Origin of the sequence: Streptomyces sp. NPDC001787 (assembly GCF_040297465.1) — a bacterium.
Lineage (GTDB): Bacteria > Actinomycetota > Actinomycetes > Streptomycetales > Streptomycetaceae > Streptomyces.
Map to the genome: position 1 here is coordinate 57,672 of NZ_JBEOZE010000017.1, position 113,872 is coordinate 171,543.

At 71.5% G+C, this 113,872-nt stretch carries 99 protein-coding genes (2 of these 99 only partly in view); 56 read left to right on the forward strand and 43 right to left on the reverse strand.

What is annotated here, in order from left to right:
• Window positions 1-428, reverse strand: the 5' portion of a protein-coding gene (locus tag ABT170_RS22980; protein WP_329945110.1) for a VOC family protein. 397 nt of this gene lie to the left of the window's left edge; only the first 428 of its 825 coding nucleotides appear in the window; its start codon is at window positions 426-428; the stop codon falls past the left edge of the window.
• Window positions 429-441: 13 nt separating this feature from the next.
• Window positions 442-777, reverse strand: coding sequence for a DUF6479 family protein (locus ABT170_RS22985; RefSeq protein ID WP_329945109.1), 336 nt, complete (start codon window positions 775-777; stop codon window positions 442-444).
• A gap of 197 nt (window positions 778-974) precedes the next feature.
• Here ABT170_RS22985 and ABT170_RS22990 point away from each other — a divergent pair, with 197 nt between their 5' ends.
• The 6 genes from ABT170_RS22990 (at window position 975) to ABT170_RS23015 (ending at window position 7,300) form a co-directional block, all read left to right on the forward strand.
• Window positions 975-1,361: a hypothetical protein gene (locus ABT170_RS22990; RefSeq protein WP_329945108.1), complete on the forward strand. Its 387-nt coding sequence runs from the start codon at window positions 975-977 to the stop codon at window positions 1,359-1,361.
• Window positions 1,361-1,927 (forward strand): 2Fe-2S iron-sulfur cluster-binding protein, encoded by a 567-nt coding sequence (locus tag ABT170_RS22995; protein WP_329945107.1) that lies wholly within the window; start codon window positions 1,361-1,363, stop codon window positions 1,925-1,927. The genes ABT170_RS22990 and ABT170_RS22995 overlap by 1 nt, the downstream gene beginning before the upstream one ends.
• Window positions 1,924-2,958: an FAD binding domain-containing protein gene (locus ABT170_RS23000; RefSeq protein ID WP_329945106.1), complete on the forward strand. Its 1,035-nt coding sequence runs from the start codon at window positions 1,924-1,926 to the stop codon at window positions 2,956-2,958. The genes ABT170_RS22995 and ABT170_RS23000 overlap by 4 nt, the downstream gene beginning before the upstream one ends.
• Before the next feature lie 50 nt (window positions 2,959-3,008).
• Window positions 3,009-5,108 carry a xanthine dehydrogenase family protein molybdopterin-binding subunit gene (locus tag ABT170_RS23005; RefSeq protein ID WP_329945105.1) on the forward strand — a complete coding sequence of 700 codons (2,100 nt, stop codon included), beginning with the start codon at window positions 3,009-3,011 and terminating at the stop codon, window positions 5,106-5,108.
• A gap of 171 nt (window positions 5,109-5,279) precedes the next feature.
• Window positions 5,280-5,738, forward strand: a complete 459-nt coding sequence (locus tag ABT170_RS23010) for an ATP-binding protein (RefSeq protein ID WP_329945104.1) — start codon at window positions 5,280-5,282, stop codon at window positions 5,736-5,738.
• A gap of 149 nt (window positions 5,739-5,887) precedes the next feature.
• The gene (locus ABT170_RS23015; protein WP_329945103.1) at window positions 5,888-7,300 is read left to right on the forward strand and encodes an NADP-dependent succinic semialdehyde dehydrogenase; all 1,413 of its coding nucleotides are present in this window, start codon (window positions 5,888-5,890) and stop codon (window positions 7,298-7,300) included.
• Window positions 7,301-7,363: 63 nt separating this feature from the next.
• Here the strand turns inward: ABT170_RS23015 and ABT170_RS23020 are convergent, their stop codons facing one another.
• The gene (locus tag ABT170_RS23020) at window positions 7,364-8,482 is read right to left on the reverse strand and encodes a baeRF3 domain-containing protein (RefSeq protein ID WP_351870275.1); all 1,119 of its coding nucleotides are present in this window, start codon (window positions 8,480-8,482) and stop codon (window positions 7,364-7,366) included.
• A gap of 163 nt (window positions 8,483-8,645) precedes the next feature.
• Here ABT170_RS23020 and glsA point away from each other — a divergent pair, with 163 nt between their 5' ends.
• Window positions 8,646-10,004, forward strand: a complete 1,359-nt coding sequence (glsA, locus tag ABT170_RS23025; protein WP_329945248.1) for a glutaminase A — start codon at window positions 8,646-8,648, stop codon at window positions 10,002-10,004.
• A 45-nt stretch (window positions 10,005-10,049) separates the two neighbouring features.
• On the opposite strand, the gene ABT170_RS23030 is transcribed toward glsA, so the two are convergent.
• A complete protein-coding gene (locus tag ABT170_RS23030) occupies window positions 10,050-10,868 on the reverse strand; it encodes an endonuclease I family protein (RefSeq protein ID WP_329945101.1) in 819 nt (272 codons plus the stop codon).
• A gap of 260 nt (window positions 10,869-11,128) precedes the next feature.
• On the opposite strand from ABT170_RS23030, the gene ABT170_RS23035 reads away from it, so the two are divergent.
• From ABT170_RS23035 to ABT170_RS23045, 3 genes are all read left to right on the forward strand, one after another.
• Window positions 11,129-11,347, forward strand: coding sequence for a hypothetical protein (locus ABT170_RS23035; protein WP_266928737.1), 219 nt, complete (start codon window positions 11,129-11,131; stop codon window positions 11,345-11,347).
• A gap of 103 nt (window positions 11,348-11,450) precedes the next feature.
• On the forward strand, window positions 11,451-12,608 hold the full coding sequence (locus ABT170_RS23040) for a methyltransferase (protein ID WP_351870280.1): 1,158 nt from the start codon (window positions 11,451-11,453) through the stop codon (window positions 12,606-12,608).
• Window positions 12,609-12,742: 134 nt separating this feature from the next.
• Window positions 12,743-13,933 (forward strand): acyl-CoA dehydrogenase family protein, encoded by a 1,191-nt coding sequence (locus tag ABT170_RS23045; RefSeq protein ID WP_351870283.1) that lies wholly within the window; start codon window positions 12,743-12,745, stop codon window positions 13,931-13,933.
• A gap of 271 nt (window positions 13,934-14,204) precedes the next feature.
• Here ABT170_RS23045 and ABT170_RS23050 read toward each other — a convergent pair whose 3' ends face one another.
• Window positions 14,205-17,960 (reverse strand): FG-GAP-like repeat-containing protein, encoded by a 3,756-nt coding sequence (locus ABT170_RS23050; protein ID WP_351870286.1) that lies wholly within the window; start codon window positions 17,958-17,960, stop codon window positions 14,205-14,207.
• Between the two features lie 349 nt (window positions 17,961-18,309).
• Here ABT170_RS23050 and ABT170_RS23055 point away from each other — a divergent pair, with 349 nt between their 5' ends.
• The 3 genes from ABT170_RS23055 to ABT170_RS23065 all read left to right on the forward strand — a co-directional run bounded on the left by ABT170_RS23055 (window position 18,310) and on the right by ABT170_RS23065 (window position 22,401).
• Window positions 18,310-19,068, forward strand: coding sequence for a class I SAM-dependent methyltransferase (locus tag ABT170_RS23055; RefSeq protein WP_502970556.1), 759 nt, complete (start codon window positions 18,310-18,312; stop codon window positions 19,066-19,068).
• A 116-nt stretch (window positions 19,069-19,184) separates the two neighbouring features.
• Window positions 19,185-20,075 carry an oxygenase MpaB family protein gene (locus ABT170_RS23060; protein WP_329945097.1) on the forward strand — a complete coding sequence of 297 codons (891 nt, stop codon included), beginning with the start codon at window positions 19,185-19,187 and terminating at the stop codon, window positions 20,073-20,075.
• Window positions 20,076-20,103: 28 nt separating this feature from the next.
• On the forward strand, window positions 20,104-22,401 hold the full coding sequence (locus ABT170_RS23065) for a serine/threonine-protein kinase (protein WP_351870291.1): 2,298 nt from the start codon (window positions 20,104-20,106) through the stop codon (window positions 22,399-22,401).
• Between the two features lie 174 nt (window positions 22,402-22,575).
• Here the strand turns inward: ABT170_RS23065 and ABT170_RS23070 are convergent, their stop codons facing one another.
• From ABT170_RS23070 to ABT170_RS23120, 11 genes are all read right to left on the reverse strand, one after another.
• On the reverse strand, window positions 22,576-23,550 hold the full coding sequence (locus ABT170_RS23070) for an acetylxylan esterase (RefSeq protein ID WP_329945095.1): 975 nt from the start codon (window positions 23,548-23,550) through the stop codon (window positions 22,576-22,578).
• Between the two features lie 4 nt (window positions 23,551-23,554).
• Complete coding sequence (locus tag ABT170_RS23075; protein WP_329945094.1) at window positions 23,555-25,993, reverse strand: polysaccharide lyase 8 family protein; 2,439 nt, start codon at window positions 25,991-25,993, stop codon at window positions 23,555-23,557.
• Window positions 25,994-26,004: 11 nt separating this feature from the next.
• On the reverse strand, window positions 26,005-27,171 hold the full coding sequence (locus tag ABT170_RS23080; RefSeq protein WP_502970557.1) for an SGNH/GDSL hydrolase family protein: 1,167 nt from the start codon (window positions 27,169-27,171) through the stop codon (window positions 26,005-26,007).
• Entirely contained in the window at window positions 27,159-28,241 is a 1,083-nt protein-coding gene (locus ABT170_RS23085) for a DUF1565 domain-containing protein (protein WP_329945092.1), read from the reverse strand. Before ABT170_RS23085 ends, ABT170_RS23080 begins: the two co-directional genes overlap by 13 nt.
• On the reverse strand, window positions 28,238-28,864 hold the full coding sequence (locus ABT170_RS23090; protein ID WP_329945091.1) for a DUF624 domain-containing protein: 627 nt from the start codon (window positions 28,862-28,864) through the stop codon (window positions 28,238-28,240). The genes ABT170_RS23085 and ABT170_RS23090 overlap by 4 nt, the downstream gene beginning before the upstream one ends.
• A 3-nt stretch (window positions 28,865-28,867) precedes the next feature.
• Window positions 28,868-30,880, reverse strand: a complete 2,013-nt coding sequence (locus tag ABT170_RS23095; RefSeq protein WP_329945090.1) for a hypothetical protein — start codon at window positions 30,878-30,880, stop codon at window positions 28,868-28,870.
• A 3-nt stretch (window positions 30,881-30,883) separates the two neighbouring features.
• Window positions 30,884-32,677, reverse strand: a complete 1,794-nt coding sequence (locus ABT170_RS23100) for a heparinase II/III domain-containing protein (protein ID WP_329945089.1) — start codon at window positions 32,675-32,677, stop codon at window positions 30,884-30,886.
• A complete protein-coding gene (locus ABT170_RS23105; RefSeq protein WP_329945088.1) occupies window positions 32,665-33,429 on the reverse strand; it encodes an SDR family NAD(P)-dependent oxidoreductase in 765 nt (254 codons plus the stop codon). Before ABT170_RS23105 ends, ABT170_RS23100 begins: the two co-directional genes overlap by 13 nt.
• Window positions 33,430-33,474: 45 nt before the next feature.
• Entirely contained in the window at window positions 33,475-34,392 is a 918-nt protein-coding gene (locus ABT170_RS23110) for a carbohydrate ABC transporter permease (protein WP_351870298.1), read from the reverse strand.
• On the reverse strand, window positions 34,379-35,215 hold the full coding sequence (locus tag ABT170_RS23115; RefSeq protein ID WP_266928724.1) for a carbohydrate ABC transporter permease: 837 nt from the start codon (window positions 35,213-35,215) through the stop codon (window positions 34,379-34,381). The genes ABT170_RS23110 and ABT170_RS23115 overlap by 14 nt, the downstream gene beginning before the upstream one ends.
• 141 nt (window positions 35,216-35,356) lie before the next feature.
• Window positions 35,357-36,622: an ABC transporter substrate-binding protein gene (locus ABT170_RS23120; protein ID WP_329945086.1), complete on the reverse strand. Its 1,266-nt coding sequence runs from the start codon at window positions 36,620-36,622 to the stop codon at window positions 35,357-35,359.
• A 227-nt stretch (window positions 36,623-36,849) separates the two neighbouring features.
• On the opposite strand from ABT170_RS23120, the gene ABT170_RS23125 reads away from it, so the two are divergent.
• Entirely contained in the window at window positions 36,850-37,959 is a 1,110-nt protein-coding gene (locus tag ABT170_RS23125) for a LacI family DNA-binding transcriptional regulator (protein WP_329945085.1), read from the forward strand.
• Window positions 37,960-38,015: 56 nt separating this feature from the next.
• On the opposite strand, the gene ABT170_RS23130 is transcribed toward ABT170_RS23125, so the two are convergent.
• Window positions 38,016-39,869, reverse strand: coding sequence for a serine hydrolase domain-containing protein (locus ABT170_RS23130; protein ID WP_351870303.1), 1,854 nt, complete (start codon window positions 39,867-39,869; stop codon window positions 38,016-38,018).
• Between the two features lie 223 nt (window positions 39,870-40,092).
• Between ABT170_RS23130 and ABT170_RS23135 the strand changes: the two genes are divergently transcribed.
• Window positions 40,093-41,202, forward strand: coding sequence for an NAD(P)H-dependent flavin oxidoreductase (locus ABT170_RS23135; protein ID WP_329945083.1), 1,110 nt, complete (start codon window positions 40,093-40,095; stop codon window positions 41,200-41,202).
• Complete coding sequence (locus ABT170_RS23140) at window positions 41,199-42,749, forward strand: acyl-CoA synthetase (RefSeq protein ID WP_351870306.1); 1,551 nt, start codon at window positions 41,199-41,201, stop codon at window positions 42,747-42,749. The genes ABT170_RS23135 and ABT170_RS23140 overlap by 4 nt, the downstream gene beginning before the upstream one ends.
• Before the next feature lie 62 nt (window positions 42,750-42,811).
• Here the strand turns inward: ABT170_RS23140 and ABT170_RS23145 are convergent, their stop codons facing one another.
• On the reverse strand, window positions 42,812-45,223 hold the full coding sequence (locus ABT170_RS23145; protein WP_351870309.1) for a penicillin acylase family protein: 2,412 nt from the start codon (window positions 45,221-45,223) through the stop codon (window positions 42,812-42,814).
• A gap of 150 nt (window positions 45,224-45,373) precedes the next feature.
• Here ABT170_RS23145 and ABT170_RS23150 point away from each other — a divergent pair, with 150 nt between their 5' ends.
• From ABT170_RS23150 to ABT170_RS23160, 3 genes are all read left to right on the forward strand, one after another.
• Window positions 45,374-46,882 carry an acyl-CoA synthetase gene (locus ABT170_RS23150; RefSeq protein WP_329945080.1) on the forward strand — a complete coding sequence of 503 codons (1,509 nt, stop codon included), beginning with the start codon at window positions 45,374-45,376 and terminating at the stop codon, window positions 46,880-46,882.
• Between the two features lie 327 nt (window positions 46,883-47,209).
• Window positions 47,210-47,716, forward strand: a complete 507-nt coding sequence (locus ABT170_RS23155) for a sortase (RefSeq protein WP_329945079.1) — start codon at window positions 47,210-47,212, stop codon at window positions 47,714-47,716.
• 434 nt (window positions 47,717-48,150) lie between these two features.
• Window positions 48,151-48,735, forward strand: a complete 585-nt coding sequence (locus ABT170_RS23160; protein WP_329945246.1) for a class F sortase — start codon at window positions 48,151-48,153, stop codon at window positions 48,733-48,735.
• Window positions 48,736-48,825: 90 nt separating this feature from the next.
• Here the strand turns inward: ABT170_RS23160 and paaK are convergent, their stop codons facing one another.
• Both paaK and ABT170_RS23170 read right to left on the reverse strand, forming a co-directional pair.
• Complete coding sequence (paaK, locus tag ABT170_RS23165) at window positions 48,826-50,115, reverse strand: phenylacetate--CoA ligase PaaK (protein WP_329945078.1); 1,290 nt, start codon at window positions 50,113-50,115, stop codon at window positions 48,826-48,828.
• A 147-nt stretch (window positions 50,116-50,262) separates the two neighbouring features.
• A complete protein-coding gene (locus ABT170_RS23170) occupies window positions 50,263-51,942 on the reverse strand; it encodes an FAD-dependent oxidoreductase (protein WP_351870314.1) in 1,680 nt (559 codons plus the stop codon).
• A 266-nt stretch (window positions 51,943-52,208) separates the two neighbouring features.
• Between ABT170_RS23170 and ABT170_RS23175 the strand changes: the two genes are divergently transcribed.
• The 7 genes from ABT170_RS23175 to ABT170_RS23205 all read left to right on the forward strand — a co-directional run bounded on the left by ABT170_RS23175 (window position 52,209) and on the right by ABT170_RS23205 (window position 57,509).
• Window positions 52,209-53,327: a TcmI family type II polyketide cyclase gene (locus ABT170_RS23175; protein ID WP_329945076.1), complete on the forward strand. Its 1,119-nt coding sequence runs from the start codon at window positions 52,209-52,211 to the stop codon at window positions 53,325-53,327.
• Between the two features lie 111 nt (window positions 53,328-53,438).
• Window positions 53,439-53,888 (forward strand): cupin domain-containing protein, encoded by a 450-nt coding sequence (locus ABT170_RS23180; RefSeq protein ID WP_266928712.1) that lies wholly within the window; start codon window positions 53,439-53,441, stop codon window positions 53,886-53,888.
• Entirely contained in the window at window positions 53,885-55,153 is a 1,269-nt protein-coding gene (locus ABT170_RS23185; RefSeq protein ID WP_329945075.1) for a beta-ketoacyl-[acyl-carrier-protein] synthase family protein, read from the forward strand. The genes ABT170_RS23180 and ABT170_RS23185 overlap by 4 nt, the downstream gene beginning before the upstream one ends.
• Window positions 55,150-56,400, forward strand: a complete 1,251-nt coding sequence (locus tag ABT170_RS23190; RefSeq protein WP_351870319.1) for a beta-ketoacyl synthase N-terminal-like domain-containing protein — start codon at window positions 55,150-55,152, stop codon at window positions 56,398-56,400. The genes ABT170_RS23185 and ABT170_RS23190 overlap by 4 nt, the downstream gene beginning before the upstream one ends.
• Window positions 56,401-56,415: 15 nt before the next feature.
• Window positions 56,416-56,673: an acyl carrier protein gene (locus tag ABT170_RS23195; RefSeq protein ID WP_329945073.1), complete on the forward strand. Its 258-nt coding sequence runs from the start codon at window positions 56,416-56,418 to the stop codon at window positions 56,671-56,673.
• Window positions 56,674-56,675: 2 nt separating this feature from the next.
• Window positions 56,676-57,155 (forward strand): SRPBCC family protein, encoded by a 480-nt coding sequence (locus tag ABT170_RS23200; RefSeq protein ID WP_329945072.1) that lies wholly within the window; start codon window positions 56,676-56,678, stop codon window positions 57,153-57,155.
• 21 nt (window positions 57,156-57,176) lie between these two features.
• Window positions 57,177-57,509 carry a TcmI family type II polyketide cyclase gene (locus ABT170_RS23205; protein ID WP_329945071.1) on the forward strand — a complete coding sequence of 111 codons (333 nt, stop codon included), beginning with the start codon at window positions 57,177-57,179 and terminating at the stop codon, window positions 57,507-57,509.
• A gap of 100 nt (window positions 57,510-57,609) precedes the next feature.
• On the opposite strand, the gene ABT170_RS23210 is transcribed toward ABT170_RS23205, so the two are convergent.
• The 3 genes from ABT170_RS23210 to ABT170_RS23220 form a co-directional block, all read right to left on the reverse strand.
• Window positions 57,610-58,689: a methyltransferase gene (locus tag ABT170_RS23210; RefSeq protein WP_329945070.1), complete on the reverse strand. Its 1,080-nt coding sequence runs from the start codon at window positions 58,687-58,689 to the stop codon at window positions 57,610-57,612.
• 35 nt (window positions 58,690-58,724) lie between these two features.
• Window positions 58,725-59,795 carry a right-handed parallel beta-helix repeat-containing protein gene (locus ABT170_RS23215; RefSeq protein ID WP_351870324.1) on the reverse strand — a complete coding sequence of 357 codons (1,071 nt, stop codon included), beginning with the start codon at window positions 59,793-59,795 and terminating at the stop codon, window positions 58,725-58,727.
• A gap of 127 nt (window positions 59,796-59,922) precedes the next feature.
• The gene (locus tag ABT170_RS23220; RefSeq protein WP_329945068.1) at window positions 59,923-61,551 is read right to left on the reverse strand and encodes an acyl-CoA synthetase; all 1,629 of its coding nucleotides are present in this window, start codon (window positions 61,549-61,551) and stop codon (window positions 59,923-59,925) included.
• 168 nt (window positions 61,552-61,719) lie between these two features.
• Here ABT170_RS23220 and ABT170_RS23225 point away from each other — a divergent pair, with 168 nt between their 5' ends.
• The 6 genes from ABT170_RS23225 to ABT170_RS23250 all read left to right on the forward strand — a co-directional run bounded on the left by ABT170_RS23225 (window position 61,720) and on the right by ABT170_RS23250 (window position 68,894).
• Window positions 61,720-62,520 carry a crotonase/enoyl-CoA hydratase family protein gene (locus ABT170_RS23225; protein ID WP_266928703.1) on the forward strand — a complete coding sequence of 267 codons (801 nt, stop codon included), beginning with the start codon at window positions 61,720-61,722 and terminating at the stop codon, window positions 62,518-62,520.
• A gap of 15 nt (window positions 62,521-62,535) precedes the next feature.
• Window positions 62,536-63,492, forward strand: a complete 957-nt coding sequence (locus tag ABT170_RS23230) for a Zn-ribbon domain-containing OB-fold protein (RefSeq protein ID WP_329945067.1) — start codon at window positions 62,536-62,538, stop codon at window positions 63,490-63,492.
• Window positions 63,493-64,545 carry a thiolase family protein gene (locus ABT170_RS23235; RefSeq protein WP_351870329.1) on the forward strand — a complete coding sequence of 351 codons (1,053 nt, stop codon included), beginning with the start codon at window positions 63,493-63,495 and terminating at the stop codon, window positions 64,543-64,545.
• Complete coding sequence (locus tag ABT170_RS23240; RefSeq protein WP_329945065.1) at window positions 64,538-65,704, forward strand: thiolase family protein; 1,167 nt, start codon at window positions 64,538-64,540, stop codon at window positions 65,702-65,704. Before ABT170_RS23235 ends, ABT170_RS23240 begins: the two co-directional genes overlap by 8 nt.
• A gap of 107 nt (window positions 65,705-65,811) precedes the next feature.
• Window positions 65,812-66,312, forward strand: a complete 501-nt coding sequence (locus tag ABT170_RS23245) for a hypothetical protein (RefSeq protein ID WP_073728595.1) — start codon at window positions 65,812-65,814, stop codon at window positions 66,310-66,312.
• 347 nt (window positions 66,313-66,659) lie between these two features.
• Window positions 66,660-68,894, forward strand: a complete 2,235-nt coding sequence (locus ABT170_RS23250; protein WP_351870438.1) for a glycoside hydrolase family 95 protein — start codon at window positions 66,660-66,662, stop codon at window positions 68,892-68,894.
• Here ABT170_RS23250 and ABT170_RS23255 read toward each other — a convergent pair.
• Window positions 68,870-71,083 carry a terpene synthase family protein gene (locus ABT170_RS23255; protein WP_351870334.1) on the reverse strand — a complete coding sequence of 738 codons (2,214 nt, stop codon included), beginning with the start codon at window positions 71,081-71,083 and terminating at the stop codon, window positions 68,870-68,872. The genes ABT170_RS23250 and ABT170_RS23255 overlap by 25 nt on opposite strands.
• A 300-nt stretch (window positions 71,084-71,383) precedes the next feature.
• Between ABT170_RS23255 and ABT170_RS23260 the strand changes: the two genes are divergently transcribed.
• Complete coding sequence (locus tag ABT170_RS23260) at window positions 71,384-72,715, forward strand: N-acetylmuramoyl-L-alanine amidase (protein ID WP_351870337.1); 1,332 nt, start codon at window positions 71,384-71,386, stop codon at window positions 72,713-72,715.
• Window positions 72,716-72,769: 54 nt separating this feature from the next.
• On the opposite strand, the gene ABT170_RS23265 is transcribed toward ABT170_RS23260, so the two are convergent.
• Together ABT170_RS23265 and ABT170_RS23270 are read right to left on the reverse strand one after the other, a co-directional pair.
• On the reverse strand, window positions 72,770-73,447 hold the full coding sequence (locus ABT170_RS23265; protein ID WP_351870339.1) for a transglycosylase SLT domain-containing protein: 678 nt from the start codon (window positions 73,445-73,447) through the stop codon (window positions 72,770-72,772).
• 470 nt (window positions 73,448-73,917) lie between these two features.
• Complete coding sequence (locus ABT170_RS23270; protein WP_329945061.1) at window positions 73,918-75,123, reverse strand: ROK family transcriptional regulator; 1,206 nt, start codon at window positions 75,121-75,123, stop codon at window positions 73,918-73,920.
• 165 nt (window positions 75,124-75,288) lie between these two features.
• On the opposite strand from ABT170_RS23270, the gene ABT170_RS23275 reads away from it, so the two are divergent.
• The 6 genes from ABT170_RS23275 to ABT170_RS23300 all read left to right on the forward strand — a co-directional run bounded on the left by ABT170_RS23275 (window position 75,289) and on the right by ABT170_RS23300 (window position 84,108).
• Window positions 75,289-76,791 carry a sugar ABC transporter ATP-binding protein gene (locus tag ABT170_RS23275; protein WP_351870342.1) on the forward strand — a complete coding sequence of 501 codons (1,503 nt, stop codon included), beginning with the start codon at window positions 75,289-75,291 and terminating at the stop codon, window positions 76,789-76,791.
• Complete coding sequence (locus tag ABT170_RS23280; protein WP_329945059.1) at window positions 76,788-77,807, forward strand: ABC transporter permease; 1,020 nt, start codon at window positions 76,788-76,790, stop codon at window positions 77,805-77,807. Before ABT170_RS23275 ends, ABT170_RS23280 begins: the two co-directional genes overlap by 4 nt.
• Window positions 77,804-78,814: an ABC transporter permease gene (locus ABT170_RS23285; protein ID WP_351870346.1), complete on the forward strand. Its 1,011-nt coding sequence runs from the start codon at window positions 77,804-77,806 to the stop codon at window positions 78,812-78,814. The genes ABT170_RS23280 and ABT170_RS23285 overlap by 4 nt, the downstream gene beginning before the upstream one ends.
• Window positions 78,811-80,025, forward strand: a complete 1,215-nt coding sequence (locus tag ABT170_RS23290) for a substrate-binding domain-containing protein (RefSeq protein ID WP_351870349.1) — start codon at window positions 78,811-78,813, stop codon at window positions 80,023-80,025. The genes ABT170_RS23285 and ABT170_RS23290 overlap by 4 nt, the downstream gene beginning before the upstream one ends.
• A complete protein-coding gene (locus tag ABT170_RS23295) occupies window positions 80,022-80,918 on the forward strand; it encodes a sugar phosphate isomerase/epimerase family protein (RefSeq protein WP_351870352.1) in 897 nt (298 codons plus the stop codon). Before ABT170_RS23290 ends, ABT170_RS23295 begins: the two co-directional genes overlap by 4 nt.
• Window positions 80,919-81,012: 94 nt before the next feature.
• Entirely contained in the window at window positions 81,013-84,108 is a 3,096-nt protein-coding gene (locus tag ABT170_RS23300; protein ID WP_502970560.1) for a ThuA domain-containing protein, read from the forward strand.
• Window positions 84,109-84,441: 333 nt separating this feature from the next.
• On the opposite strand, the gene ABT170_RS23305 is transcribed toward ABT170_RS23300, so the two are convergent.
• Window positions 84,442-85,578 (reverse strand): aminoglycoside phosphotransferase family protein, encoded by a 1,137-nt coding sequence (locus ABT170_RS23305; protein ID WP_329945055.1) that lies wholly within the window; start codon window positions 85,576-85,578, stop codon window positions 84,442-84,444.
• A 231-nt stretch (window positions 85,579-85,809) separates the two neighbouring features.
• On the opposite strand from ABT170_RS23305, the gene ABT170_RS23310 reads away from it, so the two are divergent.
• Window positions 85,810-87,303, forward strand: a complete 1,494-nt coding sequence (locus ABT170_RS23310; protein ID WP_329945054.1) for a DNA-binding protein NsdB — start codon at window positions 85,810-85,812, stop codon at window positions 87,301-87,303.
• 175 nt (window positions 87,304-87,478) lie between these two features.
• Here the strand turns inward: ABT170_RS23310 and ABT170_RS23315 are convergent, their stop codons facing one another.
• Window positions 87,479-88,921 carry a PP2C family protein-serine/threonine phosphatase gene (locus ABT170_RS23315; RefSeq protein ID WP_329945053.1) on the reverse strand — a complete coding sequence of 481 codons (1,443 nt, stop codon included), beginning with the start codon at window positions 88,919-88,921 and terminating at the stop codon, window positions 87,479-87,481.
• Window positions 88,922-89,347: 426 nt separating this feature from the next.
• Between ABT170_RS23315 and rpmG the strand changes: the two genes are divergently transcribed.
• A complete protein-coding gene (gene rpmG, locus ABT170_RS23320) occupies window positions 89,348-89,512 on the forward strand; it encodes a 50S ribosomal protein L33 (RefSeq protein ID WP_329945052.1) in 165 nt (54 codons plus the stop codon).
• A 60-nt stretch (window positions 89,513-89,572) separates the two neighbouring features.
• Window positions 89,573-89,833, forward strand: a complete 261-nt coding sequence (locus ABT170_RS23325; RefSeq protein ID WP_329945051.1) for a type B 50S ribosomal protein L31 — start codon at window positions 89,573-89,575, stop codon at window positions 89,831-89,833.
• 274 nt (window positions 89,834-90,107) lie between these two features.
• Here ABT170_RS23325 and ABT170_RS23330 read toward each other — a convergent pair whose 3' ends face one another.
• From ABT170_RS23330 to ABT170_RS23350, 5 genes are all read right to left on the reverse strand, one after another.
• Entirely contained in the window at window positions 90,108-90,608 is a 501-nt protein-coding gene (locus ABT170_RS23330) for a tetratricopeptide repeat protein (RefSeq protein WP_329945050.1), read from the reverse strand.
• A gap of 207 nt (window positions 90,609-90,815) precedes the next feature.
• Window positions 90,816-92,546, reverse strand: coding sequence for a glycoside hydrolase family 6 protein (locus tag ABT170_RS23335; RefSeq protein WP_351870359.1), 1,731 nt, complete (start codon window positions 92,544-92,546; stop codon window positions 90,816-90,818).
• A 15-nt stretch (window positions 92,547-92,561) separates the two neighbouring features.
• Entirely contained in the window at window positions 92,562-92,843 is a 282-nt protein-coding gene (locus tag ABT170_RS23340; protein ID WP_351870362.1) for a hypothetical protein, read from the reverse strand.
• A 531-nt stretch (window positions 92,844-93,374) separates the two neighbouring features.
• Window positions 93,375-94,967 (reverse strand): MFS transporter, encoded by a 1,593-nt coding sequence (locus tag ABT170_RS23345; RefSeq protein WP_443034349.1) that lies wholly within the window; start codon window positions 94,965-94,967, stop codon window positions 93,375-93,377.
• A 96-nt stretch (window positions 94,968-95,063) separates the two neighbouring features.
• Entirely contained in the window at window positions 95,064-95,543 is a 480-nt protein-coding gene (locus ABT170_RS23350) for a MarR family winged helix-turn-helix transcriptional regulator (protein ID WP_329945046.1), read from the reverse strand.
• A gap of 243 nt (window positions 95,544-95,786) precedes the next feature.
• Between ABT170_RS23350 and ABT170_RS23355 the strand changes: the two genes are divergently transcribed.
• From ABT170_RS23355 to ABT170_RS23400, 10 genes are all read left to right on the forward strand, one after another.
• Window positions 95,787-96,575 carry a DUF4389 domain-containing protein gene (locus tag ABT170_RS23355; protein WP_351870366.1) on the forward strand — a complete coding sequence of 263 codons (789 nt, stop codon included), beginning with the start codon at window positions 95,787-95,789 and terminating at the stop codon, window positions 96,573-96,575.
• Between the two features lie 39 nt (window positions 96,576-96,614).
• The gene (locus ABT170_RS23360; protein ID WP_351870369.1) at window positions 96,615-97,181 is read left to right on the forward strand and encodes a DinB family protein; all 567 of its coding nucleotides are present in this window, start codon (window positions 96,615-96,617) and stop codon (window positions 97,179-97,181) included.
• Between the two features lie 346 nt (window positions 97,182-97,527).
• Entirely contained in the window at window positions 97,528-98,043 is a 516-nt protein-coding gene (locus tag ABT170_RS23365) for a lytic polysaccharide monooxygenase auxiliary activity family 9 protein (RefSeq protein WP_329945043.1), read from the forward strand.
• A gap of 161 nt (window positions 98,044-98,204) precedes the next feature.
• Entirely contained in the window at window positions 98,205-98,882 is a 678-nt protein-coding gene (locus tag ABT170_RS23370; RefSeq protein ID WP_266928679.1) for a TNT domain-containing protein, read from the forward strand.
• Window positions 98,883-98,888: 6 nt separating this feature from the next.
• Window positions 98,889-99,122, forward strand: a complete 234-nt coding sequence (locus tag ABT170_RS23375) for a hypothetical protein (protein WP_351870373.1) — start codon at window positions 98,889-98,891, stop codon at window positions 99,120-99,122.
• Window positions 99,123-99,531: 409 nt separating this feature from the next.
• Complete coding sequence (locus ABT170_RS40620; RefSeq protein WP_502970559.1) at window positions 99,532-99,795, forward strand: hypothetical protein; 264 nt, start codon at window positions 99,532-99,534, stop codon at window positions 99,793-99,795.
• Window positions 99,792-100,301 (forward strand): mycothiol transferase, encoded by a 510-nt coding sequence (locus ABT170_RS23385; protein WP_351870375.1) that lies wholly within the window; start codon window positions 99,792-99,794, stop codon window positions 100,299-100,301. The genes ABT170_RS40620 and ABT170_RS23385 overlap by 4 nt, the downstream gene beginning before the upstream one ends.
• A gap of 174 nt (window positions 100,302-100,475) precedes the next feature.
• A complete protein-coding gene (locus tag ABT170_RS23390; protein ID WP_329945041.1) occupies window positions 100,476-100,787 on the forward strand; it encodes a hypothetical protein in 312 nt (103 codons plus the stop codon).
• Between the two features lie 105 nt (window positions 100,788-100,892).
• The gene (lepB, locus tag ABT170_RS23395; RefSeq protein ID WP_351870378.1) at window positions 100,893-101,669 is read left to right on the forward strand and encodes a signal peptidase I; all 777 of its coding nucleotides are present in this window, start codon (window positions 100,893-100,895) and stop codon (window positions 101,667-101,669) included.
• Window positions 101,670-101,768: 99 nt separating this feature from the next.
• Window positions 101,769-102,440, forward strand: a complete 672-nt coding sequence (locus ABT170_RS23400; protein WP_351870381.1) for a class I SAM-dependent methyltransferase — start codon at window positions 101,769-101,771, stop codon at window positions 102,438-102,440.
• Between the two features lie 96 nt (window positions 102,441-102,536).
• Here the strand turns inward: ABT170_RS23400 and ABT170_RS23405 are convergent, their stop codons facing one another.
• The 3 genes from ABT170_RS23405 to ABT170_RS23415 form a co-directional block, all read right to left on the reverse strand.
• Window positions 102,537-103,028: a YfbM family protein gene (locus ABT170_RS23405; protein WP_351870384.1), complete on the reverse strand. Its 492-nt coding sequence runs from the start codon at window positions 103,026-103,028 to the stop codon at window positions 102,537-102,539.
• Window positions 103,029-103,091: 63 nt separating this feature from the next.
• Window positions 103,092-103,529: a protein-tyrosine phosphatase family protein gene (locus ABT170_RS23410; RefSeq protein ID WP_329945038.1), complete on the reverse strand. Its 438-nt coding sequence runs from the start codon at window positions 103,527-103,529 to the stop codon at window positions 103,092-103,094.
• A gap of 348 nt (window positions 103,530-103,877) precedes the next feature.
• The gene (locus ABT170_RS23415) at window positions 103,878-104,126 is read right to left on the reverse strand and encodes a DUF6296 family protein (protein WP_329945037.1); all 249 of its coding nucleotides are present in this window, start codon (window positions 104,124-104,126) and stop codon (window positions 103,878-103,880) included.
• 253 nt (window positions 104,127-104,379) lie between these two features.
• Between ABT170_RS23415 and ABT170_RS23420 the strand changes: the two genes are divergently transcribed.
• A complete protein-coding gene (locus ABT170_RS23420) occupies window positions 104,380-105,186 on the forward strand; it encodes a PepSY domain-containing protein (protein ID WP_329945036.1) in 807 nt (268 codons plus the stop codon).
• 93 nt (window positions 105,187-105,279) lie between these two features.
• Here the strand turns inward: ABT170_RS23420 and ABT170_RS23425 are convergent, their stop codons facing one another.
• The 4 genes from ABT170_RS23425 to ABT170_RS23440 form a co-directional block, all read right to left on the reverse strand.
• Complete coding sequence (locus ABT170_RS23425) at window positions 105,280-105,774, reverse strand: GNAT family N-acetyltransferase (RefSeq protein ID WP_329945035.1); 495 nt, start codon at window positions 105,772-105,774, stop codon at window positions 105,280-105,282.
• Between the two features lie 57 nt (window positions 105,775-105,831).
• Window positions 105,832-107,892 carry an ATP-binding protein gene (locus tag ABT170_RS23430; protein ID WP_351870390.1) on the reverse strand — a complete coding sequence of 687 codons (2,061 nt, stop codon included), beginning with the start codon at window positions 107,890-107,892 and terminating at the stop codon, window positions 105,832-105,834.
• A 172-nt stretch (window positions 107,893-108,064) separates the two neighbouring features.
• Entirely contained in the window at window positions 108,065-108,571 is a 507-nt protein-coding gene (locus ABT170_RS23435; RefSeq protein WP_329945033.1) for a DinB family protein, read from the reverse strand.
• 48 nt (window positions 108,572-108,619) lie between these two features.
• Window positions 108,620-109,186: a DUF4291 domain-containing protein gene (locus ABT170_RS23440; RefSeq protein ID WP_329945032.1), complete on the reverse strand. Its 567-nt coding sequence runs from the start codon at window positions 109,184-109,186 to the stop codon at window positions 108,620-108,622.
• A gap of 427 nt (window positions 109,187-109,613) precedes the next feature.
• Between ABT170_RS23440 and ABT170_RS23445 the strand changes: the two genes are divergently transcribed.
• Window positions 109,614-110,228: a restriction endonuclease gene (locus ABT170_RS23445; protein ID WP_329945031.1), complete on the forward strand. Its 615-nt coding sequence runs from the start codon at window positions 109,614-109,616 to the stop codon at window positions 110,226-110,228.
• A 60-nt stretch (window positions 110,229-110,288) separates the two neighbouring features.
• On the opposite strand, the gene ABT170_RS23450 is transcribed toward ABT170_RS23445, so the two are convergent.
• Complete coding sequence (locus ABT170_RS23450; protein WP_351870395.1) at window positions 110,289-110,717, reverse strand: spore germination protein GerW family protein; 429 nt, start codon at window positions 110,715-110,717, stop codon at window positions 110,289-110,291.
• A 131-nt stretch (window positions 110,718-110,848) separates the two neighbouring features.
• On the opposite strand from ABT170_RS23450, the gene ABT170_RS23455 reads away from it, so the two are divergent.
• Window positions 110,849-111,484 carry a hypothetical protein gene (locus tag ABT170_RS23455; protein ID WP_351870397.1) on the forward strand — a complete coding sequence of 212 codons (636 nt, stop codon included), beginning with the start codon at window positions 110,849-110,851 and terminating at the stop codon, window positions 111,482-111,484.
• Between the two features lie 111 nt (window positions 111,485-111,595).
• On the opposite strand, the gene ABT170_RS23460 is transcribed toward ABT170_RS23455, so the two are convergent.
• Window positions 111,596-112,651: an alpha/beta hydrolase gene (locus ABT170_RS23460; protein ID WP_351870400.1), complete on the reverse strand. Its 1,056-nt coding sequence runs from the start codon at window positions 112,649-112,651 to the stop codon at window positions 111,596-111,598.
• A gap of 125 nt (window positions 112,652-112,776) precedes the next feature.
• On the opposite strand from ABT170_RS23460, the gene ABT170_RS23465 reads away from it, so the two are divergent.
• Window positions 112,777-113,388 (forward strand): TetR/AcrR family transcriptional regulator, encoded by a 612-nt coding sequence (locus ABT170_RS23465; protein ID WP_351870403.1) that lies wholly within the window; start codon window positions 112,777-112,779, stop codon window positions 113,386-113,388.
• Between the two features lie 11 nt (window positions 113,389-113,399).
• Here ABT170_RS23465 and ABT170_RS23470 read toward each other — a convergent pair whose 3' ends face one another.
• Window positions 113,400-113,872 carry the 3' portion of a hypothetical protein gene (locus ABT170_RS23470; RefSeq protein ID WP_351870406.1) on the reverse strand. 418 nt of this gene lie beyond the right edge of the window, so 473 of the gene's 891 nt are visible here — the last part of the coding sequence; its start codon lies beyond the right edge, outside the window — the gene reads right to left on this strand; its stop codon occupies window positions 113,400-113,402.

The window sequence follows — 113,872 nt, forward strand, 5'->3', positions numbered from 1 at the left end:
TCCGGGGCCGGCGGTGAGGTGGCGGGCTCGGTCCGCTCCCAGAGGCCGAACGCCGCCCCGTCCCGGTCGGCGGCCAGGATCCCGCGCCCCTTGCCGAGCGTCAGCGGACCGACCGCCACCGTCCCGCTGCGCTCACGGATCCGGGCGGCGGCGACATCGGCGTCCTCGACGGCGAAGTAGGGCATCCAGGCGACGGCGACCTGATACACGGACGACATGGCGCTGATCCCGGCGACGGGCACCCCACCGCGGCGGGCGACGGAGAACTGCCGGCCGAGCCTTCCGGGGCGGAACGTCCAGCCCAGGACGGCACCGTAGAAGCGTTGCGCGGCCTCCTGGTCGCTGGTCATCAGGTTGACCCAGCACGGTGCCGCCGCTCCTGTCAGCGGCGCCGCACCCGGTCCCGTACGCGACTGTCCTGAGGTCATGAACCCACTGCCTTCATCGGTTCTGCGGGGGATCCGTGTCGGGTGGGATCACCTCATTGCCGTGATCACCGAGCTCGTACGGTGACAGGCCGCTGCCGTTCTCCGGGAACCGGTCCGATCCGTGCTTGTCGGGCTCCTCGATGTGGGTCCGGTGGTCGGGTGCGTGGGGCTGCTCGTCGGGGCGCGGCGGTGGCAGCTCCGTGTCCCGTTTGCGCATGCCCCACCAGAAGGCGCCGATCAGCACGGCCACCACGGCGACTCCGGCGATGGGCAGGACAACCCCGAGGGCGCCCGCTCCGTCCGCGAGCGTGGTGGCGAGGGAAGCCTGGGCTCCGTTCGTTACGTCCATGCATGCCGCATACCCCGGACCAGGGCCGACAGTCAGTTATTCACACAAATTCATGTTTTATGGGGATGTACAGGGAGAAAGAGTTTCACCGCGGTGTCCGACGGCCGAGTGCCGCTCTCGTGTCGCCGCCGGCCGGCTGCGGGGTGAGCCTGGAGGGGGTCCCCGAATTTCCGGCTCCCAGTGGGAAAGGAACCACGGTGAACAGCACGCGAGAGCAGGGCCGCGACCACCCGGCGGGCCGCGAGGTGGTCGTCGCGCTGACCGGATGCTCCACGCAGGACGCACGCACCGTGTTCGACGTGCTGCGCCGCTCCTTCGATTCCGACCGCCCGGAGAGCGATTCACCCAGGCAGGCGGAAGGGCCGCGGCCGACCGTGTGGATGGCCACGGTCGACGTGTCCGAGGCCAGGGCCGCGGCCGAACCGGCCCGGCTGTCGGCCCCCGTGATGGTCGACGCGCAGGGCGGCTACTGGGCGGTCGAACGGCTGCGTCAGCAGCTGACGGGCGCCTTCGCCGTGCGGGTCGTCGGGACGGCGGCCGGTGACCAGGAGGAAGAAGTCCGTCTGCGCCTGGAGAGTCACTAGTGGACCCCTACAAGGCCGGAAGCCGGGGCGTCGGGCAGCGGCGGGAGGCCGGTACGTCCTCGACGCTCACGCTGTACGTCAACGGCACCGCGACGACCCTCACCCTCGACCACCGCACCACCGTCCTGGACATGCTGCGCGAGCACCTCGGACTCACGGGTGCGAAGAAGGGCTGCGACCACGGTCAGTGCGGAGCCTGCACCGTGATCGTCGACGGACGCCGTGCCAACAGCTGTCTCCTGCTCGCCGTCGCCCACGACGGCGCCGCGGTCACCACCGTCGAGGGGCTGGCCGGAGGCGACCGGCCGCACCCCGTGCAGCAGGCCTTCGTGGAGCGGGACGCCCTCCAGTGCGGCTACTGCACGCCGGGACAGATCTGCTCCGCCGTCGGCATGCTCGGCGAAGCCGCGGACGGGTTCCCCTCGCACGCCACGCCCCGGGGCGCCGCCCACGGCGGGCCCGCCGTTCTGGACGCGGACGAGATCCGCGAGCGCATGAGCGGCAATCTGTGCCGCTGCGGCGCCTACCCCCGGATCGTCGAAGCGATCGAGGACGTGGCGCCGTGAAGCCGTTCGCCTATCTGCGCCCCGCGTCCGCCGCCGAGGCCGTGCGCCTCCGGGCGGCCCGGCCCGGCTCCCGGTTCCTGGGCGGGGGAACCAATCTCGTCGACCTGATGAAGCTCGGCGTCGAGACCCCGGAGCTGCTCATCGACATCGGCGGGCTCCCGCTGGACCGGGTGACCCGGACCCCGGAGGGCGGCCTGCGCATCGGAGCGACGGTGCGCAACAGCGACCTCGCCGCACACCCGGACGTACGCACCCGCTACCCCGCGCTCTCCCAGGCGCTGCTGGCCGGAGCCTCGGGACAGCTCCGCAACACGGCGACCACCGGCGGGAATCTGCTCCAGCGCACCCGTTGCCCGTACTTCCAGGACATCTCCAAACCCTGCAACAAGCGGTCACCCGGCTCCGGCTGTCCCGCCCGCGACGGCGCCCACCGCGACCTCGCGGTCCTCGGGCACTCCGCCGAGTGCGTCGCGACGAACCCCTCGGACATGGCGGTCGCCCTGGCCGCGCTCGACGCCACCGTCGTGCTCGTCGGACCCGAGGGCGAGCGCGCGGTACCCGTCACCTCGTTCCACCGGCTGCCGGGGGAGAACCCGGATCAGGACACCACGATCCGGCCCGGCGAACTGATCACCGACGTGCTGCTCCCGCCGCGTCCCGACGGTGCCGTCTCCCTCTACCGCAAGGCGCGCGACCGGGCCTCGTACGCCTTCGCCCTGGCCTCCGTCGCCGCCCTCCTCCAGGTACGCGACGGCCGCATCGCGCACGCGGCCCTGGCCTTCGGCGGGCTCGCCCACCGGCCGTGGCGCGCCCGCACGGCGGAAGGGGTGCTCAAGGGCGCGCCCGCCACGCGCGCCACCTTCGCGCGTGCCGCGGACGCCGAGCTCGCCGCCGCCCGGCCGCTGCGCGACAACGCGTTCAAGGTGGACCTCGCCCGCCGGATGGCGGTCGACGTGCTGAGCGAACTGAGCCGGCCGCCGGGACGGGTGGAGCCGGCCGGACCGGCCGGGCAGCCCGTCCCCTCCGACTGAGCCCGCCTACCCCCCCCGACACCCCCACATCCGGATCAAGGACTCCCGCCATGAGCCACGCCCCCCAGCCGCCCGGCGCGCCCGTCGTCCGCCGCGAGGCACTGGACAAGGTCACCGGCAGCGCGCGCTACGCGGCGGAGCACACCCCGCCCGGCTGCCTGTACGCCGTCCCCGTCCCCGCCACCGTCGCCGCCGGGCGCGTCGTCGCCGTGCGCACCGCCGACGCCCTCGCCCTCCCGGGCGTGCGCACGGTCCTCACGCACGAGAACGCCCCGCGGCTCAAGGACCCCGACGATCCGACCCTCGCCGTGCTCCAGGACGACCGCGTCCCGCACCGCGGCTGGCACATCGCCCTCGTGGTGGCGGACAGCCCCGAGGCGGCCCGGGAGGGGGCCGAGGCCCTGCGGGTCGAGTACGAGCGCGCCCCGGCGTACGACGTCACGCTCACGGACGACCACCCGGGCCTCTACACCCCGGAGCAGGCCAACGGCGGCTATCCGGCCGTCCGGGAACGCGGCGACTTCGACGCGGTCTTCGCGGCGGCGCCCGTACAGATCGACGCGACGTACCGGCTCCGCGCCCTGCACAACCACCCCATGGAGCCGCACGCCTCCACGGCGGTGTGGGCCGACGGGCATCTGACCGTCCACGACTCCAGCCAGGGCTCGACCCGGGTGCGCGACAGCCTCGCCCGGACCTTCGGCCTCGAACCCTCGCGCATCACCGTCGTCTCCGAGCACGTCGGCGGCGGCTTCGGCTGCAAAGGCACCCCGCGCCCGCAGGTGGTGCTCGCCGTCATGGCCGCCCGGCACACCGGCAGACCGGTCAAACTGGCACTGCCCCGGAGGCAGTTGGCGGCGGTGGTCGGGCACCGCCCGCCCACCGTGCAGCGGGTGAGGCTCGGCGCCGACCTCGACGGGATCATCGGCGCGCTCGCCCATGAGGTGGTCACCCACACCTCCACCGTCACCGAGTTCGTCGAGCAGGCGGCGGTGCCCGCGCGCACGATGTACATCTCGCCGCACAGCCGCACCACCCACCGGGTGACCGCGCTCGATGTCCCCAGCCCGTCGTGGATGCGCGCACCCGGGGAGGCCTCCGGGATGTACGCGCTGGAGTCGGCGATGGACGAACTGGCCTGCGCGCTCGGTGTCGACCCGGTCGAACTGCGGCTGCGCAACGAACCGGCGAGCGAACCGGACAGCGGCCGGCCCTTCAGCAGCCGGGGCCTGGCCGCCTGTCTGCGCGAGGGCGCGGAACGCTTCGCCTGGTACGACCGGGACCCCGCACCCGCCGTCCGGGAGGAGGGGCGGTGGCTGCTGGGCACCGGGGTGGCCTCGGCGACGTACCCCGTATACGTCGCCCCCTCCACCGCGTCGGCGCACGCGGCACCCGACGGCGGCTACCTCGTCGCGGTCAACGCCACCGACATCGGCACCGGCGCGCGCACGGTCCTCGCGCAGATCGCGGCGTCCGCCCTCGGCGCACCGGTGGAGAGCGTCCGTATCGCCATCGGCGACAGCGGCCTGCCCACCGCCCCCCTGGCCGGCGGCTCCTCGGGCACGGCCTCCTGGGGCTGGGCGGTGCACAAGGCGGCCACCGCCCTGGCCGCACGGCTGGAGACGCACACGGGACCGCTCCCCGCCGAGGGCCTCACCGTCACCGCCGACACCGAGCGGGAGACCTCCGGGGAATCCCCCTACGCACGGCACGCCTTCGGCGCCCACTTCGCCGAGGTGGCCGTCGACGCCGTCACGGGAGAGGTCCACGTGCGGCGGCTGCTCGGTGTGTACGCGGCCGGGCGCATCCTCAACTCCCTCACCGCACGGTCCCAGTTCATCGGCGGCATGGTCATGGGTCTCGGTATGGCGCTGACCGAGGGGAGCACCGTGGACCCCGCCTTCGGCGACTTCACCCAGAGCGACCTCGCCTCGTACCACGTGCCGGTCAGCGCGGACGTGCCCGACATCCAGGCGCACTGGATCGACGAGGACGACCCGCACCTCAACCCCATGGGCAGCAAGGGCATCGGCGAGATCGGCATCGTCGGCACCGCCGCCGCCATCGGGAACGCCGTGCGCCACGCCACCGGGGCGCGGCTGCGCGAACTCCCGCTCACGCCGGACAGGCTGCTGCCCTATCTGCTCTGACGTCCGCGCAGCACCCACTCATCGGGGCATATGGCTCATCTGTTGCGCATTCGACACCCCCGGGTCACTCTAATGAGTGACCCAGAAGTGATAGGTGCTCACGCTTCGTATTCGGGGGTCGGTGGTTCACCGGGGTGAAGCACGTGGGCCTCGCGGTGAGGAGCCTCGACGATGACCGTTTCACTCGACCGGCACTACCTGGTCGAACTGCAGGTATCGGCCGAGCGTGTTGCCCGGCTGCGGCGGATCGTCGCCGCGCACCTGCGCCACTGGAGCCTCGATCTGCAGGTCCGGCCGGTGTGCCGGGCGCTGGACGAGCTCCTGACCAATGTCCACCGGCATGTCGGTGCGGACAACGAGTGCGTCATCGAGCTCCGCTGGACGGGGCGGCACCTCACGGTGTCCGTCGCGGACAACGGCCGCGAGATGCCCCGGCTGCTCGGCGCCGGTGGAGGACTGAGCCGGGTGATGGCCCTGAGCGACAGCTGGGGCACCTGCCGGACCGCCGAGGGCAAAGTGGTCTGGTTCACGCGCTACGCCGAGGCGCCGCGCACCGCGGGACTGCTCCCGCACACGCCCCTGCCCGCAACGGGCGAGTCCCGGCTCCAGCCCCTCGCCGCGCTGGTGTGAGGAGCCGCGCGCGGCTCTCCGGCGGACGCGGACCCGGTGCCCGGGGCATGTGTGATCCGCGTCGGCCGGCCGCGCGGGGCGAGAGGCCGCGTTGCGCCGTCCGGCGTGGCGCGGCACGGTCGGAGTACCGAGGCAAGGAGGCCACTGCCATGCCCATCGCGACGGTCAACCCCGCGAACGGCGAACTGCTCAAGACCTACGACGCGCTGGGCGGGGAGGAGATCGAGCGCAGGCTCGTCGCCGCCCGGACCACCTTCGGCCAGTACCGCGCCACCACCTTCGCCGAGCGGGCGGGCTGGCTGAACCGGGCCGCCGACCTGCTGGACGGGGACCGTGACGAGATCGCCCGCACCATGACCACCGAGATGGGCAAGCCCATCGGGGCGGCCCGCGCGGAGGCCGCCAAATGCGTCAAGGCGATGCGCTGGTACGCCGCCAACGCCGAACGGCTGCTGGCCGACGAACACCCCACGGACGCCGACGCGCACGACGCCGGCGCCTCCCGGGCCCTCGTCCGCTACCGTCCGCTGGGCGTCGTCCTCGCCGTGATGCCGTGGAACTTCCCGCTGTGGCAGGTGGTGCGCTTCGCCGCGCCCGCACTGATGGCGGGCAACGTCGGACTGCTGAAGCACGCCTCGAACGTCCCGCGGACCGCCCTGTACCTGGAGGACCTGTTCCGCCGCGCGGGCTTCCCCGCCGGCTGCTTCCGTACGCTGCTCATCGGCTCCGGAGCCGTCGAGGCGATCCTGCGTGACAGCCGCGTCGCCGCCGCCACCCTCACCGGCAGCGAACCGGCCGGACGCGCGGTCGCGGCGGTCGCGGGCGACGAGGTGAAGAAGACCGTCCTGGAACTGGGCGGCAGCGACCCCTATCTGGTCATGCCGTCGGCGGACATCGAGCGGGCGGCCGCGACGGCGGTCACGGCGCGGGTGCAGAACAACGGCCAGTCGTGCATCGCCGCCAAGCGATTCATCGTGCACACGGACGTGTACGACGCGTTCGCCGAGCGCTTCACCGCGGGCATGAGCGCACTGACCGTCGGGGACCCCCTGGAGGAGTCCACCGACGTCGGCCCGCTCGCCAGCGAGCAGGGCCGCACCGATCTGGAGGCACTCGTCGACGACGCCGTCGACCGGGGCGCGAGCGTGCTGTGCGGCGGGAGCAGGCCCGGGAACCTGGGCGCCGGCCTGGACCGGGGCTTCTTCTACCTCCCCACGGTGCTCGCCGGGATCACCGCGTCGATGCGCATCCACCACGAGGAGGCCTTCGGCCCGGTCGCCACGCTCCACCGCGTCGCCGACCTGGACGAAGCGGTGCACCTGGCCAACGACACCCCCTTCGGGCTCAGCTCCAACGTATGGACGCGGGACCCGGCTGAGATGGACCGCTGTGTACGCGACCTGGAGGCGGGCGGCGTCTTCTTCAACGGGATGACGGCCTCGCACCCCGCGCTGCCCTTCGGCGGGGTGAAGCGCTCCGGCTACGGGCGGGAGCTCGCCGGGCACGGGATCCGCGAGTTCTGCAACGCCACCACCATCTGGTACGGCCCCGTCCACGAGTAGCCCGCAGATCTCCGCAGGGGAGCGGCCGGGCCGGCGGCCCGGCCGCTCCCGCCCGGCCGGGCCTCAGTAGCGCAGGGCCGCGGCGATCCGGCCGTGCTCGGCGAGGGAGTCGTCGGCGACGAACACGACATCGGCGCCGTTGTCCAGGGCCGCCTCGACGAGCTCGTCCACGATGTCCTCGCGCACCTGTCCGTCCGCCGCCCGCGCGCTCTCGTCCCCGCTCACCGGCTCCAGATGATCGTCGGTGACCCTGACGGTCCGCTGGACGTGCTCCTCGACCGCGACGAGCCCGGCGCGGCCCTCCCGCACCGCCGTCCACACCTCGTCGAGTCCGCCGGCGAACGCGCGGCTGCCACGTGCGTGGTCGAGCCTGGTGTCGATCTCGGCCGCCCGCTGCCCGGCCCCTTCCTCCAGGGCGGGACGCAACTCCTTGAGCAGCTCGGCCGGCGGGATGTCGGCGGGCGCCCCCTTGGTGACCCGGCCGGCGGCCGACCTGCCGCACTCGCCCACCTCGTCGAACAGGGCGAGCGCGGGTGCCAGACCGAAGAGGTACAGGGGGCGCGGGTCGGCGGCGAGCACTCCGCGCAGCGCCTCGTCGACCGTCCGCAGGAACTGCCGGGTCTCCTCGTCGCTGAAGGTGCTCGGGGTGTCGCCGATCCGCTCCTCGCGCTGCGGGTTCGGGGGCTCCTTGGGGGCGGTCAGCGGGAACCCGCCCCGCTCCTGGGGACGGACGCCGTCCGTGGTGCCGCTCCACAGGGCCGCGTGGTCGCCGGCGACCGTGAGCACCCAGAACGGTCGCGCCTGGGCCTTCGCGGCCACGAGGTTGCGGGTGAGGTAGGTGTCGCTCAGAACCACCCTTTCGGGTGCGGTACGGGGCAGCTGCCAGATCTGGTACTCCTCGGCCGTGGCCAGGATGACCAGGGAGTCCAGCGCCCGGCGCGGGTCCACCTCGGCGACCGCGCGGTCCAGCTGCCCCTTGACGGCGGCGGCGGCCTCACGGGTCACCCGCGGATCGGCGTCCAGCCGGCCGCCGGCCTCCGCCACCAGATTGCGCAGCCGCACCGCGTCCTGGGCGTTGTCCGGCGCCCGCCGATGGGTCGGCATGGTCAGGGACACGGCCGGATAGGGCCTGGTCGCCCGCAGCTCCTGCAACAGACCGGCGGTCAGGGCGTCCGTATCCATCGTTCCCTCCGGGGGCTCGCCCCCGCTCCCGGATGGAGCGGGTGAATCAACGAGTCAATTCATACCTTTTGAACCTAATATGGGCGAATTGGTGGTCGGTGGTATGGCCCTGGACGGACGGAGGGTCCGTGAACCGGAACAGTTCCCCGCAGAGCCCCGCGACGTGAGCGCCGCCGATGCCGTGACCGGCGCGCTGCGTGTCCTGCGGGCCGAGTTCATCGGCGTACGCGAGGGAGAACCGGCCGACTACATCCCGCAGTTGGCGCTCGCCGACCCGGACGCCTTCGGGCTGGCCCTGGTCAGCATGGACGGGCACCGCTACAGCACGGGGGAGGCGGATGTCCCCTTCACCCTCCAGTCGGTCTCCAAGCCCTTCGTCTACGCGCTCGCCCTGTCCCTCCTCGGCCTCGACGAGGTGGGCCGCTGGGTGAGCGCCGAACCGAGCGGCGAGGCCTTCAACGCCATCAGTCTGGAACCGGTGACCGGACGGCCCGCCAACGCCATGGTCAACGCCGGTGCCATCGTCACCACCGCACTGGTCCCCGACGGCCCGGACGGGCCCGCGTTCGACCGGATCCTGGGCTGCCTGGGCCGCTTCGCCGGACGGCCGCTGGACGTCGACGAGGAGGTGTACGCCTCCGAGGCGGCGACGGGGGACCGCAATCGCGCGCTCGCCTATCTGCTGCGCAGCGCCAGAACCCTGCCCGTCGACCCCGTGGCGGCGGTGGAGACGTACTTCCGGCAGTGCGCCGTGCGGGCCACCGCCGTCGATCTCGCCACGATGGCCGCGACCCTGGCCCATGGCGGCGTCAATCCGTACACGGGCGACACCGTGGTCTCGGCGCGGGTGGCGGCGCAGGTGCTCGCCGTCATGGCCACCTGCGGGATGTACGACTCCTCCGGGGACTGGCTGCTGAGGGTCGGGCTGCCGGCCAAGAGTGGCGTGTCGGGAGGTCTGATCGCGGCGGGTCCGGCGCGATTCGGCCTGGCCACCTACAGTCCGCCGCTGGACGCGTCCGGCACATCGGTCCGCGGTCGCGCCGCGCTCGGCGCGCTGTCGCGGCGGCTCGGACTCCACCTCATGAACAATCCGGCGCTGCCCGGCTCCACCATCGCCCTCGTCACCACCGCCGACGATCTTCCCTCGGCGCCCGCCGGCGGCCGCGAGCGCGCCCTGCGCGAACGGGTGGGGGTCGTGGCCGCGCAGGGTGCCCTCGACTTCCCCGCCGCGGAACGGGTGCTGTACGCCCTGGACGAGTCCGGACCGGACCGGAGCGGCTCCGTCGTGCTCGACCTGAGCGATGTCACCTCCATCGACTCGGTGGCCCTGGCGACGCTGCACTCGGGACTGCGCCGGCTCGCGGACGACGGACGGCGCGCTGCGGTCGTCGACCCGGCGGACCGCCTCGGTCCGCCGGACCTCGTCCGCGAGCGGACCGGGCAGGACCTGCCGCGCTACGCCTCCCGGGAGGAGGCCGTCCAGCGGTGCGCGTACGCGCCGGACACACCCCCGGCGAGGTGAGGCGGATGCCCGCCCGCGCCGGGGGAGTGTGCCGGAACGGTTCTTCTACCAGATGGCCTCGACCCACTCGGGGTGGTCGATGAACGGGTTCCGGTTGTGCTGGTACTGGTCGAATATGACGTCGTTGCGCCGCTTCTCGAAGGTGTCCGGCGGGTCTTCCTGGCTCCACTGCTTCAGTACGGACAGCTTGCCGATGTTCGGGGCCGAGCCGTTGCCGACCCGCTCGTTGGGTTCGAGGTCGGCGAAGGAGTCGTCGCCCTCGTAGCGCACCGCCATGTAGAGGATCATGCGGGCGACGTCGCCCTTGACCGCGTCGCGCGGTTCGAAGGAGTCGCTGTCGGTGTAGTTGCCCGGCGCGTCGCCGAGCTCGCTCCCGCCGTTGTCGAAGTCCTTGTTGCCGCGGGTGGAGTTGACCTTCACGTTGGTCGGGCGCAGGTGGTGGATGTCGGTGCCCGGACCGGTCGCGGTGCCGAAGTCGCCGTGCGACTTGGCCCAGACGTGCTCCCGGTTCCATTGGTTCGTGTTGCCGCCGTTGTCGTTCTTGGACTGGGAGCGCCCGGTGTAGAGAAGGATGACGTTGGAGGAGTTGGCGGGATCCTCGTCGGTGTCCTTGAGGGCGGTCCACACCTGGCTGTAGGAGAGCTTGGTCTGGTCGCTGATGATCGTGTGCAGGGCACCCTTGAGCTCGGTGCCCGTCTTGCCGAGGGCGTCCTGGTAGTACGTGTCGTCGAGGGCGGCGGACGAGGCTGCCGCCCGGTCCGGCAGGGCCTGGGCGGGCGCGGCGGCAGCGGTGCCCGCGAGCACGGCCACGGTGGCCGCGGTGGCCAGCAGTGGACGCGCGTAGAACAGATGACGACGGGACATGTGGGGTGTCCTCTCCGGAAACACGGGTGCCACGACGCCGCCACTGGGTGGAGGCGGTGCCGCGGTCGTGGTGTGGTGTGTGGTCAGCCGGGAGCCTTCCACACGCACAGTGACCCGTGTGTGAACGCTGCGTACCTATCATGTGCAGGTCAAGTGAGGGCGCGGCGGGCGGCGCCCCGGGAAGCGGCCGGGACCCTTCCGTTCTCGGATGCGGCCACGCCCGCGCGGAGCGAGAATTGCCGCAAGGACGAGGAGGCGGCATGAGCGAAGAGCCCGAATCCGTATCCGTGACCACGGCCGTGCCCGAGGGGCAGGGGGTGACTCCCGACCGGCTGCTGCACACGGGCGGGAGTGATCAGCCGACGGCGGAGGACCTGGTGCTCGCCTCGGGGCGGGACCTGACCCCGCAGACGCTGGAGTGGGCACGGCGCAAGCTGGCCGCCGAGGGGCGGTCCGCCATCGACAAGCGGCTTCCGTAACGGCCGGGGCGGGGGACGGGCCGGTACGGGGGACGCGGGACATCCGGGGGCGTGTGGGGCGCCCCCGGATGTTTCCCCGGCGCTCGGCTAGCCTGAGCGCACAATGAACCGTTTGACGACGTCACAGGGCGTTCTCGACCTCGCCCGCTTTCCCGAGCACCCGCGCGACCCGTTCCGCGCGTGGGACGCCGCCGATGAGTATCTGCTGCGGCAACTGGCGGACCCCGGCACCGGGGCGCCCGTGGACCTTTCCGGCACGGTCGTCGTCGTGGGCGACCGCTGGGGCGCCCTGACCACGGCGCTCGCCGGCGAGCACCCCGTACAGATCACCGACTCGTATCTCGCCCGGCGCGCCACCCTGGCGAACCTCGCCCGCAACGGCGCCGACGCGGACGGGGTGGGGCTGCTGTCCTCCCGCGACACCCCGCCGGACCGGATCGACGTCCTGCTGGTGCGGGTGCCCAAGAGCCTCGCGTTCCTGGAGGACCAGCTGCACCGGCTGGCGCCCGCCGTCCACGCGGGCACCGTGGTCATCGGCACCGGCATGGTCAAGGAGATCCACACCTCCACGCTCAAGCTCTTCGAGCGGATCATCGGGCCGACCCGTACCTCACTCGCGGTGAAGAAGGCGCGCCTGATTCTCTGCACCCCCGACCCGGACCGGGTCCCGGTGCCCAGTCCCTGGCCGTACCGCTACGACCTGCCCGCCGACGTCGGCGCCGTCTCCGGCCGGACCGTGACCAACCACGCGGGGATCTTCTGCGCCGAACGCCTCGACATCGGCACCCGCTTCTTCCTCGCTCATCTGCCCGCGCGGAGCGGCCCCGAGCACGTCGTCGACCTGGGCTGCGGCAACGGGGTGCTCGGTCTGTCCGCCGCGCTCGGCAACCCCGAGTCGGCCGTCACCTTCATCGACGAGTCCTGCCAGGCGGTGGCCTCGGCCGAGGCCACCTTCCGGGCCAACGCGCCGGCCGATGCCAAGGCCGACTTCATCGTCGGCGACGGCCTCGCGGACCTCGCCCCGGGCAGTGTGGACCTGGTGCTCAACAATCCGCCCTTCCACTCCCATCTGGCCACCACCGACGCGACCGCCCGGAACATGTTCCACGGCGCCCGCACCGCGCTGCGGCAGGGCGGCGAACTCTGGGTCGTCGGCAACCGCCACCTCGGCCACCACACCCAGCTGCGCCGTATCTTCGGCAACTGCTCCACCGTGGCCGGTGACCCGAAGTTCGTCGTCCTGCGCGCCGTCAAGCGCTGACGGCGGCCCGAGGACCGCGGAACCTCCATGCTCCCGGTCCTCGCCCGTCCATCGCCCTTCCGGATTCTTGCAACACGTTCTACTGTGTGCGCCGCCGCACACGGGCGACGCGAACGCGAGACTCTGGAGGGGCCGTGCACCTCGAATACACGTCTGAGCAGCAGCAGTTGCGCGCCGAACTGCGCACGTACTTCGCCGGCCTGGTTCCCGACAACGCCTATGCGCGCTACGCGGAGCCCGCCGCCCAGAAACGCTTCTACCGCGAGACCGTCCGCCGGCTCGGCACCGACGGCTGGCTCGGTGTCGGCTGGCCCCAGGAGTACGGCGGACGCGGGCTGTCCCCGATGGAACAGTTCATCTTCTTCGACGAGGCCGCCCAGGCCGGCGTACCGCTGCCGCTGATGGCCCTCAACACCGTCGGACCGACGATCATGCAGTTCGGTACCTACGAACAGAAGGCGTACTTCCTGCCGAAGGTGCTCTCGGGGGAGATCGACTTCGCGATCGGCTACAGCGAACCCGACGCGGGCACCGACCTCGCCGCGCTCCGGACCCGGGCCGTCCGCGAGGGGGACGAGAAGACCGGCCGCTACATCGTCGACGGACAGAAGATCTGGACCACCAACGGCGACACCGCCGACTGGGTCTGGCTCGCGGTGCGCACCGACCCCGACGCCCCGCCGCACAAGGGCATCACCATGCTGCTGGTCCCGACGAGCGACCCCGGCTACTCCTGCACCCTGATCAACACCCTCGCCTCGCACGACACCACCGCCAGCTACTACGAGAACATCGAGGTCCCCGTCTCGCGTCGCGTCGGCGAAGAGAACAAGGGCTGGCGGCTCATCACCAACCAGCTCAACCACGAACGCGTCACCCTCGCCGCCCACGGCACCATGGCCGTCCGCGCCCTGCACAACGTCCAGCGCTGGGCCTTCGACACCAAGCTGGCCGACGGCCGCCGGGTCGTCGACCTCGGCTGGGTCAGGGCCCTGCTGGCCCGCACCCACACCCGGCTCGACGCGATGAAGCTCCTCAACTGGCAGATGGTCTCCGCCCTCCAGGACGGCACCCTCACCCCGCAGGACGCCTCCGCCGTCAAGGTGTACGGCTCCGAGGCGCGCCGCGACGCGTACGCCTGGCTGATGGAGGTCGTCGGTTCGGCGGGGCCGCTCAAGGAGGGCTCGGCGGGCGCCGTCCTGCACGGCGAGCTCGAACGCGGCTACCGGTCCGCCGTCATCTTCACCTTCGGCGGGGGCAACAACGAGATCCAGCGGGAGATCATCTCGTGGATCGGCCTCGGGATGCCGCGGGTACGGCGGTGAACGCGTGCGGCGAGGCCTTCTCCGAACGACGAGCCGGCCGCGGCGCGGCCGGACCGGCCCGCCCCGGGGCCGACGACGGGCTTCAGGCCGTGGAGAACCGGAAGGAGAACACGAGGCAGAGCCGTACGCACGGCCCCTCCCGCCAACGGCCTTATACGAGTGCTGTCATGACCGCACCCCGGGACAGGGGCCGGGATCCGGGACATGGCGGGCGTCCCCGGAGTACGGACCTCCGGGGACGCCCGTGTGCGGGACGTACGGGGGACCGCTGCTACGGGGCCGCCTGGTTGCCGCCGTTGTTGAGCCAGGCGCGTGCGGCGCCGTTCTTCGGGTCGACGACGAGGTAGTCGTCCAGCCCGTCACCGTCGAGGTCGGCGAGATGGTTCTCCACGGGGAAGCTCATCGCCACCCCGTAGGCGATCTTCTTCTTGCTGGACCACTCGTTGTCGAAGCCGCCGAGGTTCCGCCAGCTGTAGAGGGCGTTGTCACGGTCCGGATCGCGCAGGACGTAGTCGGCGCGGTCGTCGCACGTCATGCTCGCGAAGACGGTCCGCTGCTGGGCGGGGACGGAGTCCTTCGGCCGGGCGATCAGGGCGGGCAGGGCCCAGCCGCCACCGCCGGGGGCATCGGTGCCCTTGTTCTGCCACCCGTGCACGGAGTGGTCCGCGGAGACGAGGAGGTAGTCGTCGTCCCCGTCACCGTCGATGTCGGCGAACTGCACCTCGCGCTCACCCGCCCCCGTGGGGCCCTGGGCGATGACGCCCACCCCGGTCCAGGCGGTGATGCCCTTGCTGAAGACACCGTCGTTGTGCCAGCCCCGCACGCGGCCGTTGGTGTCGTCCACGACGAGGTAGTCGTCGCGGCGGTCACCGTCGTAGTCGGCGAACACGACGCGCTCGTGCTCGCCCGGGGAGACGCCCTCGGCGACCTTGCCCACCTTGATCCAGGCGTTCGTGCCCTTCGTGCCGACGTCGTCGTTGCGCCAGGCCTCGACCTCGCCCCTGGGCCCGACGAGGAGGTAGTCGTCGTCCCCGTCACCGTCGAGGTCCGCGAAGCGCACGACTCTTGCCTTCGCGGCGGCGTCGAGCATGTGCCGGCCGTAGACACCCACCTTCTTGAAGCCGTTCGCCTTGTCGGGCCGCGTGGCGACGTCGAGGTTCTCCCACACGGTCGCCGTACCGGCCGAACCGACCACGAAGTAGTCGGCATCCCCATCGGCGTCGAAGTCGGCGAACCGCACCGCCGGGCCGCCCGGTCCGGTGCCGGCCGCGATCTTCCCGATCGGTGTCCAGCCCTTGCCCAGCTTCCCGGCGACATCGTCGTTGAGCCAGGCCTCCGTCCGCCCGTCCTCGTGGACGACCAGATAGTCCGCGTCCGCGTCCCCGTCCAGGTCGGCCAGCCGGACCTTCGAACCGGGGTTGCCGGTCCCGGCCGCGATCACCCCCAGCTTCGTCCAGGCGCTCTTGCCGTTGACGAGGACATCGTCGTTGAGCCACGCCTCGACCGATCCGTCGTCGTGCACGAGGAGATAGTCGGCGTCGCCGTCCGCGTCGATGTCGGCGAACCGGACTTCCGCGCCGCCGCCGTGACCGGTGCCCTCGGCGACGAGGCCCATCGAATGCCACCCGCTGTTGCCGTGCTCCCGGACCCCGTCGTTGCGGAACGCCTCGACCGCGCCGTTCTCGTGGACCGCCAGATAGTCGGCGTCGTGGTCCTTGTCGAGGTCGGCCAGGCGTACGGTCCCCCCTCGGCCGGCCGCCCCGTTGCCCTCGGCGACCTTGCCCCGGTCCTCCCAGCCGTCCGCGGTCCTCGTCCACAGATACACGGCGCCCGTGTCGGTGAGGACCGCGTAGTCGGTCCGGCCGTTTCCGTCGAAGTCCGCGAGCCGGACACTGCCCTTCACTCCGGCGGTGGCACTGTCGGCGGGGATCGGTCCCTGCGCGATCCGGCCCAGCTCGGACCAGCCCCCACCGGGATTCTTCACGCACATGTCGGGGTCGCCGCCGTCCCCGGGGTCCGCCGGTTCGGCCACCCAGCGCAGCTCCACCATCTTCATGACCGCCTCCACGAACCGGTCCGCCATGTAGGTGTAGCCGTCGTCGTTCGGGTGCAGCTGGTCCAGGAGCATCGAGTCCGTCATCGGCCCCAGCTCCGCCAGCACGATCTTCTGCCCCTGGTTCTGCCGGGCCTCCACCAGTGACCGCACTTGTTCGTTGTAGGCGTTGCGCCGGTCCTGCGCCGCCGGATCGTCCTTCACCGGCACCAGCGTCGCCACCGCGATCGCCACCCCCGGTGAGCCCGACTGCATCCGGTCGATCAGCCTGCCCAGCCGGGCCGGAGCACCCGCGACATCCTCGTTGCGGTAGATGTCGTTCGTACCGGCCATCAGCGTCACCACGTTCGGGCGCATCGACCGCGAGTCCAGGGCCGCCGGCTCCGCGATCTCATCGATCACCCATCCGCGATGCCCGTTGTGCTCCGGATCGGACATGTCCCCGGAATGGTTCGACCCCACGAAATCCGGGTGGAATTCCAGGTCGTCGAGCGGGTCCCACAGCTTCTCCCGGTAGCCGTTGCCGTCCGAGGACCCCACACCGAAGGTGATCGAATCGCCCACGGGCATCAATCGGATATCAGGCTTCCCGGTCCCGTCCCCGGGGTCCCCCGTGCCGGTTTCCACGAACCACCACACATGAGGCTCGGGTGCGGTGATCAGATAGGGAAAGTCCGGCCGATCGCCGAGCGCGGTCGGCTGGAGGAAGCTCGGCCCATTGGCATAGGGGTCCACGATCTTCCCGTCGGAGAACGCCCAGTCCGCCGCCTCGGCCTCCTGATCGCAGTCCCCCCACGCGGTGTCCTCGGAGGACTCGTCACGTGTGATGCACCCGTCCCGCGTCTTCAGCACATATCTGTCCGGCCGGACACTGAACAGGACTTCGACGATCGCGTCCTCGTCATCCTTGCCGAACTCCTCCACATGCGGAATGTTCCACAAGGTTCCGCTCGAAATGGCATGGCCCGGCCATTTACTGGAGGAGGTATAGGTCCAGTAGGTGTGCCCGGCGACCGGATCGAGGCACTCTTCGGCAGCCGTCTCGCTCCGGGCGGCCTGTGGAGCGAGGCACCCCCTGTTGAAGGTGTAACGGATGTAGTAGTGATCGGAATCGGTGGCTCTGCGCTCGGCGGTGACCGTACGGTCGGTCCCGTTACTGATGAGAGCCCAGTCGAGTTCGTTGCCGCCGTACTGGGTCGGCAGATTCGAACGTACGATGTGCCGCTGGAACCGGGCGGGCATCCGCCCGGGATTCCGGTTGAAGTCGGCCAGCACCTGCCAGGGCGCGCCCGGTGAACGCTGACGGACGAAGTTGTACGCCCTGTCGATGATCTCCGGCGCGTCGACGCCGCCTCCCGACAGGGCGTGGGCGCTGAAGTACCAGGTCTCACCGATCTGCACGGCCAGAATCGGCCGGGAATCGTGTTCTCCGTTCACCAGGATCAGATCCGCGTCGCGGACGGTCTCCCGGGTCATGATCGCCAGCGCGTTGCGCCGCTGGCCGATGTGGCCCCAGTAGATCTGTACGAGGTCGTCGGGGCCCACCCGGTACACGTGCTCCGTCACACTCGGATTGGCGAAGACCCGGTCGCTGGGGTTGGACGACTCCGGAGGGGCGTTACCGGCCTCCTGAAGGGTCGCCACGTCCACCTCGTCACGCAGGATGGTCCGGATGCCGGTGTTCCACCGGGACTCCGGTACCGATCCGATGCCGTCGCTTCCCCCCTGCATGTTCCAGGAGCCCGTCACCAGCTGCCTGTTCTGCCGGTCGGCCGCCGGCGGCGGTACAGATTTACCGGCCGCCACCGCCGGCGCCGCGGTGGGCACGGCGGCCAGGAGAGCCGCCAGGAAGCCCAGTGCGGCCCAGAGCGCCACCAGGGACCGTACGGGACGTGGACGACGGCCGATGAGGGACGTGCCCGACGATCCGGGACGCACTCCGTGCGGGGGGAACCGGAGAGGTGGAGGTGACATGGGAACTCCCTGTGCGGCTGCGTCGTGACGTCCTCGGCCGGTGACCGGCCGGCCCCGTCCACGCCAAGTGCTGCGGGCGCGGCGGGGACTTGGAAGAGCCACAGCCTGTCCCATGTGGGGTTCCGTCCACTACGGCAGGCCGGAGATCCGGAACGCCGGAACGCCGGTACAGGCTCTGACCAGCGAGAATCCCGACCACCTGGAACGCGTGGCTGGGACACGGCATGGCGGTGGGGATTCACCGGGGGCGTCGAACGGCAACCCGGAGTCCCCGTCGTCTCCGACCGGCCGGTCAGCACGGATCAGGTCCCTCTCCCGCTCGGAGTAATCGCTTGATGGGGCAAGGGACTTGGCGGACACTGTCGCGGTGTTCTCCGATGCCGACGCTGCCGCGCTGTATGACGTGCTGAACCCGTGGGACCCCGTTCGACGGGCCGATGGCGGCTTCTTCTTCCCGCTGGTCATGGACGCGGAGTCGGTGCTGGACATCGGCTGCGGCACCGGGGCCATGCTGCGGCTCGCACGTGAGCGGGGCCATCGGGGCCGGCTCGCCGGGCTGGACCCCGATCGTGCCGCGCTGGAGCGGGCCCGGCGCCGGGCCGATGTCGAGTGGACCGAGGGCACCGCGGCGGACGCGAGGAGCGGCGCCGGATTCGCGCTGGCGACGATGACCGGTCACGCCTTTCAGAACCTGCTCACCGATCACGATGTGCGCACCTCGCTCACCGCGATCCACGGGACGCTGCGCCGGGGCGGCCGTTTCGTCTTCGATACCAGGCATCCGCGGGCACGGGCCTGGGAGGGGTGGACCCCGGCGAACCCGGACGACGTCGTCGACGTCGTCCACGAGGACGGCCGTGCCCTGCGCTACTGGCACGAGGTCGATTCCGTCACCGGTGATGTGGTCACGTTCCACGGGACGGTGGCCGAGCCGGACGGCACCGTGCTCCGCGTGCTCCACGAAAGCCTGAGGTTCCTCGATGTCGCGGCGCTCGGCCGGTTCCTCGGCGGGGCGGGCTTCGTGATCGAGGCGCAGTACGGCGACTGGCACCGGGGACCCGTCACCGGGGACAGCCGCGAGATCGTCACCGTGGCCCGCCGCGGCTGAGGGCCGGCCCGTCGCCCGCGTCACCGCGCGGCCCTCGCGCACCGGGTGCCCGAGGGGGGACAGTGTACGGACGTGCCAACGCCAGACCTGGGTCACCGAGCGGGAGGCAGAAGCGGATGGACGACATCGACCCGGGGCTCTTCGGGCCCCGATCGGTCAGCTGGCAGATGCACGGCGACCCGATGATGTGGGTCGCGGGAGTGCGGGCGCTGTACCTCCAGGCGCTGCACCCGCGCGCCGTCCGGGGTGTCACGCAGAACTCCGACTTCCGTGAGGATGCCTGGGGGCGGCTGATGCGCACCGCCTCGTTCGTCGGCACCGTCACCTACGGCACCACCCCCGCCGCCGAGAAGGCCGGTGCCAGGGTCCGCAAAATACACCGGCTCCTCAAGGCCACCGACCCGGCGACCGGCGAGAGCTACGGCATCGACGAGCCGGAACTGCTCCTGTGGGTGCACTGCGCCGAGGTCGACTCCTACCTCCAGGTCGAACGCCGCTCCGGCTACCCGCTGACCGACGCCCTGGCCGACCGCTACGTCGACGAACACCGCCGCAGCGCCCGTCTCGTCGGACTCGATCCGGACCGTGTGCCGGCCTCCACCGCCGGGCTCACGGACTACTTCGACCGGGTGCGCCACGAACTCGCCGCAGGAAAGGAGGCGTTGGACATCGATGACTTCCTGTGCAACCCTCCCGTCCCTCCCCTGCTGGTTCCGGCGCGTGCGCTGCTCTGGCGGCGCGTGGCGGCACTCGCCTACCAGTCGCTGCCCTCGTACGCCCATGAGCTGTACGGCCGTCCGGCGCCGCCCGCGGACGTCGTCGACCGCCGCCTGCGCGCCGCCGGTACCGCCCTGCGCGCCATCCCCGCACGGCTGCGCTGGCGACTGCCGCCCGGACACATTCCGAAGGCGATGGCACGACTCGGCCCCGGAAGCCGCCCCACCCCGTACAAACTCCGCAGACAGGAAGCCATACTGGACGAGGGGCCGGGGAGGGCGCGGGCGTAGGCGGAACGACGGGGGCGAGAAGCAGGCGATGGCGGACACCAGGCTGATCCAGAGCCGGTACCGGCTGCTCGATGTGATCGGGCGCGGTGGCATGGGCGAGGTGTGGCGGGCGCGGGACGAGTCGCTCGGGCGCCAGGTCGCCGTCAAGTGCCTCAAGCCGGTGGGATCCCAGCACGACCAGTCCTTCACCCGGATACTGCGCGAACGCTTCCGGCGCGAGGCCCGGGTGGCCGCCTCGCTCCAGCACCGCGGCGTCACCGTCGTCCATGACTTCGGCGAGCACGAGGGTGTGCTCTTCCTGGTCATGGAGCTCCTGGACGGGAGCAATCTGAGCCAGCTCCTGGAGGAGAACCGACAGCACCCGCTGCCCGTCGAGGACGTCGTCGACATCGCCGAACAGGTCGCCGACGCCCTCGGATACACCCATCAGCAGGGCATCGTGCACCGGGACCTCAAGCCGGCCAACATCATGCGCCTCGCCGACGGCACGGTGAAGATCTGCGACTTCGGCATCGCCAGGCTCGGCCGGGAGATCGGCTTCACCTCGCGTCTCACCGGCACCGGCATCGCGATGGGCACCCCGCACTACATGTCGCCCGAGCAGATCAGCGGCGGTCAGGTGGACCACCGCAGCGACCTCTACTCGCTGGGCTGTGTGCTGTACGAGATCGCCACGGGTGTACCGCCGTTCGACCTGGACGACGCCTGGTCCATCCTCGTCGGACACCGTGACACCCCGCCGGAGCCCCTGCGCAGCCACCGCGCCGAACTCCCGGGCTTCCTCGACCGCGTCGTCCTCGACCTGCTGGCCAAGACACCCGACGGACGGCCGAGCGACGCGGGCGACCTGCGCCGCAGGATCGTGCTCGGGCGCACCGGCGAGCAGCCGTACGCCGGTGTACCCGGGCGGGTCCACCTGGCATCGCGGGCCCGTACCCCGCAGGCACTGGCCCCGCCCGTCCCGGTCACGCATCCGGCCCGTCCGCCCGCCGTCCGGGAGCCGGCCCTGCCGGCCTGGACGCGCGACATGACCACGGGCCACAAGGCGACCGGCGGGCTGCGGCACGCCGCGCACCCGCCCGACCACTCGGCCGGACTGACCGGGCAGTGGACGACCGGTACCGTCCTGCCGTCCCCTTCGGACGGCGACCCGCCCGGCCTGCCCGGCGACGGCCCCCCGCCCGGACTGCTCGACGCCCTCGCCGCACGCCACGGCGAGGGTGTCGCCCTGAGCCGTCGAGGGCTGTGGGAGGAGGCGGGCGAGGTGCACCGCGCCGTCGCCGTCGCGCGTGAACGGGCGCTCGGCCCCGATCACGCCGACACGCTCGCCAGCCGGTACGAGACCGGGTTCGCCCTCAGCCGCACGGACCGTGCCGCCGATGCCCTGCGGGAGTTCGGCCGGGTCGCCGAGGGCCGCGAACGCACCCTGGGCCCCGACCATCCCGAGACCCTGGCCGCCCGCCAGGAGACCGCGTACGTGCTGGGCAGGCTCGGCCGGCACCTCGACGCCCACCAGGTGTACGCGGCCGTTCTCGCCTCCCGTGAGCGCTCCATGGGCCACGATCACCCGGACACGCTGCGCTGCCGCCACAACCTGGCGTACAACCTCAGCAGGCTCGGGCGCCTGGAGGAGTCCTGCCGGACGGCCCGGGAGGTGGCGGACGCCCGCGCCCGGCTGCTCGGCCCGGCGCACCCCGACACCCTCGTCACCCTGTACGAAGTGGCGTACACCCTCGGTCAGCTGGGGCGCTGGGAGGACGCGCTGGCGACGTACCGGGAGGTGGCGCGGGCCCGCGCACTCACGCTCGGCGCCGATCACCCCGACACCCTCTCCGCGCGCTACGAGATCGGCATCAGCCTCGGCAGGCTGGGCCTCGGCGCGGAGGCCCTGGAGCTGTACCGCGCTCTGGTCACGGACCGGACCAGGATCAACGGGCCCGCCGACGCGGAGACCCTGCGCGCCCGGCACGGACTCGGGGTCAACCTGGGGCGCATGTCCCGCTGGGAGGAGGCGCTCGCCGAGGCGCGCGAGGTGTGCGCGCTCCGGGAACGGACGCTGGGCCCCGATCACCTCGACACCCTCATCAGCCGCCGCGAGATCGCCGTGGGTCTCGGCTGGCTGGGCCGCTGGGCGGAGGCCCTCACGGTCTACCGGGAGGTCGCCGAGGCCCGCGTCCGCGTACTGGGCGCGGACCATCCCGACGCCCTGGCCAGCCTGAACGACGAGGCGCACTGCCTGGAACAGCTCGGGCGGACGGGTGAGGCGGCGGAGCTGTACCGGTCGGTCGCCGCGCGACGCGGGCAGAGCGGTCTCCCGCGGCACTGAGCCCGCGGCGCCCGCGCTCCGCGCGGCTCCCGGCACGGCGCGGCTCCCGGCACGGCACGCCGCGGCGCACCGTGCCGGGAAGCGCCCGCGGGGGCGGACGCCCGGCGCGGCGGCGATGCCCGCCGCACCGCCCCGGACGCCCGCCCCCGCCGGACCCGCTACCCGCCGGACCCGCTACCGGCCGAACACGCCCCGCAGCGCGCCGAGCTTGCGCGGCAGGTCGTACTCCGCGCCGCCTTCGTGCCCGTTGTACGTGAACACCTCGATCTCGGCGGGTCCCGCGTAGCGGTGATAGGCCGCGAACACGGTCGAGGACGGGCAGATCTTGTCCATCAGCCCCACCGAGAACCACGCCGGAGCGGTGGCCCGTGCCGCGAAGTTGACCCCGTCGAAGTACGACAGCGTCTCCATGGCCTCCTCGGCACGGAAGCGGTGCCCCGACAGCCAGCGGGCGATCTCCGCGTACGGTCCGGCGTCCGTGATCTGCGAGGCGCGCCGGTAGTGGCAGAGGAAGGGCACATCGGCGACCGCCGCCGCCAGATCGTCGCGCAGCCCCGCGACGGCGAGCGCGAGCCCGCCGCCCTGGCTGCCGCCGAGGACCGCGACCCGGGAGGAGTCCACGGCCTCATGGGCCTTCGCCGCGTCGACGGCCCGCACCGCGTCGGTGATGAGCCGGCGGTAGTAGTGCTTGTACGGGTCCTCGATGCCCCGGGTCAGGAAGCCGGGGGAGGAGGAGCCGTGTCCCTCGGGCCCGATGTCAGGGGTGTCCGCGGTCTGCTTGCCACCGCCGCCCTGCCCCCGGTTGTCCATGATCAGGTGCGCGTAGCCGAGCGCGCTCCAGGTCAGCCAGGAGTAGGGGATGCCGCGTCCGCCGTTGTAGCCGATGTACTGCACCACGGCGGGCAGCGGGCCCGAGCGGACCCTGGGCAGCATCAGCCAGGCCTTCACCGGCTGGCCGCCCCAGCCGCGGAACGTCACGTCGAACACGTCGACGGTCGCGAACCCGGCGTCGTACGGGACGAACTCGGCGTCGAGGCCGTGCCGCTCCGTCTCGGCGAGGGTCTTCGCCCAGAAGGCGTCGAAGTCGGCCGGCTCCTGCGGCTCCGGCCGGTATTCGCGCAGCCGCTCCAGGGGCATGTCGAACAGCAAGGGTCTAGCTCCTCTTCAGGGTGAGGTTGAGGGTCCCGCCGTGGTGCGCGGCGGTGTCGGCGGTGATCCTGATGCCGTCGGCGGTGGGCGCGGCGCTGATCCCGGGGTCGGACGAGGCGAGCGTCAGGCCCCGCCCGGTCAGCTCGATGACCACGGAGGACCGCAGCTGGGTCGGGTCGGACAGCGACACCGTCACCGTCTTCCCGGCCGGGCGCACGAGCACCGAGGCCGGACCGTCGGCCTTGAGCTCCTGCGCGGTGCCCGCGGTCCAGAAGTTGGCGGCGAGCAGACCGTCCGCGCAGCGGCGTACCGCGTGCACGGCGGTGGAGTCCGCGACCAGCTTCACCGGTGGGGCGGCCGACAGCAGCTTCGTGCGCTCGGCGGAGGCGGCCGGGGCCTGGAGGTAGAAGTAGCCCGCGTCGCTCGGCGCGGTGCCGTGGTCCTGCCACAGCGTCAGATACGGGCGGGTCACCGGGGTGTCCGTGCCGTACTTGAGGTTGATCTCCCGCCAGGTCGCCGTGCGCTCCTCGCGCAGGCCCCGCAGCGTGGTGGCCGTGGGGAAGACATAACCGCCGGTGCCGGCGACATGGAGCCACTTCACCTTGTCCAGTTGCGCCGACCAGCCCGCGTCGGTGGGCGCCGCCGCACCGTTGACCAGCAGCGCGGCCTTCGGGTCGCGCAGCTTGCGGTTCTCCACCACCGTCTCGGCCCGGCCCGCGTCCGCGGTGATGCCCGAACCGACACACGCGATGACATCGTCCAGGCAGAACCAGCTCTTCAGCCCGTGCAGCGTGCTGCCGAACGCGCGCAGTTCCATGCCGTAGGCGCCGAGCGTCGTCCCGGGCAGCGCGGTACCGCCTGCCCAGTCGGCCGTGCTGGTGGTGCGCTGGCCCGCCGCGTCCGCCGGCCGGCCCGCGATGACGGTGGTGCCGGGCAGCCTGGTGGGGTCGACGGTCGGCCAGTAGTCCTCGCTGTAGTGCCCGAGGTCGTCCGTGTACAGCAGCACCATGCCGTCGGAGAGGTGCCAGGCGCGCAGGTTCTCGTTCTGGATCGACTCGTAGTTGTAGATCCGGGTCGAGTACGCGGAGATGCCGAGCGCGAACGAGGGCCTGTGGTGCGCCGCCTTGTCCATCCGGGGGTGCTGCTTGTGCGCCACCAGCGGTCCGCGGGCGGGCACGGCGGAGTCGATCACCTTCCGGGCGGCGACCAGCGAGGCCAGGTCGGTGACGGCGAGGAAGTCGCGGTAGGTGTCCTCGGCGATCCACTGCTTGGCCAGTGCGGTGAAGCGTTCGCCGCTCTCGCCGGGGAAGCTCGGGATCAGCCGCAGCACCGCCTCGATGACCGTCTGCGCCGAGACATGGCCCTGCTTGCTGGGCCGGGCGATCTCCCGGCCGCAGACCGAGGCCATCATGTCGCCGCGGGTCATCAGGGGGTCGAAACCGTCGTCGACCCAGCTGCGGACGTTGTCGAGATCGGGGTCGGTGACCTTCCACGCCGTACCGGCCAGCAGGTTCAGCAGCCGGGAGAGGTTGTTGAGCAGTTCCTTGCCGTAGCCGCCGTTGTACGGGTGCTTGTAGTGCTGGAGGAACGAGCCGTCGGAGTAGAAACCCTCGCCGGTGCCGGCCGCGCCACCGGTGCCGTTGAAGGCGAGGACGCTGTTGGCGCCGGAACCCTCGACGTCCGAAAGAGCGTCCCGGACCCGGGCCAGCGCGTCGCTGTCGTCGCGCAGCACGGCGTTGACGGCGACGACGGTGGAGATCCAGACGCGGTTGGCGCCGGTCGCGATCTGCCGGTCGGCCCGCCAGAGGTTCGGGTCCGGGGTGTAGTGCCGCACCGCGGTGGTGATCCGGGTCAGCCGCTCGGCGCCGAGCACGTCGTACAGCAGTACCGAGGCGTCGTTGAGCGCCAGCGCGGAGCCGATCTCCCAGTCCCAGTCGTTGTCGAACCGGGTGTGCTCGGGGCCGTAGCGGTGGGTCAGCATCCAGTCGATGCCGCCGAGCAGGGAATCGCGCAGCGCGGTGTCGCCGTACTGCGGGGTGCCCGGGACCGCCCAGGCGGTCGCGGCCGTGGCGAGCCGCTTGAACGAGGTGGTGACGTGGTTGGAGAGCGTCGTGCTGGTCAGATCGGGGAACAGCCCGTCGGTACGGGTGGGGTCCAGGCCCTTGGCGGCGGTGGTCGCGGCCCGGCCGATCCGGGCGACCGCGGCGGCGATCCGCGCGTCGCTCTGGTCGAGACCGGGGCCGCCGGTCAGCAGGGTGTGCCAGCGGACGCGCAGTGCTGCCGCGTCCCCGGTGGCCGCCTGCGCGCTGCCGCCGAGCGCCATCGGCAGCGCGGCGGCGGCGCCCAGTGCGGCGGCGCCCGCGAGAACGGTGCGCCGGGTGGTGCCGGGGGGCGTGATCCGGGGGGTGGTCGGGGAAGTGCCTCGGGTGGTGCCTCGGTTCATGATGCGGGCCCTCACAGGAGGTGTCGGCGGTCCACGGCCGCGGCGAGCGCGGCATGGCCGGAGGGGGTGGGATGCAGGCCGTCGCCGCTGTCGTACGCGGGCAGCAGGCGTGCGGGGCGGGCCGGATCGCGCAGCGCGGCGTCGAAGTCGGCGACGCCGTCGAAGAGCCGTCCGGTGCGTACGGCGCGGTTGATCCGCTGCCGGACCGTGTCCAGCTCCGGTGTCCAGCGGATCCACCCCTCGAAGGGGGTGATGGTGGAACCGATGATCCGCAGCCCAGCGCCCCGGGCCCGCAGCGCCAGCTGCCGGTAGCCGGCGAGGACGAGCGCGGGGTCGGTCTGGCTGGGCGGCTGCTGGAGGTCGTTGATCCCCAGATGCACGATCACGGAGCGCAGTCCCGGCAGCGAGAGCACATCGCGGTCGAAGCGGGACTGGCCGCCGGGGCCGAAGCGGGCGTCGTCCAGCAGCACCCGGTTGCCGCTGATCCCGAGGTTGGCGACGGCCGAGCCGGGCAGCCGCCGGGCCAGTTGGTCGGGCCAGCGCAGATCGGCGTCGTCGGGGGTCCCGACGCCCTCCGCGATGGAGTCGCCGAGGACGGCGACTGCCGGTCCGTGCGCCCCAGTCGTCTCGACGCCCGTCAGCAGGAAGACGGAGGTGGTGCGGACGCCGTCGACCGTGTGCGACGCATGGGTGTTGCGGTGGAAGGACAGCGGCCCGGTGGGACCCGGCAGCCGGGTCGTCACCGTCAGCCGCGAGCCGTCCGCGGCCCGCAGCCCCTCGACCGTGTCACTGGTGAGCGAGGCGCCCGCGGCCAGCCACGCCTGGGCGCGGCCGGCGAACGTCACGGGGCGTCCGCCCGCGGTCACCGGACCGATCAGGACCGGTACGGCGCCGAAGGCGTTGCCGTACCGCAGCCGTACCTGCCCGCCCGCCGACAGCCGCAGGACAGCGGTGAAATCGCCGTCGGTGAGGCCGGCGCTCGCCACGGTGTCGGTGGGCGTCGGCGCGGTCTGCGCGGTCGCCCAGGACGTGGTCCAGCGCGAGCGGCGCGTACCCGTCCGGTCAGCGGCGTCGGCGGTGGGAGCGGCGAGTGTCACCGCGGCCGCCCCGGCCACCCCGGCGGCGGCCGCCTGGAGTACCCCGCGTCTCGCGGGCCCCCGGCCGGTCACTGGGGGCACGCCCCGGTCGGGTTGTACTCGGCCCCGTAGGTGCCGACCGCGTTGCCGCCGGTGTTGCCGCTCATGGTGTTGGTGCAGACGTCGTTCTGCGGGGTGCGCATGAACTTGATGCCGCCGCCCGCGTTGCCGGTGATGGTGTTGCCGTAGACGCTGGTGTTCGTGCCGTCCGTCGCGGTGTCACCGCCGAGCCGGATGCCGGCGCCCGTGTTGTCGTGAACGGTGTTGTAACGGAAGATGTTGCCGCTGCCGCGTGCGTCCAGCCCGCCCGAGCTGGAGTCCTTCTGGCCGCTGCAGTCGTTGTACTCGACGTAGTTGTTGGTCGAGTTCTCCTTCACGTCCACGCACTCGTTGCCCTGGGTGGCGATGGTGTTGTGGTGGATGCGGTTGTTCCTGCTGATGTCGGCGGCGGCGTCCGGGGCCCCGTTGGCACCCTGCTGCTCGGGGGCGGTGCCGAGGTAGATGCCCTCGCCGTTCTTGCCGCCGCCGCCGAACTTGAAGTCGGCCACACCGCAGTTGGTGATGGTGTTCCCGTCCACCTCGGCGCCGGTGACGAGGTAGCGCAGCCGCAGGCACTCGTCGGCGGCGTTCTTCAGGGTCATCCCGGTGACGCGGAGCGCGCCCACACCGTTACCCGGAGTCGTGCTCATGACATATATGAGCTTGAGGCGGTAGCCCGCCACATCGGTGGACGACCCGTGCAGCCCGTCCACCGTGAAGCCGCTCAGCGTCGTCGAGTCGTGCTGGACCTGAATGATCCGGGCGTCACCGGCGCCCTTGACCACCGCGTTCGAGGGGCCCGTGATGGTGACTCCGGCGCGCTTGGTGATGACGTCCTGCTTGTACGTACCGGCCGCGAGGTTCACGACCGCACCCGTCGGGGCCAGATCCACGGCCTTCTGGATCGTGGCCAGCGGGGCGCCCGCCGACGTACCGGCGTTGCTGTCGCTGCCGGACGGTGAGACGTAGTACGCGCTCGCCGCCTCGGCGGCGGCGGCCGGCGAGGGCAGGGCGAACGGGGCGACGCCTGCGGCGAGCGCCGCGGCGAGGGTGGTGCGCATGACACGGCTCATGGGGTGTGCCTCCTGGGATCCGCGAAGGACAGAGCGAGCAGTACGGGGATGCTGGGGCCCAGAAGCAGCGGACCCAGCGGTACGACGAGGGAGAGCAGCACGGCGGAGATCACCGCGCCGAGCAGTGCGGTGCCCCGGGCCGGAGACCCGAAGCCGAGCGCCAGCGCGCGGAGCGACCAGGTCCGGAGGGAATCCTCCGGACTGAGGCCGGCCTGCGCGGCGAGCGCCACGTGGTGGATGACGAGCGCCGCCGCGATGCCCGCCTGGGCGGCGAGCACCACGAACGTCCAGGGCTCGGAACGGCCCAGGAAGTAGACGATGTTGGCGGTCAGCACGCCCGCCGCGGCGGTGGACAGGAGTCCGTGCCGCCACAGCGCGCGCCAGTACCGCCCGAACGCGGTGAAGGTGTTGGTGAAACAGCGGCTGTCCCCCTCCGCGCGCCACCGCTGAAGAGCGGACCCCATCGCGGCGAGCGCGGGCAGCCACGTCACGACACCCAACGCCAGCACGGCGAACGCGGCACCGGCGGCAACCGGATACGCCACGAACTCCAGGCGGCGCAGCAGTGTCGGCCAGGCGGACGACTTGGGGGCGCGCTCCGGCGCGGAGAGGGTTGCCCGCATGGTTCAGCCGACCTTTCCCGTGTACGGCTCGGTGACATCGAGGAGGAGCCGGCCCTCCAGCTCCAGCCGGGTGGCCGCCACGACGTACGGCGCGTCCGCGCCGCCGAGGAGGACGGCCGCGGCGTCGGCGGAGAGCGCGGCGGTGCGGATCCGGCGGGCGACGGGGGAGAGGAAGACACGCTCCGCGGCGTCCTGCCCCGCCCCGCCCGCGCCCTCCGCGCGGAAGATGACGCCGTGCCCCTCCTCGCACACGGCCGCTTCGGCCGTGCCCGCCCCGCCCGGGGTGATCGTGGTGAGGAAGAGCCCGTCCCGGGACCGGGGTGTCGTGGCCCGCAGCGTGTGCAGGGTGCGGGTCAGACGAAGCTCCGGCGTACTGGACGTCGGGTTGGCCTCGACCTCGGTGACCTCGCAGCTCACGGAGGCGTCCAACGGCGCGAACCGCTGGACCAGGGCCGTGGCCGCCCCCGACCGGATCAGCCGCCCGCCGCCCGCCAGCGGCTCGGTCGGCCGGTCGGTCTGGAGCAGGAACGTCCACGCGCGCTCCTCGTCCGCCTCGGCGAGGTCGAGCAGGACGAGCCGCCCCGCCGGGGTGAACACCAGGGTCCGGTCCAGCCGGCGTACCCCCAGCGCGGGGTCGTACATCGCGGCGATCGCGGCCGTGGCGTGTGCCCACCCGCCCCCGGCCTCCACCAGCACATCGCGCTGACGGGCCTGACGTCCGTGAGGAATGTCCCGGTAGACGTGGTAGCGGTCCTCATCGGCGTACCCCTGCCCGTCCACCAGCAGCAGATTGTGGTGCGCGGCCCGCTTGCGGTTGCTGTACCCCTCGTCCACGGCGAGGAACGCGCCCTGCGAGACCAGCACGAAGGAACCCGAATCCGGGTGGTGATGCCCCTGGTCCAGGGTCTCCCAGCCCAGCTCCGCCCGGTGCTTCTCACTCGTCTCCCACGCACCGTGGCCACCGCCGGGGCTCGCCTTGAACGACACCAGCGTGGCGTCGTCCTCCCAGCCGGTCCGGGCCGCGAGCAGCCCCAGGTCCGGGAAGAACGCCCGGGTCTCGGTGGGCCGTGCCGCCGCCACGGACGGGTCGTACCAGAGGTACTCCAGGTACGCCTCCGGCAGGATGCCCGGCCGTACCCCGCTCTCCGCCGCCTCCGCCCACAGCAGTTCGCCCGAGGCCAGATCGCCCATCCACTGCGCCTCCGGGATGCCGTACTGCGCGGCCAGGCGGTAGTAGAGCCCGGCGCTGTGGCCGCTGCGCCGGTCGTGGCAGTCGCCGTGGTCGACGTTGAACGCGAAGCCGGGCGCCGTCTGGTGCAGCCGGTAGCGGAAGGTGTTGGCCAGGAATCCGCCCCGGTCCCACCAGTCGATGCCCTCGGCCTCCTGGAGGAGATCCAGATGGACCGCGAGGAACGGCACCCCGTAGCGCCAGTACACGACACCCTCGGCATGCGAACCGTCCGCGGGCATCAGGTCCAGGACCGTGCCCAGATTCTCCTTGGCGCGCTCGGTCCACTCCTCCTTGCCCAGCACATAACCGGCCGTCGCCAGACCCGCGTAGCAGATCCAGTTGTGGTTCTGCCAGTACGACGACGACCACCAGCGCCCCTCGCTCGCCACCGCGAACTCGTACAGCCGCCGCCCCTGGAGCAGCAGCTTGTACCGCAGCAGGGCCCGTACGCCGTCCGGGAGTTCGTCACCGATCCACCGGAGGGCGAGCGAGAGATGGTGCAGCAGCCAGCCCGCGTCCAGGTCGTGGTCGGGCATATGGGCCTTGCCCCAGTGCGGCAGGCGCACCGCCGCCTCGATCCACCGCCGGCTCTCCGCCAGATCGGCGGGGTCGCCGCCGATCCGGTGGGCCAGCGCCGGATTGGACGCCGCGGGGCCCAGCCAGGTGATGCTGGCCGAGGGATGCGTACGGGGCGGAGTCAGCCCGAGATGCCGTGCCGCCTCCTCCCGTACCCGCCTCTCCTGGGCGGGGCGCGGACCGGGCGGCGGGGTCGCCGAGAGCAGCAAGGATCAGCCCTCCGTCCGGAAGCGCGCCGTCGTGCCGTCCGCCAGTTCCACCGTCAGCTCCTCGCCGTCCAGTCGTACCTCGCTCACCGCGGGACCCGCGGACGCCGCCTGGTACACCGAGGCGAACACCACGTGCTCCGCCTCCGCGGTGAGGTCGACCCGGGTACGCGTGCGCTGCGGGTCGTCCGCGGGACCCGGGCCCGGCCGCGTCAGCGGACGCACCGTGACCCCGGAGGTGTGGGTGTGCCAGCCGTGCAGGGTCTCGTCGCCGTACCAGGTGGTGCGCACCGGACCGGCCGCCTGCACCTGGACGTCCAGCGAGGTCCCGGGACGCAGCTGCGCCGTGACCCGGCGCGCCTCCCGGCCCGTCACCGTCAGCAGATCCACCAGATAGCAGGCGCCCACCGCGACATGCCGGACCGCGCGCACCCCCTCGTACGCCCCGGTGACCTCGGCGGTCACCGAGACGGCGTCCGATGCGAGCAGCGTGCCCGCGCACTCGGCCTGCTCGGCGCCGTCCACCCGGAACGCCGGGTGTGCCTCGGTCGAGGTGTACAGATCACGGAACTCGGTGTGGGCGTAGGGCACCTGACCGGGATCCGGCTGCCACGGGGTGGTGTCGCCGTACAGATACAGCGACAGCTTGTCGCGGTGCCCGTGCGAGCCGCCGTGCGGGCCGAAGTCCACCAGGGCGTGGATGCCCGCGGCGCGCAGCACCCCGTACCCGGCCACCGGATACACGGTGACGGGCGTGGCGGGCGCCGGGCGCTCGGGCAGCGGCGGGCCGGCGAACCAGCCGTCCAGCAGCGCGTCGAGCCCGTCGTCGGCCGCGCCCAGCTCCTCCCGGGCCCGCGCGGCCACCGCCTCCAGCGCGGCCGAGGGCACCAACTGCTGTGCCAGCGCGACCAGTTCGAGCCACTCCAGAGCGAGGGGATCACGCAGATACGGGCCGTCGTGCAGCGCGGGCAGAATGCCGCCCGGAGTCGCGATCGTGGCCAGCACGTCCGTCATCCCGGCCAGCACGCCCACCACATCGGCGGGTATGGCCGACGGGTCGGTGGAGCGCAGCGCCAGCAGCGCCGCGCGCAGGACGAAGCCGTGGTAATAGGTACTGCCTTCCCACTCCCAGCCGTCCTCGGCGACGGCGGCCCGCAGATGCGCGTACAGCCCGCCCTCGCCCTCCAGCCACTCCTTGGCCCCGTCCCACTCCCGGCCCCGCACCGCCGCGGCGGCACGGCTCGCGGCGGCTCCTGCGGAGTTCAGCCACGCCGTGTAGTTGGAGGCCAGATGGCCCTCGCCGGTGAGCACCTCACGGGCGTCGAGCGCGGCCTGTTCCAGGTCGTCCAGCAGCGGCAGCAGAATGGCCAGCCCCTGGACACCCCGCTCGGCGAGCGCGCTGACCGTGTCGCCGACGTTCACCGCCCAGATGGCGTCCGTCAGCGCCTGGTGGAACAGCCTGCCGCGCAGCATCCAGGTCTGCGCCTCGCCGTGCCGGTCGACGGCCAGCTCCGCGTACAGCGCGGCGTACTCCACCAGCCGCGCCACCGCCTCGGAGTCCTGCCCGCCGCGGTGGGCGAGCACCCGCAGGTGCCGCGCCCACGCCTGGTGCGACAGCACCGTCCAGGCGCCGCGCACCGCCTCGTTGTCCACCCGGCAGCCGTGCGCGCAGCGCGCGCCGCCCGCCGGGAAGACGCCTGCGAGCAGATCGCCGTGCTCCAGCTCCACACCGTGCGCCGGGCAGATGTACGCGTGCCACCAGCCGCCGCGCTCCCGGGCGATCCGCCTCAACGCGGCCATACGCCACCGTCGATGTCCACCGTGGTGGCGGTGAGGAAGCCGGAGGCGGGCGACGCGAGGTGCACCACGGCGGAGGCGACGTCCTCCGGGGTGCCGGCGCGGCCCACCGGGATGCCCGCCTCCATCGCCTGCTGCGCCTCGGGCGCGGTGAACGTGTCGTGGAAGGCGGTGCCCTTGATGAAGCCCGGGGCGACCGTGTTGACGGTGATCCCGGTCCCGGCCAGCTCCTTGGCCAGGCCCTTGGTGAACCCGCGGATACCGGCCTTGGCGGCGGCGTACGCCACCGAACCCGGGCCGCCGCCGTTGTGCGCGGCCAGCGAGGACATCGTGATGACGCGCCCGGCGGACGACCGCGTCAGATGCGGCAGCGCGGCCCGCACGGTGCGGAAGGCCGAGGTGAGGTTGACGGAGAGGACCTGGTCGAAGTGGTCGTCGCTCATCTCGGCGATCTTCGCGCGGCCGATCAGGTGGCCCGCGTTGCAGACCAGTACGTCGAGCCCGCCGAGGAAGCCGGTGGCCTCCTCGACCAGGCGGTCCACATCGGCGGTGACCGTCACATCGGCCTTGAACGCCTTCGCCCGGCGGCCCAGAGCCTCGATCGCGGAGACCGTCTTCGCGGCCTCGTCGGCGGAGGAGTGGTAGTGGACGGCGACATCGGCGCCGGCCTCGGCGAGGGCGACGGCGATGGCACGGCCGATGCCGTGGCCCGCTCCCGTCACCAGTGCGCGGGAGCCGTGGAGATCAGCAGACATGGGTGAAGCCCTTTCGATAACCGGTCGTCCGAGGACCGGAACCGGTCACTTGAGACCGGCGGTTGCGAAGCCCTGCACGAAATAGCGCTGGCCGATGAGGAAGAGAATGACCATGGGCAGGGTGGCCAGCGTGGTGCCGGCCATCAGGAAGTGCCATTGGGGACCGTTCTCCGTCTTGAAGACGGAGAGTCCCACCTGGATCACGCGGAGGCTGTCCGTGCGGGTCACCAGCAGCGGCCACAGGAAGTTGTTCCACGAGGTCTCGAAGGTCAGCAGCGCCACGGTGGTGAGCGCGGGCTTGACCTGCGGCGTCATGATCCGGGCGTAGATCCGGAACTCGCCGAGCCCGTCGAGCCGGGCCGCCTCCTCCAGCTCCACCGGGAGGTCCAGATAGAACTGGCGGAAGAGGAAGACCGCGAACGGGGTGACGGCACCGGGGACGATGAGCGCCCACCAGGTGTCCAGCCAGCCGCTGCCGCCCTGGCCGAGGATGTCGTTCCCGCCGGCCAGCGGCATGAAGCGGACGATCAGGAACTCCGGCAGCACCTTGGTGTACGTCGGGATCATCAGCGCCGCGATGAACAGGAAGAAGATCACCTCGCTGCCGCGGAACCTGATCCGGGCCAGCGCGTACCCCGCCATCGAGGCGATCAGCACATTGAGCACGGTGTGGCTGAGGGCGATGATGAAGCTGTTGCGGGCGTACGTGGCGAACGGTGCCGCCTTCAGCGCGTCGACGTAGTTCCCGAACGCCCAGTGCTCCGGAAGGAGTCCGGCGTCCTGGGAGGCGATCTCCACCGGCGTCTTGAGCGAGGTGAGCACCATCCAGACGAACGGCACCACCATCAGCAGGGAGACCACCGACAGCGTCAGATAGAGCGCGATCCTCCCGGCGGTGACCGGCTTGCGCTTCTGCCGGGGCCTCGGCGCGGACGCCGGCTTGTGCAGCTCAGCTGTGGCCACGGGTGCCTCCCATGATCCGCCGGTTGACCAGGGTGAAGCCCATCAGCAGCACGAACAGCACCAGTGACTGCGCGCTGGCGTAGCCGACGCGGAACTCCCGGAACGCGGACTTGTAGATCTCGAACGTCATCATCGTGGTGCTGTTGGCGGGGCCGCCGTCGGTGAGGATGTAGATCTGGTCGAAGGACTGGAACGCGGTGACCATCGAGGTGATGAGCACGAAGAACGTCGCGGGCTTCAGCAGCGGCAGCGTGATGGAGAAGAACTGCCGCGCCTTGGAGGCGCCGTCCACCGAGGCCGCTTCGTACAGCTCCCTCGGCATCGACTGGAGCGCGGCCAAGTAGATGAGCATCTTCATGCCGATGCCCTGCCAGATGCCGACCAGGATCACCGAGGGCATCGCCCAGCTCGTCGAGGCCAGCCAGGCCGGACCGTCGACACCCACGAACGACAGCAGCGCGTTGAGCAGGCCGTTGCCCGGGTTGTAGATCCACAGCCAGACCAGGGCGATGGCGACGGTCGCCGTGATCTGCGGCAGGAACACCGCGGTGCGGAACAGGCCGCGCGCCTTGAGACCGGTGTGCAGAGCCAGGGCCACCAGCAGGCCGAGCATCATCCCCACCGGAACGGTGAAGAAGGTGTAGATGACCGTGTTGACGACGGACTTGCGGAAGACCGCGTCGTCCATCATGTCCCGGAAGTTGTCCAGGCCCACGAACTGCGGCGCCGTCAGCACGTCGTACTTCGTGAAGGCCAGGACCACCGAGGCCACGACCGGCAGGCCGATCCACAGCGAGGCGTGCAGCAGCGCGGGCGCCACCATGAGCATGCCTGCCCGGCGGCGTCGGCGCCCGGGGCCGGCGGGCACCCGGCCGGTGCGCTTCGGCGCCGATTTCTCAGGTGAGGCGGGCGGCCGCGCGGGCCGTGCCTTCAATACGGATGTCGCTCCCACAGTGACGGGTCCTCACATCCGGCCGATGGCGGCCTCGGCGAGCCGGCCGAGTTCCGCGATGGCGTCCTTCGCGGACTGGTCGCCCACGATCGCGGGCTCCAGCGTCGGCTTGATCTTTTCGCGGATCTCCATCCAGGCCGGGGTGCCGCCCTCGGAGACGGCGTGCTGGAGGTTCTGCAAGGAGAGGTCGACGAACTGGTTCTCCTTCACATAGCTGGAGTCGTTGAGGTCGCGCAGACCCGGCACCGAGCCGCGCTGCGAGGCCGCGCCGAGGATCGATTCGGGGGTCGCGAGGTACTCGACCAGCGCGCGTGCCGCCGCCGGGTGCTTGGAGCTCGCGGACTGGGTGACGAGTGTGCCGCCCTGGAGCATCGCCGGCCTGCGGTTGGCGAGGATGAACGCGCCCAGCTTGTCGTCCTTGATCAGGTCCGGGTTCTGTTCCTTGACCTGGACCCACTGGCCGCTCGTCGACATCATCATCGAGGCCTTGCCGGTCTGTATGTTCGTCGGTGCGCCGAGCTCCGTCTTCTTGGCGTAGACCGCCGAACCGTCCTTGACCAGGTCCTTGAAGAACTGCAGGGCCTCGACCCCGCGGGCGTCGGTGAACAGCACCTTCTTGCCGTCCTCGCTGAACAGCTGACCGCCGTTGGAGAAGAGGAAGGTCTCCCAGCACTGGCGCAGATCGATGGAGAACGGGTCGAATCCGACCCGTCCCTCCCTCGTCAGCTGCTTGGCCACGGCACGCAGCTCGGCCCAGTTGGCCGGGGTCTTCTTGATCCCGGCCTCCGCGAAGTGGTCCTTGCGGTAGACCACGATGCGGGTGTCCAGGATCACCGGAAGCGCGTACAGCTTGCCGTCGTAGCGGGACGGCTCCAGCACCCGCTTCTCGTAGTCGTGCGCGGTGGCCAGCTTCTCCGGGAGTTCGGCGATCGCCTTCTTGGCGGCGAACGGCGGTATCCAGCCAACACCCATCATCAGGACGTCGGGCAGCAGCCCGCCCGCGAGACCGGTGGTGATCTTCTCGTTCAGCTGGGCGTACGTGGTGTAGTCCACGTTCACCTTGACGTCCGGGTACTTCTTCCGGAACCCGCCGAGGATCTCGCCCTCCAGTACCTTCTTGCCCTTGGCGCCTTCGTAGATGGGGGTGAGCAGCGTGATCTCACCCTCGGCGGGGCCGTCGGCCGAACCGGCCGACGAGGAGCCGGTGCCGCAGCCGGTGAGGGCCGCGGCAGTGCCCGCGCCGATGACAGCGAGCAGCGACCGTCTGTTGAGTTCCATGGGACACCCCTTTTGAGGTGGAGACTGTGGATCGATCCAGCGATGTGTGTCCCAGCCATGGCCGAGAAGTGCTGGTAAATCGATGCACTGAGACTAGGAACGCCCGGAGAGCGGCGTCAACAGCTGATGCACAACAATTTTTCGGGAAAGTTAACGGGTGTATCGATGGAGAGAGTTAAGTAAATCGATACACTACGATCGGCACGGTGTTCCGAACCGGAGGTGGCATGAGCGGGGTTACGATCCATCAGGTTGCGGCGGCGGCAGGGGTGTCCGCGAGTACGGTCTCCAACGTTCTCAACGGGCGTACCGACCGTATGCAGGCGGCGACACTGGCCCGCGTCGAGCAGGCCATCGAGCAGCTGAGCTACCGGCCCAACCGGGCCGCGCGGATGCTGCGCACCGGCCGGATCAAGGTGATCGGCCTCATCGTGCCGTCCGTGGCCAACCCCTTCTGGGGGGCGCTCGCCCGCGAGCTGGAGGCCATCGCGCTCGCCGAGGGCTATCACGTCCTGCTCTGCAACAGCGAGCGCGACCCGGCCCGTGAGCTCAAGTACGGCGAGGAACTGCTCGCGGACGGGGTGAGCGGCGTGGTGCTCTGCTCATCGCTGCCCTCGCTCGAACATGTCGCGCCGCTGCTCAACCGGGGTCTGAAGATGGTCGCCTTCGACCGCACGGCCCAGGCGGGCGACCCGGCGTCGCTGGCCAGCATCAGTGTGGACAACGCGATGGGCGCCGAGCTCGCCACCAGGCATCTGATCGAACTCGGTCACCGCAGACTCGCCTTCGTCTCCGGTTCCGTCAACAGTGTCAACCGCCGCGAACGGCTCCGCGGCTTCCGCGCGGCCCTGGAGTCGGCCGGCCTCGACCCGGCCGACGCGATCGTGTGGCCGGGCGCGGACACCGCGGAGTTCGGTGACAAGGACGCCGCCGAGCTGGGCCGGAACGCGGCCCGTGAGCTGCTGGCCGCGCCGCGTCCGCCCACCGCGTTCGTCGCGATCAACGACATGTGCGCGATCGGGATCTGCCGGGGGGCCAAGGACGCCGGGCTCAGCGCCGGAGCGGACATCTCGGTGGTCGGTTTCGACGACATCCTGCTCGCCGACCTCTTCGAACCCCCGCTGACCACGGTCCGCCAGCCGCTCCCCGAGATGGCCGCGGAGACGTTCCAGCAGCTCAGGGCCCGGATCGACGCGGCCCCCTCGGCGGGGCGCTCGCTGCTCATCCGCCCCCGGCTGGTGGTACGGGAGTCGACGGCGCCGGCGCCGGTACGGGTGCCCGCACCGACGCCCGCACCCGCCGCCGCGTCGACGTCCGAGCCCGCGCCGGTGGCCTGAGCCCCGGTGCGGGCGGGCCGGTGGCGCGGCGGCCGGCGCGGGCGCGGACATCGCTCTCAGTCCGCCGAGGCCGTCCAGCCGGCCGCCTCGATCCGTGCGGCATCCCGCGGTCGCGACTCGTCGAAGACCGTGCGGCCGCCGTCCCGGACCCGGATGGCGTCCACATACGCGCCGCGGCCCACGTACAACTGGTCCGTGGTGTAACGCCAGCGCAGCCGCACCTCCTTGCCGCGCCACGCGGCCAGGTCCGCCTCCAGACGGTGCCAGCGGCGCCCCGACCAGCCGGACACCGCGCCCGACGGGTGGGGTTCGGGCTCCGGCGCTCCGGCTGAGCTGGACGCCGCCGTGGTGAACGGCACCGGCTGCCAGCTCGCCCCCGCGTCGGCCGACGCCTCAAGGGCGAGGACGTCGGATCCGGGCTCGGTGTCCCACCACAGCGCACAGCTCAGCCCGGCCCGCGCGGACACCGGGCGCAGCGCGGGCAGGGTCAGCGTGGCGGTGGTGGCACCGGCCATGCCGGAGAACCAGGCGGTGCGCCCCCGGGCGGGCCGCACCGCTACGGCCCGTGCCATCCGGTTCGCCGCGGCCACGCGCGGGGCGCTGCCCGAGCGCCAGTTCCGTACGGGATGCACGGAATTGCCCAGCACGATCAGGAACGAGTCGGTCGACGGGTCCAGTACCAGGCTGGTGCCGGTGAAACCGGTGTGGCCCGCCGTACGGGGCGTGGCCATCGCGCCCATGTACCAGTGCTGGTAGAGCTCGAAGCCGAGGCCGTGCTCATCACCCGGGAACGCGGTGTTGAAGTCGGTGAACAGCAGCTCGACCGAGTCCTCGGAAAGGATCCGGGAGCGGCCGTAGGACCCGCCGTTGAGCAGCGTACGGGCCAGAACCGCCAGGTCCCAGGCGCAGGAGAACACCCCGGCGTGGCCCGCGACCCCGCCCAGGCCGTAGGCGTTCTCGTCGTGCACCTCGCCCCAGACGAGCCCGCGCTCCAGCCCCGACCAGGGCAGCCGGGCGTCCTCCGTGGCGGCGATTCTCGGCTTCCAGGAGGCGGGCGGGTTGTAGCGGGTGCGGTGCATCCCCAGCGGAGCGGTGATCTCCTCGCGGAGCAGTTCGTCCAGGGCGCGGCCGGTGATTTGCTCCAGGATCAGCTGGAGCGAGATCAGATTGAGGTCGGAGTAGAGGTAGGCGCTGCCGGGCGGGCTCGCCGGTACCTCGTTCCACAGCAGCCGCAGCTTCCTCTCCCGGGTCGGCTCCTTGTAGAGGGGGATCCAGGCCCGGAAGCCGGAGGTGTGCGTCAGCAGCTGACGGACCGTGATGTCCTTCTTCCCGCCGCCCGCGAAGTCCGGGAGGTAGGAGGCGACCGTGGCCTCCAGCTCCAGCGCGCCCCGCTCGATCTGCTGCACGGCCAGGATCGAGGTGAAGAGCTTGGAGACCGAGGCGAGGTCGAAGACGGTGTCCTCGGCCATCGCGATCTGCTGCTCGGGTGGGAACTCCACCCCCGTGTCGGTCTTCTCGTCGTACGCGGCGTAGCGCACCGCCTTGCCGATCGGCCGGTGCAGCGCCACCGTGCCGCCGCGCCCGGCGAGCAGGACCGCGCCCGCGTACCACGGGTGCGCGGGGGAGTCGGCGAGGTATTTCTCCGCATCCGTGACGAGTTGGTCCAGCGGCTCCTGAAGGAGCCCCGCGCGGGCGGCGGAACCGCGCCGCAGTGTGGGGCGCCCACGCGCCGGTCCGCTGTCCTGGCCCTGGTCCATGCCCGTACCCACGCCCGTTCCTGTGCCCGGCTCCGCCCCGGCCGCCGTCCCCGCAAGGGGGATCGGTGCCAGGACGAGCGCTCCGCCCAGGGCGAGTATCCCGCCGCCCAGCCTCCGGCGGCTGAATCCTCTCCCCGTCGCGTCCCCGGTCATCCGCAACCCCTTCCCGCATCTGGGGGCGTCCACGGGGCGGCACCCGCGTGTCAGCGCCCGCGCGAAAGTAACTTTCGCGATCTCTTCGAAGAGTGAAACTTCTTGCCGCCGCCGAGATTACTGTCACCTCCGCCGCCCCGTACGGCCCCGGCGTCACAAAGAATCTGACACTGCATCAGAAAATCTCTTCCCTCGGTTGTCCGGCTGCGGCATCCTGCGGCCCATGGAGACGGAGCTGAGCAAGAAACTGGGGATCGAGCACGCCATCTTCGGCTTCACGCCGTTCCCCGCGGTCGCCGCTGCCATCACCAGAGCCGGCGGTTTCGGTGTGCTCGGGGCGGTCCGCTACACCGCGCCGGACGACCTGGCCCGCGACCTCGACTGGATGCAGGCGCATACCGACGGCAAACCGTACGGCCTGGACGTCGTCATGCCGGCCAGGAAGGTGGAGGGGGTCACCGAGGCGGACGTCGAGGCGATGATCCCGGAAGGGCACCGCAGGTTCGTCCGGGACACCCTCGCCAAGCACGGCGTACCCGAGCTCGCCGAGGGCGAGGCATCCGGCTGGCGCATCACCGGCTGGATGGAGGAGGTCGCCCGCAGCCAGCTCGACGTCGCCTTCGGCTACCCCATCAGGCTCCTCGCCAACGCCCTCGGCTCCCCACCCCCCGACGTCGTCGAACGCGCCCACGAGAACGGCGTGCTCGTGGCCGCGCTCGCGGGCAGCGCCACACACGCACGGCGGCACGCCGAAGCGGGCATCGACATCGTCGTCGCCCAGGGCTACGAGGCGGGCGGCCACACGGGCGAGATCGCCTCCATGGTGCTGGTCCCCGAAGCGGTGGACGCCGTCGGCCCGCTGCCCGTCCTCGCCGCCGGAGGCATCGGCAGCGGTGAACAGATCGCCGCCGGACTCGCCCTGGGCGCCCAGGGCGTCTGGCTCGGCTCCCTCTGGCTCACCACCGAGGAGGCCGACCTCCACTCCCCGGCGCTGACCCGCAAACTCCTCGACGCCGGCTCCGGCGACACCGTCCGCTCCCGCGCGCTCACCGGGAAGCCCGCACGTCAGCTGCGTACCGAATGGACCGACGCCTGGGACGACGCCGCCGGACCCGGCACCCTGCCCATGCCGCTCCAGGGACTCCTGGTCGCCGAAGCGGTCTCCCGGATCCAGAAGTACGAGGTCGGCGCCCTGCTCGGCACACCCGTCGGCCAGATCGTCGGGCGGATGAACACCGAACGCAGCGTCCAGGCGGTCTTCGACGACCTGACCCGCGGTTTCGAACGCGCCGTGGACCGAATCAACCGCATCGCCGGACGGAGCGCCTCATGAACCAGCCGCCCAACGGCTTCTGGGCCCAGGCCACCGCGGACCCCGACCGCACCGTCCTCGTCGCGCCCGACGGCGAGGAGTGGAGCGCGGGACGGCTGCACGCCGCCGCCAACCGCATGGTCCACGGACTGCGCGCCGCCGGCCTCGGGCGGGGCGACGCGTTCGCCGTCGTCCTGCCCAACGGCGTCGAGTTCTTCACCGCCTACCTCGCCGCCGCCCAGGCCGGTTTCTACCTCGTCCCCGTCAACCACCACCTCATCGGCCCCGAGATCGCCTGGATCGTCGCGGACTCCGGCGCCAAGGTGCTGATCGCCCACGAACGGTTCGCACCGGCCGCGACCGCCGCGGCCGACGAGGCGGGGCTGCCCACCACCCACCGCTACGCCGTGGGCACCGTCGAGGGCTGCCGCCCGTACGCGGAACTGCTCGACGGCAGGCCGGACACCCCGCCCGGGGACCGCACGCTGGGCTGGGTGATGAACTACACCTCGGGCACCACCGGCCGCCCCCGCGGCATCCGCCGGCCGCTCTCCGGAAAGCTCCCCGAGGAGAGCCACCTCGGCGGCTTCCTCTCCATCTTCGGCATCAGGCCGTTCGACGACAACGTCCACCTGGTCTGCTCGCCGCTCTACCACACGGCCGTGCTCCAGTTCGCGGGCGCCTCCCTGCACATCGGCCACCCGCTGGTCCTGATGGACCGATGGGCACCGCAGGAGATGCTCAGGGTCATCGACGCGTACCGCTGCACGCACACACACATGGTCCCGACACAGTTCCACCGGCTCCTCGCCCTGCCCGACGAGGTGAAGAGCCGCTACGACGTCTCGTCGATGCGGCACGCCATCCACGGTGCCGCCCCCTGCCCCGACCACGTCAAACGGGCGATGATCGACTGGTGGGGGCGGTGCGTCGAGGAGTACTACGCGGCCAGTGAGGGCGGCGGCGCGTTCGCCACCGCCGAGGACTGGCTGAAGAAGCCGGGAACCGTCGGCAGGGCCTGGCCCATCAGCGAACTGGCCGTCCACGACGACGACGGGAACCGGCTGGCACCCGGTGAACTGGGCACCGTCTACATGAAGATGAGCACCGGCGGCTTCAGCTACCACAAGGACGAGACCAAGACGCGGAAGAACCGCATCGGCGACTTCTTCACCGTCGGTGACCTGGGCATCCTGGACGAGGAGGGCTATCTCTTCCTCCGCGACCGCAAGATCGACATGATCATCTCGGGTGGCGTCAACATCTACCCCGCCGAGATCGAGGCGGCCCTCCTCGCCCACCCCGCGGTCGCCGACGCCGCCGTCTTCGGTATCCCGCACGGGGACTGGGGCGAGGAGGTCAAGGCGGTCGTCGAGGCGGCCGAGGGGCACGAGCCGGGTGAGGCGCTGGCCGCCGGGATCCTCGCCCACTGCGAACAGCGGCTCGCGGGGTTCAAGCGGCCCAGAAGCGTCGACTTCATCGCCGCGATGCCCCGCGACCCCAACGGCAAGCTGTACAAACGGCGCCTGCGCGACCCGTACTGGGAGGACCGCCCCGGCGCCCTGTGAGATCCGGCGGCCGGCGTCCCGGGGCGGGGCGGGCCCGCCCCGGGAACCGGCCGGCGCGCCGGTCAGCGGTGCTCGCGCACCCGCTCCACCCGCAGTTCCGGAGAGCGCGCGATGTCCTTCTCGCAGAACCGGGAGGTCACCCAGCGCTCCTGGGAGTACAGCCTGGTCTGGTCACTGAAGTGCGCCGACGCGGGGTTCGACGACTGGGAGTACGTCAGCAGCGTCCGGGCGACCGGGCATTTCCCGCCGTCCCAGCCGACCGCCTGGATGTAGCTGGAACCGTCCGACACCTCGGTGTAGCCGCCGGCCGCCGCGTTCCACCGGGGCTCCGTCTTGTTCCAGATGCCCAGCGACTCCGTGCCGCCGCTGATCGGAAGGCGCTGCCCCTTGCGCAGGACGTACTGGTGGTCGCCCAGCGGGGCGTCCGGAGCGATCCCCGCCGCCCGCAGCTCCGCCACGGCGTCGGCGAGCGCCGCCGTGACCCCGGGGGCCGAGGTGTTGAGGGTGTTCGGGGTCCGTACCGGGTCGGCGGGGTCGTAGGGCACCTGCCACAGCCGGTCGGCGGGCACCTTCGCCGCCCGGCGCCAGAAGCGGTCGAAGAGCAGCGCGCCCCGGCTGCCGGTGTTCACGCTCCGGTCCCAGCGGCGCAGCACCGGGCAGGCCGCGGACACATCGACCGGTGAGCCGTCGGAGCCCACCGCGATGCCGCCCGGAAGCGCCGAGCACGCCGCCGCCATGTCGGCGGCCGTCAGATCACCGGCGGGCGCGCGGTTCGCGAACTGCTGGCGCTGGAGGTCCGCGACGCGCAGCCGCCCCCGCTCCGCCATCGCCGACACGTCCTCGACCGCCCCGCGCGTACGCATCGAGCGGTTCGTCCCGATGGTGCCGAAGACCCGCTCGTAGCCCGTCAGCGGGTGTGCGGCATTCGTCAGCCAGGCACTGTCGTTGGAGTTCTCGACGTACGGGGTGTCCTTCAGCGTGGGCATCCGGCCCGGACCGAAGATCCCCGGCTGCACCGCGTCCGGGTCCGACCCCAACGCGCAGTCGCTCTTCGAGCCGTCCAGCACCGCGAGCCCGGACGAGGGGTAGGTGGCCCTGCCGAGCGCGGTCGAGCAGCGCCGGGCCAGGTCGTCCGTGATCCGGGGCAGGACCTGGGACTGGGAGAAGAAGGAGTGCCCGGCGGAGTCGGCGGCGATCGTGTTCACCCAGGGCAGGCCCTGCGTGGCGCGCAGCGCTTCCTGGATTCCGGCGGTGCCGCGCGCCCTGCTGAAACCGAGCGCCGTGTCCGAGGCGCGCAGGTTCGACGCGTTCGGGTCGTTCAGCGCGTACGCGGTGTCCGCCGTCCACGGCAGCGGCAGCCCGGCACCGAGCGAGGTGACGACCGGACCGAAGCGGGTCCACCACTGGGCGCGGGTCACCGGGGCGGCGTCCTTCACCGGGACCGAGACCGTGCGCTTCACCATCCGCTCCGGCACGCCGTCCACGAGGTACGAGGTCGGGTCGGCCGGGTCCAGGGTCAGCTGGTGCAGATTGAGCGTGACGCCCGTGGCGACCGTATGGCTCCACGCGATGTGCGCGTTGTGCCCGATCGACATCGTGGACGAGCCGAGGAGCGATCCGCCCGAGACGTTCAGTTCGCCCGGAATGGTCTGCTGCGACTGCCAGAACCTGCGTCCGCCCTGCCACGGGTAGTGCGGGTTGCCGAGCAGCAGCCCGCGCCCGTTCGCCGTCGTGCTCCCGTTGAAGGCGACGGCGTTGGAACCCATGTCCGCGTTCTGTGCGGACAGCAGCCGCGTGGCCGCCTCCGCCGCCTCGCCCGGAGTCACACCGGGCTCCGCCGCCGCGCCGGACGGGGGCCGCGCGGCGGTGATGCCGTCGATGCCCCGGCCCTGGCCGCCGAGCACGGAGAGCGCGAAGGCCCGGACCGCGACGTCCAGCGCGGTGACGGGCCGCACCCAGGAGGCGCCCCGGCAGGCCGGGTCGGTGATCCGGTTCTGCTCGATCCAGGCGTTGTACCCGGCCGCGAAGCCGCGCATCGACTCCTTCGCCTCGCGGCTCGGGCCCGCGGGCGCGGGAGTGCTCAGCAGCTTCTCCACGGTGCGGCTCCCGCGGACCCCGCGGAAGTACAGATCGCTGGAGAGGTTCGTGGACGCCGAGGACAGCGAACCGTCCGGCACCCCGTCCGCGCCGAGGTACCCGGACCGTTCGCCGCGCACCGTGAGGAACCCGTCGGCCAGGTTGCAGACCTGATCGGCCGCCTGCGCCCAGCCGTTGCCGAAGCCCAGATTCGCGTAGTCCTTCGCCACGATGTGCGGGATGCCGTACTCGGTGTACCGGATGACGGCGGAGAGACCGCCGCCGGAGGGATGCCGCTCCTGCGGGGCACCGGCCGCGGCGGGCGGCAGCCCGGCCGACACGCCGGCCAGCGCGAGACCGGCGACCGCGATCATTCTCAGACGGTTACGGAGGGACAAGTCTGCTCCCAACTGTACGGGTGGGAAGGATGGTTGCCCGAGGCTGCGGGCAGCCTGGCGTCACTCAGCCAGCAGCCTCGTGCATCTGTCAACCGGTTGATCGCTATCCAGCCTCTTGACCACCCGTTCGTGGCCGCACAGGATCACGCCATGACAGGTGTACGCAGCAGCACAGTCGACGGTGTCGTGACCCGCAGCGCACGGCGCACCCCCGGCCGCACCGCCCTGCGGTACGGCGGACGGACCTGGACCTACGGGGCCCTGGACACCGCGGTCACCACCGCGGCCGCCGTCCTGACCGGCGAGCACGGCCTGCGCCCCGGAGACCGGGTCGCCTCCTACGCGCACAACTCCGATGTGTACCTGATCGGCTTCCTGGCCTGCGCCCGTGCCGGGCTCGTCCATGTGCCGGTCAACCAGAACCTCACCGGCGAGGATCTGACGTACCTTCTCGGCCAGTCCGGAAGCTCACTCGTCCTCACCGATCCGGACCTCGCGGGACGGCTTCCGGCCGGAACCGCGGTGCGCGCGCTGCGCGACGCGCCGGACAGTCTGCTCGACGCGCTGGACACGCCCCGGCCCTTCACCCCCGAGCGCGAGCCGGACGCCGACGACCTGGTGCAGCTGCTCTACACCTCCGGCACCACCGCCCTGCCCAAGGGCGCGATGATGACGCACGGGGCACTGGTGCACGAGTACGTCAGCGCGATCACCGCGCTCGGCCTGGCGGCCGGGGACCGGCCCGTGCACTCCCTGCCGCTGTACCACTCCGCCCAGATGCATGTCTTCCTGATGCCGTACCTCGCGGTCGGCGCCGAGAACACCATCCTCGACTCGCCGGACGCCGCCCGGATCTTCGACCTGGTGGAGGCCGGGCAGGCGGACAGCCTCTTCGCCCCGCCCACCGTCTGGATCGGGCTGTCCAACCACCCGGACTTCGCCACCCGCGAACTCGGCGCGCTGCGCAAGGCGTACTACGGGGCGTCGATCATGCCCGTACCGGTCCTGGAACGCCTTCGTGAACGGCTGCCGGACCTGGCCTTCCACAACTGTTTCGGGCAGAGCGAGATCGGGCCGCTGGCCCTCGTCCTGGGCCCCGACGAGCACGAGGGCCGGATGGACTCCTGCGGCAGGCCCGTCCTCTTCGTCGAGGCACGTGTCGTCGACGAGGACGGCGAGGAGGTTCCCGACGGGACGGCGGGCGAAGTGGTCTACCGGTCCCCCCAACTGTGCCGGGGCTACTGGGAGAAGCCCGAGGAGAGCGCGGAGGCGTTCCGTGACGGCTGGTTCCGCTCCGGCGATCTGGCGGTGCGTGACCCGGAGGGGTTCTTCACGGTGGTCGACCGGGTGAAGGACGTCATCAACTCCGGCGGGGTCCTCGTCGCCTCCCGCCAGGTCGAGGACGTCCTCTACACCCATCCGGCGGTCGCCGAGACCGCCGTCATCGGGCTGCCCGACGAGCGCTGGATCGAGGCCGTCACCGCCGTCGTCGTGCTGCGAGGGGCCGCGACGGAGGCCGAACTGATCGACCACGCCCGCGAGAAGCTGGCCGGCTTCAAGGCCCCGAAGAGAGTCCTGTTCGTGGACGGACTCCCGCGCAACGCCAGCGGGAAGATCCTCAAGCGGGAGCTGCGGGACCGGTTCTCCGGCCGGCCGTAGAGCGGATTCCGCGCCGAGGGGCGGCCGGGTCCCGGTGCGCTGGGGATCCGCCCGGTACCGCCCCTGGGCAGTGCCCGCGGAACGCCGCCCGGTGTCCGCCCCGGTACGCCCGTTCGCCGTCCGCCCGGGGGTTCACCTCCACGGCCGTCCCCGCGTCGGGTGACCTGCGAAAACGATCAAGCAGGAGCCGTCGTTGCGGCCGACCGGGTGAGGCCGGTGGCGATGCGTCATGTTGCGGAGGTGACGGGGTGTCGGTTGCCTCGGAGACGGAGCACAGCAGAGGCGCCGCGCAGACCGGCCGGACCCTGCTCCCGTTGGAGGATCCTCATGCGCAACACACGCGTCGGCGCAGGCGTCGCCCTGCTCATCGGTGCCCTGGGACTGTCGGTGCCGACGGCGGTCGCCGCCGACAGCCCGGCGGGCGAACGGGCCATCACCATCCGCCCGGGGCACGCCTCGGCGGGCTCCACCGTCACCGTCAGCACCGCGGCCTGCGGCAAGGAGACCTATGGCAAGGGGGTCTCCGAGCTGGGCGGGGACTTCCACCTCTTCGCCGGTGACCGCGAGGGAGTGCTCGTCGGCCAGTTCCGGATTCCGTACGAGGCCGAACCGGGCAGCGACACCGTCACCGTCAAATGCCCGCCCCGAATCAAGCTGACGGAAACGTACAAGGTCATCGGCCGGACCCCCAGCGGCTCGGTCGCCGCCGGCTTCGGATCCCCCACAAACCAGGGCACCCAGCTCGCGGTGGGCGGTGTGCTGCTCGCCGGCGCGACCGCCGGTGGGGTGCTCAGGCTGCGCCGCCGCCTGAACGTCGGGGCCGTCCGCACCTGACGGCACACCACATCGCCCACGCCGTACGGGTCCCGGACGACGCGTCGATCCGGGGCCCGGACCGTCCCCCGTCCCACCCGAAGCGAGGCAGAGGCACAGACGCGATGGAAACCGGGCGCAAGACCAGCCAGTCCCCGCACTCGTTCGTCCCTTCGGCCAAGCACCTCGTCTGGGCCCTGCTGGCGGGGACCGTGCTCGTGATCAGCGGGACGCGCGACAACGATCCGCCGCAGCCCTCGGCCGCGCAGGCGTTCAGCACCCCGTCGGCCACCCCGTCGGCACCCGCGCCGGCGCTTCCCCCGGCCGTCTCGTCGGTACCCTCCTCGTCGGCGGCCCCCTCGGCAGCTTCCGGGAGCGCGGCGCCGGTGGCCTCCGCCCCCGCGCGGGTCGCTCCACCGCTCGCGCCCCCCGCGGTCCGGCCGGAGAGGCCGCCGATGGTCCGGGCCTACTTCGCCCCCGTGCACCGCGCGCCCGCCCCTACCGCGCCGGCTCCGGCTCGTACCGCGCCCGCCCGTGCGGCTGCTCCCTCCCCGGCCGCGCGGCCCGCCGTCCAGCCGTTGCCCCCCTCGGATCCGGTGCGCCTGCGGATCCCCGCGCTCCGTGTCGATGCCCCCATGACGCGGCTGGGACTGGACGCGGCCGGGGCGCTGCGGCCCCCGCCCGACAACGACCCGCTCCTCGCCGGGTGGTACGGCGAGGGCACGGCCCCCGGCTCGACGGGGACCGCGATCACCGCCGGGCACGTGGACACCCGTGTCGGCCCCGGTGTCTTCCAGAAGCTCGGCCTGCTCACCAAGGGCGCCACCGTCGAGATCGTCCGGGCGGACCGGCGTACGGCCGTGTTCACCGTCGACGCCGTCGAGGTCTACGACAAGAAGGCGTTCCCGGACAAGAAGGTCTACGGCCCCTCGGAACGCCCCGAACTGCGGGTGATCACCTGTGGTGGGAACTACACGCGGAAGACCGGCTACCGGAGCAACGTCGTCGTCTACGCGACACTCACCGCGGTCAGGTCCTGACCGCGCCCGGACACCGCCGGCGCCAGGGGGCGTCCCCGGCGGGCAGGACACCCGCCGGACCGGCGGAACACCGGCCCGGACGCCCGTGGTTCAGTCCTCGTCCCGCAGGTCCACGATCCGCCTGATCTTGCCGACCGAACGCTCCAGCGACCCGGGGTCCACGATCTCGACCCCGACCGACACCCCGATGCCGTCCTTCACCGCCGCCGCGATGGACTCCGCGGCGGCCGTCCGCTCCCCGGCGCCGGCTTCGGCCCGCGCCTCGGCCCGGACCGTCAGCGCGTCGAGGCGCCCCTGCCGGGTCAGCCGCAGCTGGAAGTGGGGCGCCACCCCGGCCGTACGCAGGACGATCTCCTCGATCTGGGTCGGGAAGAGGTTCACCCCGCGCAGGATCACCAGGTCGTCGCTGCGCCCGGTCACCTTCTCCATCCGCCGGAAGACCCGGGCCGTGCCGGGCAGCAGCCGGGTCAGGTCCCGCGTCCGGTAGCGGATCACCGGCATGGCCTCCTTGGTGAGCGAGGTGAAGACCAGCTCGCCCTCCTCCCCGTCCGGCAGCACCTCACCGGTGAACGGGTCGACGACCTCCGGATAGAAGTGGTCCTCCCAGATGTGCAGCCCGTCCTTCGTCTCCACGCACTCCTGCGCGACCCCCGGGCCCATCACCTCGGAGAGCCCGTATATGTCGACGGCGTCGATCGCGAACCGCTCCTCGATCTCGCGCCGCATCGCCTCGGTCCACGGCTCGGCGCCGAAGATCCCGGTACGCAGGGATGTCGTACGCGGATCGACGCCCTGGCGCTCGAACTCGTCGAGGAGCGTCAGCATGTACGACGGCGTGATCATGATGACCTCGGGCCGGAAGTCCTGGATCAGCCGCACCTGCCGGGCCGTCATTCCGCCGGACGCGGGGATGACCGTGCAGCCGAGCCGCTCCGCCCCGTAGTGCGCCCCCAGTCCGCCGGTGAACAGGCCGTATCCGTACGCCACATGGACCTTGTGCCCCGGACGGCCTCCGGCGGCCCGGATCGACCGGGCGACCACGTCCGCCCAGGTGTCCAGGTCCCGCTGTGTGTACCCGACGACGGTCGGCCGGCCGGTGGTCCCGCTGGACGCGTGGATCCGCCGGACCCGGTCCTCGGGCACGGCGAACATCCCGAAGGGGTAGTTGTCCCGCAGATCGGCCTTGGCGGTGAAGGGGAAGCGGGCGAGGTCGGAGAGCGTACGGCAGTCCTCGGGCCGCAGCCCCGCCTTGTCGAAGGCCGCCCGGTAGAAGCCCACGTTCTCGTACGCGTGCCGGAGCGTGGCGCGCAGCCGCTCCAGTTGCAGCGCCTCCAGTTCGTCGCGGCCGAGCCGTTCCGCTGCGTCCAGCAGAGCCGTCATGCGCGTGTTCCTCTCCCGAACGGGCGACCGATCATTCGGTCGATCTTCCCGGGAGCAGTAATTCAGGACGGAGAGTCCCTGGCAAGAGGCGTGCGCGGCCGATCGCCGGCCGGCCCGGCCGATCACCGTCCCGGCCGGCCGTGCGTGTCAGTCCCGGTGGAGCACGCGGGACAGGGCCTCGTGCAGGGTCGCCTCCGGGTCGGCGACGGAGCCCGTCGACCGCCACGCCACGAAGCCGTCGGGGCGTACGAGAACGGCGCCTTCGGCGGTGACGCCGTGCGCCCCGGCCCAGTCGGTGCCCTCCTCGGTCTCCAGGGCGGAGCCCGGTGCCGCGCCGATGCCGAAGGCGTCCAGGCGGACCGACAGCCGGCCGGCGACCCGCTCCGCCGCGCTCCGCCATCGCGTGTCCCCGGCATCGCTGAGCAGCACGAAGGACCGTTCGTACAGATCAAGTGTGGACACGCGTTCGCCGGACCGGTGTACCCACAGATGCGGTGCGCGGGAACCCGGTTCGCCGGTCAGCCGCATGCCGTCCGGAACCACCGCGACCCCGGGGTCCACCCCCAGCACGGCACCGTGGACGTAGCGGTAGCCCAGCACCACCGGCAGCATCCCGCCCTTCCGCCCGCCCCCCGGACCGCCGGGGCCCCCCGCACCGCCGGGACCCCCCGGACCCCCGGCCTCCGGTGCGGGGACATAGCCGGGGTGGCTGTGCTCGCCGGAGCGGGCCGAAGCACGTGCGCTGGTCGCCCTCGCCACGGGAAGACGCTCCGCCTCGTAGGTGTCGAGCAGACCGGGGCCCGCCGCGCCGCTGAGCACCGCGGCCAGCTTCCACGCGAGGTTGTGCGCGTCCTGGATGCCGGTGTTCGAGCCGAACGCGCCGGTGGGGGACATCTCATGGGCGGAGTCCCCGGCGAGGAAGACCCGGCCGGACCCGTACCGCTCGGCCACCCGCTCGGCGGCGTGCCACGGGGCCTTTCCGGTGATCTCCACATCGAGCCCGGGTGCGCCCACCGCCCGGCGGATGTGCTCGGCGCACCGCTCGTCGGTGAAGTCCTCCAGCGTCTCGCCCCGGTCGGGCTGCCAGGGGGCGTGGAAGACCCAGCTCTCCTCGTTGTCCACGGGCAGCAGCGCCCCGTCCGCCTCGGGGTTGGTCAGGTAGCACACGATGAAGCGCCGGTCACCGACCACCGCCGCGAGCTGCCGGGACCGGAAGGTGATGCTCACGTTGTGGAAGAGGTCACCGGGACCCGACTGGCCGATACGCAACTGCTCCCGGATCGGGCTGCGCGGCCCGTCGGCCGCGATGACGTAGTCGGCGCGCACGGTCCTGTGTTCACCGCTCTCGCGGTTCTTCACCACCGCGGTGACCCCCGAGCCGTCCTGGGAGAAGGACATCAGCTCGTGGGAGAACCGCACATCACCGCCCTGCTCGCGGGCGTGCTCCAACAGGACCGGTTCCAGGTCGTTCTGACTGCACAGGCACCAGCCGCTCGGGCTGAAGCGCGCGAGCGCGCCACCGGGGTCGATCTCCTTGAACAGCCATTCCTGGTCGTCGCCGGTCAGCGAGAACGCCTGGAGGATGCCGTGGTTGCCGGCGAGGACCGAGGCGGCGTCCCTGATCAGCGGCTCCGCGCCGGCGACCCGGAAGACCTCCATCGTGCGCACGTTGTTGCCCCGCCCCCGGGGATGGGTCGAGGTGGCCGCGTGTTTCTCGACCAGCAGATGCTCGACGCCGAGGCGGCCCAGGAAGAGTGAGGCGGACAGGCCCACCAGGGAGCCGCCCACGATGAGGACAGGTACGCGGAGGTCGACGTTCTCGTTCATCTGCTGCTCCAGCTCGGACGCCGTGCGGACGCAGTGTCCATGCCCTTGCCGGGAGCGGTTCGGACGTCGGCTCACCTGAACGGTTCATTAATCTCGCACCAGCCGTACCAGCGTTCCACGATCAGTGAGGGAACGATGCCCGCGTTGTGGGGGGCGGACGGCACACATGCGGTCGGGCGAGTCCCCGCTGTGAACTCCACCGGAATCCGACGGTTGACGAAGGGCCACGGACGTGGCCGCCGCACCGTCTTGAAGGAGAGCGAAAGATGACGACCCTCTCGGAACGGATATCGCAGTCCGCCTTCGACGGCTCCAGGCTCCGCGTCGTGCTGCTGCTGGACCTGCACGACGGAGCTCAGAAGCAGTTCCTGGAGGCGTACGAGCACCTGCGCAACCAGGTGGCATCCGTCCCCGGACACATCAGCGACCAGCTGTGCCAGTCCATCGAGAACCCCTCGCAGTGGCTCATCACCAGCGAATGGGAGAGCGCACCGCCCTTCCTCGCCTGGGTGAACAGCGAGGAGCACGTCGAGACGGTCCAGCCGCTGCACGGCTGCGTACGCGACACCAGGTCCCTGCGCTTCAGCATTCTGCGCGAGACGGGCAAGACCTTCGTGGCCGCCCCGGAGCCGGTCAAGGGCCGGCTCCAGTCCGCTCCCCGCCTCGGCGACGGAGTGGTGCGCCACGCCCTCACGTTCACCGTGAAGCCCGGCAGCGAGGAGGCGGTCGCCAAGATCCTGGCCGACTACGACTCCCCGAAGGCGCGCGTCGACGAGAACACCCGGCTGCGCCGCACCTCCCTCTTCATGCACGGCAACCGTGTCGTACGGGCCGTGGAGGTCGAGGGCGACCTGCTGGCCGCGCTGCGCCATGTGTCCCGCCAGCCCGAGGTCAGGGCGGTCGAGGAAGCGATCAACCCCTATCTGGAGCAGGACCGGGACCTCGGCGATCCCGACTCCGCCCGGATGTTCTTCACCCGGGCGGCCCTGCCGACCGTCCACCATGTGACGGCCGGCCGGCAGAAGCCCGAGGACGTCAAGCGGCACGCGCTGTTCTACCAGGCGAAGGAAGGGTGCGGCATGGCGCTGGCCCGGCTGCTGGCGGGACAGGACGAGGAGGCCGCCGACAACCCGGAGAGCCCCATCGACAGCAGCACCATCTTCCAGCGCGACGACGTCGTCGTCCGGCTGCTGGAGGTGGGCGGCCCGCTCGACGCGCGGCCCGCGCAGGCGCTCGGGATCGACGGCCACCGCAAGGCGGCCGTGCTGGGGCGCCTCCTGGCCGGCGGCGCGAACGGCCTGCCGACGACCGATCAGGAGGCCGCGCGCTTCCTCGCCCAGTCCGAGATGCGCCTGATCACCGACCGGCGGGCCACGGAGTCCTGATCCGCGCACCGGCACCCGCGCACCGTGCCCCCGGCACCGCGCACCCGCGGCGCTCGGACCACCGTCCGACGCCGTCGGCCATCACGTACAACGCGCCTGGAGGAGAGCAGAATGACCACGTTCCGGCCCCGCATCGTCGACCTCGGCGAGACTCAGCCCAACCGCAGGCGCGGAGGAGATCTGCGCGCCATGCTCACACCCACGGCGGTGGGCGCCACCAGCGGCTTCATGGGCCTGGCCCTGGTCCAGCCGGGGGAGCGCATCGGCGAGCACTACCACCCGTACTCCGAGGAGTTCGTGTACGTCGTGCAGGGCCGCCTGGAGGTGGACCTCGACGGCGAGCCGTACTCCATGCGGCCCGACCAGGGCCTGCTGATCCCGCCGCACGTACGCCACCGTTTCCGCAACGTGGGCGATGTGGAGGCGCGCATGGTCTTCCACCTCGGCCCGCTCGCCCCGCGCCCGGAGCTCGGGCACGTGGACACCGAGGAGACCGGCGCGGAGAGCGGTGGGACCCAGGAGCGGGGAGCGCCGCCAGAACGAACCGGGGCGGCTTCGTGAACCGGCGTGTGGCGGTCACCGGAGTCGGAGTGGTCGCGCCCGGCGGCATCGGCGCACCGGCCTTCTGGGACCTTCTGGCGGCGGGCCGTACCGCGACGCGCGGCATCACGCTCTTCGACCCGGCCGGCTTCCGCTCCCGGATAGCCGCCGAGTGCGACTTCGACCCGGCCGCGCACGGCCTGGACGAGGAACTGATCGCCCGCTCCGACCGGTACGTCCAGTTCGCGCTGGTGGCCGCGGCGGAAGCACTCGGTGACGCCGGGATCGACCCGGAGAAGGAGGACCCCTGGCGGATCGGGGTCTCCATGGGCACCGCGGTCGGCGGCACCACCCGTCTCGAACACGACTACGTCGCCGTCAGCGGGAGCGGCGCCCGCTGGGACGTGGACCACCGCCCGGCCGGACGCCACCTGGAACGGGCCTTCTCGCCCAGCACCCTGGCCTCCGCGGTCGCCGAACAGGTCGGCGCGCACGGCCCGGTGCAGACCGTCTCGACGGGCTGCACCTCCGGCCTCGACGCGATCGGCTACGCCTTCCACGCCGTCGAGGAGGGCCGCGTCGACGTCTGCCTCGCCGGGGCGTCCGACTCGCCGATCACCCCCATCACGGTGGCCTGCTTCGACGCCATCAAGGCGACCTCCGCCAACAACGACGACCCGGAGCACGCCTCCCGGCCGTTCGACGCGGGCCGGGACGGCTTCGTCATGGGCGAGGGCGGAGCCGTGCTCGTCCTGGAGGATCTGGAGCACGCCCGCGCCCGCGGCGCCACCGTGCACTGCGAGATCGTGGGTTACGCCACCTTCGGCAACGCCTACCACATGACCGGGCTGACCCCCGAGGGCCTGGAGATGGCCCGTGCCATCGACGCCGCCCTCGGCCACGCCCGTATCGACGCCACGCGGATCGACTACGTCAACGCGCACGGCTCGGGCACCAAGCAGAACGACCGGCACGAGACGGCCGCGGTGAAGCGGGCGCTGGGCCGGCACGCCTACAAGGTGCCGATGAGCTCGATCAAGTCCATGGTCGGCCACTCGCTCGGCGCCATCGGGGCGATAGAGATCGCGGCCTGCGTGCTGGCGCTGATCCATCAGACGGTGCCCCCGACGGCGAACTACGAGACGCCGGACCCCGAGTGCGACCTCGACTACGTGCCCCGCGTCGCGCGCCCCCTGAAGCTGCGCAGCGTTCTCTCGGTCGGCAGTGGCTTCGGCGGATTCCAGTCCGCCGTCGCCCTGACCCGGCCCGGAGGGAGGACCCCATGAGAACCCCGCAAGAACGGCGGCCGGTCATCACCGGCATCGGCGTCGTCGCCCCCAACGGGACGGGCGCCGGAGCCTTCTGGAAACAGACCCAGGAGGGGGTGAGCGTCCTGGACGCGGTGTCGCGCGAGGGCTGCGGGCACCTGCCGCTCCGGGTCGCCGGCGAGGTCCGTGACTTCGACCCGGTGGCCCTCATCGAGGAGCGGTTCCTGGTGCAGACCGACCGCTTCACGCACTACGCGATGGCCGCGGCCGACCTCGCCCTGGACGACGCCCGGCTCGGCCGGGCCGACTACGAGGACGCTCCGTACGGCGTGGGCGTGGTGACGGCCGCCGGGTCCGGCGGCGGCGAGTTCGGCCAGCGTGAGCTGCAACGGCTGTGGGGTCAGGGATCCCGTTACGTCGGCCCCTACCAGTCGATCGCCTGGTTCTACGCCGCCAGCACCGGGCAGATCTCGATCCGCGGCGGGTTCAAGGGGCCGTGCGCCGTCGTGGCCAGCGACGAGGCCGGCGGACTGGACGCCCTCATGCACGCCGCCCGGTCCGTGCGGCGCGGCACCGACGCCGTGGTGGTCGGCGCGGCCGAGGCCCCTCTGGCCCCGTACTCGGTCGTCTGCCAGCTCGGGTACGAGGACCTCAGCACCTGCGACGACCCGGCGCGCGCCTACCGCCCGTTCACCGCGGACGCCTGCGGGTTCGTGCCCGCCGAGGGCGGCGCCATGCTCGTGGTCGAGGACGAGGCGGCGGCCCTCGCCCGCGGGGTCCGGGGCCGGGCCGAACTGGCCGGTCACGCCGCGACGTTCACCGGGGCATCCCGGTGGGAGGAGTCCCGGGGCGGGCTGGCGCGGGCGATCGGCGGCGCGCTCGCGGAGGCGCGCTGCGCGCCCGAGGAGATCGACGTCGTCTTCGCGGACGCGCTCGGTGTCCCGGCGGCCGACCGGGCCGAGGCGCTCGCCCTGGCCGACGCCCTGGGCGCGCACGGACGGCGGGTGCCGGTGACGGCGCCCAAGACCGGTACCGGCCGCGCCTACTGCGGTGCGCCGGTGCTGGACACCGCCGCCGCCGTACTCGCCATGGAGCACGGCCTGATCCCGCCCACCCCGAACGTCTTCGACGTGTGCCACGACCTCGATGTGGTCACCGGCCGCGCGCGCCCCGCGGAACTGCGTACGGCGCTCGTGCTGAGCCGGGGGCTCATGGGATCGAACGCGGCGCTGGTGCTGCGGTATCTCCCCGGCACCCCCCTGTGAGAAGGAGAAACCCCCATGACCGCTCAACTCACCTATGAGGAACTCGCCACGCTGATGAAGAACGGCGCCGGAGTCAGCGTCGATCCGCTGGAGATGGAGAGCCGGCCGGCCTCCGTGTTCGACGAGTTCGGTCTCGACTCGCTCGGACTCCTCGGCATCGTCGCCGTCCTGGAGAACCGGTACGGCGTACCGCTGCCGGCCGACGCGGACAAGTGCAAGTCGCCCCGCGAGTTCCTCGACCTCGTCAACAGCAGCCTCGTGACAGGAGCCTGAAAGTGTCCGGACACACCGAGAACGACATCACCATCGCCGCCCCCCTGGACCTCGTCTGGGACGTGACGAACAACCTGGAGGAATGGCCGCGGCTGTTCAGCGAGTACGCGGAGGTCGAGGTGATCGAGCGGCAGGGCGAGACGACGACGTTCCGGCTGACGATGCACCCCGACGACAACGGCAAGGTCTGGAGCTGGGTCTCGGAGCGGACCACGGACCGGGCCTCGCGCAGCGTCTCGGCCCGCCGCGTCGAGCCGGGCCCCTTCCAGCACATGAACATCCGCTGGGAGTACTCGGAGGTCCCCGGCGGTACGAGGATGCACTGGAAGCAGGACTTCGCGATGCGCCCCGACGCACCGGTCGACGACGAGTGGATGACCGCGAACATCAACCGCAACTCCCGCGTCCAGATGGAACTCATCCGGGACAAGATCGAGCAGCGGGACCGGGAGCGCCGCGCCGCCTCGGTCACGGCCGACTGATCCGGCGGAAAGGCACCTTCGATGCACCACGCACTGATCGTCGCCCGGATGGCGCCGGGTTCGGCGCCGGACATCGCGGAGCTTTTCTCCGCCTCGGACACCACCGAACTGCCGCACCTCGTCGGGGTCAGCCGGCGCACGCTGTTCCAGTTCGGCGACGTCTACATGCATCTGATCGAGTCCGACCGGCCGCCGGGCCCGGAGATCGCCAAGGTGACGGAGCACCCGGAGTTCAAGAGCCTCAGCGACCGGCTCACCGCCTTCGTCAGCCCCTACGACCCGCAGACCTGGCGTGGTCCCAAGGACGCGATGGCCCACGAGTTCTACCGGTGGCAGCGCGACAGCGCCCGCTGAGACAGGCGATCGCCCCGGATCCGGCACACACCGGATCCGGGGCGATCACCTGTGGGACCCGCCCGGGGGCGGGTCCCACAAGCTGGTCACCGGGCCTGTCTCACCCGGGGACGACGCATTCGAAGGCGTGCAGATACGCGTTGACCGGCCGGATCTCGCCGACGGCCAGTCCGGCCTCCGACAGCCGGCCGACCAGACTGTCCCTGGAGTGCTTCGCGCCGCCGACGTTGAGCAGCAGCAGCAGGTCCATGGCGGTGGTGAACCTCATCGACGGGGTGTCGTCGACGAGGTTCTCGATGATCACGACCCGGGCGCCCGGCCGGGCCGCCGCGACCACATTGCGCAGGGTCCGGCGGGTGCTCTCGTCATCCCATTCGAGGATGTTCTTGATGATGTAGAGATCCGCCTCGACGGGGATGCTCTGCCGGCAGTCCCCGGCGACGATGTCCGCCCGCCCGGCGAGGTCGCCGCCGTCGCGCAGCCGGGCATCGGCCCTCGCCACCACGCCCGGCAGGTCCAGCAGGGTGCCGCGGACCTCCGGGTGCTTGTCCAGCAGACTGGCGAGCACATGACCCTGGCCGCCACCGATGTCGGCGACCACGGACACCCCGGTCAGGTCGAGCAGTTCGGCGACATCCAGCGCGGACTGCCTGCTGGAGGTGGTCATGGCGCGGTTGAAGACCTGGGCCGACTCGGCCGCGTCCTGGTGGAGGTAGTCGAAGAACCCCTTGCCGAACGTCTCGGGGAAGACGCTCGCGCCCGACCGCACGGCGTCGTCGAGCTGCGGCCACACCTTCCAGGTCCAGGGCTCGGTACACCACAGGGAGATGTACCGCAGGCTGTTCGGATCGTCCTCGCGCAGCAGCCGGGACATCTCCGTGTGGACGAACGTCCCGTCCTCCCGCTCGCTGAAGATCCCGTAGCAGCACAGGGCCCGGAGCAGCCGCCGCAGCGGTACGGGCTCGGTGTTCACCACCTTCGCGAGCTCCGCCGCGGTGGCGGGCGATTCACCGAGCGCGTCGGCGACGCCCAGCCGGGCGGCGGCGCGGACGGCCGCGGCACAGGCGGCCCCGAAGACGAGCTCCCGCAGCCGCATGGCCGGGGGCGGGCCGGGGACGTCGGTCCGTCCCGGGGAGGGGGTGGCGGGGGTGGGCGCCGGGGTGGGGCTCACGGTGGTCATTCCGCCTCGATTCTCCTTGTACGGGGGGACACGCCTCAGCACATCCCCGCGGGCTCGGACGTCCCGCACTGATTGCGGGCGAAGGTGTTGCCCGTTCCGGTGTCCCGGTCGGCGAGGTCGGCCGGCTGATTGCCCCGTACGACGTTGTCGCTGATGGAGTTGCCGGTGTTGGGGGCGCCCACGAAGCTCTTGAACAGCACGATGCCGCCGGACAGCGGTGTGGCGCCCACGTTGTTCTCGACCACGTTGTCGCGGACGACGGTGTCCTCGCTGCCGGTGAGGACGATTCCGGTGCCCTGGATGGCCGACAGCCGGGGGGTCTCGGGGCAGAACTTGTTGTTCTCGACGATGCGGTTGTCCTGGACGGTCATCGCGCCGGCCTTCGGCTTCGACTCGTCTCCCACGACGAACACACCGCTGCAGTTGCCGGTCATGGTGTTGTCGTCGATCGCGAGATTCCTGACCCGGCGGGCGGTGACACCGATGCGGTTGCCGGTCAGCCTGTTGTCGCGGATGTCCGTGCCCAGGGTGTCGGTGGCCCCGTCCTCCTCGTCGACCGTGTTCGCGACGAAGACGCCGGCGTCGCCGTTGTCGCGGGCGGTGTTGTGCCGGAACGCGCCCCGGGTGGACCTCTCCTGGGCGATGCCCCAGGTGCCGTTCTTCTCGGACGTCACCTTGTGGACGCTGAGCCGGTCGGTCCAGGAGGCCCAGATGCCGCTCTTGGCGAAGCCCGACACGGTCAGCGAGCGGATGCGGACTCCGTCCACCGTCTTGGCCTTCGTGCCCAGGACACAGATGCCGTTGCCGCCCTTCGCGCAGGCGTTGGCGGTCTTCCCGTCGGCCGTCCCGGGCAGGATCACGGTCCTGTCCCCGGACCCGGCCAGGGTCAGGTCCGGCTTGGTGATCAGCACGCTCTCCCGGTAGGTGCCGGGCAGGACGAGGACCGTGTCACCCGGCTGCGCGGCGTCCACGGCCTTCTGGATGGACTCGCCGGGACGGACGACGTGGCCCGCGGTGGGGGCGGCGGCGGAGGGGACGGCCGTGGCCAGTCCGGACGCCGCGATGGCGGCGATACCCGCCAGGCATGTGAGGTGTTTTGTTCTCATGAGCCGAAGCTATGGGGGATCACCCACCCCTGCCACACAGGGTGAGCGGATGGATACACCACGTCCCTGAATGGCCCACCCGGGCCCGGTCCGGCGCCCGTCCCGCCCCCGCGCGGGCCCGGTCCGCTCAGTCCGGTGCGCCGGGGCGCGCGGCGACCACCGAGCGGGCCCACCGGTAGTCGGCCTTCCCGCTGGGCGAGCGCTGGATCCGGTCGGTGAAGACGGCGGTGCGGGGGATCTTGTAGCCCGCCAGCCGGGTGCGGCAGTGCGCCTGCACCGCCGCGAGGTCCAGCGGGGCGGCCCCCTCGCGCAGCTGGAGCACCGCCGCCACCCGGTTGCCCCACCGCTCGTCCGGCACCCCGGCGACCAGGACGTCGTACACATCCGGATGGGCCTTGAGCGCCTGCTCGACCTCCTCCGGGTAGACCTTCTCGCCCCCGGTGTTGATGCACTGCGACCCGCGTCCGAGCACGGTGACGATGCCGTCCTCGTCGACCGTCGCCATGTCGCCGAGCAGGACCCACCGCTCCTCGCCCCTGCGGAAGAAGGTCTCCGCCGTCTTGCCCGGGTCGTTGTAGTAGCCCAGCGGTACGTGTCCGCGCTGGGCGATCCGCCCCGGCTCGCCGGGGGCCACCGGCTCGTACGTCACCGGATCGACCACCGCCGTACGGGAGTTGACCTGGAGCCGGAACCCCCGGTCCGGGCCCGAATCGGCCGTCGCCGTGCCGTTGAAGCCGGATTCGGACGAGCCGAAGTTGTTGAGCAGCATCACCGTCGGCACCAGTGCCTGGAACTCCGCCCGCACCGAGTCGGACATGATCGCCCCCGAGCTGGAGACGGAGAACAGCGACGAGCAGTCCGTCCCCCTGAGCGGCCCCCCGAGCGAGTCGATCAACGGCCGGAGCATCGCGTCGCCGACCAGCGACACGCTGGTGACCTTCTCCTTCTCGATCGTACGGAGCACCTCGTCCGGCACGAACTTGCGGTGGACGACGATCCGCTGGCCGAAGTTGAAGCCGATGAACGCGGTGAGCGTGGAGGTGCCGTGCATCAGCGGGGGAGTGGGGAAGAAGGTGATCCCGTCACCGCCCGCCGCCACCCGCTCGGCCAGCTCCTGCGGGGACTTCACCGGCTCGCCGGTCGGTGCGCCGCCGCCGAGGCCGGAGAAGAACAGGTCCTCCTGGCGCCACATCACCCCCTTGGGCATGCCCGTCGTGCCGCCGGTGTAGATGATGAACTGGTCGTCGCCGGAGCGCGGCGCGAAGCCGCGCGCGGGGGACCCGGAGGCCTCGGCGTCCGTGAACGCCACGGCTTCCGGCCCCGGGGAGTGCGCGGCCGGTGTCCCCACCCGCAGGAGATGCCGCAGTTCGGCGGCCTGCGGGGCGGCTGCCGCGACCCGCTCGCCGAACTCGGCGTCGAAGACCAGGGCCGCCAGATCCGCGTCGCGGTAGAGGTAGACCAGTTCCTCCTCCACGTACCGGTAGTTGACGTTGACCGGAACGATGCGGGCCTTGAGACAGGCCAGCACCGTCTGGAGGTACTCGACGCCGTTGTAGAGGTGCAGTCCCAGGTGCTCGCCGGGCCGGATGCCCGCGCCGGCCAGATGGTGGGCGATCCGGTTGGCGGCGGCGTCCAGCTCCGCGTAGGTGAGCCGGCGCTCGGCCCCCGTACCCGGATGGTCGACGTAGACGAGCGCCTCGCGGTCCGGGACCACATCGACGACCGACTCGAACAGGTCGGCAAGGTTGTACTCCACCGTTCCTCCTGACCCCGGGGGTGCTGAGTGGCTCGGCGGTCATTAGAGCGCCGAGCGGCACAAGTGGGAAGGGGGGCCGCCGAAGAAATCTGACTGAGTGTCAGAAAACTATTGAACTGAGCACCCGCCTACTGCAACCTGTTCTGAATCTGGAGACGGAGGCAGGCAATGGGCGGTACGGAACATCTCGGGACGCGGCGCGAGGGCGCCACGCTGGTGCTCACCCTGAACAGGCCGGAGGCGAAGAACGCACTCTCGCTGCCGATGCTGGTCGGCCTGTACGACGGCTGGCTCGCCGCGGACGCGGACGACTCGGTCCGCTCGGTCGTGCTCACCGGCGCGGGGGGCTCCTTCTGCGCGGGCATGGACCTCAAGGCCCTGGCGGGCGGGGGAATGGCGGGCGAGGAGTACCGGGACCGGCTGAAGGCCGACCCCGACCTGCACTGGAAGGCGATGCTGCGCCACCACCGCCCCCGCAAACCGGTGATCGCCGCCGTCGAGGGGTACTGCGTCGCGGGCGGCACCGAGATCCTCCAGGGCACCGACATCCGCGTCGCCGGAGCGGGCGCCACCTTCGGACTGTTCGAGGTCCGGCGCGGACTCTTCCCCATCGGCGGCTCGACCGTACGGCTGCCACGTCAGATCGCCCGGACCCACGCCCTCGAAATGCTGCTCACCGGCCGTCCGTACAGCGCCGAGGAGGCCGCCCGCGTCGGACTCGTCGGTCATGTGGTGCCCGACGGCACCGCGCTGGAGAAGGCGCTGGAGATCGCCGAACGGATCAACGCCTGCGGACCGCTCGCCGTGGAGGCGGTCAAGGCCTCCGTCTACGAGAGCGCAGAGCTGACCGAGACCGACGGCCTCGCGGCCGAACTCGCCCGCGGCTGGCCGGTCTTCGACACCGCGGACGCCAAGGAGGGCGCCCGCGCCTTCGCCGAGAAGCGCCCGCCCGTCTACCGGCGCGCCTGAGCCAAGGAGACAACCGTGCCCGAAGTCCTCAGCGCACCGCTGGTGGTCGAATTCCCCTTCACCCGCTCGCTCGGCCCCGTGCAGAGCGCCTTCCTCACCGGACTGCGCGAGCGGACCGTGCTCGGCGTGCGGACCGGCGACGGAAAGGTCCTCGTACCGCCCGTCGAGTACGACCCCGTCACCGCCGAGGAGCTCCGCGAACTCGTCGAGGTCGCCGCCACCGGCACCGTCACCACCTGGGCCTGGAACCCCGAACCGCGCCGCGACCAGCCCCTGGACACCCCGTTCGCCTGGGTCCTGGTCCGGCTCGACGGCGCCGACACCGCGCTGCTCCACGTCCTGGACGCCCCGGGCCCCGAGGCCGTACGCACCGGGATGCGGGTCCGCGTCCGCTGGGCGGCGGGGCGCACCGGCGCGATCACCGACATCGCCTGCTTCGAACCGTACGAAGGGGACGCGGACACCGGCCGGCCCGTCCGGCACAGCGGCGAGTTCAGCGACCCGGTCACCACCATCGTCACCCCCGCCCGGCTCGACTACACCTACACCCCCGGCCGCGCCCAGAGCGCGTACATCAACGCCCTCGCCGAGCGGCGCACCGTCGGCGAGCGCTGTCCGTCCTGCCGCAAGGTGTACGTGCCGCCCCGCGGCGCCTGCCCCACCTGCGGCATCGCCACCGCGGAGCCGGTCGAGGTCGGCCCGCGCGGCACCGTGACCACGTACTGCGTCGTCAACATCAAGGCCGCCCACACGGCGAACCTCGGCATCGAGGTGCCGTACGTCTACGCCCATATCGCCCTGGACGGCGCCGACCTCGCGCTGCACGGCCGGATCGCCGGCATCCCCTACGACCAGGTGCGGATGGGGCTGCGCGTCGAACCGGTCTGGACCGAGGGCGGCCGGTACCCCGACCACTACCGGCCCACCGGAGAGCCCGACGCCGACTACGACACGTACAAGGAGCTGCTGTAGATGCGAGACGTGGCGATCGTGGCCTTCGCGCAGACCGCGCACCGGCGGCGCACCGACGAACTCTCCGAAGTCGACATGCTGATGCCCGTCCTGCACGAGGTCCTCGGCACGACCGGCCTGAAGGCGAGCGACATCGGCTTCACCTGTTCCGGCTCCAGCGACTACCTGGCGGGCCGGGCCTTCTCCTTCACCATGGCGCTCGACGGTGTCGGCGCGTACCCGCCGATCTCCGAGTCGCATGTGGAGATGGACGGAGCCTGGGCGCTGTACGAGGCCTGGGTGAAACTGCAGACCGGTGAGGCGGACACCGCCCTGGTCTACGCGTACGGCAAGTCCTCGCCGGGCGAGGTCCGCGATGTCCTGACCCGGCAGCTCGACCCGTACTACGTGGCCCCGCTCTGGCCGGACTCCGTGGCTCTCGCCGCCCTCCAGGCGCAGGCGCTCATCGACGCGGGCGCCACCGACGAACAGGGCCTGGCCGTGATCGCCGCCCGCAGCCGCACCGCCGCCTCGGCCAACCCGTACGCCCAGCTCAGCGGGGACGTTCCGGCGGGCCGCCGGGCGGTGGCGCCGCTGCGGACCGGCGACTGCCCGCCCGTGGGCGACGGTGCCGCGGCCGTGGTCCTCGCCGTCGGGGACACCGCCCGCGCCCTGTGCGCGCGCCCCGCCTGGATCCGGGGCATCGACCACCGGATCGAGGCCCACGGCCTCGGCGTCCGCGACCTGACCGACTCGCCCTCCACCCGGCTCGCCGCCGAACGCGCCGGTGCCTTCGACCGGCCGGTCGACACCGCCGAGCTGCACGCCCCCTTCACCTCCCAGGAAGTCGTGCTCCGCGCGGCGCTCGGGCTGGGGGACGAGGTCAGCGTCAACCCCTCGGGCGGGGCCCTCGCCGCCAACCCGATGATGGCCGCGGGTCTGGTCCGGCTCGGGGAGGCCGCCGCCCGGATCCACCGGGGGGAGTCCGACCGGGCCCTCGCCCACGCCACCTCCGGACCCTGCCTGCAACAGAATCTGGTCGCCGTCCTGGAAGGGGAGAGCGCTCATGCCTAAGGAGCCCGTGGCCGTCGTCGGCATCGGCCAGACCAAGCACGTCTCCGCCCGGCACGATGTCTCCATCGCCGGGCTCGTCCGGGAGGCCGCCGTGGCCGCCCTCGCCGACGCCGGGCTGACCTGGGCGGACATCGACGCCGTGGTCATCGGCAAGGCCCCCGACTTCTTCGAGGGGGTGATGATGCCGGAGCTCTACCTCGCGGACGCGCTCGGCGCCGTCGGCAAACCGATGCTCCGCGTCCACACCGCCGGATCGGTCGGCGGATCCACCGCGCTGGTCGCCGCCAGTCTGGTGGCCGCCCGTGTCCACCGGACCGTACTGACCCTCGCGTTCGAGAAGCAGTCCGAGTCCAACGCCATGTGGGGCCTCTCGCTGCCGATCCCGTTCCAGCAGCCGCTGCTGGCCGGTGCGGGCGGCTTCTTCGCCCCGCACGTGCGCGCGTACATGCGCCGCAGCGGCGCCCCCGACACGGTTGGCTCCCTCGTCGCGTACAAGGACCGGCGCAACGCGCTGAAGAACCCGTACGCGCACATCCACGACCCCGGCATCACCCTGGAGAAGGTCCAGGCCGCGCCGATGCTCTGGGACCCCATCCGCTACTCCGAGACCTGTCCGTCCTCCGACGGCGCCTGCGCCATGGTCCTCACCGACCGCGACGGCGCGGCCCGCTCCCCGCACCCGCCCGCCTGGGTGCACGGCGGTGCCATGCGCAGCGAGCCGACTCTCTTCGCGGGCAAGGACTTCGTCTCGCCGCGGGCCGGGAAGGACTGCGCCGCCGATGTGTACCGGCAGGCCGGGATCACCGACCCGCGCCGGGAGATCGACGCCGTCGAGATGTACGTGCCGTTCTCCTGGTACGAACCGATGTGGCTGGAGAACCTCGGCTTCGCCGCCGAGGGCGAGGGCTGGAAGCTCACCGAGTCCGGCGTCACCGAACTCGACGGCGACCTTCCGGTGAATCCCTCGGGAGGAGTCCTGTCCACCAACCCGATCGGGGCATCCGGCATGATCCGTTTCGCCGAGGCGGCCCTCCAGGTACGCGGGCGGGCCGGCGAACACCAGGTGGAGGGGGCCAGGAAGGCACTGGGCCACGCCTACGGCGGCGGGGCGCAGTTCTTCTCGATGTGGCTCGTCGGATCACAGCCGCCACCCGGCTGAGACGGCGGCGCGCCCCACGGCGGGCGGGGGCACCCGGTGCCCGCCGCCGCCCACCGTGCGCGCGGGCCCGGCTCCGCGACGTGAGCCGGGACACGTAACATGTCCGCATGTCCTTCCTCCGTCGCCGTAGCGCCGCCACACCCGCGGGCCCGGACTTCGATGTCCTGGCCATGGATCCGGGGGACTGGCCCGGAAACCTCGGCGCGGGTCTGCTTCCCGCTCCCGACGGGAGCTGTCAGGGCGTCTTCCTCCGCTACGACCTGTACGGCGGACGCGGCCCGGCCATGATCATCGGCAACCTCCCGACCGGCTCGCCCGCCCGTGAGACGGAGGAGGGCCAGGTCCCCTTCGAGGTGGCGCAACTGCTGCTCGCCCTGGAGAACGACGAGCCGATCGAGGTGACGAGCACCGAGGACGTCCCGGTGATGCAGGGGGACAACCTGCTGATCGTCCGCCGGGTCAAGCTCTCCGAGAGCCGGATCGCATGTGTCCAGTTCGACCGCAGTGACGGTGTGCTCGTCACCATCGCCAGCTGGGACCGGCCCATCACCGACGACCTGTACGCGCTGCTGAAGCCGCTGCCGGCGGAGCTCTTCCAGCAAGGCTGAAACGTCCCTGCGCACGGCCGCCCGCACCGCGACGGGCGGCTTTCGGCTGTCCGGGCCCGGCCGCCCTCCTCGCTCCGGTGCCGCCGGCCCGTTCCGTCCATGTGCCGGGAGCCTTTGTCCAAGAGCCGTCTCGTTCTGCGTCTTGTGGGTCGGTCATCGGACCTTTACGGTGCGATGCCATGACATCCGGGATGACGCGACGCACCTCAGTGAAGACGGCGATCGGCGCGACCGGCGCTCTGACGCTCAGTGTTCCGGCGTTCGCCGGAGCGGCGCAAGCAGCCGTTACCTCCGATGAATCGAGCGGTCCGGCCGCTGGCCAAGCGCCGCCGGACCTGCCCGTGCCCATGCTCTGGTACAGCACCCCCGCCGCGGGATGGGAGCGCGAGTCGCTGCCCATCGGCGGGGGCGCCCTCGGCGCGAGCGTCTTCGGGACACTCGCCACCGAACGTCTCACCTTCAACGAGAAGACCCTGTGGACCGGAGGTCCGGGATCGGCGCAGGGATACGACTTCGGCAACTGGACCACCGCCAGACCGGACGCCCTCACCGGAGTCCGGGAAGACCTGGACCGCACGGGCGCGCTCGGCCCGGACGAGGTCGCGGACGCGCTCGGCCAGGCCCGCCGCGGCTACGGCGCCTATCAGGTCTTCGGTGACCTGCTCATCCGTCTGCCGGACGCCCCGGACGCGGCGGACGGCTCCTACCGGCGCGCGCTCGACCTCTCCACCGCCCTGGCCACCGTCGCCTACACCCATCGCGAGGCACACCACACGAGGGAGTTCTTCGTCTCCCACCCGGGCCGGGTCATCGCGGGGAGGCTCGCCGCCGACCGGCCCGGACAGGTCGCCCTCACCCTGGGCTACACCTCCCCGCGCGCGGACTTCACCGCCACCGCCGCCGGGGACCGGCTCACCGTACGGGGCGCGCTCCAGGACAACGGGCTGCGCTTCGAGGCCCAGATCCGGGTCCGCACCAGCGGCGGGAGCGTCACCGCCGGAGCGGACGGCACCCTCACCGTGACCGGTGCCGACAGCGCCTGGTTCGTCCTGGCCGCCGGGACGGACTACGCGGACAGCCATCCCGTCTACCGGGGCCAGGACCCGCACCTGGCCGTCACCCGGACGGTCGACGCCGCGGCCGGGATGTCGTACGAGAAGCTCCGCGAGGAGCACGTACGCGACCACCGGAACCTCTTCGGCCGGGTCACCCTCGACATCGGCCAGCGGCTGCCCGAGGTGCCCACCGACCGGCTGCTCGCCGGGTACACCGGCGGGGCGAGCACGGCCGACCGGGCCCTGGAGGCGCTCTTCTTCCAGTACGGCCGCTATCTGCTCATCGCGTCCTCGCGGGCCGGATCACTGCCCGCCAACCTCCAGGGCGTCTGGAACAACTCCACCACCCCGCCCTGGTCCGCCGACTACCACACCAACATCAATCTCCAGATGAACTACTGGCTCGCCGAGGTCACCAACCTCGCCGAGACCACGGAGCCGTACGACCGCCATGTCGAGGCGATGCGCGCCCCCGGCCGCAGGACCGCCCGGGAGATGTTCGGCACCGAGGGCTGGGTGGTGCACAACGAGACCAACCCGTACGGCTTCACCGGTGTGCACGACTGGTCCACCGCCTTCTGGTTCCCCGAGGCGGCGGCCTGGCTCACCCAGCAGATGTACGAGCACTACCGGTTCAGCGGCTCCACCGGCTACCTGCGCTCCACCGCCTACCCGGTGATGAAGGAGGCCGCCGAGTTCTGGCTGGCCAACCTGCGCACCGACCCGCGCGACGGCACACTCGTCGTCACCCCCAGCTACTCGCCCGAGCACGGCGACTTCACCGCCGGCGCCGCGATGTCCCAGCAGATCGTCCACGACCTGCTCACCAACACCCTGGAGGCGGCCAGGACCCTCGGTGACGCACCCGCCTTCCGCGACAGGCTCCGGGGCGCGCTGGACCGGCTCGATCCCGGACTGCGGATCGGCTCCTGGGGGCAGCTCCAGGAATGGAAGGCCGATCTGGACGACCGGACCGACGACCACCGGCATGTCTCCCACCTCTTCGCCCTGCACCCGGGCCGGCGGATCGAACCCGGCAGCGAGTGGGCCGACGCGGCCAGGGTCTCGCTGACGGCACGCGGCGACGGCGGAACCGGCTGGTCCAAGGCGTGGAAGATCAACTTCTGGTCGCGGCTGCGGGACGGCGACCACGCGCACAGGATGCTCGCGGAACAGCTGAGGAGCTCCACGCTGCCCAACCTCTGGGACACCCACCCGCCCTTCCAGATCGACGGCAACTTCGGCGCCACCTCCGGCATCGCCGAGATGCTGCTCCAGAGCCACCACGACGTCGTCGAGATCCTGCCCGCGCTCCCCGCGGGCTGGCCCGAGGGGTCGGTGCGCGGGCTGCGGGCCCGGGGCGGCTTCACCGTCGACATCGAGTGGGCGGCGGGTGCGGCCCGCCGTGTCGTCATCACGGCGGGACGCAGCCGCCGGGTGACCATCGGCAGCACACTGTTCGCGAGCGGCCGCAAGACCCTCCGGGCGCGTGCGGGTGGCCGCTACACGCTGCTGCCCGACAGCTGAGCCATCAGCCGCGTCACGCGCGCGGCGGATGTGCCGAGCCCCGTGGGACCGCCGAGGTGCCACGGGGCGCCGGTGCCGCGCCGCAGATCCTCCTCGCGGTAGCGCCGGCAGCCCCGGTGCCAGATCAGGATGCCCGCCATCCAGTTCCGCAGCTCCAGCACATAGCCCGACAGGATCTCCCGCGCCTCGGCGTCCAGGCCGAAGTCGTCGTACAGCACGGGCAGTTCCTGCGATGCCACGTGCTGGAACTGCCGCAGCCGTGAGTTCATCAGGTCGTGCACGATCGCCACGCCGGTCGGATAGTCGACCCCGAAGAAGTTCTGCACGACCAGGACGCCGTTGTGCACCTCACCCTCGTACTCGATCTCCTTCTGGTACGAGAACAGATCGTTCATCAGCGCGGCGTAGTCCGCGGCGGCGTTCTCCAGGGACCTGAGCGGGCCGCTCCGGTAGATCTCCGCAGGAACCTTTCGTCCGTGGCCGACCCGGCACAGGCTCATCGTCAGATCCGAACCGAAGGTCATACGGCGCATCTCGACATAGTCGACCGGGTCGGGGATACGGTTCTGCGCCTGGTTCGCCAGCTCCCACAGCCAGCTCGCCGTCATCGACTCGATCCCGTACCGGAAGGCGCGCCGCTGCTCCCCGTCCATCGGGGCCGCGGTCCGCCGCCACAGATCGGCGAGCCCCCGCTCCAGAGCGTTGACCGGCTCGGGCGTCCCGGCGCCCTCCAGCGGCATGAACTGCGAGAGCCGCTCGTTGGCCAGCCGCGCCCCGGCCAGATCACGGGTCCGCCCGTGCACGACGGGAAACCAGTCGTCGCCGTACGTACCCCAGGCCAGCCACCCCGAGGAGAGGTCCAGCTCCTCCGGTGTCGCGTCGGGATGGATCCCCGCCGCGCACAGCGGCAGATCGATGTCGAGCAGCCGCTTCTCGTCCCAGATGTGCGAGCCCGGCACTCCCGGCTGCGCCTGAAGAATGCCCATCCGCCGCGCCCAGTCGACCATCCGTACCCGTGCGCCCTCCAGATGCGGGCTCAGTGCCGTACGGAAGGGGAGGTCGAAGTCGGGCAGCAGGGAGGGGCCGACATGCCGGTACGGCACATGGGTGTGGCCGCGCAGCCGCGACGACTCCGAGCGCGGGGTGAGCCTGATCGAGGCGGCGGACATCCCGAGCGCCGGGGCGGACTGCCCGGCGCCGCCGTCGTTCATGTAGCGGCTGGAGCGCAGGTGCCACTCATGGCCGCCGGACTGCCAGTCCTGAAGCCCCTTGACGTAGGCGAGGACGGCGGTGGTCTCCGCCGGGTCCAGGCCCTTCTCCGCGCAGAGCGGGCCCAGTTCGCTCAGCGCGGTGTTCTCGAACTGCTGGAGCCGTGAGGTCAGCAGATCGTTGACGGCCTCGGCGGCCTCCTGGGTGGAGCAGCCGAGGAAGGTCTCCAGGACCAGCACCCCGTTGCTGTTCTCGCCCTCGTCCTCGACCTCGCGCTGGTACGAGAACAGGTCGTTGCGCAGGTGCACCGCGTCGGAGAAGGCGTCCCGCAGCACCCGCAGCGGGCGCGAGCCGGCCACCGCGTCGGGCACCTCGGCGCCGGCGGCGTACTCCACGAGCCCCGCCGACCAGGGGGCGCCGCCCACCTTGCGGCGCATCTCGATGTACTCGACGGGGTTCGCGATGCGCCCCTCGTTGATATTGGCGAGCTCCCACAGCGACTCGTTCAGCAGATTCTCGGTCGACTCCGCGAACCGGGCCCGCCAGGCGTCCGACATCGCGGGCACCGTCCGCGCCCACAGATCCGCCAGCCCCGCCTCGACGGGGTTGGCGGGCTCGGGCATCGGCGCGCCGCGCTCCATCGGCATGAAGGCCGGCAGCCGGTCCAGATACCGCTTCCCGGCCGGCCGGTCCGGAGTGCGTTTGAACAGTTCCAGGAAGTGGTCGTCGAAGAAGAACACCCACACGTACCAGTCGGTCACCAGGGACAGCGCCTCGGCGGAGCAGTCGGGGTGGGTGTACGCGCACAGCAGCGCGTAGTCGTGTGCTTCGAGGTCCTTCTCCTCCCAGATGCCCGAACCCTCCAGCATCCCCATTCCGCGCGCCCACTCACGGGTGTGCCGCCGTGCCTCCTCCACATGAGGATTGAGCCGTGCCGGATACGGAACATAGAAGTCCGGCAGTGAGAAGGGCTGTGCCATGTGCGTCAGGCCTTTCCAGGAGCTGCCGCGCGACATCCGCGCGGACCAGTGGTGTCCGCGCCAGCACTACCCTTCGGCCATCCGGGGCACGCACACCATCAATTAGTCAGATGAACGCCAATGCGATCGGGTGAACCCTTCGCAGGTCAGGGCATGCGTCAGTGGTCTGGTCCAGTGGCTCAACGAGTTATCTCCCCAACACTCTTGACGCACCATCACCACACGCCACAGAGTTTCCGCCCAGAACGGAGATCGCCCCCAGGCACGCATCCAGTACGCCCGGCTTCCAGAAGGGTTGTCATGACGTCCAAGCGGAGGACCAGACTCGCGCTCGCGCTGACCGCGGCCGGTGCGCTGAGCGCCGCCCTGCTCGCCCCGGCGGCCCGGGCGGGTGCCGACGGGACGCGGCCCGAGTGCCCGCGCGGCCTCGGCTGCGACTGGGTCCCGGCGGCCTACCAGCAGACCGGCGACCCGGCCGACAAGGAGACGTACGGCAACTACGACACCGCGGACCGGCCGCGCGGCAACAGGATCAAGTTCATCGTCCTGCACGACACCGAAGTGGACTTCGACACCACACTGAAGATCTTCCAGAACCCGCTGAACCAGACCTCGGCCCACTATGTGGTGCGCTCGTCCGACGGCCATGTGACGCAGATGGTCAAGAACAAGGACGTCGCCTGGCAGGCCGGCAACTGGTATCTCAACACCCACTCCATCGGTATCGAGCAGGAGGGCTTCGCCGCCGAGGGCGCCACGTGGTACACGCCCGAGATGTACCGCTCGACGGCCAGGCTCGTACGTCACCTGGCGGCCGAGTACGGCATTCCGCTGGACCGGCAGCACATCATCGGCCACGACGGAGTCCCGCCCGCCAGCGCCTCCGGGACCAAGAACATGCACTGGGACCCGGGCCCCTACTGGGACTGGAACCGCTTCATGGCCCTGCTCGGCAGGCCCACCGTGCCGACCGCTCCCAAGGACGGCGAACTCATCACGGTCAGCCCGGACTTCAAGCGGAACAAGCAGGCCTTCCGCGACTGCGAGAAGGGTGTCGACCTGCCCCTCCAGGGGAGCAGCGCCGTCCCTCTGCACACCGAACCGTCCACCGGCTCACCGCTGTTCGCCGACCCGGGTCTGCACCCCGACGGCTCCCCGGGCACCAACTGCGCCGCCGACTGGGGCAGCAAGATCAGCGCCACCCAGCAGGCCGTCGTCGCCGGCCGGGCCCCGGGGTGGACGGCGATCTGGTGGTACGGGAAGAAGGCCTGGCTCCGGACCCCGGACCGGGCCCGGGTCACCACACCGACGGCCGGTCATGTGGTCAGGCCCAAGGACGGGAGGGCGGAGGTCCCGGTGTACGGGGTGGCGTACCCGGAGAAGTCCGAGTACCCGCAGGACCACGCGTCGCCGGTCGTCGGCAGTCCGCTGGTCTACACGATCAAGGCGGGGCAGGCGTTCCCGGGCGGCGGCGAGGCGCCCACCGGATACTTCTACGCGCCCACGATCGACTCCTCCAAGCCCTACGACCACACGTACTTCAGGGGCGGACAGAAGTATGTGACGGTCCAGATCGGACACCGGATCGGCTTCGTGAGGGCGTCGGACGTGGATGTGGTCCGCGTACGGTGACGCACGGCGCGGCGGGGAGGGCGTGGCCTCTGCCCGCCGCGCGCCGGGCGTGGCTCAGTAGGCCGAGTCGACGTTGTCGATCGAGCCGTAGCGGTCCGCGGCGTAGTTGGCCGCGGCGGTGATGTTGGCGACGGGGTCGGTGAGCTTCTTCGGTGTACCGCTGACGTGGTACGCGTCGAAGGTGGGCTGGATCACCTGGAGCAGCCCCTTGGAGGGCACGCCGTTGCGGGCGTTGATGTCCCAGTCGTTGACCGCGTGCGGGTCGCCGCTGGACTCGCGCATGATGTTGCGGTGCAGCCCCTCGTAGGAGCCGGGGATGCCCTTGGCCTTCATGATGTCGAGCGACTCGCGGATCCAGCCGTCCAGGTTGTTCTTGTACTGCTTGGGTGCGGCAGCCTTGCGGTCGGCGGAGCGGTTGGCGGCCTGCTCGGACGTGTGCGCCTGGAGAACGGCGGTCTTCTTGGCCTCCGTCTTCGCGGCCGTCGTCTTCTTGGCGGCCGCGTTCTTGGCCACCGCGTCCTTGATCGCCGCGTCCTTGGCCGTCTGGATGCCGGTCGCCGGTATTCCGGCGGCCGCGACCGGCTTGACGTCGATGGCGGAGTGTGCCGCCGCGGGCCGCGCGTCACCGGACGCGCCGGTGGCGGCGAGAGCGGTGACGGAGCCTGTCGCGACGAGCACGGCGGCGGCGATCTTCTGCGAACGGTTGATGCGGAGGGTGCTGAGGCGAGGCATGCGGGAGCTCTTCCGGTGGGGGACGGGCGTGGCGGCCTTCGGCGGCGCGGGGGTACAGGTACCGAATGGCCCGGCCGCGTTCGCCGGAGGCGTGGGTCGCAGGCTCGTTCTCGGTGCCGGGATCCATGGTTAACGGGCAGAACGAGGGGAGGCAATGACCCTCTTTACTACCCTTCATCGTGAGATCAAGTGGAATGACCGTTTTGATGGCCTGATTGCGCCGTGAAAGCGGCGCTGCGACTACTACTGGCAGTCGTACGTGACGAAGGTCCTGTGGCGGGCTTCACCTGCCGGGACAGGGGAGGCGGCACCGGTACGCCGCAGGGTCGCAGCGGCTTCACCGAGCGTGGAGGAAACCGCGGGGGAAGAGAGGGTGCGGAAGGCGGTCGGCAGCGAGCGCCGGGAGGGGGCGGAAGGGGAGCGGAGGCCGCGAAGTGCGGCTGGGGCCGTGGGGTGGACGCCGCCGCGCCTCAGCGGACGCCGGCGCTCCGACCGCTCACCACCCGGTCCACCTGCTCCACCGACAGGGCGTGCTCGATCGCCAGGATCCCCGCCCCCACCGCCGCCGCGTTCTCGCCCGTCCGGCTCGGCTCGATCCGCAGCACGTGCGTCGCCAGCGGGTGCGAGCGCCGGTAGACCGCCTCCCGGACCCCCGCGAGCAGCTGGTCGTGGACGGCGGCCAGAGCGCCGCCCAGCACGACCGTGTCGGGGTTGAAGAAGTTCACCAGACCGGCCAGCACCTCGCCGACCGCCCTGCCCGCCTCACGGACCATCCGTACCGCGTCCCGGTTGCCGGACTTCACCAGCCGCACCACATCGCTGCCCGATGTCGCCTCCAGCCCGAGACCGGACAGCTTCGCCGCCAGTGACGCCCCGCCCGCGACCGCCTCCAGGCAGCCCGAATTGCCGCACCGGCACGGGTCGTCCAGCTCCGCGACCCGGATGTGGCCGATGTCACCGGCGCAGCCCTGCGCGCCCCGGTGCAGCAGGCCGTCGGCGACGATCCCGCAGCCGATCCCCGTACCGGCCTTGATGTACAGCAGATAGCGGCAGTCGGGGAAGGCGCGCCGCTGCTCGGCCAGCGCCATCACGTTCACGTCGTTGTCGACGAGCGCCCGCACTCCGAACCGGGCGGCGAAGAACTCCGGGATCGGGTACTGGTGCCACCCGGGCATGATCGGCGGATCCACCGGCCGGCCGGTGGAGAACTCCACCGGCCCCGGCACCCCCACGCCGATCGACCGCAGCGTGTCCGGTGCGCGCCCGGCCGCCTCCAGCAGCGTGTGCAGAGTGCGCTCCACATGGCGCAGGACGGAGTCGGGCCCGTCGCCGATCGACAGCGGATCCTCCTGGGCGGCGAGCATCGTGCCGCCGATGTCCATCAGTGCCACCCGGCAGTGCGAGGCCCCCAGGTCCACACCGGCCACGGCGTGCTCGGCCGTCCGCAGCGCCAGCCTGCGCGGTGGCCGGCCACCGGTGGAACCGCCGTCCGCGTCCTCGTCCACGAAGCCGTGCCCGATCAGCGCGTCCACCCGCTGGGAGACCGTCGAGCGGGCCAGACCGGTGATCCGGGCGATGTCCGCGCGGGTCGAGGCCGCCCCCGAACTGATCAGGGCGAGCACCTCGCCGGGGGAGTTCGAGGCGGTCGAGGAGAGGCGAACCGACGGCGAAGGCATGGCAGTCACCCTAGGGACGACTTCCGCTGCTCACAAGGCGTCAATTGTTCGTTCATCGACCTAAGTGCGACTCAACTCCCGTACGAATAAAGCTGCTTGAGCCCTTGACAGGTCAAAGGTGCATCACGAACCTGCTCTGCAGACCGCTTACCGAGGAGCCAGTCGATGCTGACGATGCAGGGCGTGTCCAAGAGCTTTCTCGGGGTCCGGGTGCTCCACGATGTGGGGCTCGACCTCGAAGCCGGAGAAGTGCATGCCCTCGTGGGCGAGAACGGCGCGGGCAAATCCACCCTGATGAAGATCCTCGCGGGGGAGCACACACCCGACACCGGCACCATCACCCTCGACGGCACCACGCACTCCTTCGGCCACCCCGCGCAGGCACAGGCCGCCGGGATCGGCATCATCCACCAGGAGTTCGCGCTGCTGCCGCACCGCACGGTCGCCGAGAACGTCTTCCTGGGCCGCGAACCCACCCGACGCGGTCTCGTCGACCGCCGCGCCATGGAACGCCGCACGGCCGAACTGCTGGCCCGGATCGACGAAACCGGGATCACCCCGCGCACCCCCGTCCGGGAACTCCCGGTCGCCCGCAGGCAGACCGTCGAGATCGTCAAGGCCCTCGCCTGCGACGTACGGGTCCTGGTCATGGACGAACCCACCGCGCCGCTCGCCGGTCACGAGGTCGCACGCCTGTCCGCCCTGGTGCGCAGGCTGGCCGCGAGCGGGCTCGGCATCCTGTACATCTCCCACCGATTACCCGAGGTCTTCGACCTCTCCGATCGCGTCACCGTCCTCAAGGACGGCCGTCACGTCACCACCCTCACCACCCGCGACACCGACCCCGGCACCGTCGTACGGGCCATGGTCGGCCGTGAACTCGGCGCCTACTACCCGCCCCGGGCCCGCCCCGAGGAGCTGGGGGACACCGTCCTCGCCGTCAGCGGCGGCGCCAACTCCCGTATATCCGGGATCGATCTGTCCCTCCGGGCCGGCGAGGTCGTCGGCGTCGCCGGACTCCAGGGATCCGGGCGCACCTCGCTGGTCCGCGCGCTGTTCGGCGCCGCCCCCTTCACCGCCGGCAGCATGACGGTCGCCGGAGAACCACTGCGTCCGGCCCGCCCCCGCGAGGCCATCGGGGCCGGGATCGCCCTGGTCACCGAGGACCGCAAGGGCGAAGGGCTCGCCCTGCGCCAGTCCGTCCGCGACAACGCCCTGCTCGTCACCCGGTCCGGCGCCACCCGCTCCGGAGCCACCCGAGGCGGACCGCCCGCGGGCCGCGCCGTCACCGCCCTGCTCGAACGCGTACGACTGCGGGCCCGCGGCGAGGACCAGGAGGTCCAGTACCTCTCCGGCGGCAACCAGCAGAAGGTCGTCATCGCCAAATGGCTCGCCGCCCGCCCACGGGTGCTGCTCTTCGACGAACCGACCCGGGGTGTCGACGTCGGCGCCAAGGCGGCGATCCACACCCTCGTCCGGGAACTGGCGCGCGAGGGCCTCGCCGTACTGATCATCTCCTCCGAACTGCCGGAGCTGATCGGGATGAGCGACCGCGTCATCGTCATGGCCGACGGCCGTCCGGCCGGTGAACTGCCCGCCGGGGCGACGGAAGAGGCCATCATGCGTGTCGCCACCGGCGGCGGCCGTCCGAAGGAGGACGCCGCGTGAGCGAGGTCCGGACCGGCCCCACACCCGGGAAGACGGCCGGCCGGCCGCGCGTACCCGCCGGGCCGCGCCTCACCGGCCCCGTCACCGGGGTCTGGCTCGCCGCACTCGCCGTCACCGTACTGGGCTGGCTCGTCGTCGCCGCCCGGGGCGGGGACTTCCTCACCGTCACCAACACGGTGGCCATCCTTCAGAACTGCGTCGCCCTGGGCCTCGTCGCCGTCGGCCAGTCCGTCGTCATCCTCACCGGATCGCTCGACCTCTCGGTCGCCCACCTCATCAGCCTCGGCACCCTGGTCGCCGCCGAGACCATGCGCAGCGGCAGCGTCCTGGTCGCGATCCTCGCCGTCCTCGCGCTGTCCGCCGCCGTCGGACTCGCCAACGGCCTCATCGTCACCGGGCTGAAGGTCAACGCCTTCATCGCCACCCTCGGCACCGCCTTCATCCTGCGCGGCTGGATCGAGGACACCTACACCGGGCCCGCGGGCGAGGTCCCCGCCTCCTTCCAGCGGCTCGGCTACGACCGCGTCGGCCCCGTCCCGGTCTCCGTGTTCCTGCTCCTGGCCGTCGCCGTCGTCATCTGGACCGTCACCCGCCGCACCCGGATCGGCCACCACATGTACGCCACCGGCGGCGACGAGCACGCCGCCCGGCTCTCCGGGGTCCGCACCCGCCGCACCGTCGTCGCCGCCCACATCCTGTGCTCGCTCTGCGTCGGCACCGCCGCGCTCTTCCTCGCCGCCCGGCTGGGCGCCGGAGCCCCCTGGGCGGGCACCGAGGCGCGCTACGACCTGGAGTCCATCGCCGCCGTCGTCCTCGGCGGCACCGCGCTCGCCGGCGGACGCGGAGGAGTGGCGGGCACCCTCGGCGGTGTCCTCGTCCTCGCCGTCCTCGACAGCGTCTTCAACCAGCTCGCCGTCGACCCGTTCTTCAAGAACGTCGTCCGCGGTGTCGTCATCATCGCGGCGGTCGCCCTGTACGCCGGGCGCCGCCGCGCCCCGCGGGGGAGGACCGCATGACCGCCGCCACCGAGGCCGCGCCCGCCGGACGCCGCCTCCTACGCGCCCTGGGCACCGGCGCCCCCGTCTGTGTGCTGCTCGCCGTGCTGCTGGCCGCCCTCGCCGTCACCGACCCCGGATTCTACGAACCCGACCGCTTCCTCGCCTTCGTCAAGCGCGCGGCTCCCCTCGTCATCCTGGCGGCGGGCCAGTATCTGGTCATCGTGTGCGGCGAGTTCGACCTCTCGGTGGGGGCGATCGTGACCGCCGGGGTGGTGGTCGCGGCCGAACTGTACGGTTCCTTCCCCGGTGCGCCCTGGCCGCTGGTCACCGCCGTTCTGCTGCTCGCCGGGGCGCTGGCCGGACTCGTCAGCGGACTGATCACCACCCTGCTCGAAGTGCCCTCCTTCATCACCACGCTCGGGATGATGCTGATCCTCGAAGGGGCCGTCTTCTTCTGGACGGGCGGCTCCCCGCACGGCGCCCTGCCCGCCGCTTTCCGGCAGCTCGGCCGGGGCACCGCGCTGGGCTGGCTGCCCTGGGCCGTGCTCGCCTGCCTCGCCGCCGGGCTGCTCGCCGTGGCGCTGATGCGCTCCGACTTCGGCCGCACCCTGCTCGCCACCGGCGACAGCGAACGGACCGCCGGACTCTCCGGTGTACGGGTCGCCCGCGTCCGCACCATCGCCTTCATCCTCTCCGGCGTGGCGGCGGCCCTCGCCGCCGTGCTCGTCGGCGGCTTCTCCGGGGTCTCCGCGCAGGCGGGCCGGGGGTACGAGTTCGAGGCGATCACGGCCGTCGTGCTGGGCGGGGTCCTGCTCGGCGGAGGGCGGGGCTCCGTCGTCGGGGCGATGGCGGGGGCCTTCTCCCTCCAGGCCCTGTTCACGCTGCTCAACCTCCAGGGGGTCTCCGGCGCCCTGGAATCGACCGTGCAAGGCGTCATCGTCATCGCCGCCGTCGGACTCGGCGCGGCCGACTGGTCCCGGCCGCGCAGCCGGCGTACCGAACCCTCGGGAGGGAAACCCACATGAGTACGCGACTGACCCGGCACACCCTTCTCCCCGTGACCGCCGTGCTCGGCGCGGTCCTGCTCGCCGGGTGTACGAGCGATGTGCCGTCGAACCCCCCGTCGGCCGCGTCCGACGGTCCCGCCGACGGCTCCGGGACCGGCGAGCAGTCGAAGTTCTTCGACCGGACCGAGTACGAACGGCAGCTCGCCCTCGGCAGGGAGACGGCCCAGGGCCCGGCGGACAGGCCGTGGGAGCAGATGCTCCGGCCCGAGTTCACCGACACCTCCCGGTACCGGCGCGAGGGATCCGGCGGGCTGCACCTGTGCTTCTCCAACGCGGGGGTGTTCAACCCCTGGCGTCAGGTCGGCCTCAAGAACATGCGGGCCGAGGCCGCGCTCCACAAGGAGATCACCGAGTTCACCGTTCTGGACGCCCAGGGCAAGGACGACAAACAGATCTCCGACATCCAGGAGCTCACCGGCAGGGACTGCGACGCCCTGATCGTCTCCCCGAACACCACCGCCACCCTCACCCCCGCGGTGAAGCAGGCCTGCGCGAAACTGCCCGTCATCGTCTTCGACCGGGGTGTGGACAGCGACTGCGCGGTCACCTTCATCAATCCCGTCGGCGGCTACGGATACGGGGCTGCCGCCGCCGACTTCCTGGTCGGGAAGGTCAGGTCCGGGGGCAAGGTCCTCGCCCTGCGGATCTCGCCCGGTGTCGATGTGCTGGAGACCCGCTGGTCGGCGGCGAAGCTCGCGTTCGACCGGAGCGGTCTGGACGTCGTGGACGTGAAGTTCACCGACGGCGACCCCGCCAGGACCAAGTCGATCGTCTCCGACGCACTCACCCGCCACGGCGGGATCGACGGCGTCTGGATGGACTCCGGTGCGACCGCCGTCGCCGCCGTCGAGGCGTTCGAGGACGCGGGCAGGGACGTACCGCCGATCACCGGAGAGGACCAGCAGGACTTCCTCCAGGCGTGGAAGGACAAGGAACTCACCGCCGTCGCCCCCTCGTACCCGACGTTCCAGTGGCGTACGCCCGTCATCGCCGCGCTGAGGATCCTCCGGGGCGAGCAGGTCCCCCGGGAATGGAAACTGCCGCAGCCCACCGTCACCGAGGACACCCTCGACCAGTACCTCAAACCCGGTATGCCCCCGCTGCACTACGCGATGTGCGGCTGCGAGGACCTGCCCGGCTTCCCGGAGAAGTGGGGAGGGAAGAAGTGAGCACCGCACGCCTCCCCCTCGGCGCGAACCCGTGGATCTGGCATTCCCCGGTGACGTACGAAGCACTCGGCGACGTCCTGCCGCGCCTGTCCGCCTGGGGTTTCGACTGTGTCGAGATCCCGCTGGAGAACGAACGCGACTGGTCACCCGCGTCGGTGGGCAGACTCCTCGACGTCTCTGGGCTCGCGCCCGCCGCGGTGATCGCCGTCATGCCGCCCGGCCGCGATCTCGTCCGTACCGACCCGCGTACCGTCCGGGTCACCCAGGACTATCTGCGCCGCTGCGTCGACGCCGCCCACGCGCTGAACGCCCCCACCGTCGCCGGGCCCCTCTATACGGCAGTCGGCCGCACCTGGCGGCTGGACCGGCGCGAACGCGAAGCGGCCTACGCGGAGTTGCGCGAGAACCTCGCCCCGGTCGTCCACCATGCCGCGGCCGCGGGTGTACGGATCGGGGTGGAACCCCTCAACCGGTACGAGACGAGCCTGCTCAACACCGTCGAGCAGACCCTCGACGCCCTCACCGGGCTCCCCGGTGACACCATCGGCCTGGCGCTGGACACGTACCACCAGAACATCGAGGAACGCTCCCTGACCGCCGCCGTACACCGCGCCGTGGGCCGCATCGTCCATGTCCAGGTGTGCGCCAACGACCGGGGCACACCCGGCGCCGACTCCCTCGACTGGACCGGCTTCCTCACCGCTCTCCTGGCGAGCGGGTACCGGGGGCCGCTGTGCATCGAGTCGTTCACCGCGCACAACGACGCCATCGCGGTCGCCGCCTCGGTGTGGCGGCCACTCGCCCCCGCCCAGGACACCATCGCCACGGAGGGCCTGGCCTTTCTGCGTACCGCTCTGGCCGCACTGGAACAGCCCCCGGCCGCCGCCCCCTGACACCCGGGCCGCCGCCGTCCCCCGACCCTGCCCGTCCACCCGTCGAGAGAGGACCCATGTGAGCCGCCAACGATGGAAATGTCATGCCCGTGACATACGGAGAGCGCTGATCGCCTCGGCGGGCGCCCTGCTCCTCGCCCTGACCGCGCTGCCGGCCGGCGCGGCTACCACCGGCAAGGCACCCGCCTTCAACGTCCTGCTCTTCACCCGTGCCGCGGGCTACGTCCACGCCTCCATCCCCGCGGGCATCCAGATGTTCGAGGAGGAGGCGGCGGAGAACAACTTCTCCCTCGTCGAGACCGCAGACCCCGCGGTCTTCGACGACGCGAAGCTCAAGGAGTTCGACGCCGTCGTCATGCTGCAGAACTCCGGCATGGTGTGGGACACCGACGCCCAGCGCGAAGCGATGCGTACCTACGTACAGGGCGGAGGCGGCGTCGTCGCCCTCCACAACACCCTCGACATGGGAGTCGAGCAGGAGTTCCCCTGGTGGGACGAGGTCATCAACGGCGGCGCGCACATGCCCGCCCACTCGCCCGGCGTCCTGAAGGGCACCGCCAAGGTCGCCGACCGGGTCCACCCCTCCACCGAGGGTCTCCCCGAACGCTGGGAGCGCCCCGAGGAGTGGTACAACTTCGACGCCAACCCCCGCGGTGACGTCCATGTCCTGGTCACCGCCGACGAGACCACCTACGACCCGGGCGGCTCCGCCATGGGCGCCGACCACCCCATCTCCTGGTGCCGCAACACCGAGGGCGGCAGGGTCTGGGCCACCGCCATGGGCCACGACGTCCCCGCGTACACCGAGGCCGCCTTCCGCGACCACGTCATCGGCGGTCTCCGGTGGGCCGCGGGCGACAAGCCCGGCGACTGCGGCGGCACCGTGTGGAGCGGCTACGAGAAGGTCACCCTCGACGACAACACCGCCGACCCGATGGAACTGGACGTCGCCAAGGACGGCCGGGTCTTCTACATCCAGCGCAGCGGTGAGGTGAACGTCTTCGACCCCGCCACCCACGCCACCACCACCGCCGGAAAGCTCGACGTCTACGGCGGCGGCGAGGACGGCCTCGTCGGGATGGAACTCGACCCGGACTTCACGAAGAACCACTGGATCTACCTCTACTACGCCCCCGCGGGCGCCACCCAGGACGTCAACCGGCTCTCCCGCTTCACGGTCAAGGGCAACACCCTCGACCTCACCAGCGAGAAGACCCTCATCGACGTCCCCGCCTACCGCGACCGCACCTTCCCCGAACCGGGCCACACCGGCGGCGCCGTCGAGTTCGGCCCCGGCCGGACCCTCTACCTGGGCGTCGGCGACGACACCCCGCCCAACCTCGATCCCCACTGGCAGGGTTACGCCCCGCTCGACTGGCGCGAGGGCAAGGAGATGCTCGACGCCGCCCGTACCGCCGGCAACACCGACGACCTGCGCGGCAAGATCCTGCGCATCAGGCCCACCGACGCGGGCGGCTACACCATCCCCAAGGGCAACCTCTTCGCCCGGGGAACAGCGGACACCCGCCCCGAGATCTACGCCATGGGCTTCCGCAACCCGTTCCGCTTCACCGTGGACCCGAAGACCGGCTACGTCCACGCCTCCGACTACGGCCCCGACCGAGGACTGCCCACCACCGACCGCGGACCCGAGGGCCTCGTCGAGTACAACGTCATCAAGAAGGCCGGGAACTTCGGCTGGCCGTTCTGCCACGGCAACAACCAGGCGTACGCCCCCTACAACCCGGACACGGAGGAGGTCGGCCCCAAGTTCGACTGCGCCAAGCCGGTCAACGCCTCACCCAACAACACCGGGCTGCGCGAACTCCCCCCGGTCCAGCAGCCGGAGATCTGGTACGGATACGGCGCCTCCCCGGAGTTTCCGGAGGTCGGCAGCGGCGGCTCGGCCCCGATGAGCGGACCGGTCTACCACTACGACAGCGAGAACCCCTCCACCACCAAGTTCCCCGCCTACTTCGAGGGCGCGAGCTTCTTCTACGAGTGGGCGCGCGACTACGTCAAGGAAGTCCGCTTCGACAAGAGCCACAAGGTCCTGAAGATCAACGACTTCCTGTCCTCGCAGAAGTTCAACAAGCCGATGGACATGACGTTCGGCCCCGACGGCTCGCTGTACGTACTGGAATGGGGCTCCTCCTTCGGCGGCGGCAACAATGACTCGGGGCTCTACCGCATCGACTACGCCCAGGGGCAGCGCGTCCCGGTCGCCAGGGCCACCGCCTCCGTGACCGACGGTCCCGTGCCGCTGAAGGTCGACTTCTCCGCCGAGGGCAGCGCGGACCCCGACGGTGACGCGCTCGACTATGCCTGGGACTTCGACGGCGACGGCACCTACGACTCCACCGAGCCCGCTCCCAGCCGCACCTACACCGTCAAGGGCGACTACACGGCCCAGCTGAAGGTCACCGACTCCAGCGGCAGGTCCGGTTACGCCAACATCCCCGTCACGGCGGGCAACACCGCCCCCGAGGTCACCATCGACTTCCCCGTCAACGGCGGACTCATCGAGTTCGGCGACAGGATCCCGTACAAGGTCACCGTCACCGACCCCGAGGACGGCCCGGTCGACTGCGCCGAGGTCACCGTCAATCCGGCCCTCGGCCACGACGACCACGAGCACCCCACCACCGACATCCCCGGCTGCGAGGGCACCGTGGACACCGGTGACCTGGGCGGCCACCCCGAGGGCGCCGACCTCACCTACGTACTCAACGCCAAGTACACCGACAAGGGCGGCGACGGCGTCTCGGCCCTGACCGGCTACGGGCGATCGGTCCTCCAGCCACGGCACAAGCAGGCCGAGTACCACGACGCCCAGTCCGGCACCCGGATCATCTCCCAGGAAGGCGCCGAGAACGGCAAACGGATCGGGGACATCTCCGACGGTGACTGGGTCGCCTTCGACCCGATGAGTGTCGAGGGCATCGCCACCGTCAGCTACACCCTCTCCTCGCCCAACGGGGTGGGAGCGGTCGAACTCCGCGCGGACGCCCCGGACGGCACCCTGCTCGCCACCACCCCTGTTCCCGACACCGGAGGCTGGGACACCTACCGGGCCACGCCACCCGTTCCCGTCCAGCCACTGACCGGAACCCACAAGCTCTATCTGGTCTTCACCTCGCCGCAGGACAATTCCTTCGACGTGGACGCGGTGGACTTCGCGACCGGCTGACACCTGACACACCTGACAGCTGCTGCCAGGCAGCTGCCAACTTCCGCCCGGCGTCAGGGCCTTGCCGGGCCTTGCTGTCAGGACGGGGCTGCTCCGCCAGGCCCTGTCGCCGGGGCACTGGCATAGGACCTGACACCAGCCCTGGCAGCGGGCTGACAACCGGCGCCTGACAACCGGCGCCTGACAACCGGCGCCTGACAACGAACAGCGCGCTGCGGGACCGGTGTGTCGGCACCGGCCCCGCAGCGCGCTTCCCCGCCGCTCCGGCCCTGTTCCGGCCGTTCTGTTCCCGCGGTCCGCCTCCCCGCGGTCCGCGCAACTGCCGCGGTCCGCTCAGCGGGTGCCGACCGCCGCCCGCACGGCCCGCCGCGCCATGGCGCAGTCGTCGTGCAGCCTGCGCAGCAGCAGCCGCTGCTCCTCGCCCGAGAAGTGCGGACCCGGCCGGTCCTGGACGGCCCCCGTCGGCGCCGTCTCGCGCATGGTGCGCTGCACGGCCGTCTCGTACTGCCGGATCTCCCGGGTCAGCACGAGCATCAGGTTCACCAGGAACGCGTCGCGCGCCGCCGGGCCCGCGGCCTGCGCCAGCTGACTGATCTGCCGCCGCGCCACCGGTGCGTCACCGAGCACCGCCCACAGCGTCGCCAGGTCGTAGCCCGGCAGATACCAGCCCGCGTGCTCCCAGTCCACCAGCACCGGGCCGGTGGGCGACAACAGGATGTTGGAGAGCAGCGCGTCGCCGTGGCAGAACTGCCCCATGCCCTGCCGTCCGCCCGCGTGCGCCAGACCGTGCAGCAGCTTCTGCAGGTCACCCAGATCACGGTCGGTGAACAGACCGAGCTCGTGATAGCGGGCGATCCGCGAGGCGTAGTCCAGCGGTGCCTCGAACAGACCGGGCGGCGGCCGCCAGGCGTTGACCCGGCTGATCGCACCGAGCGCGGCCCGCACATCCGCCCGGGGCGGGGCCTCGGAAGGGTGCCTCGTCAGGGCCGCGACCCGGCCGGGCATCCGCTCGATGACCAGAGTGCAGTTCTCCGGGTCCGCCGCGATCAGCCTGGGCACCCGAACCGGTGGGCGGTGCCGGACGAACGCGCGGTACGCAGCTATTTCGTGCCGGAACCGTTCCGTCCATGCCGGGGAGTGGTCCAGTAAGCACTTGGCCACGGCCGTGGCGCGGCCGGTGGTGCCGACGATCAGGACCGAACGGCCGCTGCGGCGCAGCACCTGGACCGGATTGAACTCGGGGCAGATGCGCTGCACCGAGACGATGGCCATGCGCACCTGCGCGCCCTGCGGCCCGGACAGGTCGATCCTCCCGCTGAGCGGCCCGGCGCCCGGCCCCCCCGCCCGCCGCGGCCGGCCCAGCACCGGCGTCGGCGCACCGGAGTGGGGGGCGAGATACGGGCCGCCCCCCGCTCCCATGGGTCGGCTCGGCCGGGGCGGGGCGGACACGGAGGACGATGCTGTGTACATGGGCGAAACAGATCCCTTCGCGCGCCGACAGATTGCGTGCGCCGCCCCGGCCGGCGACCGTTCGGCACCCTGGGGAGTACCGAGGGCTGCCGGGCGGGGTGGCGCTTTCCTACCTGACACCGGACTGCGGGTGGCAGACCATCTGGCGTGCCCTGGCGAACCCTGGCGAATAGTCGACCCGCATCTGACAGGGGGTTAGTGTCAAGTCAGCCGAGAACCTGGGGGCTTGACGTGACCGGAGTACCCAACACCCGTCTCTCCGACCTGTTCGGCCTGGCCGGCTGGTCCAAGGGCGAACTCGCGAGAATGGTGAACCGGCAGGCGGCGGCCATGGGCCACCCCCAGCTGGCGACCGACACCTCGCGGGTCAGGCGCTGGATCGACATGGGGGAATCCCCGCGCGATCCCGTGCCCGGAGTGCTGGCAGCCCTGTTCACCGAGCGGCTCGGCCGTGTCGTGACCATCGAGGACCTCGGGTTCGGCCGACGCGGGCGTGTGGGGAAACGGCGTGACTCCGGGACGGACAAGAATCCCGACGGATTGCCGTGGGCGCCCGAACGGACGGCAGCGGTCCTCACCGAATTCACGGGAATGGACCTCATGCTCAACCGACGCGGCTTGGTGGGGGCGGGCGCCGCGCTCGCCGCCGGATCAGCCATCACCGGCGCCATGCACGACTGGCTGCACAGCGACCCCGCTCCGGCGGCCGACGTGCCACGCACCGACGACCCCCTGCACGCTGACCCGGCCGGCTTCGACCGGTACGAGGCGGCACCCGTCGGGTCCCAGGAGATCGAGGCCCTGGAGCACTCGGTCCAGGTGTTCCGCGCCTGGGACGCCGCCAGGGGCGGCGGACTGCAGCGCAAGGCGGTCGTGGGCCAGCTCAACGAGGTGGGGGGCATGCTCTCCTACCGTCACCCCGACCATCTCCAGCGGCGGCTGTGGGGTGTCGCCGCCGACCTCGCCGTGCTCGCGGGCTGGATGTCCCACGACGTCGGTCTCGAACCCACGGCCCAGAAGTACTTCGTCATCGCCGCCCACGCGGCCCGTGAGGGCGGCGACCGGCCACGCGCCGGGGAAGCACTCTCCCGGGCGGCCCGACAGATGGTGCACCTGGGCCGGCCCGACGAGGCACTGCACCTGATGAAGCTCGCGAAGTCGGGATCCGGCGAGGAGGTGCTGCCCCGCACACAGGCGATGCTGCACACCATCGAGGCCTGGGCACAGGCGGCCCTGGGGCGGGGCCAGGCCATGCGGCGGACACTGGGCGAGGCCGAGGAGTGCTTCGTCTCGGACAAGGGCGATGTGCCGCCGCCCAGTTGGATGCAGATGTTCGACCAGGCCGATATGCACGGCATGCAGGCGCTCGCCTTCCGCACGCTGGCCGAGCACGATCCGGCAGCCGCCGCCCTGGCCCAGCGCCATGCGAAGGAGGCCCTGGAGCTGCGGATCGACGGACGCCAGCGGTCCAAGATCTTCGACTACATCTCGCTCGCCTCGGCCTGCTTCATCGCCGACGATCCCGAACAGGCCGACCGGTACGCGCGGCTCGCCCTGGTGGCGATGGGGGAGACCTCCTCGCACCGCACCTGGGACCGGCTCCACGAGATGTATCTGCTCACCGACCGGTTCACGGGTGACACGCGGATTCAGGACCTGCGTGAGGAGATCGAGAACCTGCTGCCGCAGACCACCGCCAAGAAGGTCAGGAGTTCCCGGATCTGATCCGGCGCGTCCGATTCCGGGACGCTGTCCGAACGCGTCGTGCTGTCACCGGCCGCGCACCCTTCCGCCCGTACCCGTCCCGACCTCCCGTGCCCGACCACTCATCGCTCGTACACCCACCGGCGTCCGACAACGGCGTCCGGCACCGGCGGGCGTCACACCGCTCCTCGCTCCGTCATGCCCCGATGCGGGCAATCAGCACACACGCGTCGTCCAGGCGCTCGGTCCCGCCGAACTCCTCGACGACGGTCCGTACGCATTCCTGTGCCGTGCGGGTCCGTGCGAACCGCGGCGCGAGGCCGAGCAGCGCTTCCGGACCCGTACTCCGGTCGCTGCGCCGGGTCAGTCCGTCGGTGTGCAGAACGAGCACGTCGCCGGGCAGCAGGCGCACTTCCTCCTGCTCGTAGGTGACCCCGGACGCCGCTCCGAGCAGCACCCCGTCCGGCGGGGGCAGCGGACGCCCCGTTCCGCCGCGGAACAGCAGCGGTGCGGGGTGCCCCGCCTGTGCCCAGCTGAGGATGCCGGTCGTGCGGTCGAACCGGCAGCACAGCGCGCTGCCCAGCGAGGGCTGCATCGACGATTCGAGCAACTGGTTGAGATGGCCCATCAGGGCTCCCGGATCGATACCGGCCACCGCCATGCCCCGCAGGGCGCCGAGCATCATCGCCATGGCGGAGGTGGCCGGGATGCCGTGGCCGGTCAGATCGCCGACGGTCAGCAGGGTCCTGCCGTCGGGCAGCTCCATCGCGTCGTACCAGTCGCCGCCGATGAGGCCGCTCGACTCCGACGGCAGATAGTGGGCCGCGATGTCCAGTGCGCCCGGTCCCTGCTGGGGGAGGCGTAAGGATCCGCGCCACGGGGGCAGCACCGCCTCCTGCAGTTCGACCGCCATCCGGTGTTCGGTGCGGACGATGTGCTCGCTCCGGCGGGCCGAGTCGCGGGTCCGGCCGACCGTCCGCTCACCGCGGCGCAGCTCACTGACGTCGCGCAGTACCGCCCACATGGAGGCGGTGCAGCCCTCGGGGTCCAGGACGGGTTCGCCCGTCATGTGCAGGGTCCGGGTCCTGCCGTCCGGCCGCACTACGCGGAACTCTCCGTCTATCGGCCTTCCGTCGACGAGGCAGTCCGTCACCATCGCGGTCAGCAGCGGCTGGTCCTCGGGGGGGAGCACGGAGGGCAGTTCGTCGAGCGACAGCGGTCCCGCTCCGGGCTCCCTGCCGAAGATCCGGTACAGCTCCTCGGACCAGCTGACCTCGTCGGTGAGGAGGTTCCATTCGGCGCTGCCGACCCTGCCCACGAGTGATCCCGGCCGCGGCGCGGCCGGCGCTCCGGGCCCTGGGCCGCCCGGCTCGGGCGCGGCGCCGTCGATGCTCCGCGCCGACGGGCCGGCTCTCAGCTGTCCCAGACGCTCGTCGAGATCGTCGAGGTGGATGACCGCGAGATCGCACAGGGCACGCTGCCAGCGCAGCTGGGGATCGTCCTCGCCGATCACCGCGGAGTCCCGCCGCACGGCGTCCACGTCCCCACGCAGCCGGCGGGTCCGGTCGATCAACGCGTCGACGGCATCGTGTTCGCGCGACTGTGCTGCGGGGCGGTCCGCGAAGAGAGGGGACGGCATCTCGAACTCCGATACAGGCGCGGCGCGGCCGGTTCTGAAGGGTGGACCGAAGACGACTGTTGCACAGGCGGCGGGAGCCCGTAAGGGATTTGGCAACACTCGATACGTTGTTGCGCCTGGCATATGACATGGGCCGTGTGGAGCGGTGGCTCGCCGAACACCCTTTCCTCCGTCGGGATGTTGACGCAAGTCGCCCGGCGTGCACCACCTCGTCGCACGCCCGCGCAGACGGTCCCCGCGCGGTGCGTGAACGGGCGTCCGGGGCATATGCGATCCGTGGTGCCCGCTGTGCGGCCGGCGCGTGCGGGATGCCGGGTGGCCACGTGCGGGAATGCGGGCGCGGGTGCTCGCGTTACTCCACCAGAACGAAAACGATACCCATTCCCGAAAAGGGGGCGGGGTCGCCGTACACGTCGGGAGGTGCCCGTGGCACGCAGTGAGGCCAGGCCCGTCGTCACACTCCGTTCGACCGCCGGAACCGGTCACGGCTATGTGACGCGCAAGAGCCGCCGCAACGATCCGGACCGTCTGGAGCTGCGCAAGTTCGATCCGGTCGCGGGGCGGCACGTGCTGTTCCGTGAGGTTCGCTGAGCGCGCGAGGCCCACGTCCGTCCGTACACCACCGCCTTCCGCGGTGAGGAGGGAAACCCCATGAAGTCCCGTATTCACCCCGTCTCCCGTCCCGTGGTCTTCCGCGACCGCGCTGCCGGAGTGGCCTTCCTGACCCGTTCGACCGCCGACGCCGAGCGTCGGGTGGAGTGGGAGGACGGCAACGTCTACCCGGTCATCGACGTGGAGACCTCGTCCGCGAGCCATCCGTTCTACACAGGCGAACGCCAGGTGCTGGACACGGCCGGCCGGGTCGAGCGGTTCCACCGCCGCTACGGCACCGCCGCGCGGGCCGGAAGCTGACGGACTCCGGGGCATCGGTGCTCCGGATCACACCGGGGGTTGCGGATTCCCGGGAACGCCGCCAGATGGTTTATCGTTCATCTATAAGTGGGAGTGAGGGGACCGTGTCCCCGGGCGTCAGCCGTAGCTCTCGGGGAAGGCCGTCCGGCCGGAGCCCCGTGGAGCCCTCCGCCGGGAGGCGACCGCCCCTCGACCCGCGCACAAGCCGCCCCGGCTGGATTCCCCCGATCCGGCCGGGGCTTCCCCATGCGCCCGGACGTACGCGGGCTCGCGGTCACACGGTCTCGCGGAGATCCTTCGCGTACGTCCCGATGGCCCGCCGGTAGCGGCGTACGGACTCGTCGTCACTGGTCGCGGCGACCAGCTCCAGCAGGATCCGCATCGCCTCGTGGTGCTCATCGGTGTTGAACAGGGCCATCGCGAGAAAGGTCCTGAGCGCGCCGTCCTCCGGGAACTCCGACACGCCCCGGCGCAGCGTCTCCACCGCCTGTCCGTATCTGCCCAGCACCCGGTAGGTGCTGCCGAGACCGAGCAGCGCGCCGCGACGGTCCTCCCGCGTGAGGTCGGTGCCGCGCAGGCACCGCTCGTAGTACGGCACCGCCTCGGCCTCCAGGCCGAGTGTGTCGTGGACCCACGCGGTCTGGTAGGCCACCTCGGCGTCGTCCGGGAATCCGGCCGTGAGGGAGAGCAGGCGCGTCCGGGCCTCCTCGGGACGCCCTTCCGTGCGCAGCCGCACGGCTTCGGCCAGCAGGTCTTCCTTGTTCTGTGAGTTCATCCGGCAATCGTCGCAGGCGTGATCCGGCCATCCGGGCGCAGGGCGTGTCACCGGAGGAGAAGGGGGCGTGAGCCGGTCGGAGCCGGGCGGCGCTCGCCCGGGCCGCGGCGCGGACACCGCCGACAGGCCCCCCCGCTCCTCCCGGCGGTGTCCGCCCCGTCACGCCACACTCCGGGGCGGACACCGCCGGTCAGCGAACCCTGCGGGTCACCGCGCCTGGAGCGCCGGGTGGGCGTTCTTCATGAGCTCCTGGAACTGGGCGGAGAACCACTGTCCGGAGATCGGGGCGTTCGGCAGCGCGCCGGACATGTTGTTGCCGTTGCGGACGTTGCCCGGATACGTGGGGTCGCACATCCGGTCGAAGCCCTTGCCCTCCTCGTTCGGGATCTCCTTGCTGGAGCCGTCGGACTCGCCCGGCGGCTTCATCCAGACGTAGGCGTCGATTCCCGCTTCGGGCGCCGCCTGGGGCCGCTCACCGAGGCCCGCTCCGGACTGGTTGCACCAGTTGCCCATGTGGATGCGCCGGTCGTAGCGACCGCCGTCGACGTACGTGTCCACGCTGGTGGTCGCGCCGGGCCCGGTGGGCCGCGCCGTGCCGCCCCAGCCGTTGCGGGAGGTGTCGATCAGCATCCCGATGCCCGAGTCGAAGCCGACCGAGACGAGCTTGGTGCGGAAGGCCTGGGCGAAGGACAGTTCGTCGGTGTAGCGGTTCCAGTCGACCCACTTCGACTGGCGTACGGAGGTTCCGTTGACGGAGTCGCCGATGGCGAAGTTCTCCTCCTTGAGCGCGCTGTAGTTGGCCGTGTTGGTGATGAAGCCGTGCACGTCGCCGACCGTGGCGCCCTCGGCGGTCGCCGCCTGTTTGAAGGTGTCGGCCGACGGGGCGAAGTTGTCGTCCCAGCCGATCCAGCCGTGGTGCCCGGCGTCGATGTAGTTGTAGACGTTGGGCACGTCACCCAGCTTGTTCAGGGCGTAGCCGACGCCCTTCACGTAGTTCCCGTTGGCCTTCATCGTGTCGCAGGCGGGGGTGGCGGTCGGGCGGCTGCCGGTGTTGGTGACCAGGTTCGGCAGGGAGTCGATCTCGACCGTGGTGACGATGCGCAGCCCCGCGTACTTCGCGTCGCCGAGGATCGCCGCTATCGGGTCGATGTACTCCGTCCTGTACCGGCCCAGATCGTTCGGTCCGAGCTCGCCGTTGGAGGCCAGCGCCGCGCAGTCCCGGCCGGGCAGGTTGTAGATGACGAGCTGGACGACGAGTTCGCCGTCGCCCTTCTGCGCCAGGGCCTCGTCCAGGTGGTCGCGCAGTCCCATCCCGCCGTCGACGCCCTCGATGGCGGCCGTCCGGTCGAGCCAGACCCCGGTGGGCTCGTCGGCGATCCGGTCGCCGCCGGGCTCGGCGGACGCCTTCGCCGCCCACTCCGGGTTCACATAGACCCGGGCGCCCGCGTACGGGTTGTCGGCGCGGGAGGTGGGATCGGTGGGATCGACCGGGCCCGTGGGGTCGGCGTCGCACGTCACCCCGTTCAGCTTGAACGCCGCGGGGACGGCGCTGCTGCCGCCGGCCGTCGCGTTGAACCCGAAGGTGGCCGAGGCGCCGGAGGCGAGGGCGCCGTTGTACGGGACGTTCTTCGCGGTGACTGCCGTGCCGCTCTGCGAGACGGCGGCGTTCCAGCCCTGCGTGACCTGCTCGCCACCGGCGAACGTCCACTCCAACTGCCAGCCGGAGAGCGCCTCGCCGGTGTTGGTGACGCTGACGGAGCTGGTGAACCCGCCGTTCCACTGGTTCTGGATCGTGTAGTCGACGGTGCAACCGGGCGCCGCGGCGGAGGCCCCGAAGGGCGTGGCTCCGGCGGTGCCCGCCGCAGCGGCTACCAGGGCCGCCGCGGCGATGAGGGACGTACGTGATCGGCGCAGTGCGGTGCGGCTCGTGCGGCTCATACGAATTCCGTTTCCTCAGCTGTCGAGGGCGCGCGGGCGATCGCGCGGCCCGATTCCGTACGGGGTGGGGGTTCCTTCGTCGTCACTGGTCAAGGACGGTCCCGGGACGTCGTCCCGGGCGTTCCGGGCCGATCCGGGAGGGGCGGGTCCGCGGTCGTCGGAGCACCGCACGACCCGGTCGGTGAAGCCGTGGGAGCGGGTGTTCTCGCCGGCCTCGCCCGGGACGACAGGGCCGTCGAAGATGCCACGGACCTGTACGCCCTGTACGCGGACGAAGCCGGCGGAGGTGCGGTCCACCGTGCGGGCAGGGCGGGAACCGGAGGTGGAGACCGCGGGCGCGGTGGCAGGACCGGCCGTGGTGGGCGCTGCCCCGAAGGGCAGCGCGAAGAGGCGCCGTACGTGCGGTCGGGTGCGGGGGATGTCGCATGAGCGACTCCTTGCAGTTCGGACGTGTCCCCTACGACACATCGACTGGTGGAACCGCTCCCACTGATGGGGCATGACGTTAGAGCGTCATGAGGTGTCGGTCAACAGACACGTTCTGATCTGTCGCTATCGAATTTATTCGACTCTTCAACTCTCTTGACTGCCTTTCCCCTCGTCTCCATGATGGGAGCGCTCCCACTGGTTCAAGGCTTGTGCTCAGCCCCGCACGCCCCCCATGTCGCCGAGCCGCGAGGAGAGACCCGCGCATGCCGTCGGGAAGCGCACGAAGACCATGGTCGCCGAGGAGATCCGGCACAACCGGAACGAGAGTCCGCCGCCAGGGAAGGGCCCCGGCCGCCGGTCGGCGGACCGGCGGCCGGGGCCCTCCCGGTGCACGCGCCCTCAGTCGTGAGCGGGGGACGGCTTTCGTGTACCGCGCAGCCCGACCACCGCGAGGGCGGCTCCGAGCAGGCACAGCACACCGGTCACGGTCACCGCGGTGTGCACCCCGTTCATGAACGCCTGCCCGCTCCCCTCGGTCACCGCGGCCGCCAGTGGGTCGGGCATGTCCCGGGAGACCGGCGCCACCCCCATCGACACCGCGTCCCGGGCCTCGCCCAGGCCCTCGGCCACCGGCGCCGGAACCCCGGCGGAGGTCAGCTCGCCCGTCAGGGTGGCGCCCACCCGGCTGCTGATCAGGGAGATGAGCACGGAGGTGCCCAGCGCTCCGCCGACCTGGAGCGAGGTGGCCTGAAGTCCGCCCGCCACCCCGGCGTCACGGACCGGCGCGCTGCCGACGATCGCGTCGGAGGAGGCGGCCATGACCATGCCCACCCCGAGGCCGAGGGCGACGAAGGACGGCCACATCGTGACGTACGGCGAATCGGTGCCCAGGCTCAGCAGCCCGAATGAGGCGGCGGCCTGGAGCAGCATGCCCAGCGACATCGACAGCCGCGCGCCGAACCTCTCGGTGAGCGCCGCGCCCAGCGGGGAGGCGGCCACGGAGGCGAGGCTCAGCGGCAGCGTACGGACGCCGGCCTCGACGGGGCTGTAGCCCCGGACGTTCTGGAGGTACAGCATGATGAAGAAGATCGCGCCGAGCAGCACGAAGAAGTTCACCGCGGTGATGACCGTGCCGATGGTCAGCGAGCGGTCGCGGAACAGCCGCAGCGGAAGCAGAGGATGCTCGGTGCGGTTCTCGAACCACCCGAAGACGGCGAGGACGAGCAGTCCGGCGGCCAGCGTGCCCACGGTCCTGCCGGAGGCCCACCCCCAGGTCTCGCCCTTGACGACGCCGAAGACGACCACGAGCAGACCGAGCGCCAGCAGGACGACGCCGGTGATGTCGAAGCGGTGGTGTCCGGTGGAGTTCCGGCTCTGCGGGAGGACGAAGGCGCCGTACGCGACCGCGATCGCGCCGATGGGCGCGTTGATGTAGAAGACCGTCTCCCAGGTGGCGTGCTCGACGAGGAGGCCGCCGACGATGGGGCCGAGCGCGGTGGACACGGACGAGACCATCGCCCAGATGCCGACGGCCATACCGAACTTCCCCGGCGGGAACACGGCGCGCAGCAGACCCAGGGTGTTGGGCATCAGCAGGGCGCCGAAGAAGCCCTGGGCGGCGCGGAAGGCGATGACGCCCTCGATGGATCCGGCCAGCCCGATGGCGACCGAGGCCAGGGTGAACCCGGCCACCCCGGCGAGGAAGTACGTACGGCGTCCGAAGCGGTCACCGAGCTTGCCGCCGAGGATCAGTGCCGCGGCGAGCGCGAGGAGATAGGAGTTGGTCACCCACTGGAGCTGGGAGGTCGTGGCTCCCAGGTCCCGGCCGATCGCCGGGTTGGCGATGGCGACGACGCTTCCGTCGAGGCCCACCATGAACAGGCCGAAGGCCACGGCGGTCAGGGTGAGCCAGGGGTTGGCCCGGCGTCCGGCCGTTCCCCGGGGCGGTCCGGGTATCGGCGTTCCGGCGGTCGGGGGAGCGTGCGCGGGCATGACGAGATCGCCCGCGGAGGGGGAGGACATGGGGAAGCGCCTTTCGGATGTACGGGAGTGGAGCGGCGGGAAGGGCCGGGGTGCGGGCGGGGTGCGTCAGCCCGCGGCGGAGCGGACCTCCCGCGCGAGTGCGGAGAGAGCGGGCAGGGCGCGGGCGATGGCGGCGACCTCGTCGTGCCCCAGGGACCGGAGCCCTTCCTCGACGCAGGCGCTGAACAGCGCGTCCACGGCGGTGCTGTGTTCGCGGGCCCGCTCGGTGGTGTGCAGATGGGCCACCCGCCGGTCGGCGGGGTCCTGCTTCCGCTCCAGGAGACCTTCGCCGATCAGCTGGGACACCATCGCGCTCACGTTGTTCGGCTTCATGAGCAGGGTCTCGGCCGCCTGCCCGACGGTGATGCCGTCCTGCTCCGTCACCAGTCGCAGCAGGGCGAGCTGGCCCTCCGACGGCTTGGGGTGGGTGTATTCCCGCTCGACCCGGCGGTCCGCCGCCCGCAGGAGCACCGGCAGTACGGCGGTGAGGGCCGAGGCGACCTCGGTGGGGGTGGGGCCGGCCGGGCCGGAGGGGTCGGGAAGCATGGCAGCACTTTAGGTATGGGGGTATAGGTATGTCAACATAGCCAATTGATGAGGGGTCCCGGACGCCCCTCGCCCGCCCTCATCTCTCCGCCCGCCCCGCCCCGTGTCCGCGCCGCGCCGACCGGGCGGAGCGGCGGCACCCGATCGGCCCGTGGCCGATTGCGGGCCCGTCGCCCCGGCCGGAGCGTGGGGTGATGTCGTACGCGTGGATGCCGTACGGATCACCTGCCGAGGAGACGCGACATGGCCGAAGGCCAGTGGAGCCCGGGGCGTGCCGCGGGGGACGCGGGCGAGTTCCAGCCCGTCCTGGACATCATCGAACCGACGCGCCAGCGCCGGCTGACCGTGCTCCTGCGACTGCTGCTGCTCGTCCCGCACTTCATCGTGCTGGTCTTCCTGTACATCGCGGCCGTGGTCACCGTCGTCGTGGGCTGGTTCGCCGCCCTGGTGCTGGGGCGGCTGCCTCAGCCCGTCTTCCGCTTCCTCTCCGGATACCTCGGCTACCACGTACGCGTCTCCGCGAGCGAGATGCTGCTCATCGACCGCTACCCGCCGTTCGCGCTGACACCGCCGCCGGACTATCCGGCGCGGATCGAGGTGCGGCCCACCGACCTCAACCGGCTCGCTGTCCTGTTCCGGGTGTTCCTGATGATTCCGGCGGCGGTCGTGCAGGGTCTGGCCGTGACCGGCTGGTTCGCGCTGTCCTTCGTGTGGTGGCTGGTCACGCTGGTCCTCGGCCGGATGCCACGGCCGCTGTTCGAGGCGACGGCGGCCGTGCTGCGCTACCAGACGCGGTTCTACGCCTACGCGATGATGCTCACCCCGGCCTACCCGAAGGGCTTCTTCGGAGACGACGACCTCTCCGTACTGACCGGGCACACGCGCTCCGCCACCCGGCCGCTGGTCATGAGCGGGGCGGGCAGGGCGCTGCTGGTGGTCTTCCTGGTGGTCGGACTCGCCGTCAGCATCAGCTCGTCCGTGAGCGGGAGCTGGTCCGACGGGAGCGACGACTACCGCATGAGCCGCCGATAGGGCTCGCGCGGGCGGCTGCCCCCAGGGCATGATCACGTGATGACATGGACCGCGCCCGAAGCATCCCGTACGCCCGGCACCCGCACGACGGGTGAGCGCAGGACACTCGCCGATCTGCTCACCGAGGGCTCCCTCGTCGCGGGTGAGCGCGAGACGCTGGCCGGTTTCCTCGACAACTTCCGCGGCTCGCTGCTGAAGAAGTGCGCGGGCCTCACGGGCGAGCAGCTCGCCGAACGGACCGTGGGGCCGTCCAACCTCACCCTGCTCGGTCTGGTCCGGCACATGGCCAAGGTCGAACGCACCTGGTTCCGCGAGCGGTTCGCCGGGCAGTCGTTCCCCCCGATGTACGACGTCGCCAAGGGCAAGGACGCGGACTTCGAGGACCTGGACCCCGGCCGGGCCGGTGAGGACTACGACCGCCTGCTGGAGGAGATACACCTGGCCGACGAGGCGATCGCCGGCGCGTCCCTGGACGACACCTTCGTCCACCTCGGCACCGCGTACTCACTGCGCGTGGTCCACGTCCACATGATCTCGGAGAACGCCCGTCACGTCGGGCACGCCGATCTGATCAGGGAGAGCCTGGACGGTGTCACGGGCAGCTGACCCCGCACGGCCCCTCCCGGCCGGCAACCGGCCCGTCGCCCCCCATCGCGGACGCGACGGCCGGTCCACCCCGCACCACCGGCCCCGGCCGCCCCGGGCGAGCCCCTGATGCGTGGCCGGAATTCCACTGCCCCGCCGTGCGGCGCCCTTGACGCGCAGGCGGCCGTCAGTATGGTCTAGTCCAAGTGCAAGGCTTTTTCGGACAGTTGAGATCCGGAACCGTCCGGAGTGGTTCTTGCCGTGCCCTTCGCGCCCTCTTGGCCCCACACTCGCGAGGCCGCACCGCCGAAGCCGGGCCACCCCACGGCCCGCCACCGCGCGGCACGGTCTCATGTGAAGGAGAAGCATGCACGCGAAAAGGAAGACCGCCCTCGCCGTCGGTGCCGTACTCGCTCCGGTACTCGCCCTGAGCCTCCCGACGAGTTCCGCCAGTGCCCACGGCTACATCTCCTCGCCCCCCAGCAGGCAGGCGCAGTGCGCGGCCGGAACCGTCAGCTGCGGTGAGATCAAGTACGAGCCGCAGAGCGTGGAGGGCCCCAAGGGGCTCACCAGCTGCAGCGGCGGCAACAGCAGGTTCGCCGAACTCAACGACGACTCCAAGGGCTGGAAGGTCAGCCCGGTGAGCCGCAGCCAGTCCTTCCAGTGGACGCTCACCGCGCGGCACTCCACCAGCACCTGGCAGTACTACGCGAACGGCCAGAAGATCGCCGAGTTCAACGACAACGGTGCCCAGCCGGGAGCGACCGTCACCCATCAGGTCAACTTCGGCAGCCACACCGGCAGGCAGAAGGTCCTCGCGGTCTGGAACATCGCCGACACCGCGAACGCCTTCTACGCGTGCATCGACGTGAACGTCAGCTGACGCCGGTCCGTTTCGCACCCCTGCCCGGCCGGAACTCCCGGCCGGGCAGCGGTGCTGTGCGACATGGCCGGAAAGCGGCATGGAGCTGCTGCGTCAAGTGATCGACCGGTTACCCTTCGTCAGCTGTCTGATTGATCATCAGTGCCCGAGGGGACTTCTGAATGAACCGCATGCGTACCGTACTTGCCGCGCTCGGCATCACCGCCGGCATGATCACGGCACCTGCCGCGAGCGCCGCGCCGCAGCCCGAGAACCGGGCCCCGGCAGTATCGGCCCGGCACGAACCCTGCACCGGAGAGTTCCAGGGAGACGCCCGGCTCGGCCCCAAGTGGCTGCCCAACAAGAACCTGGCCCCTGTCGGACCGCTCCTGAAGGGGTACAAGCGCACCGGCACGCTGTCGCCCCAGGCCTTCCTGAAGAAGTACTGGGAAGGGCCCGCGGACACCGGAAGCTGGAAGTACCCGCCCAACGACGGCTTCGGCGAGGTCAACGGCGCGATCGACAAGGAGCCCGCCAAGCTGCGCCCCGGCCAGCGTCTGGACCGCTTCGGATCCGAGTACGGCGGCTACCTGGCGCCGGCCGGAGACGCCTACGCCGAGCGCGCGCTGCCCCCGCAGAACCTCAACACCCGTGACGCGGCGGTGCCCTGCGACTACCGCGTCTACAAGGTCGCCAAGCCGTTCTGGGTGTGGCAGGGCAGCATCGCTCCCTGGTTCGAGCAGCCCGGCGGCGGCCAGCAGATCAAGCTCGACGCCGTCTTCCTGGACCCGGGGGAGGGGCAGCGGCTGAATGTGAAGTGGCTGCTGGAGCACGACTACCTCAAGCCCGCGGGCGTCTGACACCCCGTGGAACGAGGGGAACTGGGGGCGGTGCTCGCCGCTGCGGGTGTGCCCGACGGTTACTACCGCATCGAGGGTGTGCACGAACCGGTCCCCACGCCCCCGGACTTCCTGTTCCTCCGGAGGGCGGACGACGGGACGTGGGAGACCGGGGCGTACGAACGCGGTGTGTACGAGGTCATCGCCCGCCACCCCGACGAAGCGGCGGCCTGCGCACATCTGCACCGCCTGCTCGTCTGAACCCGCCGCCCGCCGCCCGCCGCCCGCCGCCCGCCGCCATGTCGCTGGGCGGCTCGGCCGGCCGCGTGGCGGTCCGGCGCGCGATTTGCCGGACCGGCAAGAATCCTTGCTCCCGCCGCCCCCGCCCCGATTGATTCGGGCGGGGGCGCCGAGGCACAACCGGCCGGGCCGCCCCGTTCACCGCCACCGTCGCGCGGCCGGGACACCCGAGGAGGACGCCTGCCGAACCCTACCCCTTCGACCCCACTGCCGAGCGCGGAGCGGGTGTGGCCCTCCACGGTGGTCCCCGGGGCCGTCCATCGCCTGGTGGAAGGCCCCGGAGGGGCCGGATCTCGTCCCCTGGGGCGGGGCGCCCCTCACCCGGCCCGCGCTCCTCATCGGTGGCGGGCTCGACGCGTCCACCACCTGGATGGCCGACGCGATCAGCGCCTTCCCCACCACCCCGCCCGCCCTGAGCGCCGCACACATCCTCGAAGGCTTCGGACCCTGGATCCGGCAGGAACGGGCCGACGACGTCAACCGTCCGCTGACCGACTGGCTGCGCGGCCTGTGGACCCCGGGTCGCGGCCGGGACCTCAGCCCCCGCTGCCCCGTCTGTCCCCGCTGCCCGGCCCACGGCCGACCGTGCCCAGGACTGCGCCCGCACGCCGCGCGGGGCATGGTGATCGTATGAACATCGCAGGCTTGCTGGACGACGCCTTCGAGCGCGTCCGTGAAGCGGTGCACGCGGCGGCCGAAGGGCTCCCGCCCGACGATCTCAACGCGCGGCTCGACGACGGCGCGAACTCGATCGCGTGGCTGATCTGGCACCTCACCCGGGTCCAGGACGACCACATCGCCGAAGCGGCCGGGACCGAGCAGGTCTGGCTCGCCCAGGAGTGGTCCGCCCGGTTCGCCCTGCCCTTCGAGGACAGGGCGACCGGATTCGGCCACAGCGACGGAGAGGTCGCAGCCGTGCGTGTGCCCTCGGCGGAACCGCTCCTCGGGTACTACGACGCCGTGCACGAACAGACCCTCGCCTTCATCCGCGGGCTGAACGGTCACGCGCTCGACCGGGTCGTCGACGACAGCTGGTCACCTCCGGTGACCCTGGGCGTCCGGCTGGTCAGCGTGCTCGCCGAGGGGCTCCAGCACGCCGGTCAGGCCGCGTTCGTGCGGGGCTCGCTGCAACGCTCGTAGCCCTCCGTACGGTCGGCGCGCACCGACCGTACGGAGGCACGCCGTGCCGTACCGCAGGGCAGCGGACCGTACAGGGAGTACCGGACCGCACACCCGTGCGAGTTCGGTGGGCCGGTGTCATACTGGGAAACCAGTCTGCTGGAACGACTGTCCTTGGCCGAAAGGCGACACGTCATGAGCTGGGCATCGTGGACGACCAGCGGTGTCTTCGCGGGAACCGGCGGAGTCCGCACCGAAGAGGTAGGCATCCTGAGCGGTGATCTGACCGTCCACACCACCTGGTCCGATGGACAGGCGGCGGTGGCCGTGCAGTACAGCGGCTCCTCGGACTGGTTCACGCTGGCGGGCAGCCCCGTGCCGTGCCCCTCCGAGGAGGAGAGCCGCACGTTCCACCAGTCCGTGGTGGAGGCGGTACGCGCCGGAGCGGGCGCCACGGTCCCGAGGACCGGGACCACACCCGACCCGCCCCCGTCGCCGTCCGACTGAAGGCTGTCCCACGCCGTGCGCCCCCGCGCCGATCACACCTTAGAGTGACCCACGGGCCGTTCCCGGTACGGGGCGGGCGGTGAACACGGGGCGGGGAGCGGCGACATGGTGCTGGCGGGGGCACGGCGGACGAGGCCGAGGAAACAGCGGCCGTTCTGGGTGGAACTCCCGCTGCTCATCGGGATCGCGCTGGTACTCGCCCTGCTCATCAAGACGTTCCTGCTTCAGGCGTTCTCGATTCCTTCGGAATCCATGCAGAACACCCTGCAGAAGGGCGACCGGGTACTGGTCGACAAGCTGACGCCGTGGTTCGGATCGGAACCCGGGCGCGGCGAGGTCGTCGTCTTCCGCGACCCGGCCCACTGGCTCGACGGCGTGCCCGTCGACAGGCCCAACGCGGTCCAGAAGGTGCTGGGTTTCGTCGGGGTGATGCCGTCGGCGGAGGAGAAGAACCTCATCAAGCGCGTGATCGGTGTCGGCGGGGACACCGTGGAATGCGCGGGCGACGGCCCGCTGAAGGTCAATGGCAGGCCGCTGGACGAGCCGTATGTGTTCCCGGGCAACTCCGCGTGCAGCAACGACGACGGCGGCCAGTTCAAGGTGACCGTGCCGGCCGGCCGGCTCTGGGTCATGGGGGACCACCGGCAGGCTTCGGAGGATTCCCGCTATCACCAGGACGACCCCCACGGCGGAACGGTCCCGGTCGAGGACGTGGTGGGCCGCGCCGTCCTGGTCGCCTGGCCGGTCACCCGGTGGAGCACGCTTCCGGTGCCCGGCACCTTCGAGCGGGCGGGTGCGGCGGGCGCCGCGTACCCGGGCGGACCGGCCCTCGCCGGTGCTCTGTCGCTCGTACTGATCCGCAGGCGCCGCGTGAGCCGCTGACAGCGGGTGCCGGGCGGAACCGCTGGGGGAACGGGCCCGCGGCTTGCCGTATCGGCAAGGGAAGTCGCCCGCCGGGCGGCACACGGGCACAGTGACGGCATGAACCTTCACCACGCGGGCCACCACGACCACGCCGGGAACACGGACCACCTCTTCACCCAGGAGTTCTGGGACGCCCGCTACAGCGCGGGCACCAACTGGAGCGGGAACCCCAACCCCCTCCTGGTGAAGTACGCGAGCGGCCTCACCCCGGGCACGGCGCTGGACGTGGGCAGCGGCGAAGGCGCCGACGCGATCTGGCTCGCCTCGCGGGGATGGCGGGTCACCGGCGCCGATCTGTCGCCGGTCGCGCTGGAGCGCGCCGCGGGGGAGGCGGCCCGTGCGGGCGAGGACATCGCGGGCCGGATCACGTGGCGGCAGGCCGACTTCCTCGACTGGGACCCGGCCCCGCTGCGGTTCGACCTGGTGTCGGCGCAGTTCATGCATCTTCCGAGGCCCTCGCTCGCATCGCTGTACCGCAGGCTCGCTGCCGCGGTGAACCCCGGCGGAACGCTCCTCGTCGTGGGTCACCACCCGGCGGACCTGGACACGTCCATGGGCCGGCCGATGGCGGCGGACACGTTCGTGACGGGTGACGAAATGGCCGCCGTGCTCGACCCCGACGCGTGGGAGGAGATCGAGACGGCGGCCCCCGAACGTACGGCACCGGACCCCGACGGCCGCCGGATCGTCATCCGTGACGCCGTGCTCCGGGCGGTACGCCGCGGCTGACGCGGCGAGGCGTGGGAACGCCGCGCGGGTGAGGCGGACGGGGCGCACGGGGGCGGGCAGGGAGGAGCGCGGCAGACCGCCGGGGCCGGGTTTCGGCTACTGGTCGACGGTGAAGATCGCTGCCCGGCCCGCCCGCGCCGCTTCCTGGTAGAAGTCCCTCAGGTCGGGCAGGAAGGCGAGCGCGTACTCGATGTCTTCCTCGCCGCCGCTCCCCTGGTACTCGGGGAACGTGAGGGCGGCGAAACGCTCCCTGAGCCACTCCTCGTCGAGGGGCGCCAGAGCTCGGGCGATGTCGTGGACCTGCTCCGCGTCGACGTAGGAGATGATGTAGTCGTCGCCTTCGTGGAGCAGCGCGCCTCCGAGGACGGCGTGCGAGAGCGGGTACTCACCTCCGTCGAAGGTCAGGCCGCCGTCCGTCAGACAGCGGTGCAGGACGTCCCAGGACTTGTCCAGTTCCATCAGCCATGCCACGTCCCAGCCGTCTTCGACCGCTTCGACGAACTGCATCGCCGCCGCGTCGCCCTCGGCCGCCAACAGCCTTTCGGCGTCCGCGGTTTCCAGTGCGAAGAGGACTCCACGACAACCCATGTGCTTTCTCCCGACAGACGGTGGTTGGTTCCCGCCGCGGATCCAACCACACAGTGGCGGGCGCTACTCGGCCTGCCCGAAGCGCCGTACGTATCGACGCTGCCACGGTGTCTCCACCGCGCGCGGGTGGTACCGGCCGCGGACGAAGGCCACGGCCCGGTCCGGGGGAACACCGTCCAGGACCGCCAGGCACGCCAGCGCCGTTCCCGTGCGCCCGATGCCGCCCTCACACGCGACCTCGACCCGCTCGTGGTCCGCCCGGCGCCACACCTCTTCGAGGAGGTCCCGCGCCTGCCGGCGGTCGGCGGGGAGCCGGAAGTCCGGCCAGCGCAGCCAGCGGGACTCCCAGGCGACGGGTGGCGGCAGGCGGCCCAGCAGATAGACGCCGAACTCCGGTTCCGGTCCGTCAGGACGAGGGCGGCGCAGGCCGCGTCCCCGTACGAGCCGCCCGGAGGGAAGGCGGAGGACGGCACGGTCGGTCGTGCTCCAGGTCTCGGTCACGCGGCCAATCTAGAGGTTGTCCGCCGGGGGAAGCACCACGGGCATCATGGAACCGGTTGCTCCCGCGGGACGGCGCCCCGGACGCGGCCCGGCGGTCCGTACGTGCGGTCCGGGCCCGTGTCGGTGATGAGCTGGCCGAGATCGCCCGAGTCGCCGAAGCGGGCGAAGCGCGCCTGCCCCGAACGTGCCGGAGCGGGCGAACGACGATCCGGCGGGAGGCCCGGATCACCGCGCGTCTCCCCGCGGCCTCGGCGCGTGACGGCGTCGGCCCGGCCGCTCATGTGAACAGCGGGGCGGTGGGGCCGGGGGACCGGTCGGCGGGCGGCGGCACCGGCGGGGCGTGCGACATCAGCGGGCGGGAGGGCTTCCCTGACTCAGCGGCCGGGCCAGCAACGGCACACCGGGAACCTGATGCCCGCCGCTCGCCAGCATGCGCACCTCACCTCGGTCACTGATCTCCGCGCGCACGATTCCCGTCTCGTCCTCGTAGACCGGGTACCCGCCGGCCCCGTCCCGGGCGGTCAGCCGCACGGTGACCACATCGTCCTCGGCGCCGAACGACTGGAAGATCAGTTCGTAACTCTCCGGGTATTCCATGACCGCCTCCCGACCGGGCCGCGGCGACAGCAGCCGACGCCCCTCCAGTCCATTGTTTCCCACCTGCGCGCGCCCCGCCCAGGGAACGGCGTCCCGGTACGGGGCGCGCCGCACCGCTGCGGGCGTGTGCGGGGCCGGGAGGACGGCCAACGGGCGGAGAGGGCCGGTCGATCGGGTGACTCCGGCAGGTCGGTCAACATGACTGATCGCCGGGAGGGCTAGGCATGCGCATATGAGACTTGAGCCCCGACGAATGACCCGTGTTTCCCCGCGTGCCCGAAACCTCCGCGTCGCAGGAGCCCTCTGCGTGGTCGCCGCCGCCGTGCTGGTGACCGGATGCGGGGCAGGCGGCGACGAGACGACGGCCACGGCCACTTCCGAGGCCGCGAAGGTCGTTCCGCAGCGGACGACCACACCGTCGAGCAGCCCTTACGGCAGCCCGTCGAGCACGGCAGAGCTGACCGAGGACCAGAAAGAGCGGAAGCGGGTGATCGAGGCCACCAAGGTCACCTATGACAAGGCAGCCACCACGGCGGTCGGCGAGGTGGCAGGAAGCACCCTGGTCGACCTCGAACTGGACGACCTGGACGACGACAACGACGCCAGCGCGAGTCCCAGCGGGACCGCGAGCCCGAGCGGCACCGCCGACGCCAGCGCGAGCCCCAGCGGCACCGAGAGCCCGAGCGGCAGTGCCAGCCCCGGATCCGAGAAGCCGGAATGGGTCGCGGAGGTCGCCGAGAAGGACGGCACCGCGCACACCGTGCGTATCGACGCGGTCTCCGGAGAGGTGATCGAGGCCAAGGCGGACACGGACCAGGACGCCGAGGACAAGCAGAAACTGGCCACGTGGATCGCCGAGGCGACGCAGACGCCCGAGCAGGCCGCCAAGGTGGCCACGGACAAGAAGAAGGGAACGGTCACCTCGGTCAATCTGGACGACAACGACGGCAAGGGCGTCATCTGGTCGGTCGACGTGGTCGACACCGACTGGAAGAAGACCACCTTCGACGTGGACGCGAAGAACGACACCATCCTCCGTGAGGAGACCGACGAGAACTGACCGCGGACGAGGTGACACACGCCGGTGGTGTGCCGGGACGGCGCACCACCGGCGTCCGGGGGTGCGCGGGCACGCCGTCGCGGCACGGACGGATCAGTGGGGCGGGGCGCTCAGGCCGAGGGTGTACAGGCGCCCGGGGCGGCCGTCGAACGAGGCCTCTCCCGTCGGTTCGAAGCCCGTACGGATCAGCACGGCGTGCGAGGCCGGATTGTCCAGGGTCGTGGCCGCCCGCAGAGTGGTCAGCCCGTACTCGGAGGCGGCCAGCGCGCAGACCTGCCGTACGGCGTACGTCGCCAGCCCCCGGCCGGCCGCCTGCTCGGCGATCCGGTAGCCGAGTTCGGCGGACCCCTCCGCGACATCGAGCAGGTTGACCCGGCCCAGGACCGCGCCGTCGCCGTCCTGCACGAGGTGGAAGTGATGCAGCCCGGCACTCTGCTCGGCGAGCAGCTCGTCGTGCCTTTCCCCGAAGCGCGTGAAGTAGTCGTCGCCCCGGTCCGGTACCGAAGCGGCGAAGTACGCCCGGTTCCGCTTCTCGAAGGCGAGCAGGGCGGGGCCGTGGTCGGGGCGGAGCCGGCTGATGACGATCATGCGGTGACGCTACCGGCTCGGAGTGCCCGCGGACCGGGCGGGATCACGGCACGGCCCTCAGGGGCGGTGCCGTTCCAGCGCGTGGGCCAGGCCGCGCTCGGCGTCGTCGGCCGAGGCACGGTGGTAGGCACGCTCGTATGCCGTGTCACCCGCGGCCTCCCGTGCCTGGCGCTCCCACCGTGCGCGGATCGCGCCGAGCTCGGGGGTGCCGCGATGGGGGTGGCCGATCATCCGCCAGTACGTGTGTCCCGTGCCGGAGGTGCGGGCCGCCTCGACCCCGTCCCCCTGGGCGGCGATGGCCCCGGCGAGCAGGTCGAGCCCGAGCGCGATGCCGAGGCTGTCGTGGAGGTCGTTCTTGCTCGCGAGCATGGAACGCGCGTGGGCTTCGGCATGCCGGGGGCGCCCCTGGAGCATGTGTATCAGGGCGAGCTGATGGTCGGCGTAGGCGCGGGCCCAGCGTTCACCGTGGCGCAGGCTGATCCGCTGGAGCCGGGTGGCCTCCTCGTACGCCTCGTCCAGGCGGCCGAGCGCGGAGAGCGCGAAGAGCCTTATCACCCGGCAGCGCAGTTGTGAGGGGGCGTCGTCCGCGCCGTCCGGCAGATGGCGCAGCGCGTGGTCGCTGACGGAGTGGGCCGTCTGCGGACGGCCCATCATCAGGTAGGTGAAGCTGATGCTGTGGGCGGCGGAGAGTATCGACTCGGCGTCCTGGTCGCGGCGCGCGGCGCGATTGCACTCCTCGCCGACCCGGCGGGCGGCCTTGTGGTCGCCCTGGAGCGTGAGCGTGATGCCGAGGGCCCAGAGGGCGCGGGTGTGGTGCGGTCCGGGTGAGGGCGGCAGGGTGAGGGCCCGTTCGAGATAGCCGCGGGCCTGGTGCAGATGGCCGCAGCAACTCCAGAACAGCCCGGTGCATCCGGCCATCTCGACGGCCTTCCCCGGGTCCTCGGCGAGCAGGTGCTCCAGGGCGGCACACAGGTCCGCGTGGGTGTCGGCGATCCTGCGGTACCAGGCGACCTGGGACGGGCCGAGCCAGCCCGCGTGGGCCTGCGCCGCGACGGTGGCGAAGTGCTGGGCGTGGCGTTCGGCGAGCGGACGGTCCTCCGCCAGTTCCGCGAGCCACATGGCACCGTACTCGCGCAGGGTGTCGAGCATCCGGTAACCGTCCCCGACCCGCTGGAGGACGGACTGGGAGGCGAGCCGCTCCATCGTGGGAGCGATGATGCCGGCGGTGAGCGGCCCGCCGGAGCACACGGCCTCCGCGTCGGCCGTCCCCACGACCCCCCGGAAGACGGAGAGCCTGGCCCACAGCAGGCGTTCGAGCGGCGCGCAGAGCTCATGGCTCCAGCCGATGGTGGTGCGCAGCGTACGGTGGCGCCGGGGCCACAGCGCCTCGTCGGTGAGGGCGTCGAGCCGGGAGGCGAGACGGCCGGTGATCTCCCGCGCGCTGCTCTCACGGAGCCGGGCGCAGGCCAGCTCGATGGCCAGCGGGACCCCTTCGAGGCGGCGGCAGATCTCCACCACCGCCGACGCGGTGTCCGGGTCGTCGAGCGTCAGATGCGGAGCCGCGGTGGCGGCGCGGTCGCGGAACAGCCGCACCGCCTCGTCCTGCGGCCGGTCCCCGTCCGCCGCCCCGTCCTCGTCCGCGCCCGTCGACAGCGGCGGTACTTCGACGCAGTGCTCCCACTCGACGCCGAGGGGCTGCCTGCTCGTGATGAGCACGGTCAGTCCCGGTGCCGCGTCGAGGAGTTCCCCGACGAGCCGCCGACAGGAGGTGACGACGCGCTCGCAGCAGTCGAGGACGAGCAGCAGCCGCCTGCCGGCCAGCCACTCGCGCAGTGCCTCCTCCGGGAGACGCGAGCTGTGGTCGAGCAGTCCGACGCCGTCGCACACCGTCGTGATGAGCAACTGGTCGTCGTAGAGCGGGGACAGATCGGTCCACCACACACCGTCGGGGAAGCGGTCCCCGACGGTGTCCGCGGCGCGGAGCGCCAGCCGGCTCTTGCCGACGCCCCCGCTGCCCGTGAGCGTGACCAGCCGGTGTTCTTCGAGTGCCCGTTCTATGCGGGCCAGTTCGCTGCTGCGGCCGACGAAACTGGTCCTCACGACAGGAAGGTTGCCCATCACGGAGGACATCCTGCCTCGCAAGCATCCTGGCTCTGCGTTCATGACGGACAACAGTCAGAAACGGCCGACAATGAAGCCTGAACGGTCGTGAATTGGCGCGATCTGGCGTCGTGTGAGCAGCGGGGGCGCGTACGTGTGGCGGGGAGCCGTAGGTGTCCTGGTAGTGCGTCTACTCTCCGGTCCCGCCGTCGACGGCTTCACGCAGAAGGTCCGCGTGGCCGTTGTGGCGCGCGTACTCCTCGATCATGTGGGTGAGGACATAGCGGAGGCTGAAGACCTCCTCGCGCCACCGCACGGTGGTGTCCAGGGAGTCGACGGATGCGACGATCGCGCGGGAGCGCGCGCAGGCGGCGTGCCAGAACATGAACGCCTCGTCGGGATCGGCCGATTCGACGTCGAACTCGGCGAAGGAGCCATCGGCGTTCCTCGGCCAGTGGGGGCCTGTTTCCTCCCCGTTCCAGACGTACTGGAACCAGCTGCGTTCGACCTCGGCCGCGTGCCGGACCAGTCCGAGCAGGGACAGCCCGGACGGCGGGCACGCCTTCCGCCTCAGCGGGCCGGCGGCCAGTCCGGCGCACTTCATCGCGAGAGTGTCCCGCTGGTACTGGAGGAATCCGGTCAATGACGTGCGCTCGTCCGCTGTCCGGGACGGAGCTGTCCGCTGGTGATCATTCATCGGGCAATCATCCTGGAGGTGTGACCGGCCGCGGAACCGCGGGCACGTTCATCCGTCGATGCGCAGACGCCCGGCGGTGGTCGCGGGCGCCGGGCAGACGCGCTCCGGAGGGAGCAGTCGCCGGGCCTTCGCGGTGTGCCCGCCCTGTGCGAGCCCGGCGATCCTGCGGGCCTGCGCGGTGACGTCGGTGAGGTCGACGATCCAGTCGTCGACGAATGTCCGGATCAGTCCGCGGCCCACGCCCACTTGGATGCTGTAGTGGTTGAGCGCCGCTCCTCGCAGCGAGCGTTCCGGGTCCCACTGGACGTGAACGGCGGCCCGGGCGACACGCGCCGGGTCGGATGTCGTCAGTACGGCCTGCGAGAGAGCCTCCTCCCACCCCTCCCGGGTGATCCGTACCGCGAGGACGCGTTCCTGTCCCGGCTTCCGCGCCCAGTTGCTGCGATGCATGAGCCACAGGAACGAGGGTTTGATCCATGTCATGCGGCTGAACGAGAAGGGTGCCACGAAACGGCCGGCCCGCAGGGCCGGGTCCGCGACCGCGGGCGAGTACGCCTGATACACGACGATCGTCCGGGCGTCGTACTGGGCGCGTATCTGGCGCAGGGGAGGCATGCGGTCACAGTGGCAGGGCGCGAATTCCCCGGGCAAACGCTTTTCCGGGGCGCTCCCGGGGCGCTCCAGGAGTGGAGCACGGGCTTCCGGCGGCTCCGGCGAATAACTGAAAGTGACCTTCCGTCCACGCAATGTCAGTGGCTGCTGCTTTGATGGGGTCGCTGCGCGGGGAGCCGCAGCGGACCGGGAGGGGAAGCGTCATGCCCTGGACGCATGCGTACGGACGTCGGGACGGCCGGGACGGGACGAGGACGCGGGAACGTCCCCGGAGCGGCCGGTGAGTGCCCGCCGGCCTTCCCACCGTCCTCCCCGGCGTTCCGCGCGCCGTTCCGTAAGCCGTTCCGTACGCGGACCCGCCGGCTGTACGTCCCGGAGAGCCCGGCCGGCCCGCTCGCGCAAGCGTCAGCAGGTACGGGCGGGAGAGGTCGTGGTGGTGGCCGCCGTGGGCCTGTGGGTTCTCGACGGAATCCTGAACTGGCTCTCGGACCACTTCTGGGCCGTTCCGTCGGCCCTGGCCGTTCTGGTGGCCGGTGGTGTTCTGTGGCAGCGGCACAGGATCCGGCGGAACAGGCAGCGGCGGACGAGGGAGAGCGCGCTGCGCTACCCGCTGGCCCGGCTCGATCAACTGCACCACCGGGACTTCGAGTACGCGATACGGGACCTGATGATCCGTGACGGCTGCGAGGACGCGGTCCAGGTCGGGGGTGCCGGGGACAACGGAGCCGATGTCAAGGCCACCGATCCCTACGGCCGGCGCTGGGTGATCCAGTGCAAACACCGCCGGGACGGCCTGGCGGGGGCGGCCGTGGGCACCCCGGACCTACAGGTCCTCAACGGCACGGGACGGCCGGTGCACAAGGGGGACGTCATCGTCCTGGTGACGAATGGGCGGTTCTCCGCACCGGCCGTGGAGTTCGCGAGGACGCAGCGACTGCATCTGGTGGACCGCCGGACTCTCGGCGCATGGGCGGGCGGCTCGCGTCCGCTGTGGGAGCTGCTGGGGGTGGTGCCGCCGCCGCGCCGGCCGAGTTCGCTGTCCTGAGGAAGCCGCGTCCCGGCCGGCCGGGACGGACGGCCGGTTTGCTCGCTCGCGGGACGGTCCTCAGCCTTGCCGGCGCCCGAGTCCGGCGAGGGCTCGGGCGGCCCGGGGAGCGGCGACCGCGGCCAGGAGCAGGGCCGCGGGGATGACCGCGTCGGCCCATGGGGGCCGGATCGGCCGGTAGACCGCGGCACCTTTCCTGATCTCGATGAACCCGAGCGGGCGCGCCGTGGCGGCGCCGCCCCCTCCACCGCCCTCGCTGGTTCTCCTGTCACCGCTCTCCTGGGCGGCTCCGCCGCCGAACCCGATTCTGGCCGACGCCACAGGGATGACGGTGATGCCGTCGCGGACGACCGGCTCCCCGAAGACGGCCGACACCGACGCCCTGCCGCCGAGGCGCTCGGCCACCCGGTCCAGCAACCGGCCCGCGGCCTCCGCGCTCGCGCCCTGTGTCGTACCGGCTTCCTGCGGCGTCCTGGGTGGCGTTGCCATGGTGATGCCTCCGGGGCTGGTGTGCTGATGGGCGGGCGTACCGAGTATTGCCGCCGGGGACCGGCCGGGGAATGCCGGAGTACGGGGCGGATGGCCCGCCGGCGGGACGGCCCGCCGCCTAGGCTTGCGGCATGAGCGATGCGCGGGTGGTGCTGATCGGTGGAACGTCCCATGTCGGCAAGTCGACTGTCGCCCGAGCGGTGGCGGAACGGCTCGGGTTCGTGTGCCTGTCGACCGACGGGCTGGCGCGTCACCCGGGGCGGCCCTGGGCCACCCCGGACCACGGGGTCCCGCCGCATGTCGCCGAGCACTACCGGTCGCTGACGGTCGATCAGCTGATCACATCCGTTCTCGACCACTACGAAGCGCTGTGGCCCCGCATCGAGGATCTGATCGCTTCACATGCGGACGGGAGCGGCGACAGGCCCGGTCTGGTCCTTGAGGGTTCGGCTCTCCGGCCCGCCCGGATCGCGGAACTGACGGTCCCGCACACCGCCGCCGTATGGCTCACCGCGGACATGGACCTCGTACGCGCCCGGGTGCACCAGGCCGGTGGATACGAGCGGGCGGCGGAGGGGGAGCGGTATCTGATGGAGAAGTTCCTGGCGCGTACGGAGCGCTATCAGGACCTCATGGTGGAGTCCGCCGACCGGCTGGGCCTGGACCGGCTCGACGCCGGCGGCCGGTCCGTACCGGCGCTGGCGGATGCGGTGCTCGCGGTCGTCGGAGCGCGGCAGTCGGCGGGCCGGCCGTCCACCCGGCGCTGAGCGGGCCGCCGCCGGGTCGCGTATGGATCCGGCCGGTGCCGCGGACGGCATCGCCGGGGGAAGGCGATGCCGTTCGCGGCACCGGCCGGGCACGGGTGGGTGAGGGGCGGGTCAGCCGTTCAGGGTCTGCTTGAGCCAGTCGACGATGACGGGCAGCACCTCGGGCAGCCTGGAGATGGCGCAGTGGCCGGTGCCGGGGACGAGTTCGACCCGGGTGTCCCGGCGGCCCCCGAAGACGAGCGTGTCCTGCTGGGGGATGTGGACGTCGTCGGCCCCGTTGATCACCAGCATGGGCACCTGGGTGTCCTGGTCGAGCAGCGGGCGCAGGTCGAACCGGGAGAACGCGTCGCTCTGCTCGTCGGGGGTCGGGGGACGGCTGAAGCCGAGCGCGTTGCCGACGATTCCCTCCATGCCGTACGCGAATCCGCGGCCGGGCGCGAACGCCGCTTCCACCGGCCCGCCCAGGACGATGGAGGCGTCCACCGCGCCGGTGAGTCCGGTGCGGGCGGAGTAGTAGCCGCCCATGGAGATCCCGAAGTGCGCCACCTTGCCGTCGCTGATCCCGCGGGCCTCGGCGATCACCCCCTCGATGATCTCGGTACCGCCATCGGGGGTCATGGGGATGTGGCTGGTCTCGCCCGTTCCCGCGAGGTCGAACGCGATGACCCGGGTCTGTGAGAGCTGGGCGAGCTGGACCCACAGCGGGTGGAGGTCCATCTTCCAGGAGTCCACCCCGCCGCTCGCGAGGGTGACGGGGGCGTCGGCGGGCAGACCGGGCACCGCCAGGATGTGGATCGTCACCCGCGCCGTGCCGCCCCGGTACGGGACGGTGAGGACGCGCCGCTCGAAGTCCACCGGGAAGCCGGGCGCGGAGAGTTCGTACTGCTGGGCCTGCCGGGCCAGCGCGGCGCGCTTGGGCTCGTCGGCCAGGGTGGGGAACTTCGCCCAGCCGTGGGCGAGCACCGCCAGGTCGTGGCGGCCGGCGCCGGCGTAGCGGTCGGCGAGCCGTGTCCACTCGTGAACCCAGCCGCCCGGCGCGTCCGGCCACATGTCCACGATCGCGGCACGGGTCGCGTCGACGTCCTCGTCGGGCAGTCCGAAGCCGGTCATCTGCGGGTACCGCTCCACGAACAGGTCACGGGGGTCCAGAGGCCATACGTACGACATGTCGACTCCTTGCGCGTCACCCTGGGCAACGCTAAAAGCGGGAAATCTTGCTTTAAGCACCATGGATCACTTCGGCGCTAAAAGCAAGAAGTCTGGCGTTAGTATGGGTGCGAGGAGTGATGCACATGACCGAGGGTGAAATCCGGCGCCGTCCGGGCGGCCGGGGTGCGCGCGTGCGCCAGGCCGTGCTGGACGCGGCCGTCGACGCGCTGGTGGAGAACGGGGTGACCGGATTCAGCTTCGCCGACGTCGCCGCGAGGGCCGAAGTGAACGAGACGTCCGTCTACCGTCGCTGGCGCACCCGCGAGAACCTGATCACCGACGCGCTGCTCGCCGTCAGTGACCGCCGCATCCCGGTGCCGGACACGGGTTCGGTGCGTGAGGACCTGCGCGCCTTCGCCGCCCTGGTGGTGGACTACCTCAACAGTCCGCTGGGCGGAGCGCTCGCCCGCGCCGCCGTGATCACCGTGGACGACCCCGAACTGGCCGCGGCCCGTGAGGAGTTCTGGCGGTCGAGGCTGGAGCTGGCCGGTGCGATGGTCGAACGGGGCATCGCACGCGGCGAACTCCGCGCCGGGACGGATCCGCGCGTCGCCCTCGAAGCGCTGATCGCACCCCTCCACAGCAGGGCGCTGCTGACCCGTGAGCCGTTGGACGAGGATCTGCCGCGTGCGCTGGCCGATCTGGTCCTGGACGGGCTGGGCGCACGCGGGATCGGTCCTGCCTCCCCGGCCTGACCCGTGTCGGGTCAGGCGTCGAATCTCATCGAGACGGCCTGTTCCAGTGTGAGACCGCTCGCGTCCTCGTCCGGTTCGAGGAACGCGTGGATCACGGCGAGAGCGACCGTACCCATGAGGGAGCGGCGGTTCGCGTGGTCGACGACACCGGAAGCGGGGTCACCGATGGCGCGCAGCGTCATTCCGTCCGTCGTCGCGGAGAGGGCGTTGGCCAGGTCGTCGAGGGTGAGCCCCGGACGCAGCCGCAGGCCGCGCTCCCGCATCACGGCGCTGTACAGCTCCTTCCACGAACCGAGATAGTCCTCGTACATGGCGCAGACGGCCTGCGCGATCTCCTCGTCGCCCTCGGCCGAGGTCATGAGGGCCAGGCCGAGCCGTACGGACGGCATGGCGGTGCCGTCGGCGGTGTGCCGGTACGCCGTCTCGTGCACCGCGCGCACGAAGTCCGGCCCGTTCACCAGCATCCTGGTGTTCGCGTCGCGCT

What these genes read in the sequence shown, in the direction of transcription:
- ABT170_RS22985 (WP_329945109.1), bottom strand. Translation starts at nt 777, where the DNA reads ATGGACGTAACGAACGGAGCCCAGGCTTCCCTCGCCACCACGCTCGCG.
- ABT170_RS23005 (WP_329945105.1), top strand. Translation starts at nt 3,009, where the DNA reads ATGAGCCACGCCCCCCAGCCGCCCGGCGCGCCCGTCGTCCGCCGCGAG.
- ABT170_RS23010 (WP_329945104.1), top strand. Translation starts at nt 5,280, where the DNA reads ATGACCGTTTCACTCGACCGGCACTACCTGGTCGAACTGCAGGTATCG.
- ABT170_RS23015 (WP_329945103.1), top strand. Translation starts at nt 5,888, where the DNA reads ATGCCCATCGCGACGGTCAACCCCGCGAACGGCGAACTGCTCAAGACC.
- ABT170_RS23020 (WP_351870275.1), bottom strand. Translation starts at nt 8,482, where the DNA reads ATGGATACGGACGCCCTGACCGCCGGTCTGTTGCAGGAGCTGCGGGCG.
- ABT170_RS23030 (WP_329945101.1), bottom strand. Translation starts at nt 10,868, where the DNA reads ATGTCCCGTCGTCATCTGTTCTACGCGCGTCCACTGCTGGCCACCGCG.
- ABT170_RS23035 (WP_266928737.1), top strand. Translation starts at nt 11,129, where the DNA reads ATGAGCGAAGAGCCCGAATCCGTATCCGTGACCACGGCCGTGCCCGAG.
- ABT170_RS23040 (WP_351870280.1), top strand. Translation starts at nt 11,451, where the DNA reads ATGAACCGTTTGACGACGTCACAGGGCGTTCTCGACCTCGCCCGCTTT.
- ABT170_RS23050 (WP_351870286.1), bottom strand. Translation starts at nt 17,960, where the DNA reads ATGTCACCTCCACCTCTCCGGTTCCCCCCGCACGGAGTGCGTCCCGGA.
- ABT170_RS23060 (WP_329945097.1), top strand. Translation starts at nt 19,185, where the DNA reads ATGGACGACATCGACCCGGGGCTCTTCGGGCCCCGATCGGTCAGCTGG.
- ABT170_RS23065 (WP_351870291.1), top strand. Translation starts at nt 20,104, where the DNA reads ATGGCGGACACCAGGCTGATCCAGAGCCGGTACCGGCTGCTCGATGTG.
- ABT170_RS23075 (WP_329945094.1), bottom strand. Translation starts at nt 25,993, where the DNA reads ATGAACCGAGGCACCACCCGAGGCACTTCCCCGACCACCCCCCGGATC.
- ABT170_RS23085 (WP_329945092.1), bottom strand. Translation starts at nt 28,241, where the DNA reads ATGAGCCGTGTCATGCGCACCACCCTCGCCGCGGCGCTCGCCGCAGGC.
- ABT170_RS23090 (WP_329945091.1), bottom strand. Translation starts at nt 28,864, where the DNA reads ATGCGGGCAACCCTCTCCGCGCCGGAGCGCGCCCCCAAGTCGTCCGCC.
- ABT170_RS23100 (WP_329945089.1), bottom strand. Translation starts at nt 32,677, where the DNA reads ATGGCCGCGTTGAGGCGGATCGCCCGGGAGCGCGGCGGCTGGTGGCAC.
- ABT170_RS23105 (WP_329945088.1), bottom strand. Translation starts at nt 33,429, where the DNA reads ATGTCTGCTGATCTCCACGGCTCCCGCGCACTGGTGACGGGAGCGGGC.
- ABT170_RS23115 (WP_266928724.1), bottom strand. Translation starts at nt 35,215, where the DNA reads ATGGTGGCGCCCGCGCTGCTGCACGCCTCGCTGTGGATCGGCCTGCCG.
- ABT170_RS23120 (WP_329945086.1), bottom strand. Translation starts at nt 36,622, where the DNA reads ATGGAACTCAACAGACGGTCGCTGCTCGCTGTCATCGGCGCGGGCACT.
- ABT170_RS23125 (WP_329945085.1), top strand. Translation starts at nt 36,850, where the DNA reads ATGAGCGGGGTTACGATCCATCAGGTTGCGGCGGCGGCAGGGGTGTCC.
- ABT170_RS23130 (WP_351870303.1), bottom strand. Translation starts at nt 39,869, where the DNA reads ATGACCGGGGACGCGACGGGGAGAGGATTCAGCCGCCGGAGGCTGGGC.
- ABT170_RS23135 (WP_329945083.1), top strand. Translation starts at nt 40,093, where the DNA reads ATGGAGACGGAGCTGAGCAAGAAACTGGGGATCGAGCACGCCATCTTC.
- ABT170_RS23140 (WP_351870306.1), top strand. Translation starts at nt 41,199, where the DNA reads ATGAACCAGCCGCCCAACGGCTTCTGGGCCCAGGCCACCGCGGACCCC.
- ABT170_RS23150 (WP_329945080.1), top strand. Translation starts at nt 45,374, where the DNA reads ATGACAGGTGTACGCAGCAGCACAGTCGACGGTGTCGTGACCCGCAGC.
- ABT170_RS23155 (WP_329945079.1), top strand. Translation starts at nt 47,210, where the DNA reads ATGCGCAACACACGCGTCGGCGCAGGCGTCGCCCTGCTCATCGGTGCC.
- ABT170_RS23160 (WP_329945246.1), top strand. Translation starts at nt 48,151, where the DNA reads ATGGTCCGGGCCTACTTCGCCCCCGTGCACCGCGCGCCCGCCCCTACC.
- paaK (WP_329945078.1), bottom strand. Translation starts at nt 50,115, where the DNA reads ATGACGGCTCTGCTGGACGCAGCGGAACGGCTCGGCCGCGACGAACTG.
- ABT170_RS23170 (WP_351870314.1), bottom strand. Translation starts at nt 51,942, where the DNA reads ATGAACGAGAACGTCGACCTCCGCGTACCTGTCCTCATCGTGGGCGGC.
- ABT170_RS23175 (WP_329945076.1), top strand. Translation starts at nt 52,209, where the DNA reads ATGACGACCCTCTCGGAACGGATATCGCAGTCCGCCTTCGACGGCTCC.
- ABT170_RS23180 (WP_266928712.1), top strand. Translation starts at nt 53,439, where the DNA reads ATGACCACGTTCCGGCCCCGCATCGTCGACCTCGGCGAGACTCAGCCC.
- ABT170_RS23190 (WP_351870319.1), top strand. Translation starts at nt 55,150, where the DNA reads ATGAGAACCCCGCAAGAACGGCGGCCGGTCATCACCGGCATCGGCGTC.
- ABT170_RS23195 (WP_329945073.1), top strand. Translation starts at nt 56,416, where the DNA reads ATGACCGCTCAACTCACCTATGAGGAACTCGCCACGCTGATGAAGAAC.
- ABT170_RS23205 (WP_329945071.1), top strand. Translation starts at nt 57,177, where the DNA reads ATGCACCACGCACTGATCGTCGCCCGGATGGCGCCGGGTTCGGCGCCG.
- ABT170_RS23210 (WP_329945070.1), bottom strand. Translation starts at nt 58,689, where the DNA reads ATGACCACCGTGAGCCCCACCCCGGCGCCCACCCCCGCCACCCCCTCC.
- ABT170_RS23215 (WP_351870324.1), bottom strand. Translation starts at nt 59,795, where the DNA reads ATGAGAACAAAACACCTCACATGCCTGGCGGGTATCGCCGCCATCGCG.
- ABT170_RS23225 (WP_266928703.1), top strand. Translation starts at nt 61,720, where the DNA reads ATGGGCGGTACGGAACATCTCGGGACGCGGCGCGAGGGCGCCACGCTG.
- ABT170_RS23235 (WP_351870329.1), top strand. Translation starts at nt 63,493, where the DNA reads ATGCGAGACGTGGCGATCGTGGCCTTCGCGCAGACCGCGCACCGGCGG.
- ABT170_RS23240 (WP_329945065.1), top strand. Translation starts at nt 64,538, where the DNA reads ATGCCTAAGGAGCCCGTGGCCGTCGTCGGCATCGGCCAGACCAAGCAC.
- ABT170_RS23245 (WP_073728595.1), top strand. Translation starts at nt 65,812, where the DNA reads ATGTCCTTCCTCCGTCGCCGTAGCGCCGCCACACCCGCGGGCCCGGAC.
- ABT170_RS23250 (WP_351870438.1), top strand. Translation starts at nt 66,660, where the DNA reads ATGCTCTGGTACAGCACCCCCGCCGCGGGATGGGAGCGCGAGTCGCTG.
- ABT170_RS23255 (WP_351870334.1), bottom strand. Translation starts at nt 71,083, where the DNA reads ATGGCACAGCCCTTCTCACTGCCGGACTTCTATGTTCCGTATCCGGCA.
- ABT170_RS23260 (WP_351870337.1), top strand. Translation starts at nt 71,384, where the DNA reads ATGACGTCCAAGCGGAGGACCAGACTCGCGCTCGCGCTGACCGCGGCC.
- ABT170_RS23265 (WP_351870339.1), bottom strand. Translation starts at nt 73,447, where the DNA reads ATGCCTCGCCTCAGCACCCTCCGCATCAACCGTTCGCAGAAGATCGCC.
- ABT170_RS23270 (WP_329945061.1), bottom strand. Translation starts at nt 75,123, where the DNA reads ATGCCTTCGCCGTCGGTTCGCCTCTCCTCGACCGCCTCGAACTCCCCC.
- ABT170_RS23275 (WP_351870342.1), top strand. Translation starts at nt 75,289, where the DNA reads ATGCTGACGATGCAGGGCGTGTCCAAGAGCTTTCTCGGGGTCCGGGTG.
- ABT170_RS23285 (WP_351870346.1), top strand. Translation starts at nt 77,804, where the DNA reads ATGACCGCCGCCACCGAGGCCGCGCCCGCCGGACGCCGCCTCCTACGC.
- ABT170_RS23290 (WP_351870349.1), top strand. Translation starts at nt 78,811, where the DNA reads ATGAGTACGCGACTGACCCGGCACACCCTTCTCCCCGTGACCGCCGTG.
- ABT170_RS23305 (WP_329945055.1), bottom strand. Translation starts at nt 85,578, where the DNA reads ATGTACACAGCATCGTCCTCCGTGTCCGCCCCGCCCCGGCCGAGCCGA.
- ABT170_RS23315 (WP_329945053.1), bottom strand. Translation starts at nt 88,921, where the DNA reads ATGCCGTCCCCTCTCTTCGCGGACCGCCCCGCAGCACAGTCGCGCGAA.
- ABT170_RS23325 (WP_329945051.1), top strand. Translation starts at nt 89,573, where the DNA reads ATGAAGTCCCGTATTCACCCCGTCTCCCGTCCCGTGGTCTTCCGCGAC.
- ABT170_RS23330 (WP_329945050.1), bottom strand. Translation starts at nt 90,608, where the DNA reads ATGAACTCACAGAACAAGGAAGACCTGCTGGCCGAAGCCGTGCGGCTG.
- ABT170_RS23335 (WP_351870359.1), bottom strand. Translation starts at nt 92,546, where the DNA reads ATGAGCCGCACGAGCCGCACCGCACTGCGCCGATCACGTACGTCCCTC.
- ABT170_RS23345 (WP_443034349.1), bottom strand. Translation starts at nt 94,967, where the DNA reads ATGCCCGCGCACGCTCCCCCGACCGCCGGAACGCCGATACCCGGACCG.
- ABT170_RS23350 (WP_329945046.1), bottom strand. Translation starts at nt 95,543, where the DNA reads ATGCTTCCCGACCCCTCCGGCCCGGCCGGCCCCACCCCCACCGAGGTC.
- ABT170_RS23355 (WP_351870366.1), top strand. Translation starts at nt 95,787, where the DNA reads ATGGCCGAAGGCCAGTGGAGCCCGGGGCGTGCCGCGGGGGACGCGGGC.
- ABT170_RS23360 (WP_351870369.1), top strand. Translation starts at nt 96,615, where the DNA reads ATGACATGGACCGCGCCCGAAGCATCCCGTACGCCCGGCACCCGCACG.
- ABT170_RS23365 (WP_329945043.1), top strand. Translation starts at nt 97,528, where the DNA reads ATGCACGCGAAAAGGAAGACCGCCCTCGCCGTCGGTGCCGTACTCGCT.
- ABT170_RS23370 (WP_266928679.1), top strand. Translation starts at nt 98,205, where the DNA reads ATGAACCGCATGCGTACCGTACTTGCCGCGCTCGGCATCACCGCCGGC.
- ABT170_RS40620 (WP_502970559.1), top strand. Translation starts at nt 99,532, where the DNA reads ATGGCCGACGCGATCAGCGCCTTCCCCACCACCCCGCCCGCCCTGAGC.
- ABT170_RS23385 (WP_351870375.1), top strand. Translation starts at nt 99,792, where the DNA reads ATGAACATCGCAGGCTTGCTGGACGACGCCTTCGAGCGCGTCCGTGAA.
- ABT170_RS23390 (WP_329945041.1), top strand. Translation starts at nt 100,476, where the DNA reads ATGAGCTGGGCATCGTGGACGACCAGCGGTGTCTTCGCGGGAACCGGC.
- lepB (WP_351870378.1), top strand. Translation starts at nt 100,893, where the DNA reads ATGGTGCTGGCGGGGGCACGGCGGACGAGGCCGAGGAAACAGCGGCCG.
- ABT170_RS23400 (WP_351870381.1), top strand. Translation starts at nt 101,769, where the DNA reads ATGAACCTTCACCACGCGGGCCACCACGACCACGCCGGGAACACGGAC.
- ABT170_RS23405 (WP_351870384.1), bottom strand. Translation starts at nt 103,028, where the DNA reads ATGGGTTGTCGTGGAGTCCTCTTCGCACTGGAAACCGCGGACGCCGAA.
- ABT170_RS23415 (WP_329945037.1), bottom strand. Translation starts at nt 104,126, where the DNA reads ATGGAATACCCGGAGAGTTACGAACTGATCTTCCAGTCGTTCGGCGCC.
- ABT170_RS23420 (WP_329945036.1), top strand. Translation starts at nt 104,380, where the DNA reads ATGACCCGTGTTTCCCCGCGTGCCCGAAACCTCCGCGTCGCAGGAGCC.
- ABT170_RS23425 (WP_329945035.1), bottom strand. Translation starts at nt 105,774, where the DNA reads ATGATCGTCATCAGCCGGCTCCGCCCCGACCACGGCCCCGCCCTGCTC.
- ABT170_RS23430 (WP_351870390.1), bottom strand. Translation starts at nt 107,892, where the DNA reads ATGGGCAACCTTCCTGTCGTGAGGACCAGTTTCGTCGGCCGCAGCAGC.
- ABT170_RS23435 (WP_329945033.1), bottom strand. Translation starts at nt 108,571, where the DNA reads ATGAATGATCACCAGCGGACAGCTCCGTCCCGGACAGCGGACGAGCGC.
- ABT170_RS23440 (WP_329945032.1), bottom strand. Translation starts at nt 109,186, where the DNA reads ATGCCTCCCCTGCGCCAGATACGCGCCCAGTACGACGCCCGGACGATC.
- ABT170_RS23450 (WP_351870395.1), bottom strand. Translation starts at nt 110,717, where the DNA reads ATGGCAACGCCACCCAGGACGCCGCAGGAAGCCGGTACGACACAGGGC.
- ABT170_RS23455 (WP_351870397.1), top strand. Translation starts at nt 110,849, where the DNA reads ATGAGCGATGCGCGGGTGGTGCTGATCGGTGGAACGTCCCATGTCGGC.
- ABT170_RS23460 (WP_351870400.1), bottom strand. Translation starts at nt 112,651, where the DNA reads ATGTCGTACGTATGGCCTCTGGACCCCCGTGACCTGTTCGTGGAGCGG.
- ABT170_RS23465 (WP_351870403.1), top strand. Translation starts at nt 112,777, where the DNA reads ATGACCGAGGGTGAAATCCGGCGCCGTCCGGGCGGCCGGGGTGCGCGC.